Below are 112,112 nucleotides of genomic sequence, written 5' to 3'. Positions count from 1 at the left end.
GCCATAGTGAAATGCAGGCGCAGCATCAGAAAATGCAGCAACTTGTCCTGAGCGAAGATTTCAATGAAGCAGAAGTGCGTGCTCTGGCTGAGGAAATGTCCAAGCAGCAGGTTGAACGTCGCGTCTCTATGCTTAAGCAGCGCCATGAAATGATGCAAGTGCTGACCGCAGAGCAGAAAACTAAACTGCAGGAGCTTCAGGCCGAGCGCGGTGAAAAGTGCCAAGCGAAAATGGAAAAGCGCATGGAGCGCAAGCAATCTAACTAATTGCGCTGATTAAACAGAGAAAAGCCGCCAACACTCTTGGCGGCTTTTTTGTTATTTATGCCCAAGTCACTTGGATGTACTGCTTTGTAAATCATCAATTTGAATTATTTTGTTATTAATTTTCGTCATAAAAAAGCTATACTGCGAGGTGTTGCCCAGTCCAGTGCCGTCTGTCTGGTGTGATTATCATGGATGAATTCACAATCACCCGCGGTCATCATCCTCACCCGGCACAACTGGAGGCTCTGGTGCCAGCCGTTATACTGAAGAAGTAGAGTTATAGCGGTCGAGCGGTGTACTGCTCGTGGCCCCAGCCTAGAGGCGAACTGTTTTAAATATTCCGATAGTGTATGAGGAGGCGATAGTTTCCGCGCCATGCTGCAGTTGCAGGCTATCGTGATATGAATCAACAAATTTTTTTATCAAAATTGTAATACTCCTACATTAGTAGGAAAGTTACAGTTTACATAAGTCAGGGCCACTTTAAGGCCTGTGGTCGAGTGGGGAACCTCGGCCGCTTATGTCGGATTTGAATTTTCATTTCCCAAAGTCAGAGGGTAACCATGATTAAGAAGATTGGTGTATTGACCAGTGGTGGTGACGCACCTGGTATGAACGCGGCGGTTCGCGGTGTTGTACGTGCAGCATTGTCTGAAGGCGTTGAAGTATACGGTGTGTATGACGGCTATCAGGGCCTGCACCAGAACCGTATTGAAAAACTGACGCGCTCAAGCGTATCAGATGTCATCAATAAAGGTGGTACATTCCTGGGTTCTGCGCGTTTTCCTGAGTTCAAGGAAGAAAAAGTACGTCAGCAGGCTATCGAAAACCTTAAGATCCACGGCATCGACGCGCTGGTTGTTATCGGCGGTGACGGCTCGTACATGGGTGCGAAGAAGCTGACTGAAATGGGCTACCCATGTATCGGTCTGCCAGGTACGATTGATAACGATGTTGCAGGTACTGACTATACGATCGGTTACCTTACAGCGCTGAACACGGTTATCGATGCGATTGACCGTCTGCGTGATACGTCTTCTTCTCACCAGCGTATCTCTATTGTTGAGGTAATGGGCCGCCACTGTGGTGATCTGACGCTGATGTCTGCGATTGCTGGTGGCTGTGAGTACATTATCACACCAGAAACCGGCTTGAACAAAGAAGAGCTGCTGGCGAAGATCAAAGAAGGGATCTACAAAGGCAAGAAGCACGCGATCATTGCACTGACCGAATTGATGACCGATGCCAACGAACTGGCGAAGTATATCGAAGATGAAACCGGTCGTGAAACGCGTGCAACTGTACTTGGCCACATTCAACGTGGCGGCCAGCCAACAGCATTTGACCGTATCTTGGCATCTCGTATGGGTGCGTATGCGGTAGATCTACTGATGGAAGGCCACGGCGGTCGCTGTGTGGGTATCCAGAACGAGAAGATGGTTCACCACGATATCATCGACGCGATTGAGAACATGAAACGCCCAGTACGTAAAGATCTTTACGCATTGGCTGACAAGTTGTTCTAAAGGGTCATTCCTGAATAAAAAACCGGCTACCAGCCGGTTTTTTTGTGCCGAAATTTCTAGAATTGATGAGCGGCAGGCAACAAAAAAGCTACCCTTGGGTAGCTTTTTTTATCAACCAGTCTTCGATAAAGAAGAGGTGATTATTTTTTTGCTTCAGCAGCTGCTTTAGCAATAGCGGCAAAGCTTTTAGCGTCCAGAGCAGCACCGCCAACTAGCGCGCCGTCGATGTCTGGCTGTGCGAAGTAAGCTTGTGCGTTTTCTGGCTTAACAGAACCGCCGTACTGGATCACAACTTTCTTAGCTACGTCTTCGCTTTTCTCTGCAATGTGCGCACGGATAGCAGCGTGGATGCGCTGTGCATCATCAGCTGTCGCTGCTTTACCGGTACCGATAGCCCAGATTGGTTCGTAAGCGATGATTGCGCCTTCTAGGGCTTCAACACCTTGGGTGTTGATCACGGCATCGATTTGACGAGCACAAACAGCAACAGTTTCGCCTGCTTCGTTTTGTGCTTCAGACTCACCGATACATAGTACTGGTGTTAGGCCGTGCTCTTTTAGGAAAGCGAATTTCTTGGCAACAAACTCGTCTGATTCGTTGTGGTATTCACGACGCTCAGAGTGACCGATGATGATGTGGCTTGCACCGAAGTCTTTCAGCATCTCTGGAGAGGTATCGCCAGTGAATGCACCGCTAGCGTTAACGTCAACGTTCTGTGCACCAAGGATAATTTTGCTCTCACCTTTGCTGATTAGTTGCTCAGCTAGGTCAAGGTACATAGCTGGTGGAGCTACGGCAACGTCTACACCTTCAACGCCTTTAAGTTCAGCATCAAGGCCCTTAAGAAGGTTAGATACCATTTCTTTGCTACCGTTAAGCTTCCAGTTACCCATAACCACAGGATGGCGCATAGCTTTTCTCCATATCAAATTGACTTAAAAAAATACTCAATAGCTTAATAGACAGCTCCGGGGTCGTCGCCCGTTATCAGTGGCGCTGAATACTAAGCTATAGAGTATCATCTGACAGGCCCGCTAGCGGTTTTATCTGTTATCGCTAGCAGCGCCAACATTACCACAGCTTAGGAAATCAATTTCCTGTCCGAAATCATATCTGTGCTCGGTTGTACCCTTTTCCCCGGCAAAAGTGAACCACTACGGGGGAATTTTTTTCACCTTGGTGCTATTCCCACCATGGCGAGGAAAAAAAAGACAGTGATCCGTGACTGAAATATAGCCTGTATCTTTGGCTTCGTGGGATAAGATCCGCTAAGGTTGATGGCTATTTTAGGATAAATCCATGCCAAACATGGATTTGACAAACAAAAATAAGTGAAGTGTAAAGCACAAGGAGGAGCGAATGCCTAACTTAGTGATGGAGTACGCCGAACCCGTTGTTGAGCGGGTCAATATTTCGGGATTACTCGATGATCTCCACACCATTTTGCTCGAGTGCGGGATTTTCGAGCCGGATTCGGTCAAGTCGCGAAGCTACCGGTGCCATAACTGGCTGGCAGGAGAGAATCGCGATCTCGATACCTTTATCCATATCGAGTTGACGATGCTCTCGGGCCGAAGTACCGAGGTGAAACGCGATTTATCCCGGGCTTTGATGACCGCGCTTGAGCAGCATGCCAGCACCATCAATAGCCTGACCATCGATATTCGTGATATGGACAGCGATTGCTTCCTAAAGGTCAGCTGCTAGGCTGACTCTGATTTATCCTGTGAGCCCGGACGGCAGAAAGGCTTGATGTCAGCCTGATGCTCAGTCAGGGTTTCCGGGGCATTGAGTACCTGAGCAAACCGTTTGAGTTGCTGCTGCAGTTCGGCCATCAGCAGGATGTTGGTATGGTTAGGGTTTTTTCCCTTGTCGATCACCAGGTTGATATGACTCATCTGCGCCCGCAGCCGTGGCTGCATCTGTTCACTGGCATTGCTGATGAGCTCCTCACTCATTGCCAAACGCAGAGCCTCGAGTTTCTCCGGCTCGTTTTCGGCCATGGCTTTCAATTCGTCAAACGGTGGCAGTGTTTGCATCTTACTCCCCCTATCCCCGAATGCTAATCCCAGACCCCATCAGGTCAAAGGCTGAACTAGCACCTACCAGCAGGATTGCTATGCAATAAAGTTAGTTGTCAGCAAGACTGGCAGTTGGCTCAGGAGTGAGACAAATGAGAGGTTTACGGAGAGAGGAGAAACGAAAAGCCCGGTGATCCGGGCTTGTTTGAGGAGTAACGGTTACGGCTTACCAGTAGTGCTCCATGGTGATTTGACCGGGTTTGCGACGAAGGTTCTTGGTGAAGCCTTTCTGCTCCAATACCGTTTTGGTTTCCCGGACCATTTCTGGATTGCCACACAGCATAATTTGACTTTTCTCTGGTGCGAGTGACAGGCCAACATGGCGCTCTAGCATACCGTCTTCGAGTGCTTGTGGGATCCGGCCTGACAGGGCGGGGGGAGCCGGCTCACGGCTAACGAAAGGCTGAACAATCAGCTGTTCAGGATAGCGCTCTTTGAGGGCATTGATTTCGGCCTGGTAGCTGAGATCAGCCGAAAAACGTACCGCATGAACCAGGACAATTTTACGAAACCGCTTCCAGGACGATGGTTCGCGCAAGATAGAAAGGTATGGCCCGATGGCGGTACCGGTCGCCAAAAGCCAAAGCTGCTCGGCATCGGGGACTTCGTCCAGAGTGAAATAGCCGTTGGCACGGGCAGAAATGAAGACTTCCTGACCCGGTTCAAGGGCGTGGAGCCTCGGTGACAGCAAGCCATCAGCAACCCGGGTTGCATAGACTTCGATTTGATCGGTCGAAGGGGGATTAACGAAAGAGTAGGCACGTTGGATCATTTTGCCATCAATCTCCAGTCCCAGCTTGGTAAACTGGCCGGCTTTGAACGGCTCGATGTTGGCTTGCAGCACAAGGCTGAACAAGTCATTGTTCCAATGTCGGTTATTGATGACTTTCGCAGGGATCCAGTCAGCCATAATGTTCTCCTCGTTATGATTTTATTATTCGATACGCGCAGCGCCTTTCTCCGGCAATGATGTGTTCCTGTCTGTTAACCTGGTATTCGTTGCCTAGCAAGCGTTGGAAAACGGCCAGTTCGGACTGGCAAAGTGATGGGCAACGTTGAGCTGCGTGGCAGATAGGGCAATGATTTTCGATCAGCACGAAATCTTCGCCATCCTGGTGAAGTTCGGCCATATAACCCTCCCGCTCCCTGAGTGTAGTAAGGATCTGCAGTTTTTCTGCGATATTTTCTACCCCGGCCAGCTGGGCTTGGTATTGTTCAAAGGTTTGATCCTCCCGCCGATCGACCACCTTGCTTAGCCCATCTTGGCCAAACAACTCCTCAACAGAATCAAGCATTTGAATAATAAGATCGCCATGACGGTCGGCAAAACGTCGATGTCCCTTTTGAGTCAGGTGCCAGTGTCGGGTCGGTCTGCCGACTTTGGCCTTGATGTCTTCGAAGTCGACCAAGCCTTCTTCTTCCAGTCCCTGCAGGTGTTGTCGTACCCCCATGGTGGTGAGCTGGAAATCTTCGGCAAGGATCTTGGCGGTGACTGGGCCTTCGCGTTTCATCCGATAGAGTATTTTGTCGATGGTTTTCATAGTCACCTTTGGAAACAAATTGGCATAGTTAATTATGTAGCCAGCTTTCTAAATAAAGCAACAACTTTACAAAGTAAGCGGTGCAGGGGGAAGAGGTAGGGGGAGAGGATTGTGGAGGAGAAGCCAAAACCGTAGCGATAAAAAAGCGCGCCGGATGGCGCGCTAGAGAATCTAACCGATGGGTCGATATTACAGGATGTGACCCTTGATCGCGTCGTCTTTGCGATCCAAGTAGTGAGTCGACTTGATACGGCGGATAGTACGGCACTTACCGCGGATCAACAGGGTTTCTGTCGTGGCAATATTGCCCTGGCGGCTGATCCCTTCCAGCAGATCCCCCTTGGTGATGCCTGTACCGGCAAAGATGACATTATCGCTACGTGCCATGTCTTCCATGCACAGTACCGTGTTTGTCTTAATGCCCATTTCGCCGCAGCGGTCGATTTCCATCTGGCCGTGTTTGCGGTTTTCTTCGGTATCGCCTTTTACTTCGTGACGAGGAAGCAGGCGACCGTGCATGTCACCGCCAAGCGCACGAATTGCTGCAGCAGAAACAACACCTTCAGGTGCACCACCGATGCAGTACATCACATCGACTTCACTATCAGGCATACAAGTCAGGATTGAGGCTGCGACATCACCATCAGGGAAGGCAAACACACGTACACCCATGGCTTGCATTTCAGCAATAATGCCATCGTGACGAGGTTTCGCCAGCGTGGTCACGACCAGTGTATCAAGGGTTTTACCTAGTGCTGCTGCGATGTTCTCTAAGTTCTCAGTCAGTGGTTTAGCCAGATCAATCACGCCTTTAGCAGCAGGGCCGACAACCAGTTTTTCCATGTACATATCAGGTGCTTTTAGGAATGAGCCTTTTTCGCCTGCTGCCAAAACAGCCAATGCGTTGTTCTGGCCCATGGCTGTCATGCGGGTACCTTCGATTGGGTCTACCGCAATATCCACAGCATCGCCGCCTGTACCGACTTTTTCACCGATGAAAAGCATAGGCGCTTCATCGATTTCACCTTCACCGATAACAATTTCACCTTCGATTTCTGTTTGGTTCAACAGCGTACGCATAACCTCAACGGCAGCGTTGTCCGCTGCAATTTTATCGCCACGGCCTAGCCATTTATAGCCTGCAAGTGCTGCACCTTCAGTGACACGGGAAAATGCCATCGCCAAATCGCGTTTCATGGTAACTCCAGAAATAGAAATCAGTGGGCTAGGGCCTGTAGGCTACAGGCCCAGAATAAATCTGGCGGCGATTTTAACACAGCTTGCAAGGAAACGTTTGCGTTAGCGCAAAAATGTTTATTTCTTGCTATTTCACTACCAATGGACGAAAAAAGGCCTGCTTTCGCAGGCCTTAATGGGGAACCAAGGGTAACGCTAAGGTTGGGCTTACGTCTTAGATATCGTCGCCATCAACCGCCCAGCCCTTAGCACACTCGACAGCACGCTTCCAACCGTTGTAACGGCGGCTACGCTTGCCTTCGTCGCTGCAGGCGATGAACTTACGGTCCAATACCGCTTTGTTCTTCAGTTCATCAATGCTGCCCCAGAAGCCAACAGCTAGACCTGCCAGGTAGGCTGAGCCTAGTGCCGTCACCTCGGTAACCACAGGGCGGTGTACCTCGGTATCCAGAATGTCTGATTGGAACTGCATCAAGAAGTTGTTGGCAACAGCACCACCATCAACACGCAGAGTCGCTAGCTTGATGCCAGAGTCAGCCTGCATCGCATCCAGTACGTCACGGGTCTGGTAAGCCACACTTTCCAGCGTTGCACGGATGATGTGGTTGCTGTTCACACCGCGGGTCAAGCCGACAATAGCACCACGGGCATATGGGTCCCAGTATGGCGCACCAAGGCCGGTGAAGGCCGGTACCACATAGACACCATTGGCACTGCCGACTTTCTCGGCAAAGTATTCGGAATCCCCGGCATCGCCAATCAATTTCACTTCGTCACGTAGCCACTGGATGGATGCGCCGCCCATAAAGACAGCTCCTTCCAAGGCATAAGCCACTTCACCTTTCGGGCCACAAGCCAGGGTGGTCAATAGGCCGTTATGTGAGGTAACTTTTTCCTTGCCGGTATTCATTAGCAGGAAGCACCCTGTGCCGTAAGTGTTTTTCGCCTGACCAGGTTCGACACACATCTGGCCGAACAGTGCTGCTTGCTGGTCACCAGCGATGCCAGCGATTGGGATACGGGTACCGCCCTTACCACCAATGTTGGTCTTACCGTACACTTCAGACGACGACTTCACTTCCGGCATCATTGAGAGCGGGATATCCAGTGCTTTAAGCAGTTTTTCATCCCACTGAAGGGTATTGATGTTGAACACCATGGTACGGGAGGCATTGGTGAAGTCGGTAACGTGAACGCGTCCTTGGGTCATCTTCCAAATCAGCCATGTATCAACGGTACCGAACAATAGGTTACCGGCTTCGGCTTCTTCGCGGGCCCCTTCGACATTGTCGAGGATCCACTTGATTTTGGTGCCCGAGAAGTATGGGTCGACAACTAAACCGGTGTTTTCGCGGATGTATTCTTCAAAACCGGCTTTTTTCAGTTCTTCACACGTATCTGCTGTACGGCGGCACTGCCAGACAATCGCGTTGTAAACAGGTTTACCTGTATTCTTGTCCCAGACAATGGTGGTTTCGCGCTGGTTGGTAATACCGATACCAGCAACTTGATCGGAGCGGATCCCTGCCTTGGCCAATGTTTCAACCAGCGTCGAGCTTTGGGTGGCATAGATTTCTAGGGGATCGTGCTCGACCCATCCAGCCTTTGGATAAATTTGGGTGAATTCACGCTGTGACGAGCACACAATGTTGGCGTTGTGATCAAGCACCACGGCACGGGAGCTGGTCGTACCCTGATCCAGCGCAACAATGTACTTTTGCTCAGTAGTCATAACGGTTTCCTCTCATTGTCATTATATAAGGGTAGTAGAGTGTGGTGTTCTGATCGGCCTGTGCGGGGCAGGCCGATGATGTTCTAGGGTTTAATCCTTTTCTAGGCGTTCGCCGCTTCTTCGCCAGTTTCTTCGCACTGGTTTGGCAGGGTGCAGCGATTGCCCGGCAAGTAGGTGCCGATAGCTTTAGGGTATAGCCAGCCACCGAATGCGGCACCCATGATTGGTGCCAGGATAGGCACAATCATGTATGGGATATCTTTACCACCAGTCAGGGCCATATCGCCCCAGCCAGCCAAGAAGGCGAAGAATTTAGGTCCGAAGTCACGCGCTGGGTTCATGGCAAAGCCAGTCAGTGGACCCAGTGAGCCACCAATAACGGCAATCAAAATACCGATAAGCAGTGGTCCCATTGCACCGCGAGGGGCACCATTCTTCTCATCACCAATGGCTAGGATGGCAAACATCAATACGGCGGTGATCACAAACTCCACCGCAAATGCGCCGACAAATGACAGTGCGGCATGCGGGTAGGTTGAGAAAATACCAGCAGTCGCCAAGCTCGCTTCGCTGCCTCGGACAATACCGTTGGCGGTTTCGAACTCAACAAACAGGTTGCTGTATAAGCCGTAGATCAATGCTGCTGTACAGAAAGCCCCAAGCATCTGTGCGGCGATGTAAGGTAAGACTTTGCGCTTGTCGAAGCCGTGAAAAAGGGCAAGGGCAATGGTTACGGCTGGATTGATATGGGCACCGGATACGCCGGCGGTACAATAGATAGCGATGGCAACGCCAAGGCCCCACATGATACTAATCTCCCACTGGCCAAATTCGGCTCCGGTTAGTACCAGTGCGGCAACACAACCGACGCCAAAGAAGATCAGCAGCCCAGTACCAATGAACTCGGCCAGGCATTCGCCGAGCAGGGTATGTTGTTTTTGGGTAGTCATTGTTCAGTCCTTTTGTCTAATGTCGTAGGGGTATAGCTATTTTTGTATTTATGTGTGGCTAATGTACTCGAATCTACCAAGAATAAAATTGGACCGAACGAAAAGTGTGCGTTCGAGCATAGAATGAATTTGTTTTTTGCGCGTTCGCGCAAACGGTTGCCATTTTGCGGGGAATTTTCCCATTGCTACAAGTTGCTTAATTGTTGGCGAGGTGGAAATAGGAGTTTCGAAGGTATGTGTTTGTTTTTGGTATAAAAAATCCGACCTGAAAAGGTCGGATGTGCCAGAGGGGCAAATTCTTGGATTTTTCCAAGAGAGATACGATCAAGATAAAAATTAGCACGCTGTCGGTGCATTAAAATAGAGTTTGATCGCAATTCTACGCATTTGGCTGCGAAGCCGAATGATTTTTGCACGGCTTGCTCATTTCTTTTGCCAATCTTCTTGGCGTTACATTTGGACGGTGTAGCAAGCGCATGGAAAGCAAGGATTTGATGAAATTCGTGCAAAATTTCCCCATTTGCTAAAAAGCATGGTATTTGTAGATGTCAGAAGGCGGTAGCCTCGTTAGAATAGGTGATAATCAATCGTAAACGTGCCTGTGGAACGTTGCCTTAACGGTTAGGGCAAATAGATAGGCTGAATACAGGTGGACAATATGTCATTAGAAATGTTCGAAAAGCTGGAAGCCAAAGTACAAATGGCTGTTGATACAATTTCCCTACTACAGATGGAAATTGAAGAACTAAAAGAAACAAATAATGGCCTGGCGGGCGAAGCGCAAGCATTGCGTTCTAACCGCGAAGAGCTTGAGCAAGAGAACAGCAAACTGCGTCATGACCACGAGGCATGGCAAGAGCGCGTACGTGCGCTATTGGGTAAGATGGAACACGTTGAATAAACGTATTGTTGCCAGGCAGTCAATGAGCCTGCCGTGCAAGAAAAAACAGAGCCGATTGGCTCTGTTTTTTTATGGGAGTAACTAGTTGCTGTTGGCTAGTCGATATCGAGCGGTTCGGGGGAGAGGATCACCCCGGTATTATCGGCATAGATATGATCTTCTGGCAGGAAGGTGACCCCACCAAAATTGACCGCAACATCCATCTCGCCGATACCGTTTTCATCGGCCCCTACGGGAATCGAGGCCATGGCCTGAATACCGATATCCAGTTCGTCGAGATCATCAACGTGGCGGACACAGCCATAAATGATCAACCCTTCCCACTCGTTCTCGACGGCTAACTGGGCAAGTTCGGCATCGATCAACGCCCGGCGCAGAGAGCCGCCGCCATCAACCAGCAATACCCGGCCAGCCCCTGTTTCTTGCAGGGCGGAGCGGATCAGCCCGCAATCTTCGAAGCATTTAACCGTGGTAACCTGGCCGCCGAAGGAGCTACGACCGCCATAGGAGCTGAACATGGGTTCGACGACGTCAACTTTGTCGAGATAGATATCGCATAACTCGGACGTATTGTATTCCATAAGCGTGCTTCTTCTGTGGCAATTGAAAAGGGTTGGTTGGCCACTGGTAGCAGCGGCCAATCTTAACTTGTTGAAAGTATAACCAGTTGTTTAGCCTTCGTACAAGGATATATCCCTGCTCAACTTAAGGTTAATTAGGCAGCAGCCAGCACTACGCCAGCGGCGAACAACAAGTTGGTGAGCAATGCACATTTGACCATAGTGGCCATCATTGGGCGTAGCGCGGCACCGTCAGCTGATTGCAGCACCTGCTTACCGTGCTTAAACAGTAGCGGGGCGCTGAGGATAAATAACCAACCAAACGGAGAGTGCAGCTCTAGCAAGGCAAACAAGGCGAGGCAGAGTACGCTGCCAAAAAGTAGGAACAAGTGGTATTTACGGCCCCATTCTGGTCCCATGCGTACTGCCAGTGTCAGCTTTCCACATTCGCGATCGTTGTCGATATCACGCAGATTGTTGATATTGAGTACACCTACCGCCAGCAGGCCACAAGCGGTTGCCGGTAGCATGATGATTGAATCAATTTGTCCTGCTTGCAGGTAATAGGTGCCAGCCACGCCCAGCCAGCCGAAGAACATCAATACCGACAGATCGCCTAAACCCCGGTAGCCATAGGGTTTGTTGCCGACGGTGTAGGCAATCGAGGCGGCAATGGCCATCAGGCCGAGCAGCATGAAACCGACCATATCCTGCAGGTTATTGGTGGCGATAAAGATCAGGCTCAGGCCGCTGACTGCGGTCAGGATGATGTTGAGGACCATCGCCTTGCGCATCGCTGACTGAGTGACCATGCCGGATTGGATAGCACGCTGGGGGCCCAGTCGCTGGTCGTTATCTGTGCCTTTAACGGCATCACCGTAGTCATTGGCGAGGTTGGAGAGTATTTGCAATAACAGTGCGGTCAGCAGGGCGAGGCCTGCAATGACTGCGGAGAAACTTCCTTGCCATCCTGCTACTGCACTGCCACAAATAATTGAGGCGATGGCTAAGGGCAGGGTCTTCGGCCTTGCCGCATCGAGCCAAATTGCGAGAGAAGATGATTTCATAATGTGATCTTAAACCGGTAAACAAGTAGGTGCTTATTATGGCGTAACTGTAGCAGGGGGCAACTTTATCGCCACTTTGTTTGTTTGAGAACAAAAAAACGGCACCCTGTAGAGTACCGTTTGATAGGATAAGTGAATGCCGAATTACAGGATAAAGCGGCTCAGATCTTCGTCTTCAACCAGCTCGCCAAGACGTGAAGTGACATAGGTATCGTCGATCACGATCTGGTCGCCGGATTTTTCCGAGGCATCGTAAGACAATTCTTCCATCAGGCGCTCCATGACGGTGTGCAGACGTCGTGCTCCGATGTTTTCGGTACGTTCGTTCACCTGCCATGCGGCTTCTGCCAGCTTGTCGATACCGCTCTCGTCAAAATCAATGTTAACCGATTCGGTCGCCATCAAGGCTTTGTACTGCTCGGTCAACGAGGCATTAGGCTCGGTCAGGATACGTTTGAAATCGTTGCTGGTCAGTGCTTCAAGCTCAACACGGATCGGCAGGCGGCCTTGCAGCTCAGGGATAAGATCTGAAGGCTTGGCGACTTGGAATGCGCCAGAGGCAACAAACAGGATGTGGTCGGTACGGACCATACCGTGCTTTGTTGATACTGTGCTGCCTTCTACCAGCGGAAGCAGGTCACGCTGAACCCCTTCGCGAGACACATCAGGGCCAGAGGTGTCGCCACGCTTACAGATCTTGTCGATTTCATCGAGGAATACGATACCGTTATTCTCGACAGCAAAAATCGCCTGCTCTTTGAGCTCTTCCTGGTTGACCAGTTTTGCGGCTTCTTCCTCGGTCGCGGCTTTCATCGCGTCCTTGATTTTCATCTTGCGCTTATTGGTAGTGTTACCCGCCAGATTCTGGAACATGCCCTGAAGCTGGTTGGTCATCTCTTCCATGCCAGGAGGTGCCATGATCTCGACACCCATCTGCGAGGCGGCGACATCAATTTCGATTTCTTTGTCGTCCAGTTTGCCTTCACGCAGTTTTTTGCGGAATGACTGACGCGCCGATGAACTGTTGTCGGCTTCTTCGTTCTGTCCCCAGGCGTCGCGTGCCGGTGGCAGCAGGATGTCGAGGATACGGTCTTCGGCCAGCTCTTCAGCTCGGAAGCGGACTTTTTCGGTTGCCTGCTGGTGGGTCATTTTTATCGCCACATCCGTCAGGTCGCGGATAATGGTTTCGACTTCTTTACCCACGTAGCCGACTTCGGTGAACTTAGTCGCTTCGACCTTGATGAACGGTGCATTGGCCAGTTTTGCCAGGCGACGGGCGATTTCTGTTTTACCCACACCGGTCGGGCCGATCATCAGGATATTTTTCGGGGTTACTTCAACGCGCAGCTCTTCAGGTAGCTGCATGCGGCGCCAGCGGTTACGCAGGGCAATAGCCACTGCACGCTTGGCTTTGTCCTGACCGATGATATGGCGGTCAAGCTCATGGACGATTTCGCGAGGAGTCATATCAGACATAGCCCTTCCTTATTATTCTTCAAGCTCTTCAATAGTGTGGAACTGGTTGGTGAAGACGCAAATATCACCGGCAATGGCCAGCGATTTCTCGGCGATTTCACGGGCGCTGAGGTCGGTGTTCTCCAGCAGTGCGGTTGCAGCCGCCTGGGCGAAGTTGCCGCCTGAGCCAATCGCAATCAGGTCGTTTTCTGGTTGAACCACATCACCGTTACCGGTGATGATCAACGAGCCGGTTTCATCCGCGACAGCCAATAGGGCTTCCAGTTTGCGTAGCATACGGTCGGTACGCCAGTCTTTTGCCAGTTCCACCGCTGCTTTTAGCAAGTGGCCTTGGTGCATTTCCAGCTTGCGCTCGAAACGTTCGAATAGGGTGAAGGCGTCCGCTGTGCCGCCGGCAAAGCCAGCCAGAACTTTGTTGTTGTATAAACGGCGCACTTTGCGGGCGTTACCTTTCATGACGGTGTTGCCTAGGGACACCTGGCCATCACCTGCGATAACGACTTTACCGTTTCGACGAACAGATACGATAGTTGTCACGGTCTTACCTCTTTTGGTCTGCTCCGGCCATTATGCCGGTCTCGATATAGTGCAGATCTGGGGTCGGCTGGGAAAAGTTTCAAGGGGGAAAAAAAAAGGATGCCATTGGCATCCTCTTTTAATATGTCTCTGGGCTATTCCCAGAACCAGATGGCACAAGGCTCAATACCGGCTCGGCGCAGCTGGTTGCGATCGCTCTCGGCCTTGCGTTTTTGTGGGTAAGGACCGAGTACTACCCGATACCAGTTGCCTTTTTCACCTTGGCTGACCTTGATTTGGCTGGTCAATCCCTGGAAAGCAATCATGGCCTTACGTTGCTCGGCCTGACTCTGGCTGCGGTAGGCGCCGCACTGCATTAAGTATGGCTTGGTAGGGGCTTGCTCTTTCTTGGCATCGACCTGTACTTCTTTGTTTTCCAGCTCTTCAATATAGCGCCACTTCTCTTCCGGCTTCGGTGGCAGAGGCTTGGTAGCTTTTGGCGGCGTCACGACTTCCGTTTTCGGTCTTACCGGCTTGACCGGCTCGGGCTTGGTTGCTGGCGGGCTGGTGGGTTGCTGGGGTTGTGGTGCCGGGTTGGCAGACAGGTAATACAGCCCATAGCCTAAGGTCCCAACCAAGCATAGGGCGATAGCTGCCCATTTGAACGGGAAGCCATTACTTGGGGCTTGATTGCGGTTGCCTCGGGGTTTCTTGGCGGCGGCTCTGCCGCGTTTGACGTAATCTTTGGTAGCCACAGTGTCAATCAGTATAAGGTGAGTTGAATAAACCTATGGTACAAATTTGCGCCAGCTCTGACCAGACCTTACGATACATCCTGGCATTTAGGTTGCACCGTAAGGCATAGGTTTTGTGAGGTTGAGTCAAAAAAATGCTGTCAGCCGATTTAGTTGGCAGGTGGCGCGGCACTTTCGCGGATCACCAGCTTGGCGTCAAGCAGACGTGAGCCAGAGGCAATGTCCTTACCCTTGAGGATATCGAGCAGCATCATCATCGATTGACGTCCGATCTCGTAGCGTGGCTGGGATACTGTGGTTAGCGGTGGATCGCAGTATTCAGCAAACTGGATATCATCGAAACCGACAATAGACAGATCTTGTGGCACTCGGAAGCCAAGACGCTTGGCTTGCTGCATGGCTCCGATCGCCATCACATCGTTGTGACATAGCAATGCTGTTGGAGGCTCGGGTAGCGACAATAGGGAGGTGACCGCACGGGCACCGCCGGCAAAGCTGAAATCGCTCTTGACTGTATACGCGGGGTTGAGCTCAACCCCAGCTCGACGCAGTGCCTGCTGGTAACCCTGAGATCGGAACTGGCATAAGGCTGCATTGTCGGGCCCGGTGACTTGGGCTATGCGTTTATGTCCCATTTGAGTCAGGTAGTTGACGGCCTCGAAGGCTGCGGTAAGGTTGTCGATATGGACGGTTGGCAGCTCGAGCTCCGGGGCAAATTCACACGCCATAACCATAGGCGGCAGGTTCTTTTGCTCAGGTTTGCTGACATCAAAGGGTAGGTCGGTGCCGAGTAGCAACATACCGTCGGCTTGTTTGGTGAATACTAGGTTAACAAACGAGTTTTCACGGGTTTTCTGCTGCCCGCTGTCGCCAAGCAGGACCAAGTAGCCATGCTCCATCGCCGCTTCTTCGATTCCTCGGATGATCTCGGTGAAATAGGGATCACAGATGTCGGGTACGATAGTGACGATAGTTTTTGATTCGTTGCGACGTAAATTCCTAGCCAGTGAATTGGGTGAATAGCCAGCATCCATGACAGCCTGTTCGACCTTTTTTCGGGTCGAGGCTGACACTTTTTCCGGGTTCATCAGGGCACGGGAGACCGTGGCCGTCGAGACGCCGGCGAGCTGGGCAACATCCTTCATTGTCGCCATAGTTAAGATTCCTCTCTATTATTTTTCTCTCTCTTGCCGCTGGAGGATCATGGCCAAAACGGCCGATACCTGAGCCAGCGAGCTTGTTATTGTAGGCTGTCTTCCGGGGATTAAACATGCTTTAAACAGCATAAATTACATCCAATATGTGACATATGTCGCATTGTTCATTTTAAGTTAAATCCTGCGGTTCGACATCAATCGACCAGCGGATTTTCTTGGCCAGAGGAAGCAAAGCGATAGCTGGCTTAGCGACAGACAGCCACTGCTGTAAAGCCCTGCGGCTCGGTGCTTGTAGCAGCAATTGCCAGCGATATCGACCCGCCCGGCGGGACAGCGGAGCTGGGTTGGGCCCCATCACCATGGTCTCTTGGCTAGCAACGGGGCTGGTTTCGAAAATCCCTCTCACTTGCTGCAGAAACTGCTCGACCAGTTCACTTTGGTTGGCCTCGGCCCGGAGTAGGGCCAAATAGGTGAATGGCGGCAGCCATGACTGCTTTCTCTCGCTCAGGGCCCCCGAGGCGAAATGATCGTAGCCCTTGTAGAGCAGGGCCTGGAGCAGGCCATGCTCGGGGTGATGGGTTTGGAGCACTACTTCTCCGGGCTTACTGGCCCGTCCCGCACGGCCGGCGACTTGGATAAACAGTTGGGCCAAGCGCTCGCTGGCCCGGAAATCGTTACTGAATAATGCACTGTCGACGTCAAGCAGGGCGACGAGGGTGACATCGGGGAAATGGTGTCCCTTGGCCAGCATCTGGGTGCCAATCAATATCTGGTATTCGTTATTGCGAATGGCCTCGAGGTAATTCTCAAGACTACCCTTCCGGCGGGTACTGTCACGGTCGATACGCACGGTCCTGTAACTCGGAAATAGCATCTCGAGTTGTTGTTCGAGCTGTTCGGTACCAACACCCACCGCATTGAGCTGGGTCGAACCACACTGGCCGCACTGGTGCATCATCGGACGCTGGGTGGCACAGTGGTGGCAGCGTAGCTCACCGCTTTGCTGATGGAAGGTGTAATAGGCGTCACAGCGCTTGCACTCGGCCAGCCAGCCACAGTCGTGGCAGATCACCGCCGGGGCGAACCCACGGCGGTTGAGAAACAGCATGACCTGGTTTCCGGCCTCGAGGTGCTGGCGCATCCTGGCGATCAATGGGGCAGATAACCCCGCCTCCAGATACTGCCCTTTGACGTCCAGCACACCATGGCGGGCTGCTTGGGCGGTGCCAGCTCGGCGTGACAAAATAAGGTGGTGGTACTTGCCACTCTTGGCGTTGTGCAGCGTTTCCAGTGCCGGGGTCGCGGAGCCGAGCACGATCGGGATATTGGCTTGGCTGGCACGCATCACGGCCAGATCCCGGGCATGGTAACGCAGGCTGTCCTGCTGCTTGTAGGAGGCGTCATGCTCCTCGTCGACAATGATAATGCCGAGGTTGGCAAACGGGGTGAACAGGGCCGATCGAGTGCCGATGATGATCCCTGCTTGGTTGTCCCGTCCGGCAAGCCAGGCTGACAGCCGCTCGGTGTCGTTGAGTCCGGAGTGGATTGTTTCCAAAGGCACATTGAAGCGGCGGCGGAAGCGGTTGATGGTTTGTGGGGTCAGGCCGATTTCCGGTACTAGGATCAACGCCTGCTTGCCGGCTGCCAATACGGGTTCAAGCAGGTTGAGGTAGACCTCGGTCTTGCCTGAACCGGTGACACCTTCTAGCAGATAGCAGCCGAAATCCGGGTTGGCGTTGACACTGGCAATCGCCAGGGCTTGTTCCTCGTTGAGGCGGGGCTTCTCCTCTGTGACCGCAAATTGTGACTGCCAGTGTCGCAGTGCCGGTGTTTGCTTGAGCGCTTCAATCCATCCTTTTTCGGCCAAGGCTTTCAATGTGGCACTGCTGACTTCTTCGGCAAGCAGGGCTTCATGGCTCAAGGCTCCCTGACGCAGCATCGTCAAGGCCTGAACTTGGCGCGGTGCACGCTTGAGGGCCGACAATGGCTGGTTTTGCCCCGCGTCGGTCAACTGCCACATCTTCAGCGTTGAGGGAGAAGCCTCACGGCCTTTGCGCAAATAGGTTGGCATCGCATTGGCCAGCGTATCGCCAAGCGGATATTGGTAATATTGGCTGGCCCAGTTCAATAGCTTGAACAGGCTCGGTTCCCACAGTGGCGAGTGGTCAAGTACGCTGTAGATCGGCTTGAGCTGGTTTAGAGGAAAATCAGACGAGTCTGTAAGGGCCATCACGATCCCAACTAACTGCTGGCGCCCGAACGGCACTTTGACCCGCCCACCGATAGCAGGCTGCTGGCCGGGCTTGACCAGATAATCAAATTGCTTGTCCAGGGGAACAGGAAGGGCCACTCGGGCAATGTTGGGCGTCATATATAACCGCTAAATCCGCATGTACTAAGATAGAGAAGTGTACCTTGCCCAGCCTCGGGCAGCAAAGCGGCGAAAAAAGGCGCATATTGGTTGATCTGAACTGCTTGATTGATTACTATACGCCGCCTAATTTGGCGTATTGGCAGTTCAGCCGTTACGTATATTTATTAACGCGTGTGGTGCCCGGCTTTGGATCGGGAGAGCGACACGGCCTTACTTTTGAGGTTATCCCATGAAACAAGGTATTCACCCAGAGTACACTGCAGTAAACGCTCGTTGTTCTTGCGGCAACACTTTCGTATTTAACTCTACTATGGGTAAAGACATCAACCTAGATGTATGCGACAAGTGTCACCCTTTCTACACTGGTAAGCAGCGTCAGGTTAGCTCTGGTGGCCGTATCGACAAATTCAACAAGCGTTTCGGTGCGCTTTCTAGCAAGTAATAATTGCCAGATGAATGTCGAAAAAGGGGATGCGCAAGCATCCCTTTTTTTATGTCCATTTTTTATGCCATAGTTTCGTCCGCTTTAATCCCTATCTGCATCCTGTTGCCAGCAATGTTGGCGATCTATCCTCTAGTCATCGCCTAACACGCTATATTCCCCACCAAACTCGGCTATTCAGTCTGGGAATCATTGGATCGACCAGATGTTCGGTGCTAGGATTTTGTGCTGCCATAGAATATGATCTATGTCCAAATTCTAAAATAAAATTACCCAAGTCAGGATTTCGAACACTATGTCTGAAGATTTTCGCCAACAGGCCCTTCACTACCATGCTTATCCCGTACCAGGCAAAATCGCCGTTGAGCTCACCAAGCCGGCTAATACAGTAGAAGATCTGGCGCTAGCCTACAGCCCTGGTGTGGCTGAGCCCGTGCGCGAAATTGCGCAAAACGCAGAGAATGTCTACAAGTACACCGGTAAAGGCAACATGGTCGCGGTGATCACCAATGGTACCGCTATCCTTGGCTTGGGTAACTTGGGCCCATTGGCGTCAAAACCTGTTATGGAAGGTAAAGCTCTGCTGTTCAAACGCTTTGCTGGCCTGGACTCGATAGATATCGAAGTGAAGCACCGTACTATCGATGAGTTTGTCGACACGGTGGCGAACATTGCTGATACGTTTGGCGGGATCAACCTGGAAGATATCAAGGCACCGGACTGTTTCGAAATCGAAAAACGTCTGATCGAGCGTTGTCATGTACCGGTGTTCCACGATGATCAGCACGGTACGGCGATTGTCACTGCGGCGGGTATGCTTAATGCGCTTGAGTTGCAAGGCAAGAACATCAACGAAGCGGTGATTGTCTGTTTGGGTGCTGGTGCTGCGGCTGTAGCGTGTATGGAACTGCTGATTAAGTGTGGTGCCCAGCGCGAGAAGATCTACATGCTTGACCGCAAGGGCGTGATCCACACCCGCCGTGACGATATCAACGAATACAAGCAGCTGTTTGCCAACAACACTGACAAGCGTACGCTGGAAGATGTGATTGAAGGTGCGGATATTTTTGTCGGCGTATCGGGTCCCGATCTGTTGGCACCGGAAGCGCTGAAACTGATGGCCGATAAGCCAGTGGTCTTTGCGTGTTCTAACCCGGATCCTGAAATCAAGCCTGAGCTGGCTCATGCCGTTCGCGATGATTTGATCATGGGTACTGGCCGCTCGGACTACCCGAACCAGGTAAACAATGTTATCTGCTTCCCGTTTATCTTCCGTGGGGCATTGGATGTTCGCGCGAGCGAAATCAATGACGAGATGAAGCTCGCTGCCGTTGACGCTATTCGCTCACTGGCAAAAGAGCCTGTTCCCGCAGAAGTGGTTGCGGCGGCAGGTGCCGACAAGCTTGAATTTGGTACAGAATACATTATCCCTAAACCGATGGACCCACGTTTGTTGCCACGTGTTGCCAAGGCTGTAGCCCAAGCGGCGGTAGACTCGGGCGTTGCGCGAATCGATATGCCTGTCGGTTATATGGAAGCGAAGTAATTCCTGCAAGTTGTATCGCATACAAAAAAACCAGCCATATGGCTGGTTTTTTTATCGTCATAAACTGCTGGCATTATGCGTAGCAGTCTACTTGGATGCTTATTCGTTGATATCTTCGTATGTGATCCCCATTTCTTCCATCAGGGCCTTGGCTTCGGCAGGAAGATCGTCCGGACGGTCCTTACGGATATCGTCGTCGGTCGGTAGTGGCTGGCCAGTATAGGCATGCAGGAAGGCCTCGCACAGTAATTCACTGTTGGTGGCGTGGCGCAAGTTGTTGACCTGGCGACGAGTACGTTCATCTGTCAGGATTTTCAGAACCTTCAATGGAATCGAAACTGTAATTTTTTTGACTTGCTCGTTTTTCTTACCGTGTTCCGCGTAAGGGCTGATGTATTCGCCATTCCACTCTGCCATTTTTTACCTTCTCAGCGATATAAAAGTGAAGAAATATAGTATGCCTGAATTTTAGCGGGATTTACTGCCATAAGCAAAGACATATAGACGTCCAGAAGTATTGACGTCCTCTTCGTTTGTGGTTATGTTGTTGCGTAAAAGTTATTCAGCAGGGCCGCCCTGACAAGGAAAGTAATTATGAGTGACAAGAAGCTAGCTACCGTCGCTGTTCGCACCGGCATCGAATCCGATACCCAGTACAATGCTGTGGTTCCCCCTCTCTATTTAACCTCAACCTATAGCTTCTCGCAATTAGGTGAGGTGCCACAATATGATTACTCTCGTTCTGGCAACCCAACCCGCAACACGTTGGCTGACGCGTTGGCTGAACTGGAGGGGGGCGCGGGCGCGGTGGTGACCAACTGCGGTACGGCGGCCATCAACTTGCTTGCTTCAGCATTAGTTGGCCCTGAGGATCTGATTATTGCCCCGCACGATTGTTATGGCGGTACTTACCGATTGTTCAACACCCGCGCAGCAAAGGGTGATTTCAAGGTCCGTTTTATTGATCAGACCGATCCGACTGCGGTCGCCGAAGCATTGGCCTTGCAGCCTAAGCTGATTTGGGTTGAAACCCCATCGAACCCCCTATTGCGCATTGTGGATGTGGCAGAAATTTGCGCGGCGGCCAAGCAAGCCGGGGCGCTGGTGGCTGTCGACAATACTTTCCTGTCACCAATCCTCCAGCAGCCTATCGCCCTGGGCGCCGATTTTGTTGTTCATTCAACGACTAAATATATCAACGGCCATTCGGATGTAGTTGGTGGCGTATTGATTTCCAAGACCGAAGAGCACGCGGAAGAGATTGCCTGGTGGGCGAATTGTATCGGTGCAACGGGGGCACCATTTGATGCCTATATGACGTTACGGGGATTGCGGACACTGGCACCAAGAATGCGGATGCATGAGGAAAACAGCCGCCAGATATTGGCTTACTTGCAGCAACAGCCATTGGTTGACGTTATCTATCACCCAAGCCAGCCGGCGCATCCGGGCCATGCCATTGCACTGAAGCAACAAAAGGGGTTCGGCGCGATGCTGAGTTTTGAGATTGCCGGTAGCATGGCGCAGTTGGAAGAGTTTGTCCGTGAGCTAAAATGTTTCTCATTGGCGGAATCTTTAGGCGGAACCGAGAGCTTAATTTGTCACCCTGTCAGTATGACGCACCGTGCGATGTCGGATGAAGCCCAGGCTGACGCAGGTTTGAAGGCATCCCTATTGAGGCTCTCGGTTGGCCTTGAGGATCCTAATGATTTGATTACTGATCTTGAGCAGGCTTTCAGCAAAGCTGCGGAGGTGGCTTAAATGAGCGTTTCTTTTACACGCCAACTGCATAAGTTTGGCGGCAGTAGCTTGGCTGATCCCGAGTGCTACCTGCGGGTGGCAGATATTTTGCGGGAGTATTCGAACAACAACGATTTGGTGGTCGTGTCGGCGGCAGGCAAGACCACGAACAGGTTGATTGAATGGCTTGAACTATTGGATAAAGACGGTCGCCAGGCCCATGAAGCTTTGCAGTCCTTACGTAGTTTTCAGCAAGCATTGATTGAGTCGTTGTTGGACGGCGAGGCAGCTGATGAGCTGCTGACTCAACTGCATCTGGAATTGGGCGAGTTATCTAGCCTGGCGGAGAAACCGCTGGATGAAGCCGAGCAAGCCAAGGTCTTGGGTCATGGTGAGCTGTGGTCAGCCCGCTTGCTGGCCGCCTTGTTGAGCAAGCTGCAATTGCCCGCAGCAAGCTTGGATTCACGTTGCTTCCTGCGTACAGAACGTTCGGCACAGCCGGAAGTGGACCGAGCCCTGTCCCGACCTTTGCTCAAGGAGCAACTGGCCCAATATAGCCAGCAGCGGGTGGTGATCACTGGCTTCATGGCCCAGAACGGTGTTGGCGAAACCGTATTGCTTGGGCGAAATGGCTCTGATTATTCGGCAACGGTGATTGGCGCGCTGGCCGATGTTGAGCGGGTAACGATTTGGAGTGATGTTGCGGGGGTCTACAGTGCCGATCCGCGTAAGGTTGCCGATGCCTGCCTGTTGCCATTGCTACGCCTTGATGAAGCCAGTGAATTGGCTCGCTTGGCTGCGCCGGTATTGCATAGCCGTACTTTACAGCCCGTCGCCCAAAGTGCGATTGATTTGACCCTTCGCTGCAGTCATCAGCCGGAGCAAGGCTCGACCCGGGTCGAGAGGGTACTGGCCTCCGGACGTGGTGCCAAGATCATTACCTCACTTGATGAGGTGTGCCTGATTGAGCTGTCTGTGACCCGCGCTCATGACTTTGCACCGATTGCCAGTGACGTAGAACGATTCTTGCAGCGTACCCAGCTGCAGCCGCTAGCAAGCTGTTTTGAGCCAGATAAAGGGCGCGTTCAGCTGGCTTATACGGCCGAGGTCGTGAACAGTGTATTGGCCCAGCTGCAGGACAGCGGTATTGCTGCCGAGCTGCGTTTGCGCGAAGGCTTCTCGCTGGTTGCAGCAGTAGGAGCCGGGGTGGTGAACAACGCTGTCCATTGCTACGGTTTTTATCAACAGCTCAAAGGCCATGCACTGGAGTTTATTGCCGAGTCTGAATCGGGCTTGAGTCTGGTTGCTGTGCTGCGTAAGGCTGATACCGATAGCTTGATCCAGGGGATCCACCAGAGCTTGTTCCAGGCTCAGAAACGCATTGGCCTCGTCCTCTGCGGCAAGGGTAATATCGGGAGTCGCTGGCTGGAGTTGTTTGAGAGTGAGAAGGCGACGCTGGAGAAGCGGCACGGTATGAGCTTTACCTTGATCGGCATTGTTGATAGCCGTCGCCATTGGATTGACTTTGACGGTATTGATGCCGGCCGAGCTCATAATGCGTTTGATGATGAGTCGGTTGAATATAACCAAACCGATGGTGATTGGCTGTCGGTACTGGCCCACAATACCTATGATGATGTGATGGTGCTGGATGTGACGGCCAGCAGCGAACTGGCTGCGCGCTATCCACAGGTGGCAGAGTCAGGGCTGCACTTGATTTCCGCCAATAAAGTAGCAGGTTCTGCCTCTGGTGAGGATTACCACCAAGTGATTGATGCCTTTGCCAAGAGCAGCCGCTTCTGGCTATACAACGCCACGGTTGGAGCTGGGCTGCCAGTCAATCACACGGTACGTGATTTACGTGAGAGCGGCGATGAGATCATCGCCTTGTCGGGGATTTTCTCTGGTACCCTGTCTTGGTTGTTCCAGCAATATGATGGTTCGGTGCCATTCTCACAACTGGTCGAGTTGGCTTGGCAGCAAGGCCTGACCGAGCCGGATCCTCGCCATGATTTGGATGGCAGTGATGTGATGCGCAAGCTGGTGATTTTGGCTCGTGAATCTGGTTTATCGCTTGAGCCCGAGCAGGTCAAGGTCGAAACCTTGGTACCGGATTCGCTGGCAGCGCTTGGTGTGGATGACTTCTTCGAGCAGGCAGCAGAGCTGGATGAGCTGTTGCACGAGCGGCTGCGCAAGGCCCAGAAAGAAGAGAAAGTACTTCGCTACATCGCCCGTTTGGATCGCCATGGTAAGGCGGCTGTAGGGATAGAGGCATTGTCTCGCGAGCATGCCCTGGCCAACTTGTTACCGTGTGATAATATTTTTGCCATCGAAAGCCACTGGTATCGTGATAACCCATTGGTGATCCGTGGACCGGGGGCTGGCCGGGATGTGACGGCAGGTGCCTTGTTATCAGATATCAACCGTTTGGCTTCGATGCTGTAATGCCTCCAATGTGGGGGCAAATCACTGGTTGTTTGGTGAGTGCTATATGCTGGTCTATTGATGATTGTTTGGTGGATTAATCCAGTGATAACTATCCAGCCAGCTCAAATCTCTGCAGGAATGTTCTATAGCCTTAAAGCCCGCTAATTGCGGGCTTTGTGCTATCTGGGAATGTTGAAGTTATTGCAATTTGAAGTTGAAAATTATTCATGATCATCATGTTGACAATAAATTGGTTACAAGACATTCTGTAGACATATAGACGTCTAAACGGTTATTTTGATGTCTCAGTTTAGGGAGTGGCCGCGAGCCAACAAGAGTAAGGAAAGGATTATGGGGTATTCACACGCAAGCAACCTGGATTCACTGAACCAGAATATTGCTGACATTGACGGCAACATCAATGTTTCATTCGAGTTCTTTCCGCCAAGCAGTGAGCAGATGGAGCAGACGCTGTGGAATTCCATTCACCGCCTGAAGAAGCTGCAACCTAAATTTGTTTCGGTAACCTATGGTGCTAACTCGGGTGAGCGTGATCGTACTCACTCAATTATCAAGGACATCAAAGATCAGACCGGCTTGATCGCTGCCCCACACCTGACTTGTATCGATGCAACCCGTGATGAGCTTCGCACCATTGCCCGTGACTATTGGAATAATGGTATCCGTGACATTGTTGCCCTTCGCGGTGATCTACCTGAACAGGGCACCAAGCCCGATATGTATGCGGCAGACTTGGTTGAATTACTGCGTAAGGAGGCCGACTTTGATATATCGGTTGCAGCCTATCCGGAAGTCCATCCTGAAGCCAAAAGCGCCCAGGCGGATCTTATTAACCTTAAGCGCAAGGTTGATGCCGGTGCCAGCCGTGCGATTACCCAGTTTTTCTTTGATGTCGAAAGCTACCTGCGTTTCCGCGACCGTTGTGTTGCGGCGGGTATCGATGTCGAAATCGTACCGGGCATCCTACCTGTATCCAATATGAAGCAAGCCAAGCGCTTTGCCGATGCCAACAATGTAAAGATCCCTGGCTGGCTTGAGAAGCAGTATGAAGGGCTAGATGATGATTTGCTGAGCCGCCAGATGCTGGGTGCTAGCAACGCGATTGATATGGTACGGGTACTCAGCCGTGAAGGTGTGAAAGATTTCCACTTTTATACCCTAAACCGTGCTGAGCTGACCTACGCAATTTGCCATACGCTAGGAGTGCGTGCCCAAGCTTGATGTAGGACGGGTCATAGAGAAAAGAAAAGCCGCATAAAGCGGCTTTTTTATGTTTGGTAGTTAGTGCTTAAAGTGCAACCGGGCTACCCGCTGAGTCCATGTCTTTCAGTTCGATCAGCACTTCCTCGGCCCAGTCAATCCAAGCCTGGCGATTGTGGATCGCACGGCGAAGGGTTAGACGGTCAAGACGGGATTGGCGATCGAGGTTTTTGTGATCAGCAAAATGGATTTTTTCCATTTCGTTGTAGTGGTTGATAAGGGTATGCGACTCTTCAATTAGCACTTCGAGCTGCTGCTGCATAGGCTCTGAATTGTACACACCGCAAACGACCAGCTTGGCTGAAAACTCATCGCGGATGGTTGGGTTGCGGGCAGGCTCTTGGAACCATTCAAACAGTGCTTGACGGCCCAGATCAGTAATGGAATATACCTTACGATCAGGTTTGCCTTCTTGTGGCTCAAGTTGACAGGTTACTTGGTCGTTGCCGGCCATTTTGTTCAGCTCGCGGTACACTTGCTGGTGGCTGGCTTTCCAGAAATAACCAATACTATGGGAAAACTCTTTGGTGATATCGTAACCAGTGGCATCGCGGTTACTCAACACAGTTAAAATAACGTGTGGTAGTGACATCTCTTCTATCCGTTAAAATACTACATAAAAAAATAACTCGACTGGCATGGCCGAAAATGGCCGCAACGTACCCATCGCTCATTGGCGTTTTTATAATCGTATTGTTGCAGTGCCTGATCGAGATCACGTAGCATACACATCAATGGGCTATTTTTCGACATCAGAGCGAGATATCGACGAAAACTGGTGCAACCAATTGCCCGTCTTGTGATGCTGGTCTATATATTGCGAGATAAATTGTATTTGTTCTTTGATGCAAATTGTTTTCTATCAAATGGTTTCACTGCGTGCAGTTTTATTTTAGTTAACGTCATATCTGTGGGGTTGTCTCAATAATGAGGCAAACTAAAAATAGCGAAAAAAAAAGCTACCGGTAAACGGTAGCTTTTTGTGGTTGTTGTTTTTGCTGCTTAACCGGTGTTACGCATACCCGTTGCGATACCGGCAATCGTTACCATCAATGCCTCTTCCAGCATTGGTGATGGTGTTTCCTGTCGACGGGTACGGTATAGCAATTCGGCCTGAAGCATATTCAACGGCTCGACATAGATATTACGCAGGCGGATAGACTCGGCACCCCATGGGTTTTGCTCCATTAAGTGGGCGCTGTTTTCTACGGTCAGTACAGCCTTGATATCTTGCTGCAGCTGATCGCGAAGTTTCTGGCCAGTCGGCCACAGTGACTTTTCAGTCAGGCGCTGGTCATAGTATTCAGCAATGCCGATATTGGTCTTGGTGAAGACCATTTCCAACATCCCTAGGCGGGTTGAGAAGAATGGCCACTCACGGCACATCTCTTCCAGCTGTGGGGCATGGCCTTTATCAATCGAGAACTGGATCGCTTCACCGGCACCCAACCAAGCTGGCAGGATCAAGCGGTTCTGGCTCCAGGCGAAAATCCACGGGATAGCACGCAGGCTTTCCACGCCACCCTTCGGGTTACGCTTGGCAGGACGTGAGCCCAGAGGCAGTTTGCCCAGCTCCAGCTCAGGGGTTGCAGCGCGGAAGTACGGGACAAACTTCTCGTTACCACGTACCACATCGCGGTAGGCGTCACAGGATACTTCAGATAAGACATCCATCAGCTCGCGCCATTCTTGCTTCGGCTGTGGTGGCGGCATCAGGTTCGCTTCGAGGATCGCGCTGGCATACAGGCTCAGGCTGTTGACCGCCACTTCAGGCAGACCCAGTTTGAAGCGGATCATCTCGCCTTGTTCGGTAACGCGCAAACCGCCTTTCAGGCTGCGTGGTGGTTGTGACAAAAGTGCTGCGTGGGCAGGTGCGCCGCCACGACCGATAGAGCCGCCACGGCCGTGGAATAGAGTCAGCTCAACAGCAGCCTCTTCACATACGTTAACCAGAGACTCCATTGCATGGTACTGAGCCCAGCCCGCCGCCATGACGCCAGCATCTTTTGCTGAGTCGGAATAGCCAATCATTACCATCTGGTGGTTCTGAATGTAGCCACGGTACCAGTCGATGCTCATCAACTGTTTGATCACGCTCTCGGCATTGTTGAGATCTTCTAGGGTCTCGAACAATGGGCAGACATCCATCCGGAATGGGCAACCGGCTTCTTGCAGTAACAGGTGAACAGCCAGTACATCGGATGCGGTACGGGCCATGGAAATCACGTAGGCGCCCAACGCTTCACGCGGTTGGTCGGCTATAGCCTTACAGGTCTCGATGACTTCTTTGACTTCGGCTGAAGGTTCCCAGTCGCGCGGTAGCAGCGGACGCTTGGACGACAGCTCACGGACAAGGAAAGCGACTTTATCCTGCTCGCTCCACTGATCGTAGTCACCCAGGCCTAGGTAGCGGGTCAGCTCTGAAATGACGTTGGAGTGGCGAGTGCTTTCCTGACGGATATCAAGGCGAACCAGGTGTACACCGAAACACTTGATCCGGCGCAGAACATCAAGCAGCAGGCCATCGGCAATGATCCCCATGTCGCAATCATGGAGTGATTGGTAACAGGCGTACAGCGGGTCCCACAGTTGCTCGATATCATCAATGATCCCGAAGCTTGGAGCGTCAAGCCCTTTAATTTTGGCATCAAGCACATCACGAGTATTGGTTAGCTTGGCGCGAAGATCCTTGAGGATGGCGCGGTACGGTTCATGTTCGTCACCAGCCAGCTCACGTACCTCGTCGTTGCATTTGACCATCGACAGCTCGCTGACCAGCTCCTTGACATCCTGGAGGTAGAGATCGGCCGCTTTCCAGCGTGACAGTAACAATACTTCGCGGGTTACCTCAGAGGTCACGAACGGGTTACCGTCGCGGTCACCGCCCATCCATGACGAGAAGGTTACAGGTGCGGCATCAATTGGCAGCCTTTCACCCAGATGGGCTGTTAGTTTCTCATCAAACTGGCGCAGGAATTCTGGTACGGCGTGCCACAGCGAGTTTTCAACCACTGCAAAGCCCCATTTGGCTTCATCGAGCGGGGTCGGGCGCTGTTTGCGGATCACGTCGGAGTGCCATGCCTGGGCGATAAGCTGCTCTAGACGGCGTTCGACACGCTGGCGCTCGCTGGCTGACAGTTCGCTCAGCTCAAGCTTGGAGAGACATTTGTTGATCTGCACCAGCTTGTGGATCATGGTGCGGCGGGCAATTTCCGTCGGGTGGGCTGTCAGTACCAGATCAATATTAAGGTCGCGAACTGCCTGAATAGAATCGAATTGGCTGATGTCTTGTTCATCCAGTTTGGCGAACAGGGCATCGATAGAGTCTGGGCTGCAGATATGTTCTTCGCTATGGCGAGACACCGTATGGTACTGCTCGGCAATATTGGTCAGGTTCAGGAACTGGCTGAAGGCCCGGGCAACAGGCAGTAACTGGTCGTCTGGCAGGTTCTGTAGCTCGTCGATCAGCTTGGCTCGATCGTCTTGGTTACCTGAGCGGGCAGATTTGGACAGTTTGCGGATGGCTTCTACTTTACCCAGTAGCGCTTCACCATGCGCATCCTTGATTGTCGTGCCCAGCATGTGGCCGAGCATACTGACGTTGCTTCTAAGCGCGCTGTACTTTTCGTTCATATCGCATCCATCTCGTAAATTTATTACATCCAATTAACTCAATAGACAACAATCTAGCCGTGTTCAGGCTTTGAGGTCAACATTGATCGTCATAACTAGTAAGAAAACGACAGTGCATTGATTCTTATCATGTTATGAAACTGGGGTTGTAACAAAGTGTCACTAAAATGGTGCGATAAAGCACAAAACTTGCGTGCTTGTTGCGCAATATGTCGTGAAAGGAGGCGCTTTATGGTCAGTTTAGTGCTTTGTGCTGCAGTATATAGAGGGCACTAGGGTGACGAGGTGAGGAAGCTGACGAAAATATTATTTTTTCTCTACCAAGAGTTGACACCGGTAACAAATATCGGTAAAAACATATTAATTCAATAGATGTGAATAAAAATATTCATGTTGAGTGATGGTTAACAAGCAAGAGCGGTTAACCGAACGGTAGCGAAAATTGTAACGAAACTGAAGTAACGTAACTGAAAAAGGTACGAAGCCCCATGAACCAAGCGACTAGCCAATCACAACACACCCTCCGACGACGCTGAGTTTCGCTTGGTGCCTCTGCGCACCCCATCCCGAGACAGCCCTGCTGTCAGCAATACCCCAAATACCCATAAATCAAACAAACGGACTTATTATGTTGAACACCCATATTATTGGTGCCAGCGGCTACACCGGCGCAGAGCTGGCCAAAATGGTACACCTGCACCCGCATCTCAATTTGGCAAGCTTGTATGTTTCAGCCAACAGTCTGGATGCCAACAAGCCTATTAGTGATCTGCATGGTCAACTCAAGGGCATTGTTGATATGCCCTTGCAGCCATTGGTGGCACCTGCTGAAGTCGCGAAAGCAGGGGATATTGTGCTATTAGCAACAGCCCATGAAGTAAGCCATGACTTGGCCCCGACATTTTTGGAGTCCGGCTGCCAGGTGTTTGATTTGTCGGGAGCGTTTCGGGTTCAGGCTGATACCTTCTATACCCAGTATTATGGCTTCGAGCATCAGTTCCCGGCTTGGCTAGAGCAAGCGGTTTATGGCCTTGCTGAGTGGAATCATGATGCTATCGCTACCGCCCAGCTTATTGCTGTACCGGGCTGTTATCCGACGGCTTCACAGCTGGCGTTGAAACCGTTGCTTGAAAGTCAGCTATTGGATACGCAGCAATGGCCAGTCATTAATGCAGTAAGTGGTGTGTCAGGTGCAGGTCGTAAGGCATCAATGACCAACAGTTATTGTGAAGTCAGCCTGCAGGCTTACGGCATCTTCACCCATCGTCACCAGCCTGAGATCGCCGCTCACCTCGGTCAAGAGGTGATTTTTACCCCGCACCTTGGCAACTTTAAACGCGGTATCTTGGCCACCATTACGGCCAAACTGGCCGATGGCGTAACGGTTGAGCAGGTCGAGGCAGCAATGGTTATGGCCTATAGCGAGAAAGATGATAAGCATGCCGTGCGTTTACTGGGCCAGCAAGCGGCTAAATTACAGAGTGTCGTTAACACTTGCTTCTGTGATATCGGTTGGCAGATACAGGGTGGACACATTATTTTAACGTCTGCGATTGATAACCTGCTCAAAGGGGCATCATCGCAAGCGATGCAGTGCATAAATATTCGAAATGGTTTCCCTCAGCTTACAGCGTTGGTATAAAGGTTAGGAGAGTCGCGATGAATCAGGTTCCTTTGGTGATAAAGCTAGGCGGTGCAGTACTGTCTTGCGGTGAAACCCTAGAAAAATTGTTTGGTGCTATCAATGCTTACCAGCAGCAGGCGCAGCGCCCTTTGGTTCTGGTCCATGGTGGTGGTTATCTGGTCGATGACTTGATGGCCAAGCTCCAACTGGAAACGGTGAAGAAAGAAGGGTTGCGGGTGACTCCTACTGAACAAATTCCCTATATCGCCGGTGCGCTGGCGGGGACGGCCAATAAGCTGCTGCAGGGACAGGCACAAAAAGCGGGTGTTAACGCTGTAGGTCTGAGTCTAGCCGATGGCGGTTTGTGTGAAGTGACCGAACTGGATCCCGAATTGGGTGCAGTGGGTAAAGCACAGCCGGGTGACAGTAGCCTGATCAGTCTGATTATGCAGGCGGGTTTCTTGCCGATTGTTAGCTCAATTGGCCTTGATAGTCAGGGCCAGCTTATGAATGTTAATGCCGATCAGGCGGCAGTGGCGGTAGCGGCGGCACTTGATGGCGAGTTGGTGTTGCTGTCGGATGTCAGCGGGGTATTGGACGGTAAAGGACACCTGATCAGCGAGTTGACTGAACCGGAAGCCGAAGCGCTGATTACCCAGGCGGTGATCACTGACGGTATGGTGGTCAAAGTCCGCGCCGCTTTTGAAGCCGCTAATGCTCTGGGGCGTTCAATCGAAGTCGCGACTTGGCGCTATCCCGATAAGTTGGCTGCGCTGTTTGACGGCCAGAGTATCGGTACCAAATTTTCACCTCAGGCGTAATGCCTGCGGTTATTGAATACATACAGATGTAGTACACACGGATTGATAAATCGCCTGAGCGGGAAGACCGTCGAACAGGCAATCAGGAGAGAATTATGAGCAAAATTAATAAAGTAGTATTGGCTTATTCCGGCGGTCTGGACACCTCGGCGATTATTCCTTGGCTCAAGGAAAACTATGACTGTGACGTGGTGGCATTCGTGGCCGATGTCGGTCAGGGTGAGGAAGAGCTGGAAGGCATCGAAGAAAAGGCGCTGGCCTCAGGTGCCTCCGCTTGCTACATCGCCGATCTGAAAGAAGAAATGGTCAAGGACTATATCTACCCAAGCTTGAAGACCGGGGCGATTTACGAAGGTAAATACCTGCTGGGTACATCAATGGCCCGCCCTATTATTGCCAAGGCACAGGTTGAATGTGCGTTGGAAGTCGGGGCTGATGCGCTATGCCATGGTTGTACCGGTAAAGGTAACGATCAGGTGCGTTTCGAAAGTGCCTATGCGGCATTGGCGCCACAGTTGGAAGTGATTGCGCCATGGCGTGAGTGGGATCTGCGTAGCCGTGAGGCCCTGCTGGATTACCTGGCAGAGCGTGATATTCCGTGTTCGGCTTCGTTGGAAAAAATCTACTCGCGTGATGCCAATGCTTGGCATATCTCTACCGAAGGTGGCGTGCTGGAAGAAACGTGGAACCAGCCTAACGAGCTTTGCTGGGTGTGGACCAAAGATCCTGAAGATGCACCGGAAAAACCTGAGCAGGTTTCAATCCTGGTTGAGAAAGGTGAAATCGTCGCGGTCGATGGGGAAGCGATGTCGCCATACAACGCGTTGGTTTACCTCAACGAGAAAGGTGCCGAACACGGTGTTGGCCGTATTGATATTGTCGAGAACCGTCTGGTCGGGATCAAGTCCCGCGGCTGTTACGAAACGCCGGGTGGCACCATTATGAATGAAGCCCTGCGTGCAGTAGAGCAGCTGGTACTGGATAAAGACGCGTTTGAGTTCCGTGAAAGTGTCGGCCTGAAAGCGTCACACCTGATCTACGATGGCCGTTGGTTTACCCCGTTATGTAAGTCTTTGCTAGCTGCAGCACAAGAGCTGTCACAAGATGTGAGCGGTGAGGTTGTCGTGAAACTGTATAAAGGCCAAGCTACAGTAGTACAGAAGCGCTCGGTAAATAGCTTGTATTCAGAAGAGTTTGCAACCTTTGGCGAGGACGAGGTATACGATCACAGTCATGCGGGTGGCTTTATCCGCCTGTACTCGCTGGCAAGCCGTATCCGTGCGCTGAATGAACAAAAAAAATAATTCAGAACACGACATTATAAATTACCAGCAAGTCGAGCAAGATACATAGGAGATAGGCCATGGCACTATGGGGCGGACGGTTCAGTCAGGCGGCTGACACACGGTTTAAGCAGTTCAACGACTCATTGCGTTTTGATTACCGTTTGGCGGAGCAGGACATTGTCGGCTCGATCGCCTGGTCGAAGGCGTTGCGCCAGGTCAATGTGTTGTCGGATGAAGAGCAGCAACGGCTGGAGCTGGCGCTCAATGAGCTGAAGCTGGCAGTGATGGAAGATCCGGAGCAGATTTTGCGTTCTGATGCTGAGGATATTCATAGCTGGGTTGAGCAGCAGCTCATTGGCAAAGTCGGTGATCTGGGCAAGAAGCTTCACACGGGTCGTTCGCGTAACGATCAGGTGGCAACGGATCTCAAGCTGTGGTGTCGCCAGCAAGGTCAGCAGCTACTGCTGATGTTGGATCAACTGCAAAGCCAGCTGGTGACTGTGGCCCGTGAGCATCAAGCGACGGTCTTGCCGGGATACACTCACTTGCAACGTGCGCAGCCGGTCACTTTTGCCCACTGGTGTTTGGCCTATGTTGAAATGTTCGAGCGTGATCATTCACGCTTGTCCGACGCGCTAGAGCGGTTGGATACCTGCCCGTTGGGATCCGGTGCGCTGGCCGGTACTGCTTATCCGATTGACCGTGAGGTATTGGCTCATAGTCTGGGCTTCCAGCGTGCGACGCGTAATAGTCTCGACTCGGTATCGGACCGTGACCATGTGATGGAGCTACTATCTACCGCATCGATTTCCATGCTGCATCTCTCCCGGATGGCAGAAGATTTGATCTTCTATAATTCTGGCGAGTCCAATTTTATCGAACTGGCTGATACCGTGACTTCGGGATCGTCCTTGATGCCGCAGAAGAAGAATCCAGATGCACTGGAGCTGATCCGTGGTAAGTGCGGCCGGGTCTACGGTGCGATGACCGGCATGATGATGACCGTCAAGGCACTTCCGCTGGCCTACAACAAGGATATGCAAGAAGACAAGGAAGGCTTGTTCGATGCGCTGGACAGCTGGTATGAGTGTATGGAGATGGCAGCACTGTGCTTTGAAGGCATCAAGGTCAACAAGGACAGAACACTGGAAGCGGCCATGCAGGGCTATTCTAATGCGACCGAATTGGCCGATTATCTGGTGGCGAAAGGGATCCCGTTCCGTGAGGCCCACCACATTGTCGGTGTTGCTGTTGTGGCGGCCATTGCGAAGGGCTGTGCCCTCGAAGAGCTGTCATTAGCCGAGATGAAAGCGTTCTCCGAAGTGATAGATGACGATGTCTATCCGATCCTCACCATCGAATCCTGTCTCGAAAAACGTTGCGCCTTGGGTGGCGTAGCACCGAATCAGGTTGATTTTGCCATTGGCCAAGTCGAGAAGCGCCTTGAGAAGCGTTATTCACCGGGGGTGAAAGTGCGTGGTGCCCGCCTGACCGATCTCGATGCTATCGAGGGAATGGTAGTGTACTGGGCCGGTCTTGGTGAGAACTTACCTCGGATGCGCAACGAACTGGTGCGGGACATTGGCTCGTTCGCCGTGGCCGAGCATCATGGCACGGTCACCGGTTGTGCGTCCCTGTATGTCTATGATTCCGGTTTGGCCGAAATTCGCTCTCTCGGGGTGGAAGCCGGGTGGCAGCACCAGGGGCAGGGCAAGGCGATCGTTGATCACCTAATTGAAAAAGCCGGTCAAATGGCAATTAAGAAGGTGTTTGTCTTGACCAGGGTACCTGAGTTTTTCATGAAGCAGGGCTTTGTACCGACATCGAAATCCTTGCTACCTGAGAAGGTGATGAAAGACTGTGATCGTTGTCCGCGTCAGCACGCCTGTGATGAGGTGGCACTGGAAGTACGGCTGGATCAGGAGCAGGCTATCCCGACAGTAAATGTAGCGTAAGCCTATGAATTGAAAAATCCATTGAGGCTGGTTATCTCGGCCTCAATAACCGTAGTAATCTCTTAGTCTATTTGCCCGGCTTAATGTCGGGCTTTTTTTATGGAATTTTTTCGGGAGTGTCGTCTGGAGGGAGTTGCTTGGTCTTTGAACTGCCAGGCGCGAATGACATGGGCAAGCAGCAGTAATGTCATACAGGAGGCCGTAACACAGAGGGTGATCGCTTCGAGGGTGGTTGGCTGGTGGCGATAGAAAACGCCCCAGAATATCCAGCCCAGCGGGCTCAATATTGATAACTGGTAAATACAGCGCTGGCAGCGCCCCAGCTTTTGCCAGAAAACAGAGTTTGTGCAGGCTTGGCATCCCATTTTTGTCTCATCCGCTCGTCCCTTGTTATTATCGACAGTCTACGCTTGCCTGGCCCTATCGGGAAACAACTAATCATGTATCTTTGGTAAAGGGAAAGCAAAAAAAGCCCTCACGAGGAGGGCTGTTCGGTAGTGCAAGGAGAGTTCTCTATGAGAGGTTGTTCGATTAGCAGCCCGGGCCGCAATCGAGACAGTGCTCGACCATTTCAGGCCCTAGGTGCAATTTAGCGTTCAGATCACGCAGTGCAGTACGGACACCTTCTTCAATCACTGGATGGTAGAATGGCATATCCAGCATGTCGGCAACGGTCATTTTATTCTGGTGTGCCCAAGCTAGCAGATGAGCCAGGTGCTCGGCATTCGGCCCCATCATCTCTGCGCCCAGAAAACGACCGGTACCTTGCTCACCGTAAACATGCAGTATGCCTTTGTTGCGTAGCATGACACGAGAGCGGCCTTGGTTTTCAAACGAGACTTCACCGGTTTCGAAACAGCCACATTGGCCCAGTCGGGTAGTGATTTCTTTGTACGTTTCACCGACCATGGCAATTTGCGGATCAGAGAATACGGCAGAAATTTTTGTGCGGCGATGACCGGCACGGATATCAGGGAAGCGTCCGGCGTTGTCACCGGCAATACGGCCTTGATCGGCTGCTTCGTGCAGCAGCGGAAGCTGGTTGCTGGCATCGCCGGCAACGAAAATCGACTCGACCGAAGTTTGCATGGTGTAGTAATCGGCTGTCGGTACACCGCGAGCATCTAGCGTCATGGTGGTATTTTCGATGTTTAGCTTATCGACGTTCGGGCGGCGGCCAGTAGCTGCCAGCACGTACTCGACATTGATGACTTGTAGGGCACCTTGTTTATCAAGGTATTGGATTTCGACTTCATCACCGATACGCTTCATGCTTTCGACACGCACGTCGGCATCGAGGTAGAATTCTTCGTTGAAGGCTTTGTCAGCATAAGCCATGACGGCCGGATCGGTTAGCGGGCCGACTTGGCCGCCAAGGCCGAACATTATCACTTCAACACCGAGGCGTTTGAGTGACTGGCCAAGCTCAAGGCCGATAACGCCCGGGCCAAATACCGCAACCGCCTTTGGTAAATCATCCCAGTCGAATACATCATCATTGATGATCAGGCGATCACCCAGTTCGTTCCACACTGCAGGGTAAGCAGGGCGAGAACCGGTAGCGATGATAATGCGCTTGGCGTTGATTGTGGTATGGCCGTCAACAACAAGGGTATTGTTATCGATGAATTTGGCATAGCCGGTAATTTTGTCCTCGACAGGGATTTCCTCAACACCTTCCAGTACAAAGCCTACGAAACGGTCACGTTCACGCTTAACACGGTCCATGACTTCACGGCCGTTGATCACGATTTCACCTTGTGGGTGAACACCGAAGGCCGGGGCTTTTTCAATCTGGTGAACGCTTTCTGCCGCTGCAATCAGCAATTTAGATGGCATACAGCCGACGCGGGCACACGTCGTGCCGTATGGGCCACCTTCGATCATCACAACGCTGTCCGTATGGGCTTTGGCTGCACGGTACGAGCCAAGGCCTGCGGTACCACCGCCGATCACAGCAACATCAACATTCAGGGTTTTCATCTGTCTCTCCAATCAAGCTTTGCCAGCCAGTTCTTGCAATATAGTATTTGCCGGTTTGGGCCCGTCATGCGGGCTCTCTATCGTTATAGGTAGGGGGTTAGCCTAGGTATGTTTCCAGCTCTTCGCTGCCACCGATGTGCTTACCACCGATGAAGACTTGAGGCACTGTGCTGCGACCAGAAATCGCACGTAGGCTGACAGTGGTTGCATCTTTGCCAAGAACAACTTCTTCGTAGTTCATGCCTTTGTCGATTAGGTTCTGTTTTGCCTTGGCACAGAATGGGCAGCCTGGCTTGGTGAATACCGTGATGGACTCTTGCATTTTGTGCTCAGGTGCGATGTAACCCAGCATAGTATCGGCATCAGAAACCTTGAATGGGTCGCCCGGTTCGTCGTTTTCGATGAACATTTTTTCTACTACACCGTTTTTCACCAGCATGCTGTAACGCCATGAGCGAGCACCGAAGCCGAGGTCTTCTTTACCTACCAGCATACCCATGCCTTTCGAGAACTCACCGTTGCCATCTGGGATGAAGGTGATGTTCTCTGCTTCTTGGGCATCTTTCCATGCGTTCATCACGAAAGTGTCGTTAACCGAAACACACAAGATGTCGTCAACGCCGTTCTCCGCAAAGACTGAAGCCAACTCATTGTAGCGAGGTAGGTGGCTTGAAGAGCACGTCGGTGTGAATGCGCCTGGTAGGCTGAATACGATGACGGTCTTGTCGGTAAATAACTCTTGAGTTGTTACATCAACCCACTGATCACCTTGGCGGGTGTGGAACGTAACCTGAGGGATCGCTTGGCCTTCTTTAGATGTAAACATTATTTTTCCTTTGTATTTTAGTTGGTTGTCTAGTGCAACTGGAGCGTAATCATCGTTGCTCCCTGTTGATGTGATGATTATGCAGGTTTGTTATTGATAGATCTAATCGTTTGGTGTTATGGTTTTGATAGTTAATTTCTATCAAAGTGGTTTGAAATGAATATCCGGGATCTCGAATATTTGGTGGCGCTTTCTGAGCACAAGCATTTCCGCAAAGCGGCAGAAGCCTGTTTTGTCAGCCAGCCGACCCTGAGCGGCCAGATCCGTAAGCTGGAAGAAGAGTTGGGCGTGGCACTGCTGGAGCGAACCAGCCGTAAAGTGTTGTTTACCGATGCCGGTCTGGCACTGGTGGCACAGGCACAGAAAGTGCTGCTTGAGGTCAAGGTACTGACAGAGCTTGCCAGCGAGCAGGGGGGAAGTATGTCCGGGCCTTTGCATATCGGTTTTATTCCGACCGTCGGGCCTTATCTATTGCCGCATATTATCCCCAAGATAAAGGCGAGCTTTCCCGAGCTAGAGCTGTTCCTCCATGAAGCGCAGACTCATCAGTTGGTACAACAATTGGAAGACGGTAAGCTCGACTGTATTATTCTAGCTGCGGTGAAAGAGAGTGAATCGTTCATCGAGTTGCCACTGTACCATGAGCCAATGGTATTGGCAGTGCCGGAAGATCACCCTTGGTCAGATCGCCAATCACTGCCAATGGCTGAGCTGCAGGGTCATACGCTATTAATGCTGGGCGACGGCCATTGCTTGCGGGATCAGGCGATGGGGTTCTGTTTTGCGGCTGGCGCGCAGGAAGATGGCAGCTTTAAGGCCACCAGTCTGGAAACCCTGCGTAACATGGTCGCGGCAGGTAGCGGTATCACCCTGATGCCGAAATTGGCGACCCCAAAGGATCAGCGTCGGGATGGAGTGTGTTATATCTCGGCAGAAGAGCCGGTACCGAGTCGCTTGATCACCTTGGCGTATCGTCCCGGTTCGCCGCTGAAAGGACGTTACGAGAAATTGGCTGAGTTGATTCAGTGTCACCTAGAAGAGCAGTTACCCGCTTAGTCTCAGGTGGAGACATAAAAAAAGAGCGCCTCGGCGCTCTTTTTTACTAGCTGAGATTTGGCTAACGATGGTTAGAACAACTCGTCAGAGCTATCGGATTCGAAAATCCCTTCAGAAGCTGACTCGCTGGCCGACTCGGTTGGCTCGGTCCCTTCCTCAAAATACTCGAACATTGATGTGTAATCGTTCTGGTTGCTGAGCTTACCGCTATCGCGGTCGATTCGCACTTGAATAATATCTTCCGGCAATTGCTTACGCTGGACCGGAACATCTTCCAAGGCACTCTTCATAAACTCAATCCAGGCCGGTTGGGCTGTTTTGGCGCCGGCTTCAGCACCGGAGATCTGGTTTTTGTCTTGATTGTTGTTCCATGATGTACGGCCGAGGTTACGGCTGTGGTCATCGAAGCCAACCCATGCGGTTGCGACGATGCCCGGACCGAAACCTGAGTACCAAGCATCTTTCGAGTCATTGGTAGTACCTGTCTTGCCACCGATATCACGGCGCTTGAGTACCTGGCCACGCCAGCCAGTGCCGTTCCAACCCGTACCATGACGCCAGTCACCGCCACCCCAGACGTTGCTTTCTAGCATTTCACGTACTAGGAAGGCATTCTGCTCGGAGATCACCTGCTGGGCATAGCGAGGGCCCTGGGGTTGCTGATCATCGCCCAGCACCTCTTCGCTGATCGCGATATCATTGAGGATAGAGCTGGTTGTGTTTGATTGTCCCGCCAATCTTTGCTCCTGCTGGCACTCGGTGCTGCAGACGACGCTTGGACTGGCTTGGAAAACCACGTTGCCATAAGGGTCTTCTACGCGCTCAATGAAGTATGGATCGACGTAGTAACCGCCATTGGTAAATACCGCAAAACCTTGCGCCACTTCCAGCGGGGTTAAGCTACCAGCCCCTAGCGCCAATGGTTCAGCACGCGGTAGATCTTTCTTTTTGAAGCCGAAACGGGTCAGGAAGTCGATGGTTTCATCGAGACCGACATTCTGCAGTACACGTACTGCCATGACGTTCTTGGACTGCGCCAAACCAATCCGTAATCGGGTTGGGCCATTATAGGTTGGCGGCGAATTCTTCGGACGCCATGAGGTGCCCATGCTTTGATCCCAACGGTTGATTGGGGCGTCGTTGACCAGACTGGCCAGAGTCATACCGTTATCCAAAGCTGCCGAGTAGATAAACGGCTTGATTGCCGAGCCTACCTGACGGACTGATTGGGTTGCACGGTTGAACTTGCTATGGACGAAGTTGAACCCCCCGACCATGGCTTTTACTGCACCGTCCTGTGGCGAAACAGCCACGAAAGCGGTATTGGCGTCTGGCACCTGGCTCAGTACCCAGTTATCACCACGTTGCTGAACCCAAATCTGTTGGCCGACAGCCATAATATCGCTGGCTGTTTTTGGTGCAGCCCCTTGGCGGTTATCGGTGATGAACTTACGGGCCCACTTCATACCATCCCACTCCAAGGTGTACTGGTTGCCGCCTTTGGCCTGTACTGATGCCGATTTGCCTTCTACTTGGGTAACGACAGCAGGTTGAAGCTGGCCATAAGTTGGTTGCTTGGCAAGATGTTCATTGATTTGCTCGCTTGACCAAGTTGCTTGATCCGGTTTCCACAGGGTAGCAACAGCACCTCGGAAGCCATGGCGCTGGTCGTAGCCGAGTAGATTATCTATAGCGGCTTGCTGAGCAGCATTCTGCAACTTGGGATCGACCGTGGTGTAGACACGCATCCCTGAAGTGTATGCATCTTCGCCGTAACGGCTAATCATCCAAGCTCGGGCCTGCTCTGCAAAGTAAGGAGCACTTAGTTCGATCTCTGCAGAGTGGTAACGGGCTACCACGGGTTCGGCACGGGCTTGGTCAAACTCTGCTTGAGTAATATGGTTTTCAGCCAGCATCCGGCTCAGCACAACATTACGACGAGACGTTGCTCGGCTGACTGAGTAGATTGGGTTCATGGTCGACGGGGCTTTCGGCAAGCCGGCGATTACGGCGATTTCACTCAGCGTTAGCTGACTGACTTCTTTACCATAGTAAACCTGTGCGGCGGCACCCACACCGTAGGAGCGGTAACCGAGGTAGATCTTGTTCAGGTACAGCTCAAGGATTTCATCCTTGCTAAGCAACTGCTCGATGTGGATAGCGATGAATATCTCTTTGACCTTACGCATGATCTTCTTCTCGTTGGTAAGGAAGAAGTTACGCGCAAGTTGCTGGGTGATGGTACTAGCGCCTTGTTTGGCCGAACCGGATGTTGCGACAACAAATGCGGCACGGGCAATACCGATAGGGTCAATACCCGGGTGATCGTAGTAGCGGCTGTCTTCTGTCGCGAGAATCGCATTGACCATTTGTGGTGGGATTTCATCAAGAGTGAGAGGGATCCTGCGTTGCTCGCCGAATTGGGAAATCAACTTTCCATCTGCACTAAACACCTGCATAGGCGTTTGTAATTCAACATTTTTCAGGGTGGCGACATCAGGCAGTTCTGGCTTTACGTAGAGGTAAAAGCCAAAAATTGTAGTGACTCCAAGAATAATGCAAATCAATGCAAAAGTTAGTAATCGCTTTATGAACTTCACTTGAGATTTCCCGTTACACCAGTATTCATGCGTTTCTTCGGTTTCCGCGAGTAGTATAAAGGTAACTTAAGGAAAATTAACGCTAAAAAGCTGGTGTTTGTTTTAAATAAGTAATTTGCTTGTCTGTCTAAAGGGAGCATAGCACGGTATGTTTCGTAACCCACTAATAATTGGGGTTGATATTGGTCATCACAGCATTAAAGCCGTGGTCTTACGACAGAAGAAGTCAGGGCTTGAGCTTGTTGCTTTTGCCGAAGTTGTCTTGCCTGCCCCGGTATTGAATAAGCAGCATAGCGTAAATGCCCCCGCTTTGTTGTCAGCGATGCGTAAATTAAAAAAAGCCCTGCCCTTTGGTGCAAAGCAGGCGGTATTGGCACTGCCTGACAGTGCAGTGATCAGCAAGGTTGTCCAACTTGATAGCCATCTAACTGAAGATGAATCGGTTTTTGCCGTTGAGCAGGCTATCAGTGCCTCATCCCCCTTTCCCGTTGAAGATCTCCGGCTGGATTTTTTCCCAATGATGGGGGAGACATTCGGTGAGCAATCACAAACCCACCCGGTACAGGTGTATGCCACCCGTAAAGAAGCGGTTGATAGCCGCGTGGCGGTTATGCGCCAGGCCCGGCTGTCGCCGACAGTGATGGAACTACAGACCCATGCGCTGGTATGGCTCGAGCAATATCTTGCCGAGCAGGAAGGCACCGAGGGGGATTGGGGGATTGTTGATATTGGTCATACTACAACGGCTATTGGGATCAGGGGACCAGCCGGTGCTGTTTACCGGCGCGAGGTATCATTTGGTTGCGAGGCTATGGCGCAGATCGACAATACCTTTTCTGGCAGCGGGGATAGTACAGCGAGGGCTGAACAGTTCACCAAGTTGCTGGCTGACAATCTAAAGCGGCAGATCCAGCTTTATCGAACGACCTATCCACGTTCTGCCCTTAAGGGGGTCTGGTTGTCTGGCGGAGGGCAAAACTTGATCCTTGAAGATATGTTGGCGCGGATGCTGTCGGTATCGGTACGTAAAATCCACCCACTGTCCGGTTTCCAACGTTCGGCCAAGCTGGATATGGCTTTGGAAGAGGGGGTTAGCGGGCAGTATGCGGTTGCGGCGGGTTTAGCGATTCGAGGGGGAAGCGCATGATAGCAAAGGTCAATTTACTGCCATGGCGGGAAGAAGGACGAAAGCGCTATCGGCAACGCTTTGGCTCTATGCTAGCGGGCGCTGCTGCCATGGCTGTCGTACTGATCGGCCTCGCGGGTTGGCTGTTGGATTGGCAGCAGGGTATCCAATCGGGCCGTAATGCCCGGATAAGCCAAGAAGTGGCATTGCTTGAGGAAAAGTTGTCCCTGTTGCCAGAAATGGATTCTCAGCGAGAAGCTCTGCTCAAGCGTTTATCTGTCATCACTGATATCCAAGAAGGACGTAACCATATTACCCAATTGCTAAGTTTGTTGCCCGGTTTGGTGCCTCAAGGGGTCTATCTTGATGGCATTTCACTGACAGGTAGCCACGTTAAATTCAGTGGCAAAGGGGAGTCAAATGGGCATTTAGCCACTTTGTTGGCCAATGCCGAGCAATCCGCATGGATAGAGGGGATCACAATGCACTCGATCGTGCGTGCCGACGAAGAGTCTGAGTTGATCCGCTTCAAGGCTTCATTTGTGATTAACTCGGATCCGCAGCCCCACCGGAATGAAGAGGGGGCCCAATGATTGATTGGCGAGAGTTGGAATTCGATGAAATGGCTGACTGGCCGTTTGCTGCTCAAACGGTCGTGGTTATCGTGCTGGCGGGGGTGATTGCATTGGCGGGGGCTTGGTATTGGGTATTCCCAAAACTGGATGCACTCGAGAGGCTCAAATTACAAGAGCAGGAGCAGAGAATGCACCTGTCCCGTAGGGCCAATCAGGTGGCGGCATTGCCGAAGGTGAGGGAGCAGGTCGACATTTTGCAGGACCGTTACCAGCAGGTGGTGGAGCAGCTCCCTGAAGAGGAAGAACTATCTAGCTTGCTGGCCAGTGTGAATGATAGCGGGGTCCGCAATGGTTTGTTATTCGAGCGGATTGAATGGGCGGCCCGAATAGAGCACCCACTGTATTTTGAATTACCTATCCATATCAATGTAATTGGACAGTATGAAGAAATCGGCCGCTTTGCTGCTGATATCGCACATATGCCGCGGATAGTTTTGCTTAAAGATATTGACCTGCGTAGGAGCGATCCGCAGCAGGCTGAGCTACAGCTCAAGGTCTCAGCGACAACGTTTCGTTTTAAAACGCCACCCATGGAGGGGGGACGATGAATATCAAGATCTTGGTTTGGCTGGTGATCGGGTTGGGACTAACGGGGTGCCAGGCCAATGACGATTCTGTCGAGCTGTTTATCAACCAGACCCATCGACATGCGGTGGCGCAGGTTGAGCCATTAGATAAGCAAGAGTTGTTCAGGGCCGAAGCGTTTGTCATGAGCCGCGATCGGGTACCGTTCCAGCTTCCCAAACCAGAGCTGGACGTGCAGGTTCGCAAGGAGGACAAAGTGTGCTGGCAACCTGCCGCTCGGAAACGTTCTTCACCCTTGGAAAGCTATTCACTGGATCAGCTCAGTATGCGTGGAATCATCGGTAGTGCGAGCAAGGAGTGGGCCTTGATTTATACCCCACAGGGTAGTTTGGTCCGGGTTCGCGAGGGGAGTTATATCGGCCGTAACCATGGCCGGGTGCTTGAGGTCACGGCGAATAAAGTGGCCATCGAACAAATTATGCCGGACGGTGACGGGTGCTGGCTAAAAATACCCGCCACAATGACGTTGGCGTCGCAGTAAGTACCAAAATAGAGATGGAATGAATGACAAGGAATCTGTTGCAAGTCCTGCGGTTGATGTACGGGCTGACGTTGAGGTGGGTGGGCATGGCGTGGTTGGGACTGTTATATAGCTATGTCGCCACCGCTGAGCCTTTTCCCCAAGTAAACAGTATTGATTTTTCCCGCGGTGAGCATGGTGCGGGGATGCTGGAAGTGGTTCTGGCCAGTGGGACGGTAGACGTTGGTGCTCGGCGGCTTGATAAGCAACTGGTGCTTGAAATCCCCCGAGTTGAACTGCCGCAAGAGCTGGTATACGTACTCGATGTCAACGACTTTGCTACCCCGGTGCTAGCGGTTGAGACTTTCCAAAGTGAAGGTGGGGCCCGATTGGTTCTGTCGGTTGAAGGTGACTACACCTATGACTATACGACGAAAGGATCAGTGCTATTAGTAACGGTCCAACCGACGCAGCTTCTCACCGGTGACTCAGTGGCGAATCCGGCGATTGCCTATGACAGCAAGCCGATATCGATTAACTTTCAGGATGTACCGGTGCGTAATGTGCTGCAACTGGTTGCCGAATATAACGATTTCAATCTGGTAGTGTCAGACTCGGTCCAGGGAAACCTCACTCTGCGGCTTGATAATGTACCTTGGGAGCAGGTACTGGATATTATCCTGCGGGCCAAGGGGTTGGATAAGCGCGAGCAAGGGACGGTACTGCTAGTTGCACCGAAAGAGGAGCTGGCGCGCAGTGAGCAGCAAGTGATGGAATCCAAGCGAAAAGCCGAAGAGCTGGCTTCCCTGCGGTCGGAAATATTCAATATAAATTATGCCAATGCCCTTGAGCTTGGAGAGCTGCTGCTGGGGACAGATGACGGGATCAGCATGCTGTCAGCGCGTGGTTCTCTGCATATCGATGAGCGGACAAATTCATTGATTGTCAATGATATACCAGATAGCTTGGCTAATATCCGCGATATCATCGCCGCACTGGATGTGGCTGTCCAACAAGTTGAGATTGAAGCGCGGATTGTCACAGTCAACGAAGGGGATGTGGATGAGCTGGGGGTGCGTTGGGGGATCCTTAATACCAATGGTAGTTCGACACTAGGTGGGTCGATTGAAGGCAACCTGGGCTCTGCTGGGCTGCTGGATATAGATGGTTCTGAGGCGGTAGATAATTTCCTCAACGTTAATTTGGCGGCGACCCAACCAGGGGCATCAAGTATTGCCTTCCAGGTGGCAAAGGTCGGTGACATCTTGCTGGATCTGGAACTGTCGGCGTTGCAATCGGAGCAGAAAGCCGAAATTATCTCCAGCCCAAGATTGATGACCACCAATAAAAAGACCGCGTATATTGAGCAGGGCACCGAGATCCCTTACCTCGAAGCCGCTTCCAGTGGTGCTGTCTCGGTGAGTTTTAAAAAAGCGGTCTTGAGCCTGATGGTGACCCCGCAAATTACCTCGGACGGTAATTTGGTGCTGGACTTGGTGGTGACCCAAGATAAAAAAGGCGAAGTGGTACAAACCGGTACCGGTGAGGCGGTGGCGATTGATACCCAGCGTATTGGCACCCAGGTGCTGGTGGCAAACGGCGAGACGGTCGTGCTGGGCGGTATTTACCAGCACGCAATAAGTAATGCAGTGCGCAAAGTGCCACTACTGGGCGACCTTCCGGTACTGGGGGCCTTGTTCCGCCATAAACTCGAAGAGCTGCAAAAGAAAGAACTACTTATTTTTGTGACGCCAAAAATCGTCTATCAGTGAGTCATTTAGCGCAATACTGAGACATTAATCGTCCCAGCATTGCGCCATAAATGAATAAATCCCCACCTAGCTATTGCCAACAGCGGTCTTGTCCTGAGATAATTTTCGATCTTATCACGAATTAAATGTGAGGAAGTTGGCGCCTCGGGCTTGATTTATCGAAGCCTGCGGGCGGTGTCGTTTTATTAACCGCGCGTAAATATTGCTAAAAATGGCTGAAAAACGAAATATTTTCCTGGTCGGCCCAATGGGTGCCGGCAAAAGTACTATCGGTAGACACCTTGCACAGCAGCTGCATATGGAGTTTTTTGATTCAGATACTGTGATTGAAGAACGTACAGGTGCTGATATTAGCTGGGTATTCGATGTTGAAGGTGAAGACGGTTTCCGTATTCGTGAAGAAAACGTGATTGACGATCTGACCCAAGAGCAAGGTATTGTTCTGGCAACGGGTGGTGGCTCAGTAATGAGCAAAGAAAGCCGTAACCGTCTTTCTGCCCGTGGCATTGTCGTATACCTAGAGACGACGATTGAGAAGCAACTGGCTCGTACTCAACGCGATAAAAAGCGTCCTTTACTGCAAACAGATACGCCTCGTGAAGTGCTGGAATCACTTGCAGGCGAGCGTAATCCATTGTATGAAGAAGTAGCTGACTATGTGGTTCGCACTGATGATCAGAGCGCCAAGGTAGTGGCAAACCAAATCATTAAAATGCTAGAAGAGCGCTAATCGAAAAGAGAGCTGGCCATGGAACGGATCAACGTCAATCTTGGTGACAGAAGTTACCCAATATCAATCGGCGCCGAGTTATTTGATAACCCGGCGTTATTCTCTCCTGTCATTCCGGCAGGCCGACGTGTTGTTGTGGTCAGTAATGAAACGGTAGCCCCGCTGTATGCCAAGCAGATCATCGGGACTATCCGCTCGCTGCCAAGCGAGGTCGCTTTACTTTCACTGCCTGACGGTGAACAGTACAAGACCCTTGATACCTTCAACCAAATCATGTCCTTCTTGCTCGAAGGCAACTATGGCCGCGATGTGGTTCTGGTTGCTTTGGGCGGCGGAGTGATTGGCGATGTTGTTGGTTTTGCGGCTGCCTGTTTCCAGCGCGGGGTGGACTTTGTCCAAGTCCCGACGACGTTGCTGGCACAGGTCGACTCGTCGGTGGGCGGCAAGACAGCGGTGAACCATCCGTTGGGTAAAAATATGGTTGGGGCGTTTTACCAACCAAAAGCGGTGGTCATTGATAACCACTGCCTGAAAACACTTCCAGCCCGTGAGTTTGCTGCCGGTATGGCCGAGGTGATCAAGTACGGCATTATTGCCGATGGTGATTTCTTTGTCTGGCTCGAGCAGAACATCGACAAACTTCAGGCTCTGGACAATGACGCGCTGAACTATGCGATTGGTCGTTGTTGCCAGATCAAAGCTGATGTGGTGGCTGCCGACGAGAAAGAGTCTGGGGTTCGTGCTTTACTCAATCTTGGTCACACGTTTGGTCATGCTATCGAAGCTGAAATGGGCTACGGTAACTGGTTGCACGGTGAAGCCGTTGCAGCCGGTACGGTCCAAGCTGCACGTGCTGCTCAATTGCAGGGGCTTATCAGTCCGGCTGATGTTGATCGCATTATTCGCTTGCTGGAAAAAGCTAACCTGCCGGTGCACGGTCCGGAAGGCATGGGTTTTGATGCCTACATCAAACACATGATGCGTGACAAGAAGGTGCTGTCAGGTCAACTACGTTTGATCCTGCCGACCGGTATTGGTAATGCTGACGTTGTGGCTGGTGTACCGGAAGATGTACTGCGTCAAGCGGTACAAGCCTGATCCTGTAGGTTGCCTATGAGTCGCGGCCTACACCTTACCCCGCTGGATTTGGACTCCCAAATCCAGCTCCTTTCTCGACTGCAGTTTCTCACTCGTTTCAGCTCTAACCTTATTCAAATAACGGGCTCCGAGGGGACAGGTAAAACCTGGCTGTCCCAACGTTACCTCGAACACTGGGCTGGAGACTCGCGTCAGTCTTTGTTGCTTTGTCATCCAAATCAGCAAGATGGTCAACATCGCTCTATCATCCTTCAACAGCTAGCGCCCCGTGCTGTATTCAACGAACAAGATCCGCTAGGCCAGAGTCTTGAACGTCTGTTCGAACAGCAGCCGGTTAATGCCCTGATTGTGGTTGATGACGCACATTTGCTGAGCCCTGAATTGCTTGCAGAGTTGTGGGGGCTAGTACAGCAGGCTCGCTTGTATCCTGATTGGCAGGTCAATGTCTTGCTGTTTAGTCATAGCGGCAGGTTGGACAAATACTTAGGCCAGTTAGTTCAGGGGCAGGGGAATGCACCACTAGAGGTAGAAATTAGCCCGTTGTCGGAACAAGAAGCCCAGTTGATGGTCGAAATGATGTTTGATGGCGAACACCTTGATGCACAAGGAAGGCGCAGGCTCCGCGAGCATGCTTCAAGCTGTGCCCCGGCTCCCGGGGAACTGCTCAAGCTCGATTTAGCAGAGGATAAGGATATGGCTGAAAAAAATTCCCGGTTGCTTTCGCCAGTGGCGTTACTGAGCGGATTGGTGGTGGTGGCAATTGCCGTGATTGCGTGGTGGTTTGTGCCTGTTGGTGACGATAAACTACAGGCAACCAGTGGGATCCTACAAGCCCAGTTGGACAGTTTGCCCGAAGAGCCGGTGAATATTGCCGCAACGAAACGCGACGAGATAGATGACAAAGAGCAAGAGCCCGCTCTGATATTCGACGACGACAGCGAAACCCTGCCGCCAGATATATCAGTCGAGGGTCTGACCGTTGGTCGGCGTGATACTAACCCTCGGGTGGTGGTACCTTCCGATGTTGTCGATGCGATGCTTGATGAACAGAAGCTGGGTGGTACCGGCGAGAAGGCCGTGGAAGACGGCAAAGCGAGTTTGCAGCCGATATTGCCTGAAGGACAGCCAGTACAGCTGCCTGAAACGGAGCTACCAGACTCTGCGGCTCAGATGGAGTCGCAGGGAGAGACTATCTCAGATGATGGTGTTGAGGGTGATGCTGTTGAGGAGGATGCTTCGACGATTGCAACCCAAGCCGTTAGCGCTGAACCGACTGTCGAGGAGCTCGGCAGTAAGCTGCGTGGCGTAGCCCCTGCGCACTATGCTCTGCAGCTGGCGGCAATGCGTTCGTTGCCGACGGCCGAACAATTTATCGCCGATTATGATATCGCAGCTTTGGCTGAGGTGTATGAAACCCGCCGCAACGGTGTGGCATGGTTCATTATCGTGACCGGCGATTACCCGAATGTGCAAGCGGCACGCATCGCCGAAACTCGCTTGCCATCCCAGCTTCAGTCGGTTGATCCATGGGTGAAATCCTACCGTCAGATCCATACCGAAATGGATCGGGCCAAATAACCTGTTTCTTTGCCAGATATTTCCCTCAAGCGGTACAGACACAGATTGAAATGGTGTACAATCCGCCACCTTTCGTTACAAAGTCGGTATTGGTGGTCAGCTGAATGAAAAAGCATCGTGCATTCCTGAAATGGGCTGGAGGAAAATATTCCCTGGTCGAGGAGATCGAGCGCCGCTTGCCGCCAGCACGTAAGTTGGTTGAACCTTTTGTTGGTGCCGGCTCGGTTTTTCTAAATACTGACTTTGAGCAGTATCTGCTTGCCGATATCAACCCTGACTTGATTAACCTCTACAATATCCTCAAGAATGATCCCGAGCAGTATGTTCGCGATAGTAAGGCGATGTTTACCCCTGAATTCAATCAGAAGGGTGCATACCTTGAAATTCGTGAGGCGTTCAATAAAACCAAAGATCCGTATTTGCGCTCTTTGTACTTCCTGTATATGAACCGCCATGGCTTCAACGGCTTGTGTCGCTATAACAAGAAAGGTGGTTTTAACGTCCCGTTCGGCTCATACAAAAAGCCGTATTACCCGGAAGATGAGCTGTATTTCTTTTCTGAAAAAGCCAAGCGTGCGACGTTTGTTTGCGAAGGCTACCAGCAGACCTTTTCGCGTGCTCGTAAGGGCTGTGTTGTGTATTGCGACCCACCTTATGCACCGTTATCGACCACGGCAAACTTTACCTCTTATGCGGGTAATGGCTTCAGCCTTGATGATCAGGCTGCCTTGGCCGATGCTGCCGAAAAAGCGGCAACAGAGCGTGATATCCCGGTGTTGATTTCCAATCATGACACCACTTTGACCCGTCGCTTATACCATGGCGCCGATCTGTCGGTGGTCAAGGTAAAACGAACGATCAGCCGTAACGGCGGTGGCCGTAACAAGGTGGATGAGCTTCTGGCTCTGTTCAAGTCTTCCCAAGACTAGGCTTTCCTCGCACTTACCTATGGGCTACCCCCGTTTGCTATCAAGTGACTTAACGCGATCAGTAGCCCGACAAATACCGCAATAGCAGCGATACCGGCCAGAATGAACGGCAGCGGTCGCTGCTGGCTGAAATCAATCTCCCTGTTCTTCTCCGATTGCACCCCGAATAATGCCCCAGCAATGCTTTTTACCAGATTGGGGCGCTGTGGTTTGTTCTTTGCCATGGCTTACCTCCTTATTCCCAAGCGATACAAACAGTTTCAGTTCCTTGTGATATAGGGTGACTTGGGAATAAGTGTAGCTGTCCAGTAGCACTCCCGTCCTGAAATCCGGTAAGACATCATCTTGATGATCGGGTAGAATTGCGCCGACTTCCGATAACGTTTTCGTTTGTACCGTATAGAGGCTGAACATGAAGGACTTTTTGATCGCTCCATCTATCCTGTCTGCAGATTTTGCTCGTCTTGGCGAGGATGTAGAGAAAGTATTGGCTGCTGGTGCCGATGTTGTGCACTTTGACGTAATGGACAACCATTACGTACCGAACCTGACTTTTGGTGCCCCAATATGCAAGGCCCTACGTGACTACGGTATTACTGCGCCAATCGACGTACACCTGATGGTAAAACCTGTGGATCGTATTATCCCTGACTTTGCTAATGCTGGCGCAACCATGATCACCATCCATGCCGAAGCGACTGAGCACCTGGACCGCTCGGTGCAGTTGATCAAAGAGCACGGTTGTCAGGCGGGTGTGGTTTTCAACCCGGCGACACCGTTGCACTATCTTGATTACATCATGGATAAGGTAGACATGATCCTGCTAATGTCGGTTAACCCTGGCTTTGGTGGCCAATCGTTTATCCCTGCGACGCTGGACAAACTGCGCGAAGTACGTAAGCGCATTGATGAGTCTGGCCGTCAGATCCGCCTTGAAATTGATGGTGGTGTGAAGGTGGATAACATCCGTGAAATCGCTGAAGCCGGCGCAGATATGTTTGTTGCAGGCTCGGCTATTTTCAGTCAGCCGGACTACAAAGCGGTGATTGATGAAATGCGTGCAGAGCTGGCCAAGGTTGAGCGCTAATGAGCCAGCTCAGCGGTATTGATTTTATAGCTTTTGATCTTGATGGCACGCTGCTTGACAGTGTGCCTGACTTGGCCGAGGCGGCGGATAAAACCATGCTCGCCCTTGGGCGTGCTGGGGTGAGTGTTGAGCAGGTGACGACCTGGATTGGTAACGGGGCGGATATTTTAATCGGCCGTGCACTGAGCCAGAGTGTCGACGTAGATCCTGAACTTGACCCAGCACTGCACCGCGAGGCTCGCCAACTGTTCGATCGCTTCTACGAAGCAGGCGGGCACGAGAAGAGTGCGCTGTATCCGGGTGTGAAAGAGACGCTGGCGGCATTCCATGATGCCGGATTGCCGATGGCCATCGTGACCAATAAGCCAGCCCAGTTCGTGCCTCACTTGCTTGAGGAGCACGGCATCGCGGATTACTTTGTCGATGTGATCGGCGGCGATACCTTCCCACTGAAAAAGCCGGATCCGTTTGCCTTGAACTGGCTTCTAGATAAGCACCAGCTAAAGGCATCGCGGATGCTGATGGTCGGTGACTCCCGCAACGATATCTTGGCGGCGAAAGCGGCGTCATGTTATGTTGTTGGGCTCACTTATGGCTACAACTATGGCCAGCCGATCAGCGAAAGTAACCCAGATATTGTACTGGATCACTTTAGTCACTTGGCAGAAGTGGTTAAACTAGGTAGCTAGTACGTTCGGTGTTGTGCCGGGCTCTGATTGATATTATGCCGGCGGCAGATGGCCGCGGCTTTTTTGTGACATAGGAAAATCTCATCATGACCAAACCCATTGTATTGAGTGGCGTACAGCCTTCAGGTGAATTAAGTATCGGTAATTATCTGGGTGCGCTGCGTCAGTGGGAACAGATGCAGGATGATTATGATTGTCAGTACTGTGTCGTAGACCTGCATGCCATCACCGTACGCCAAGATCCAAAAGCGCTGCATGAAGCAACGTTGGATGCGTTGGCCATTTGTCTGGCTGTTGGTGTAGATCCGAAGAAAAGCACTCTTTTTGTCCAGTCTCACGTTCCAGAGCACGCTCAATTAGGCTGGTTGCTGAACTGCTACACCCAGATGGGTGAGCTTAGCCGCATGACCCAGTTCAAGGACAAATCACAGCGTCACGCGAACGATGTTAACGTTGGCCTGTTTGGCTACCCGGTCCTGATGGCGGCCGATATCTTGCTATACGGTGCCCACCAGGTACCTGTAGGCTCAGATCAGAAGCAACACCTTGAGCTGGCACGTGATATCGCGACTCGTTTCAACAACATCTACGGCGATGGCGAAGCTATCTTCCAGGTACCAGAGCCGTATATCCCGACGGTAAATGCTCGTGTTATGAGCCTTCAGGATGCGACCAAGAAGATGTCGAAGTCGGATGACAACCGTAAGAATGTGATCACCCTGCTGGAAGAGCCGAAGTCGATCATCAAGAAGATCAACAAGGCTCAGACGGATACCGAGACGCCACCGCGTATCGCTCACGATATCGAGAACAAAGGCGGTATCTCTAACCTGATGGGCTTGTACTCGGCAGCGACCGGTAAGACGTTTGCTGAAATTGAAGCACAGTACCAGGGTGTTGAGATGTACGGCCCATTCAAGAAAGACGTGGGTGAAGCCATTGTTGCTATGCTGGAGCCTATCCAGGCTGAATACCACCGTGTCCGTGCTGACCGTGCTTACCTTGATCAAGTGATGAAGGCGGGTGCCGAGAAGGCATCTTCACGTGCGGCTGAGACCTTGAAGCAAGCGTTTTCTGCTGTAGGTTTTGTTGCGCGTCCGTAGTGATGCAACTAGACCAATAATGTAAAGACAGGAAACCGGCCATAGGCCGGTTTTTTTTCGTCTAAGCTTGCCTTTCTGCTGTCCTACTGCAAAATAGGCCGCTGTAATTTTCAGGGAGCAGAAGTACCCATGCTATTGATGATCGATAACTACGACTCGTTTACCTATAACCTCTATCAGTATTTCTGTGAGCTGGGGGCGGAGGTGAAGGTCGTACGTAATGACGAAATCGATATTGCCGGCATCGAGGCCTTGGCTCCTTCCCACTTGGTTATTTCACCTGGGCCCTGTACCCCGGATGATGCGGGGATCTCACTTGAGGCGATCCGCCATTTTGCCGGTAAGCTGCCGATCCTTGGCGTTTGCCTCGGTCACCAGTCAATTGCTCAGGTGTTTGGTGGCGACGTCGTTCGTGCCCGCCAAGTGATGCACGGTAAGACCTCTCTGGTCGCCCACACCGACTGCAGCGTATTTTCGGGGTTGAACAACCCGCTTACCGTCACCCGATATCACTCGCTGGTGGTCAAGGCCGATACGCTACCCGATTGCTTTGATATCACCGCGTGGACAGAGAAAGACGGCGAGCGCGATGAAATTATGGGCATTGCTCACAAAACTCTGCCGCTTGAAGGGGTGCAATTCCACCCCGAAAGTATCCTGACTGAGCAGGGCCATCAACTGCTGGCGAATTTTCTTCGCCGTGAAGTCAGCTAGGAAACAAGTTTTCTAGATATTTGGCCATCGATGGTACAAGGCAGCAGGAAATGCTGCCTAGCTAAATCACCGCGCCACTTTTTACTGTTCCAATGGTTTCCCTTCACGCTGAAAACCGCCAATCTCAGGCTTTTCCCTGCCTCAATGGCGCGATCTTTGTCACTATTCTTAACATTTGATTATCTTTTTTGATTTTTTTGGCATGGAAAGATTATGCACAACCGAGGGTTGTTTCATTTTTATTTCCTTGTAGGAAAAACACCTTTTAGTGAATTGGGCTTAATAAGTTTTCCCCAACCCCGCATAAATATGTATTTTGTAGGTGATTAACCGTTAACCGATAGGGAATAAAAAAATATTCTGCTATTGGAATTGGTTAATAAAATGTAAATACTATGCTTAGGGCAAAAACATTAGAAGGAAACGATAATGGCAAAGGAGTTTAAAGTCGATCGTCAGGTATTTGATGACGTGATGGTGCCGTGCTACGCACCGATGCAGATGATCCCGGTGAAGGGAGAGGGTGCACGGGTGTGGGATCAGGAAGGGCGAGAGTATGTCGACTTTGCTGGCGGTATTGCGGTGAGCTGCTTGGGTCACTGTCACCCTGTCATGGTGGATGCCCTCAAGACACAGGCCGACAAGATTTGGCATCTCAGTAATGTGATGACGAACGAGCCGGCGTTGCGGTTGGCGGCGTTGCTCACCGAGCACAGTTTTGCCGACAAAGTATTTTTTGCCAACTCCGGTGCTGAGGCCAATGAAGCTGCGCTGAAACTGGCCCGCCGTTACGCGGCGGATAAGTTTGGTCCGGAGAAGTCTGAAATTATTGCTTTCAAACAGGGTTTCCATGGCCGTACTTTCTTCACCGTTACTGTCGGTGGCCAAGAAGCATATTCCGATGGCTTCGGGCCGAAGCCGGGGGCTGTGACCCATCTCGCCTACAACGACTTGGCCGGTTTGGCTGAGCACATGTCTGAGCGTACCTGTGCGGTAATGATGGAGCCGCTGCAAGGTGAGGGCGGTATTGTGTCCCCAACCTCGGAATTTATCCAAGGTGTCCGCGAACTGTGTGATAAACACAACGCCTTGCTGATCTTCGATGAAGTGCAAACCGGTAATGGCCGTACCGGTGATTTCTATGCCTATCAAGGGCTGGGAGTCACGCCGGATATCCTCAGTACAGCCAAGTCTCTTGGCGGTGGTTTCCCGATCGGCGCCATGCTGACCACCACTAAGCTGGCTGGACACTTGAAAATCGGTACCCATGGTTCGACCTACGGCGGTAACCCACTTGCCTGTGCGGTAGCCGAAGCTGTGGTCAGTGAAGTGACCAAGCCGGAAGTGCTGGCTGGTGTCAAACAGCGTGAACAGTGGTTCCGCGAAGCCATTGAGGCGATCAATGCCAAGTATCCGATCTTTGCTGAAGTTCGGGGCAAGGGCTTGCTGTTGGGAGCTGCGCTCAATGATGAGTGGCAGGGCCGGGCAAGGGATATCTTGGTCGCTGCCGGTGAAGAAGGGCTGATGGTCCTGATTGCCGGTGCCAACGTAGTGCGCTTTACCCCGTCCTTAGTGATCGACAAGACTGATATCGATGAAGGCATGGCACGGTTAGAGCGCGCGATCGCCAAAATTTACTCATAGTTTTTTAATGGCATGCGGTTGGCAGGAGCTTGGCCGCAACCTCCGGCTTTGTGCCGGTCTTTTCATTAGTTGGCAGCCATGCTGCAGCTTGCATCAGGAGGGAGTTCGATGCTGGTTATACGTCCTATTACTGCCACGGATCTACCGGCACTATTACAGTGTGCGGAAGAGTCGGGCCATGGTTTCACCTCGCTGCCGGTTAACGAGGAGATCCTCGCCAACCGAATCCAACATTCCGAAGAGAGCTTTGCCAAAGCGGTGATCCAGCCTGGCTCTGAAGGTTATCTGATGGTAGCGGAAGATACCGAGACCGGGGAAATTGCAGGGACGACGGCGATCGAAGCTGCGATTGGGTTGGATAACCCGTTCTATACCTACCATCTGAGTACCGTAGTGCATTCATCACGCCGTCTCAATGTCCATAACGCGGTGAAAGTGCTGACGTTCGGTAATGACTACACCGGCGTGAGCGAGCTGTGTACCCTGTTTTTGCGTCCTGAATGGCGAGAAGGTCTCAACGGTCGCTTGTTGTCCAAGTGCCGTTTTCTGATGATGGCCGAGCACCCGGAGCGTTTTGACAATACGGTGATTGCCGAGATGCGCGGGGTATCCGATGAAGACGGTAATTCCCCGTTCTGGGAATGGCTCAAAGAGCACTTCTTCTCTATTGACTTCACCTTAGCCGATTACCTTACCGGTATTGGTAAGAAGGGCTTTATTGCTGATTTGATGCCTAAGCTGCCGATCTACGTTAATTTGCTGAGTCCGGAAGCCCAGGCAGTGATTGGTCAGGTCCATGACAAAACTCGTCCGGCACTTCGTTTGCTGGAGAAGGAAGGTTTCACCTGCCGTGGCTATGTCGATATTTTCGATGCTGGTCCGACGGTAGAGTGTGATGTGAGAAATATCGAGTCAGTACGCCACTCACAGGTGTGCCGGGTTGAGATCGGTCAACCAACCGCCAATATCGATTGTATCGTCAGCAATGCTTCGTTTACCCACTTCCGCGCCGTCGTCGATAAGGTCGATGTATTGGATGGCACGGCATTGATGAGTGCAGCAACGGCCAAGGCGCTGGACGTTAGACAAGGTGATCAGGTGCGCCTGATCACCCAATAAAGGAGAATAACATGACCCAATGGATTGCAGGCCGCTGGCAAGACGGCGAAGGGCAGACGATGCAGTCGCTAAACCCGTACACCGGGGAAGTGGTATGGCAGGGCCTGTCGGCGACAGACGATCAGGTTGAGCAGGCTGTCGCTGCTGCCAGGACGGCATTGGCAAGCTGGCGTATCACTCCTTTAACTGAGCGCCAGGCCATTGTCGAGCGTTTTGCCGAGCTGGTCAAAGCTCATAGCGAAGCTATTGCTATAGTGATCGCTGAGGAAACAGGCAAGCCGTTGTGGGAAACCCGCACTGAAGCTGGCGCTATGGTCGGCAAGATTGCCATATCCCTGCGTGCCTACCATGAGCGTACTGGCGAGAAACAAAAAGACGTTGCTGGCACTCAGGCAGTGCTGCGTCACCGTCCTTTGGGCGTCATGGCCGTGTTTGGGCCATATAACTTTCCGGGACACCTACCCAATGGTCATATCGTCCCGGCTTTGCTGGCAGGGAATACCGTGGTGTTCAAACCGTCAGATCTTACCCCAAAGGTGGCTGAAGAATGCATGAAATTATGGCAGCAGGCAGGGTTACCTGATGGCGTGATTAACTTGGTTCAGGGCGCTCGGGCAACCGGCGAAGCGCTCGCTGGGGCCAAGGGGATTGATGGGCTGCTGTTTACCGGTAGTGCCAATACTGGTCACTTGCTGCACCGTCAGTTTGCCGGCCAGCCGGGCAAGATGCTGGCATTGGAAATGGGCGGCAATAACCCAATGGTGATCTCTCGTCACTATGGCGAGCTGGATGCCACTGTCTACACTATTATTCAGTCTGCCTTTATCAGTGCCGGACAGCGTTGTACCTGTGCCCGCCGTCTCTATCTGCCGCATGGCGTGGAAGGTGACCGCATTCTAGCACGCTTGCTTGAGCTAACCCGTCAGATCCGCGTCGGCGGTCAGTTTGATGAACCAGCACCGTTTATGGGGGCGCAAGTCTCGGTCCAGGCGGCTGACAACATTATTCAGGCCCAATCGCAATTGGCTGAGTTGGGCGGTGAGCTGTTGCTACCCGCGACCCGTGGTCAAGGGGCGATTGTTACCCCGGGGATCATCGAGGTCAGCCAGATTGTTGAGTTACCGGATGAAGAATACTTTGGCCCGCTTTTACAGGTCGCCCGTTACCACGAGTTGGATGAGGCAGTGGAGAAGGCCAATGATACCCGCTATGGTTTATCTGCAGGGTTGGTCTCGACCGATGATAGTGAGTGGCAGTATTTTATCGAACATATCCGTGCCGGGATTGTTAACCGCAATCGTCAGTTAACTGGGGCGAGTGGTGATGCACCATTCGGTGGGCCGGGGGCATCTGGTAACCTGCGGCCAAGCGCGTATTACGCGGCAGACTACTGTGCATACCCAATGGCATCGATGGAAGGTGAGCTGCCTGAGCTACCTGCTCAGCTTTCGCCGGGCATTACGCTTTAATTGCCGTCAATCATTCACCAGTCAAAGAGGATAGCGAGCACATGGAAAGGGTAGAGCAACTATTTGCCGGGTTATGGGAGGATTATATCCAGCGCCTATGCCCATCAGCCGCTCAGGTTCATGATCTGCTGACCGAAGAAGAGCCGCTGCTTAATGATCATATTGCGCTGCGAACATTTAACCTACCGAAGGTCGGGCTTGATCGACTGGCGGCGCCGTTCATTGCCATTGGCTACAAGCCGTGTGGCCGCTATCATTTCGAAGCCAAGAAATTATATGCCGAACATTTCGAGCATCCGAACCCATTGGCACCCAAAGTGTTTATCAGTGAGCTGATGGTGGGTCAGTTTAGCTCGCTGTTGCAGCAGACGGTCAGGGAACTGGTCGAACAGGTGCCTGAGCAGGCCATGCGAGATCCTGCCTTCCTCTATGGCGGGCGGTTGTGGGATCTGGACTATGCGACCTATGAGTTGCTGGCGGCAGAAAGCGAATATGCTGGCTGGTTAGCCGCCCATGGTTTTGGTGCCAACCACTTTACTGTTAGCCTGAACCAGCTGGAGCAGTTTACCGAGGTGGCTGAGGTCAATCACTTGCTGCGCCACAACGGGTTTGAGATCAACAGCGCTGGCGGTGATGTTAAAGGTAGCCCCGAGGTGATGCTTGAACAGTCATCGACCATGGCTGATAGAGTTGAGGTTGGGTTTCTCGATGGCGTTCATAGCATACCGGGCGGGTTCTATGAGTTTGCCAAGCGCTATCCGAAAGATGACGGTGAGCTGTATACCGGCTTTGTCGAGGCGTCGGCAGATAAGATCTTCGAAAGTACGGATGCCAGCTAAATCAGAGTAACCTGTCTGAAGTCAGGCGATCTAGTCTGCATAATGTAAGCGCCTGTGGCTAATGCGGTCACAGGCGTTTTCATGTGTCTGGATTTAGTGCTTGAGGCTATCGAGTGGATACCCCAGTTGGGACTCCGGTGTATGGCGTTTCACCTTCTCATGTTGCTCAAGGTAGTGGCGGCTGTCACTGAAACCTGTCAACTCAACGGTATCGGGTAGCGGCGAAATGACTCCACGCTGGATGTGGTGGGAGCGATGTGGTGAAAAGCGTTCGATGTCCATACCGGTATTCCATTACAGGTGATGAGGATTGATATGCACAATGTAGCACTAAGTTGCGTAGATACAAGAACAAAAAGAGTGATGGAGTAGACAGTAATGCCCTGTAAGTATGAAAGTGGGCGTGATGGGCAATAAAAAAAGCCGCATAGTGCGGCTTTTTGAGTATCTGTTAGTAAACTGGGTTGTTTAGCGTGTGCCGTAAACAACGATAGTTTTACCATGGGCAGAAATCAGGTTCTGCTCTTCTAGCATCTTCAAGATACGACCAACAGTCTCACGGGAACAACCAACGATCTGGCCGATTTCCTGACGGGTGATCTTGATTTGCATACCGTCTGGGTGAGTCATTGCATCTGGCTGTTTAGCCAGGTTCAATAGTGTCTGCGCGATACGGCCTGTTACATCCAGGAATGCCAAGTCACCGACTTTCTGGCTAGTCACCTGAAGGCGGCTTGCCATTTGCGCAGAAAGGCGCATCAGGATATCTGGGTTAACTTGGATAAGCTGGCGGAACTTCTTGAAAGAAATTTCTGCAACTTCACAAGGGGTCTTAGCTCGAACCCAAGCGGTACGCTCTTGGCCTTCTTCGAATAGGCCTAACTCACCGATGAAGTCACCTTGGTTTAGGTAAGACAGGATCATTTCCTTACCTTCTTCATCCTTGATCAGGACCGCAACAGAACCTTTTACGATGTAATAGAGCGTTTCCGCTTTTTCACCCGCATGGATCAAAGTACTCTTTGAAGGGTATTTATGAATGTGGCAATGGGAAAGAAACCACTCTAGAGTTGGATCTGTTTGAGGTTTACCTGGAACCATATTACTAACTTCCTCTGCGTTTGTTGCCCAACAACGACGTCCATTAAAAATGTGGCTGGGCCTAATCATAATTAGCTCGTCGTTTAGGATATTCAGTCAACCGCTGGGCTGCAAGCTCACGTGAATAATTAGTTCAGATTTTATCTTTTTTCGGCGCGCTTTTCTTGATATTGATCTATGTGAAATGGCCATTTTGTAGTCATAAGTGTGCACATGATCACACAGTTGCTAGATTGTGCCGAAACCCTCTATAAGTTGTAAGGAGAAACCAATGCAATCACGAGTGAAATGGGTCGAAAATATGACCTTTCTAGGGCAGTCAAATTCCGGCCACAGCGTGGTGATGGATGGCAATGGTGGCGAAAAAGCACCGAGCCCAATGGAGCTGGTACTGATGGCTGCGGGTGGGTGTAGTTCGGTAGATGTGGTGGATGGGCTTAAATCTGCCGGGCAGAAAATCACCGGTTGCGAAGCGCAAATCAATTCGGTTCGCCGCGAGCAGGCACCACGTATTTTTACCACCGCTAATTTGCATTTTGTGGTGACAGGTGAAAACCTGGATGAAGCCGTTGTGGCAAAAACTGTGGCCGACTCGTTGGAAAAATACTGCTCAGTGTGCCTTATGCTAGGTGAAGGGGTCGAGATGACTCACTCATATGAGGTGATAGAAGAGTAAGCGCTTGGAGACGGAATCCTAGTTCCTAGGAAAAGCAGGCAGAGCGAAAGAGCGCGATATTTTTTTAGGTCTTTAGGGGGGGCAGGACTCAGGACCCCATAAAACTCTAAGTAGCGAGTAGCTAATCAGCTCTCGCTACTTCATTTATATAACCTTGGACTATCCGATTTTCCCTGTATCAATCAGCTGTTGGATAAGTGGCCGCATGATCAATTCCATCGCAAAACTCATTTTTCCGCCGGGCACTACCAAGGTGTTGTGGCGCGACATAAACGACCCTTGGATCATCGACAGCAAGTAAGGGAAATCAACTTTCTTGATCCCGCGGAAGCGGATCACCACAAAGCTTTCGTCCAGACTTGGAATTGCCTTGGCACTGAACGGGTTGGAGGTATCGACTGTCGGTACCCGCTGGAAGTTGATGTGGGTACGGGAGAACTGCGGGGTGATGTAATTCAGGTAGTCATCCATCGAGCGCACAATAGATTCCATTACCGCCTCACGGGAGTGGCCACGATCCCGGGTATCCCGGACTATTTTCTGGATCCATTCCAGGTTGACGATCGGTACCATACCGATTAGCAAATCAACATGCTGGGCGGCATTGACCTCACCATCGACCACACCGCCGTGTAGACCTTCATAGAACAATAGGTCGGTATTTTCCGGTAGAGTCTGCCAAGGTGTGAAGGTCCCAGGCATTAGGTTGTAGGGCACGGCTTCGTCGAATGTGTGCAGGTAACGGCGGAACTGGCCGCTACCGTCTTCACCGTACTGGCGGAAAAACGTCTCTAGCAACGGGAAATCGTTGGCTTGGGGGCCGAAATAACTGATATGACGGCCTTGCTCTTTGGCTTTGCGGATCTCGACGTCCATCTCCGGTCGGGTAAACCGGTGGAAACTGTCGCCTTCAAGCCAAGCAGCATTGATGCTCATCATATTGAACATCTTACGGAATGCTTCGGAGGTGGTAGAGGTACCCGCTCCCGAGGACCCTGTTACTGCAATAATCGGATGTTTTGCAGACATGACAAACCCTGTCGTTAACATTAACGGAAAGAGTTATTAACAGGGCTGGGCGTTAAGGTCAAGCCGGGATGTCAAAAATGCTGGGTCTACAGAGTTTACGCAGGGTTAACTTTGCCCCAGTTGGCGCTTGGATTTGATGTCGATGGTCTCATGCAGTTCGGAGTAAACAATCACAGCTTCGCCGTTTTCTAACTGCTGACGTACCCGATCAACCTTGGCGGCCATCGATAGCTCACGCTCGCCGTAGTCGGTGCCTTCGCGCAGTACAAAATGCTCTATCAGGTTGGTCAGGGTATCGGAGTCAATGTCTTGCCATGGGATATTCATAGTTAAGGGTTATCTGTTGCGAACGGTTAGGGCAATTATATTGGCAAATGTATCAGTTGTAGAGGGGGAAAGTACTTGGCCAGTAGCCAGCGGCTAATGGCCCTAGAGAGCGCATAGGGCAGAAGCTTTACCGCGAGTGGGCTTTACAGATTCTTTTCATCGCCTATCGCCTGTTTAAACCACTCCGGTACCGTCTTCTCCAGCCAGAAGTCCGGTTGGTGCCATGAGCCTGTGACAAATCCGACATGGCCACCTTTCTGGTACAGGTCGTATTGAATGTGCGGTGGCAGTGGTATGGTAGGAATGACCGCTTCAGTCATGAAGGGATCGTCTTTAGCGTGGATCACGCGTAATGGAATCTTCACCTCACTCAGGCGTGGCAATCCGCTACAGCGTTGATAGTAATCGGTGGCATCTCTGAAACCGTGCAGGGGAGCGGTGACAAGTTCGTCGAACTGCCACAAGGTGTCTAGCTGCTCAATATCATCACGGGTAATGGGCATTGCATCGGGCAAAGCGGCAATCTTCCTACTGAGGTTGCGCTTCATCGAGCCAAGCAGGTATTGCTGGTAGACTTTGGAAAACCCTTGCTGGATCCGCTCCGAGCAAGCGGCTAAATCCAGCGGCGGGGAAATAACTTGAGCGGCACTGATCTCTGAGTGCTCGCCATTTTCGGCCAGGTAGTTGACCAGCATGTTGCCTCCGAGTGATACACCGACGGCAAAGAAAGGTTGGGTGGGTAGTAACTGGCGCAGCCACTGGAGAAAAAATCGCGCGTCACTGGTTTCGCCCGAGTGGTAACTGCGGGGCTTGCGGTTCATCTCGCCGCTACAGCCGCGAAAGTGCATCATCACCCCGAGCCAGCCTTGCTGGGTTGCCGCATGGAGCAAACCATTGGCATAGGGACTGTGGAAGCTGCCTTCCAAGCCATGGAATAGGATCATCACTGGCTGGCTGGGTTTGCACTCGGCCAGAGGTGCTGTCCAGGCTAAGTCTAGGAAATCACCGTCTGGGGTTTCGATGCGTTGGGTTAAAGGCGTAAACAATGGCTTACGGCGCAAAAAACGCGGCAGTAGGGTTTGTAGGTGAGGGTTACCTAGTCCCTTGGCTGGGTTGAAAGCCATTATCATCATTATTACTCCTCTGCTTGGTATTACTTCGCCATTAGTTTATCTACCAAAGTCATTGCCCCTAGGCGGTGGCAGTAGCGGGCCAGATTGGCGGCATATGTGGTCGCCGACTCTTGCTCTGCTACGTAGCAAAGCGGCATTTGGTTTAGCGTTGCAATCAAATCGTGTTGTTGCTGGCGCTCCATTTGCAGTTCAAAGTCTTTGAGCTGTTGGTAACCCTGGTCATCAAGCTGGGACTTCAATGCCCTGCGCATATGGCGGTAGCGATCCAGCTGCCCTTCGGTTGGCTGGAGGCTATCTTCCAACCGCTGTACTTGTTCGGAAGACAGATCAATGACTTGTGAATCAAGCCACAGCATCAGTAGTGCCAGATTGACACTGCCCTCGTGGAAGGTTTGCAGTGCAAGACAGGCGGCCTCGACGTCCGCCTTGAAGTAATGACTATAGCTAAACAGCCAGAAGGCATCATGGCTCAGCGGCTCATGGCGCGAGTCATGATGGCCCTGTTCATCAATCCGGGGCATGTTGTTGCTCCATGGCTTCGAGTTCTTCCTGAAGTTCCATCCACTCCATCTCGACCTCTTCCAGTGCTGACTTAGCATCCGCCTGACGCTGTAGCTGCTCATTCAAGCGTGCCTTATTTTCAGCTTCGTAGATGCTGCCGTCACTGAGCTGAGTCTCGGCGTCGCTGATCGTCGTATTGAACTTGTCCATCTTGGTTTCAAGCTGGGTGATTTTCTTGCGGATAGGCGCGGTCAGCTTACGCAGCTCCGCTTCAAGGCGTTTTTGCTCCTTGCGCGAGGCCGCACTGTTGTCTTTGCTGACTTCTGGTTTACTGGCTTGCTGTTCGCGGCGCTCGTTACGCTGCTGTTCGGTCAGCCACTTGTGGTAGTCATTCAAGTCGCCATTGAACGGCACGACTTGGCGGTCATGGACCAGATACAGGTCATCAGTGGTGGCACGCAGCAGGTAGCGGTCGTGGCTGACAATAACCATGGCCCCTTCATAAGATTGTAGGGCGAAGGTTAGTGCCTGACGCATGTCGAGATCGAGGTGGTTGGTCGGTTCATCGAGTAGCAACAGGTTAGGGCGCTGCCACACAATCAATGCCAACACCAAGCGGGCTTTTTCACCACCGGAGAACGGGCCGACCTTTTCCAGCGCTTTGTCACCCAAAAAGCCGAAGCTGCCAAGGTAATCACGTAGCTGCTGTTCCGTTGCCTGTGGCGCGATCCGGGCCATATGTTGGACTGGGGTATCATCCAGATACAGGGTCTCAAGTTGGTGCTGGGCAAAGTAGCCAATCTTCACCCCTTGGGAATAGGTTAGATCACCGGCTTTGGCCGGGAGATCGCCAGACAGCATCTTGATCAGGGTTGATTTACCTGCACCGTTACGGCCAAGCAGGCCGATACGGCTGCCCGGCACCAAATTCAACCGGATTTTCTCGAGGATCAGGTTGTCGTCATAACCGGCGGCGACCTGATCCATCATCAAGATTGGATTTGGTAGGGCGCTAGGCTCGCGGAATTCGAAACTGAATGGGTTATCGAACTGGGCTGGCAGTACTTTTTCCATCCGTTCCAGTGCTTTGATCCGGCTCTGGGCCTGACGGGCTTTGCTGGCTTTGTAGCGGAAGCGGTCGATATATGACTGCATATGCGACATTTGTTTTTGCTGTTTCTGGTACATCGCCTGCTGCAAAACCAATTTTTCTGCCCGTTGGGTCTCAAACGACGAATAGTTACCGGTGTAGCTATTCATGGTTTGGTTTTCAACATGGATGATCCGGTTGACGACTGGGTCGAGGAAGTCGCGGTCATGGGAAATAAGTACCAGCGTGCCACGGTAGTTTTGTAGCCACTTCTCCAGCCACATCACCGCATCGAGATCCAAGTGGTTGGTCGGTTCATCGAGCAACAGCAGATCGGAGCGGCACAGCAGGGCCTGCGCAAGGTTGAGGCGCATACGCCAACCACCCGAGAACTGAGTCAGGTGCCATCGCATCTGTTCTTGCGAAAAGCCAAGGCCGTCCAATAACTCTGCAGCACGGGCGCGGATGCTGTAGCCGCCAATGGCTTCCAGTTTGCCATGGAGTTCAGCCACCTTGTTGCCGTTGTCTGCATGCTCAGCGGCAACAAGATCAGCTTCCAGTTGGCGGAATTCACGGTCACCGTCAATCACATATTCCAGCGCTTCGCGTTCGAGAGCTGGGGTTTCCTGTGCTACCCAGGCGAGCTCCCAGTTGGCCGGATACTGACAGTTGCCCGCATCGACGCTGAGCTCATGCTTGAGTAGGGCAAACAGGGTGGATTTACCACAGCCATTTTTGCCGACCAGACCGACTTTGTCGCCCGGGTGGATAGTCGCTGTGGCTTGATCGAGCAAGACTTTGCCACCGCGTAGAAGTTGGATATCGGAAAAAGTGATCATTGACTGTGTCGGGGGACCCCGCTCCGCAAAAAACTAAATGCAAGAATAAGTGCGGAGTCTACCGCAAAGCGGCGATGACCGCTAATACCACCATACAAGGATAAATAACAAGGATGCGAATGGTTAAAAGTGATTAATCGATCTACTTTGCCTGCAATTATGTATTATGTGGATATAGGTTAATGAAACGTTGTAACTTACGGCGCTATAGGCATATTTTGTCGTATAACAAGGAATGCTATGACAGCAAAAGGACTTCCTCGCATACTCGTGCTCTATGCTCACCCTGATCCAGAGGCCTCGGTCGCCAACAGCGCCATGCTGGCTGCGATTAGTCAGCTTTCCCATGTCACGGTCCATGATCTCTATGCGGCCTATCCTGATTTCTTTATTGATGTCACCTTCGAGCGGGAGCTGGTGAGGGATCACGACATCATTGTTTTCCAGCATCCTCTTTATATGTACTCCTGCCCGTCACTGCTAAAGGAGTGGATTGATGTGGTTCTCTGTAAGGGGTTTGCCCATGGTGAGGGTAACCAAACCACAGGCAAGTATTGGCGCTCGGTGATCACTACAGGTGGGGCAGCGGAAGCTTATACCCCGGATGGCTATAACCGCTGCAGTATGGCGGAAATCCTGCGGCCGTTTGAGCTCAGTGCGATGCTGTGTCGGATGACGTGGCTGCCTCCTTTGGTGTTGCATTGGGCCCGTCGGGTGCCGATTGAGGAGCGCAACCAGCATAGCGAGGACTATCGTCAATGGTTGGAAGCGCCCGGTGCATTGATGGAGGAAGCGAAGTATGGCGAGTGATGTACTGTCAGTCAGCGTCGTGTTCCTTGCCGCAGCGGTAGTCGCTGTGCCTATCGCCCAGCGTTTGGGGCTTGGTTCGGTGCTGGGCTATTTGTTGGCTGGGATCGCGATTGGCCCGTGGGGACTGAGGCTGATCTCCGATGTCGACGCTATTCTCCACTTCTCCGAATTTGGTGTGGTGTTGCTGTTGTTCCTTATCGGGTTAGAGCTGAACCCCAAGAAGCTATGGCAGATGCGCAAACCTATTTTGGGGCTGGGCGGTAGCCAGGTGGTGGTAACTACTTTAGTGATTGCCGCTTTGGTGTTGGTGCTGGCCGGGCAGTCATTTTTGCCGGCGGTGTCATGGCGTGACGCCTTGGTAGTCGGGATGGGACTGGCGTTGTCATCGACGGCCATCGCTTTACGGGTGATTGAAGAGCAGAATCTTGGTGGCAGTGAAACTGGCCAGTCTGGCTTTGCCGTTCTGCTGTTCCAGGATATCGCGGTGATCCCGATGCTGGCGATATTGCCAGTGTTGGCGGGCGGCGGTGGCGGTAGCTGGCTTGATTTTGCTTGGATGATCGGTGGCATTTTGGCCTTGTTGGTCGGTGGACATTTTTTATTGCGTCCACTGTTTCGCTGGGTGGTACTCAGTGGGGTACGCGAGTTGTTTAATGTCGCGGCGTTGCTGCTGGTCATTGGTATTGCCTTGGGGATGCAGTCGCTCGGGCTGTCGATGGCCCTGGGAACTTTCCTTGCCGGGGTGTTGTTGGCCGAGAGTGAATACCGCCATGAGCTGGAAATTGCCATCGAGCCTTTTAAAGGATTATTGCTGGGATTGTTTTTTATCTCGGTCGGCATGGCCGTTAATCTTGGGTTGTTACTGCAGTATCCGCTGCAGATATTGCTAGCTGTTTTTGCGCTGATCAGTATCAAGGGCTTTATCTTATATGGCTTGGCAAGGATCTTCGGTACCCGTGCCAAGTCACGCAGCCAGATGGCAGCGATTTTGAGCCAGGGCGGGGAATTTGCCTTTGTTCTGTTTACTGCAGCTATGGGAGAGGGACTGCTGGGCCGCGAGTTATCGTCTTTCTTGCTGGTGGTGGTGAGTTTGTCGATGATGACGACACCATTGATTTTGTTGTTACAGGACAAGTGGTTCATCCACACCTTCAAAGCGGAAGCCGAGGCTGAACTGGAGTCGGATGTAATTGACCGAGAACCCCGGGTGATCATTACCGGATTTGGTCGCTTTGGACAGGTAGTCGGACGCTTGCTGTTTGCCAACAAGATCCGGGTAACCGTTCTGGAACGCGATCCGAGCCAAATTCAGTTCCTGCGTAAATTTGGTTACAAGGTCTACTACGGTGATGCAACCCAGTTGGATTTACTGCGCGCTGCCGGCGCCGACAAAGCGGAGGCCATTATTATTTGTACTGATGAACCGGATGAAGTGATGGAAGTCGTCGATTTATGCCAGCAGTATTTTCCTAAGCTTAAAGTACTGGCAAGGGCCAGAAGTCGGGTCGAGGCGCACCAGTTGCTCAGTCATGGGGTCGAGAATTTTTCCCGGGAAACTTTTGCTGGTGCCCTTGATTTGGGCCGTCAGGCCCTCATATCTCTTGGCATGCACCCTTATCAGGCCAAGCGGGCTGAGGCACATTTTCGCCGCTTGGATACCACCGCCTTGAGAGATTTACTTCCGCAGCACTCTGAGGATGTCCATCTGGCAACCCGAGCACGTGAAGCGCGCAAAGAGCTGGAAGAGATTTTTGACCGGGAGATGCGGGGGGAGCGCGAACGGCATGATGGCTGGGACTGACAAGTCTCCCTAATTAACACAGAGGCAAGGAGCGAAAGCATGGCCAAGAAGCGATTTATCGCCGGTGCAATCTGTCCAAGCTGTAGTCAGCAGGATACGCTGCGCTGGTGGCAGGAAAATGATGTGGAGCGGGTTGAATGTGTGTCTTGCGGTCATGCCGATGTGAGAGCACCGCAATCGGTCGAGCAGAGCGAGCAACTCTCTTCACAAACCAAACAACAAGTTATCGGTATATTTAAGCCCGAAGACTGATTTGGCTGAACAGCCTTTAAACAGAATATTGGCATCTAGCTGCCATTATCCGGTATCATGCGGGCGAAATCCTTTGATACCCAGTTCAAAATTGGAGTAAACATGAAAGTCGCTAAAGACATCGTAGTAAGCCTGGCTTACCAAGTGAAGACCGAAGAAGGCGTTGTTGTTGATCAGTCGACAACTGAAGCACCTCTTGATTACCTACACGGCCACAACAACCTGATCGTAGGTTTGGAGAAGGCGCTTGAAGGCCGCGAAGCTGGCGACAAGTTTGAAGTGACAGTTGCTCCAGAAGAAGCGTACGGTGAGCACGTGGACGAAATGGTTCAGCGTGTACCGGCTGACGTATTCCAGGGCGTAGACGAAATTACTGTTGGCATGCGTTTCCTAGCTGATACTGATCAGGGTCCAATCCCTGTAGAAGTTACAGAAGTTGACGGTGACCACGTTGTTGTTGACGGCAACCACATGCTAGCGGGTCAGACTTTGACTTTCGGCGTAGAAGTTGTTGCGGTACGAGCTGCGACTGAAGAAGAAGTTGCTCATGGCCATATCCACCAGGGCGGCGGTTGCTGCGGTGGCGGTAGCTGTGGTGATCACGACCACGGTGAGCAGGAAGAAGGCTGCTGCGGCGGCGAAGGCGGCTGCTCTCACTAATCGTTAATGGTTAGTATTAAAAAAGGAAGCCATTGGCTTCCTTTTTTTGTACCCAGCACCGGCTAGTAATGCGGTGGCGGTGTCTCTTCCGACTCGCTGGCCATATTCGATGGCTCTATGCCCTTGACCTTGCCAACCATGAATTTCAACTGGGTCTGCATTTTATCAATCAGGAACTGCTGCTCAGTAAGGGCCTGGTTTAGCTCCTCGATAGTCTGCTCCTGAAAAGCCTGCTTCATTTCAAGCTCGTCGATACGGGCCTGTAGCTGTTCGATTTCTTTCATTGCGTTATTCCGTCGTCCATTGCTGGGCGATACCTGCCGAAGTTCCCGAGACCACATGACCGTCGGGAGTAATGGCCACATCATACACCACCGCTGCTGGGGGTCGAGTATCTTGTTTGGCTGCTGCCTCCCAGCGGCCGAGGTTATCCCCGGTTTGGGTATCCCATAATTCTACCCGTCGGGCAGGGGTGCCAGTAGCAAGCCGCTTGCCGTCATCGGAGAAGCGGGCACTAGATAAAATCTGCTGTCGCAGACGCACGGTCAGTGACGAAATTTGCTCACCGCTTGGTAATTCCCAAATCACGATCTCGTTGCTGCCGTCGGCGGTCATTGCCAGCTTGCCATCACGCTGTAGGGCCACTCGGCTGATCCGACTCTGATGCTCGAACTGCTGGAGGATCTGGCCACTTTGGGTGTCCCACAGATAGGCAGAGTGATCATTTCCTCCTGACAGGGCATAGCGACCATTGGCAGAAATTGCCACCGAATTGACTTTTTCTCGGTGGGCGAGGAACTCTAGCCGTCTTCCGCTGCCCAAGTCGACGTACAGGGCTTTGCTGTTGGACAGGGCAAGCAGGACATGTTGGCCGTTGTTGGCAACGGAAACATCGCGGATCAAACCGTCGGAAATGGACCACAGTCCCTCGGATTGGCCCCAGGCTAGATCCCAGACGGCAAAGTTTTGTGCCGTGGCGGTAATGGCGTAGCGTCCGTTGTCGGATATCTGGCTACTGAGCACCGTATTGTGATGTGGATCTTGAGAACCAAAATCAGCTAACTTTTTGTTTTGCTGTAAATCCCACAGCACGATACCTTGTTGGGCTGAGTGGTAGAGAGCAAACCGTCCGTCCCGGCTCAGGCTGAAACTGGTGGTGCCTTCTGGTGCAAGATCCCAGCGTTGTAACTCTGTACCGGAAAAAAAGCAGCCAGTGAGAATGAAAAGTGCCAAAATGAAGCTGGGCACGTATCTTTTTGTTTGCATTAAGGTCTTGTTCCACTTGGTTAACACATAGTGTCATTTCCTTATGAATATACTGCTGGGCAGTGAATTCATAAGGTGCATATTAGTATATTGATCTACAGTGCTTTTCATACTGCTTGTTGAAAAGGCTGGTGAATGATTTTTGAGGTTTTGCCTCAGTTTAAAATGGAGAAATACATGAAACCTGTTCTAAAGATGTCTGTTTTGGCTGCAACAATCCTGCTAGCTGTAGGCTGCCAAGATGAGAAAGCAGCGGAAACAAAACCGGCAGAGCCTGCAAAAGTAGAGCAGGTCGCAGCGGAAGCCGCACCGGCGACATTTGCTACTGAAGATGACAAAGCTGCTTATGCGATCGGTGCTTCATTGGCCCAATACCTAGCCGCTAACCTAGATCAGCAGAAAGAGCTAGGTTTGGAACTGAGCCGTGAGCAAGTACTTGCCGGTGTGACTGACGTATTTGCTGGCCAGAGCCGTCTAACAACGGAAGAGACTCAGCAGGCGCTTCAGTCGCTGGATCAACGTGTGTCTGAAATGGCGCAGCAGCAAGCACAGGAAGAAGCAGAAAAGAACATTAAGGCAGGTGAAGATTACCGTGCTGAATTCGAGCAGAAAGACGGTGTAGTCAAGACTGATTCAGGCTTGCTTTACCAAGTAGATACTGCCGGTGAAGGTGACAAACCAGCAGCAACAGATACCGTTAAAGTACACTACAAAGGGATGCTAACGGACGGCACTGAGTTCGATAGCTCTTACGCTCGTAACCAGCCTGCGACATTCCCGCTAAACCAAGTGATTTCTGGTTGGACTGAAGGCGTACAGCTAATGCCTGTTGGTTCGAAGTTCACTTTCGTTATCCCGCCAGAGTTGGCTTACGGCTCTCAGGCAAATCCAAGCATTCCTGCTAACTCTACTCTAGTGTTCGAAGTCGAGTTACTAGATATCGTTAAAGCAGAACAGCCAACTGCAGAAGAAACGCAGTAAGTCTCGTCGCTTTACTACCATATTGGTCATTATTAAAAAACCCAGCGAAAGCTGGGTTTTTTTATCATTCTAGTTGTATATGACGTGAAAATGTTCAGGCTAGTGTCTGAAATCTGATAAACTTGCAAGCAAGATTTGAAAATTTATCAATCGCCGTGAAAGATTCTATCTCGGTGAGGCATAGCCCATTCTATTAATTTTTCCCATTTCTGTGGAAAGAAGTTAAATAGAATGGGTAACAGCAAGGAAGATAATCGCGTGGTATCTACTGAAAACTTTGGCTCAGATGTGATGGTCGAGAACGACTTAATTGAGCCGCGTGCTTTTAGCGAGCACGATTACATTATCCTACGTTCTTACGAGGCGGTCGTCGATGGTTTGGCGGCACTGATTGGCCCGTTCTGTGAAATCGTACTTCACTCGCTAGCCGATCTTAATACCTCGGCCATCAAGATCGCCAATGGTGAGAATACCGGTCGTAAGGTCGGTTCGCCTATCACCGATCTTGCCCTGCGCATGCTGCGTGATATCGAAGGCTCAGAACGTAATTTCTCCCGAGCTTACTTTACTCGCGCCAAGGGTGGGGACTTGATGAAGTCGATTACCATTGCTATCCGCAATGGAGATAATGACATCATTGGTCTGCTGTGTATTAACGTCAATTTGGATGCGCCTTTCTCGCAGATCTTACAATCCTTCATGCCAACCGATGAAGCTAAGCAGGCAGCATCGAGCGTTAACTTCGCCAGTGATGTTGATGAGCTTGTGGATCAGACTGTTGAACGCACCATTGAAGAAATTAATGCCGACAAGAATGTCTCGAACAATGCCAAGAATCGTCAGATCGTGATGGAGCTGTACGACAAGGGGATTTTCGATATCAAAGATGCGATCAACCGAGTTGCTGATCGTCTCAATATCTCCAAGCACACGGTATACCTCTACATCCGCCAGCGTAAGACTGAGGATGGCGAAAAATGAGCCTGAACTATGTGCTGGTAGTGGAAGGACCTGTTTACGGGACCCAATCGGCACGATCGGCTTATCAGTTTGCTCAGGCGCTGTTGGCGGAAGGGCATGGTTTGTCGCGGGTTTTTTTCTATCAAGATGGGGTCCATAACGGCTCCGCCTTAACGGCCCCGGCGTCCGACGAGTTTGACTTGGTGGCTGCTTGGCAGCAGTTGGCACAGGAGCATGGCACAGAGTTGCAAACCTGCGTGGCTGCCGCCTTGCGTCGGGGGGTCATTAGCCCACAGGAAGCTGAGCAGAATCAGTTGGCGGGCAGCAACCTAGCCACAGGTTTTGAGCAAGCAGGCCTCGGCGGGTTGGCTGAAGCGATGCTGACGGCTGATCGCGTCATTCAATTTTAACGGGATAGTCATGACAACGTTAGGTTTTGTATTCCGCCACGCGCCACATGGTATTGCCTCGGGACGCGAGGGGTTGGATGCTGTGTTGGCCACGTCGGCCTATAGTGAAGATATTTCGCTTTTCTTTCATGGTGACGGTGTTTACCAGTTACTTGATGGGCAGCAGCCGCAGGGGATCCTGTCACGTGATTATATTGTTACGTTCAAGATGTTAGAACTTTATGATATCGAGCAGGTTTATGTCTGCCGCCAATCGCTGCAGACGCGCGGGCTAACTGTCGATGATTTGCTTATCGATGTGATTGAGTGCGAGCCGGCTGTATTCTCCGAACACCTCCATGCCTGCCAGCGCGTTTTGACGTTCTAATTTTTTCCATCTTTAGCACAACCAACAAAACCATATTCACTCAGGCATAGTTTCGAGGCACAGACAGTATGCTGCATATTTTTACCCGCTCCCCATTCCAGTCTCAAGCCTTCAGCGAAGCTAGGGCGATAATCAGCAAAAATGACTCGATTTTACTGATCCAAGACGCAGTAATCGCTGCGACGGTAGAAAATAGCCCAATTTTTCAGTTTAACGATGCCGGCGTAAAAATTTATTTACTGTCTGAGGATATCATTGCCAGAGGACTGCAAGGCAAGCTTAGGCTTGATATTGATGTTATTGATTATAAAGGGTTTGTTGGGTTGACTGTTGATAATGAAACCCAGATGAAATGGGTTTGATAGGGACTCTCAAACCTTGGAAAACCAGTGGATATTTGGTTGATTAAGAAATAATCATTTAATTGATCGCTGGTTACATCTTGACACCCTTGGGTGCGATGCCTAAAATTTCGCGTCCTCCTGTTGTTGGGAGGCAGATTTTTCATCTTTACGAAAGTAATATTTCAGGAGCTATTTAATGGCAACTATTAACCAGTTGGTACGTAAGCCACGTGCTAAGCAAGTTGTAAAAAGCAACGTGCCTGCACTAGAAGCGTGCCCACAGAAGCGTGGTGTATGTACTCGTGTATACACTACTACTCCTAAGAAACCTAACTCAGCATTACGTAAAGTATGTCGTGTTCGTCTAACAAACGGTTTCGAAGTAACATCATACATCGGCGGTGAAGGTCACAACCTTCAGGAGCACTCAGTTGTTCTTATCCGTGGTGGTCGTGTTAAAGATTTGCCAGGTGTGCGTTACCACACCGTTCGTGGTGCACTTGACTGTGCAGGCGTTAACGACCGTAAGAAAGGTCGTTCTAAGTACGGTGTGAAGCGTCCTAAGTCTTAATGGATTCCGTTAAGTAAGGCCAAACACTAAAATTATTTAATTTTGAAGAAACTGTAAAGTTTTGGATAACCTGAAGACACAACGGAGATTTCCATGCCACGTCGTCGCGTAATTGGTCAGCGTAAGATCCTTCCAGATCCAAAGTTCAAATCTGAGCTGCTGGCAAAATTCGTCAACATCCTAATGGTTGACGGTAAAAAATCTACTGCAGAAAAAATTGTTTACTCTGCACTAGAAACTATGGCTGAGCGTTCTGGTGAAGAACACCTAGCTGTATTCGAAAAAGCTCTTGAAAATGTACGTCCAGCGGTAGAAGTTAAATCTCGCCGTGTGGGTGGTTCAACTTACCAGGTGCCTGTAGAAGTACGTCCAGTACGTCGTAACGCACTAGCTATGCGTTGGTTGGTTGAAGCTGCGCGTAAGCGTGGTGAAAAATCTATGGCTCAGCGTCTAGCAGGCGAAATGCTTGATGCGGCTGACAACAAAGGTTCTGCTGTTAAGAAACGTGAAGACGTTCACCGTATGGCAGACGCGAACAAAGCGTTCGCACATTACCGCTGGTAATTTACCCGGTAATACAAATAGGGCGCGGCAAGCTTTGCTTGTCGCGCCTAAACCATACTCTAAGGACCCCCTTAGTAAGAGGATACTGCCGTGGCTCGTAAAACGCCTATCGAGCGCTACCGTAACATCGGTATTTGTGCTCACGTTGACGCCGGTAAAACAACAACTACCGAGCGTATCCTGTTTTATACAGGTTTATCTCACAAAATTGGTGAGGTTCACGACGGCGCAGCTACCATGGACTGGATGGAGCAGGAGCAGGAACGTGGTATCACCATCACATCTGCTGCGACTACCACCTTCTGGCGTGGTATGGAAGCTCAGTTCCCTGAACACCGCGTAAACATCATTGATACCCCAGGACACGTTGACTTTACTATCGAAGTAGAGCGTTCATTACGTGTACTTGATGGTGCTGTTGTTGTTTTCTGTGGCTCTTCGGGTGTTGAGCCTCAGTCTGAAACCGTTTGGCGTCAGGCTGATAAGTACGAAGTGCCGCGTATGGTTTTCGTAAACAAGATGGACCGAGCTGGTGCTGACTTCCTTCGTGTTGTTGACCAGATCAAAAACCGTCTTGGTGCGAGTCCAGTGCCAATTCAATTGAATATCGGTGCTGAAGAAGAATTTAAAGGCGTTGTTGACCTTATCAAGATGAAGGCTATCAACTGGGATGAATCTGATCAGGGTATGTCATTTACCTATGAAGATATTCCAGCTGACATGGTTGAGCTTGCTGAGGAATGGCGTCAGAACCTGGTTGAATCAGCTGCGGAAGCAACTGAAGAGCTGATGGACAAGTACCTTGAAGAAGGTGAGTTGTCTGAAGCGGAAATTAAAGCCGGTCTTCGCCAGCGTACGCTAGCGAACGAGATCGTGCTTGCAACCTGTGGTTCAGCATTTAAAAACAAAGGTGTTCAGGCTGTACTTGATGCAGTGATTGAATTCCTGCCTTCGCCAACGGAAGTGAAAGCTATCCGCGGTGAAGACGAAGACGGTAACGAAGTTGAGCGCCATTCAAGCGATGATGAACCATTTTCAGCGCTAGCGTTCAAAATCGCAACCGACCCATTCGTTGGCACCTTGACCTTCATGCGTGTTTATTCTGGAGTTGTAAATACTGGCGACACCGTCTACAACTCTGTAAAAGAAAAACGCGAGCGTTTCGGACGTATCGTACAGATGCATTCGAACAAACGTGAAGAAGTGAAAGAAATCCGTGCCGGTGATATCGCAGCGGCGATCGGCCTGAAGAATGTCACTACCGGTGACACTCTATGTGACCAAAACCATAAAGTGGTTCTTGAGCGCATGGAATTCCCAGAGCCTGTAATCCAAATTGCTGTTGAGCCTCGTTCTCAAGCTGACCAAGAAAAAATGGGTATTGCGCTAGGTAAACTGGCGGCAGAAGACCCATCGTTCCGTGTCGAAACCGACGAGGAATCTGGTCAAACCTTGATTTCAGGTATGGGTGAGCTTCACTTAGATATCATCGTAGATCGTATGAAGCGCGAATTCAGCGTTGAGTGTAACGTTGGTAAGCCTCAGGTTGCATATCGTGAAACTATCCGTGGTAAAACGGAAGTGGAAGGGAAATTTGTGCGCCAGTCAGGTGGTCGCGGCCAGTATGGTCACGTATGGCTGAAAATCGAACCATCGGAGCCTGATGAAGGTTTCGTGTTCGTGGACGAAGTCGTTGGTGGTGTGGTACCGAAAGAGTACATTGGTGCTGTTTCTAAAGGTATCGAAGAGCAGATGAACAACGGTGTGCTTGCAGGCTATCCTGTAATGGATGTCAAAGCGACCTTGTTTGACGGTTCTTACCATGACGTTGACTCCAACGAAATGGCATTTAAGATTGCCGGCTCTATGGCTTTCAAGAAGGGGGCGCTAGAAGCTCAACCCGTTATTCTTGAGCCATTGATGAAGGTTGAAGTAACCACTCCGGAAGACTGGATGGGTGATGTTGTTGGTGACCTTAATCGTCGCCGCGGCATGATCGAAGGTATGGATGAAGGCCCTGCTGGCCTGAAAATTGTCCGTGCCAAAGTACCGCTTTCGGAAATGTTTGGTTACGCAACTGACCTGCGTTCAGCGACCCAGGGTCGAGCGTCATACTCAATGGAATTCAGCCAATACGCTGATGTTCCAAAGAATGTCGCCGATGCTATCATCGCCGAGCGTGGTTAATCGCAAGATCTATATTGCGCCAATGGCTGTTGGCGCATAAAATAGCAACTTCTGGCACGTCCCATATTTTTGTCAATGGGGCGTATCACAACTAGGAAGGAACACGATCGTGTCTAAAGAAAAATTTGAACGCGTAAAACCGCACGTAAACGTTGGTACTATCGGCCACGTTGACCACGGTAAAACAACTCTAACTGCTGCTATCTGTACTACGCTTGCAAAAGTGTACGGTGGCCAAGCTAAAGACTTCGCATCTATCGATAACGCTCCAGAAGAGCGCGAGCGTGGTATCACAATCTCTACTTCTCACGTAGAGTACGATACTCCAACTCGTCACTACGCACACGTAGACTGCCCAGGACACGCCGATTACGTTAAAAACATGATCACTGGTGCTGCTCAGATGGATGGTGGTATCCTAGTTGTTGCTGCAACTGATGGCCCTATGCCTCAGACTCGTGAGCACATCCTACTAGGCCGTCAGGTTGGTATCCCTTACATCATCGTGTTCATGAACAAGTGTGACATGGTTGATGACGAAGAGCTTCTAGAGCTAGTTGAGATGGAAGTTCGTGAACTTCTTTCTGAGTACGAATTCCCAGGTGATGACTGCCCAGTAATCATGGGTTCTGCTCTTGGCGCTCTAAACGGCGAGAAAGAGTGGGAAGACAAGATTGTTGAACTAGCTGAAGCTCTAGATAACTACATCCCAGAGCCAGAGCGTGCAATCGATCTACCATTCATCCTTCCTATCGAAGATGTATTCTCAATCCAGGGCCGTGGTACTGTTGTTACTGGTCGTGTTGAGCAAGGTATCATCACTGTAGGTGACGAAGTAGAAATCATCGGTATCAAAGACACTACTACAACTACTTGTACTGGTGTTGAGATGTTCCGTAAGCTTCTTGACGAAGGCCGTGCTGGTGAGAACGTTGGTGTTCTTCTACGTGGTACTAAGCGTGACGAAGTTGAGCGTGGCCAGGTTCTTGCTAAGCCAGGTTCAATCACTCCACACACTACTTTCACTTCAGAAATCTATGTTCTTTCTAAAGATGAAGGCGGTCGTCACACTCCTTTCTTCAAAGGTTACCGTCCACAGTTCTACTTCCGTACAACTGACGTAACAGGTACTATCGAGCTACCTGAAGGCGTAGAAATGGTAATGCCTGGTGATAACATCTCTATGACTGTTACTCTAATCGCACCTATCGCGATGGACGAAGGTCTACGTTTTGCTATCCGTGAAGGTGGCCGTACAGTTGGTGCTGGTGTTGTTGCAACTATCGTTGCTTAATAACGCTTAGTACAAACTCTGTACTAAAAAAGGGAGCTTCGGCTCCCTTTTTGTTTTTCTCTCGCATCTAAAATGAAAGCCTCTGCCTTGATTGGTTTACTCCTCTGTAGTTATATTTCATAAAAGCATAAACGTATCATCTTAAACCCCAAATTGTTCTAATAAGCGAGATGATTGCAACTGGTAATGCAAACAATTCTTGTTTATATTCTATCCATTATATTGAGATGATGGTAAGACGATGTACGTTTGCTTGTGCCACGGAATTTCCGATAAGAAAATAATGAAGCTGGCTGAGCAGCACGGGATCAGCGATATCCGCGGGATCCGCCAAGTTACCCCCCTTGGCTCGCAGTGTGGTAAGTGTATCCGCCAAGCGAAGGAAGTTCTTGAGCAGGTAACTATCATCCAGTACAAAAAAGCCAGTTAATAACGGCTTTATCACATCGTGTCTTTTGACACTCTTCTAATCAGTTCTATGCTTATGGGAACTGACAGAGGAGCGTTTTGCAATGAAAGCTGATCCGAAAATCATCCAACACCTCAACAAAGTCCTCGGTAACGAATTGGTCGCCATCAATCAGTATTTTCTCCATGCCCGAATGTACAAAGACTGGGGCTTGAAACATCTTGCCGACAAGGAATACCATGAGTCGATAGATGAGATGAACCACGCGGATCATTTAATCGAACGTATCTTGTTTCTCGAAGGGTTGCCCAACTTGCAAGATCTCGGCAAGCTTAATATCGGCGAAGATACTCAGGAGATGCTCGAGTGTGACCTGGCACTGGAGATGGCCGCGATTCCGGATCTGCGTGATGCCATTGCTTACTCAGAAGAGGTAAGGGATTATGTATCACGCGACTTGTTCCAAGATATCCTCGAAGATGAAGAGGAACATGTCGACTGGCTCGAAACCCAACTCGGGCTGATAGAAAAAGTCGGGATTGCCAATTACAACCAGGCCCAGATCATCGACGAAGATGAGGGATAGGGGAACTCCATAAATCTTTATGAATCCTTGCTCTTGAGCAGGGATTTTTTATATATGTAGGGGAGCAAGAGCGGATTCTAGAAATTAAGCTCATCGCAACAACATCTTAGCCTCATCTTTGTTTAATTTTCCGACAAGGGTTGCGTTCGAAACTGTGATCTGTATAATGCCCTCCACTGCCTGAGGATATAAGTTCTTGTAAGTGCGGTTGTGAACCAATAAGCGTTGAGGAAGAAACTGCTGAGCAGTTTATAAATGTATACTCTGACTTATGTTCGCAGTCATTAAATTGACTGACAATGTATCCGATAGGGATACTACGTTCACATAAATCAATCGGCATTCTCTCGTCTATACGAGGTTGAGTGGCGATATTGTTTGTGTAATTTTTATTATTGGAGCTCTGTCTCATGCAGAACCAACGTATTCGTATCCGCCTTAAGGCGTTCGATCACCGTTTGATCGATCAGTCGACTGCGGAAATCGTTGAAACAGCTAAGCGTACTGGCGCGCAGGTTAAGGGTCCAATCCCTCTACCTACTCGTAAAGAACGCTTCACTGTTCTTGTATCTCCTCACGTTAATAAGGACGCACGTGACCAGTACGAAATTCGTACTCACAAGCGCCTTATCGACATCGTTGAGCCAACAGACAAAACTGTTGACGCTCTTATGCGTCTAGATCTAGCTGCTGGCGTTGATGTCCAGATCAGCCTAGGTTAAGAGGAGATAAGAGAATGATTGGTCTAATCGGTCGTAAAGTGGGCATGACCCGCGTATTTACCGAAGATGGCGTTTCTATCCCAGTAACTGTGGTTGAAGTTGAAGCTAACCGCGTTTCTCAGGTTAAATCTGTAGAAACTGACGGCTACAACGCAATCCAGGTAACTACTGGTTCAAAGAAAGCTAACCGTGTTTCTAAGCCAGAAGCTGGCCACTTTGCGAAAGCAGGTGTTGAAGCAGGTCGCGGTCTTTGGGAATTCCGTCTAGAGAACAACGAAGAGTTCGCTGTTGGCGCTGAGCTAACTGTTGAGCTGTTCAACGAAATTAAAAAAGTAGACGTTACTGGTACATCTAAGGGTAAAGGTTTCCAAGGTGCTGTTAAGCGCTGGAACTTCCGTACTCAAGATATGACTCACGGTAACTCCTTGTCTCACCGCGCTCCGGGTTCAATTGGCCAATGTCAAACTCCAGGTCGCGTATTTAAAGGCAAGAAAATGGCTGGTCACATGGGTGCTGAGCGTGTAACGACTCAAAACCTAGAGATCGTACGTGTTGACGCTGAGCGTAATCTGCTTCTTATTAAAGGTGCAGTACCAGGCTCAACAGGTGGCAACGTGATCGTCAAACCAGCTGTTAAAGCGTAACGTCGAGGAGTTAGTAATGGAATTGGTAGTCAAAGGCGCTGATGCGCTAACTGTCTCCGAAACTACTTTTGGGCGTGACTTCAATGAAGCGCTTGTACACCAAGTAGTTGTTGCTTTTGCAGCAGGTGCTCGTCAAGGTACACGTGCTCAGAAGACTCGTTCTGACGTTTCTGGTGGTGGTGCTAAACCATGGCGCCAGAAAGGTACAGGTCGCGCTCGTGCAGGTACAATCCGTAGCCCGCTATGGCGTACCGGTGGTGTAACTTTCGCTGCTCGTCCACAGGACCACAGCCAGAAAGTTAACAAGAAAATGTACCGCGGTGCTATGAAGAGCATTCTTTCTGAGCTAGTTCGTCAAGAGCGTCTAATCGTTGTTGATGAGTTCTCTGTAGAAGCACCTAAAACTAAAGCGCTAGTAGCTAAGCTTTCTGAGCTTGAGCTAACTGATGCGCTGATCGTAACTGGCGAACTAGATGAGAATCTATTCCTAGCTGCACGTAACCTATACAAAGTAGACGTACGTGACGCGAAGGCAATTGACCCAGTTAGCTTGATCGCTTTCGATAAAGTTGTGATGACTGCAGCAGCAGTTAAAGCAGTTGAGGAGATGCTAGCATGATCACTGAAGAGCGTATTTTAAAAGTTCTACGTGCTCCGCACATCTCTGAAAAAGCAACTATGGCTGCTGAAAACGGTAACACTATCGTATTCAAAGTAGCTAAAGATGCGACAAAGAAAGAGATCAAAGCAGCAGTTGAAAAACTGTTCGAGGTTGAAGTTAAGTCTGTAAATACTCTTATCACTAAGGGTAAGACCAAGCGTCAAGGTATGCGTCAAGGCCGTCGTTCAGACGTTAAGAAAGCCTACGTTATCCTGAAAGAAGGTCAAGACATCGACTTCGCTGGCAGTGCAGAGTAAGGCTAGGAGCAAAGAAGAATGGCTATTGTAAAATGTAAGCCGACTTCCCCAGGTCGTCGCCACGTAGTTAAAGTGGTTAACTCTGACCTGCATAAGGGTAAGCCGTACGCACCACTACTAGAGAAAAAATCTAAGTCAGGTGGTCGTAACAACAACGGTCGTATTACAGTACGTCACATCGGTGGTGGTAACAAAAATGCTTACCGTATCATCGATTTCAAACGTACTAAAGACGGTATCCCAGCGAAAGTTGAGCGTCTAGAATACGATCCAAACCGTAGCGCAAATATTGCTCTAGTTCTGTACGCAGACGGTGAGCGCCGCTACATTATCGCACCTAAAGGTATTCAGGCTGGTGACACTATCCAGTCTGGCGCAGATGCTGCTATCAAAGTTGGTAACACACTACCAATGCGCAACATCCCAGTAGGTTCAACAGTACACTGTGTTGAGCTTAAGCCTGGTAAAGGTGCTCAGCTGGCTCGTTCAGCTGGTGCATACGCTCAGATCATTGCACGTGCAGGCACTTATGTGACTCTACGTCTACGTTCTGGTGAAATGCGTAAAGTTCTTTCTGAAGGTCGTGCGACCCTAGGTGAAGTTGGTAATGCAGAACACATGCTACGTGAGCTAGGTAAAGCTGGTGCTTCACGCTGGCGCGGTGTTCGTCCAACTGTACGTGGTGTTGTAATGAACCCAGTTGATCACCCACATGGTGGTGGTGAAGGCCGTACTTCTGGTGGCCGTCACCCTGTTTCACCTTGGGGTGTTCCAACTAAGGGTTACAAGACTCGTAAGAACAAGCGTACCGACAAGTACATCGTACGTCGTCGTAACAAGTAATTTTAAAGAGGATACGCCATGCCACGTTCTCTCAAGAAAGGTCCATTTATTGACCTACACTTGCTGAAGAAGGTAGAGAAAGCGTTGGAAAGCGGTGACAAGAAGCCTGTAAAGACTTGGTCCCGTCGCTCAATGATCATCCCTCAGATGATCGGTTTGACCATCGCTGTCCATAATGGTCGTCAGCACGTTCCTGTTTTCGTTTCTGAAGAAATGATCGGTCACAAGCTAGGCGAATTTGCACCAACACGCACTTACCGCGGCCACGCTGCGGATAAGAAAGCTAAGAAGCGCTAAGGAGTAAGTAATGGAAGCTATCGCTAAACATCGCTTTGCTCGCATTTCGCCGCAGAAAGCTCGTTTGGTTGCAGATCAACTGCGCGGTAAGCCAGTTGCTCAAGCTCTAGAAATTCTTCAGTTCAGCAACAAGAAAGCTGCTGATCTAATTAAGAAAGTTCTAGAGTCAGCTATCGCTAACGCAGAACACAACGAAGGCGCAGATATTGATGATCTATCAGTAGCTAAAATCTTCGTTGACGAAGGTCCTACCATGAAGCGTATTATGCCTCGTGCTAAAGGCCGTGCCGATCGCATCTTGAAGCGTTCTAGCCACATCACTGTTGTTGTAGCAGACCGCTAAGAGACTAGGAGAGAAAGCAATGGGTCAAAAAGTACATCCTAATGGTATTCGTCTTGGCATCGTTAAGCCATGGAATACCACTTGGTTTGCTAACAGCCAAGAGTTCGCTGACAACCTAGACGGCGACTTCAAGGTACGTCAGTTCCTTACTAAGGAACTAGCAAAAGCGTCTCTTTCACGTATCGTTATCGAGCGTCCTGCTAAGAGCATCCGTGTGACTATTCACACTGCTCGTCCAGGCGTTGTTATCGGTAAGAAAGGCGAAGACGTAGAGAAACTACGTGCTCGCGTTTCAAAGATCGCTGGTGTTCCAGCACAGATCAACATCGCGGAAGTACGTAAGCCTGAGCTAGACGGCAAACTAGTAGCAGACAGCATCTCGTCTCAGCTAGAGCGTCGCGTTATGTTCCGTCGCGCTATGAAGCGTGCAGTTCAGAACGCTATGCGCCTTGGCGCTAAAGGTATCAAAGTAGAAGTAAGCGGTCGTCTAGGCGGCGCTGAAATCGCACGTTCTGAGTGGTACCGTGAAGGTCGTGTACCTCTACACACTCTTCGTGCTGACATTGATTACGCAACTTCTTCGGCTCACACCCAGTACGGTGTAATTGGCGTTAAAGTTTGGATCTTCAAAGGTGAAGTTCTAGGCGGCATGCCAGTAGAAGAGCCAAAGGCTGACAAGCCTAAGAAGCAGCGCAAAGGCCGTAAATAAGGAGTTTATAGATGCTGCAACCTAAACGCACTAAATTCCGCAAGACCTTTAAAGGTCGTAACCGCGGTCTAGCGAACGGCACTGACGTAAGCTTCGGTACATTTGGTCTTAAAGCAGTCGGCCGTGGCCGTATCACTGCTCGCCAGATCGAAGCAGCGCGTCGTGCGATGACTCGTCACATCAAACGTCAGGGTCAAATCTGGATTCGTATCTTCCCAGACAAACCAATTACATCTAAGCCTCTTGAAGTTCGTCAAGGTAAAGGTAAGGGTAACGTTGAGTACTGGGTAGCACAAATCCAACCTGGTAAAGTTCTGTATGAGATGGATGGTGTTTCTGAAGAGCTAGCACGTGAAGCATTTAAACTTGCTGCACGTAAGCTACCTATCAAAACAACATTCGTAACTAAGGCGGTGATGTGATGAACGCACAAGATCTGCGCGCTAAAAGCGTTGAAGAGCTGAATGCTGAGCTTGTGAACCTACTGCGCGAGCAGTTCAACCTGCGCATGCAGGCTGCAACTGGTCAACTGCAGCAGACTCACACTCTGAAATCAGTACGTCGCGATATCGCACGTGTTAAAACCGTTCTGACTGAGAAGGCTGGCGCATAATGAGCGATCAAATTCGTACTCAGCTTGGTCGTGTTGTTAGCAACAAAGGCGATAAGTCTATTGTTGTTGCAATCGAGCGTAAAGTGAAGCACCCGATCTACGGTAAGTACATCACTCGCACGACTAAACTTCACGCACATGACGAAAACAATGAGTGTAGCCAAGGCGACACAGTTGAAGTTCGTGAGTGCCGTCCACTGTCTAAGACTAAGTCTTGGACACTGGTACGCGTAGTTGAAAAAGCTCGCGTTTAAGCGAACTTAACTACGATTTAACATAACGGCCCCGAGAAATTTTGGGGCCGTTCATTTTTTGTCTACCCATCGTCCGAAAATGGTGTTATTATTCGCCGCCTTTGAAGAAAAGGCAAAACGGCTCGAGATGGGTCAAGATGTTTAAAATTAGCGGAGCACTAACATGATCCAAATGCAAAGTATGCTTGACGCAGCCGATAACTCCGGCGCTCGTAGCGTAATGTGTATTAAGGTTCTGGGTGGTTCACACCGTCGCTATGCACATATCGGTGATGTCATCAAGGTTACTGTTAAGGAAGCAATTCCTCGCGGTAAAGTTAAGAAAGGTGACGTTCTGAAAGCGGTGGTTGTGCGCACTCGTAAAGGCGTACGTCGTCCAGACGGCTCTGTCATTCGCTTTGACCGTAATGCTTGCGTATTGTTGAACGACAACACTGAGCAACCAATCGGTACTCGTATTTTCGGCCCAGTGACTCGTGAGCTTCGTGGCGATAAGTTCATGAAGATCGTTTCACTTGCGCCTGAAGTACTGTAAGGAGTAACGCAAATGGCAGCTAAAATCCGTCGTAACGACGAAGTTATCGTTCTTACTGGTAAAGATAAAGGTAAGAAAGGTAAAGTAACTAAGGTTCTAGCAACCGGTAAAGTAATCGTTGAAGGTATCAACCTTGTTAAAAAGCACCAGAAGCCGGTACCGGCTATGGGCGTACAAGGTGGCATCGTTGAACAAGAAGCAGCAATTGATGCTTCTAACGTTGCAATCGTTAACGGTGAAGGTAACGCGGACCGTGTAGGCTTCCGATTCGAAGACGACAAAAAAGTTCGTTTCTTCAAATCGACTGGCGAAACTATCAAGTAATTTTTGGAGTAGTACAATGGCGAAACTGCATGATTACTACAAAGAGACTCTAGTTAAAGAACTTGCTGAAAAGTTCGAATACCAGAGTATCATGCAAGTCCCAAGGATCGAAAAGATCACACTTAACATGGGTGTGGGCGATGCGATCAACGACAAGAAGCTTCTAGAGAATGCTGCTGCTGACATGACTGCTATTGCAGGTCAGAAGCCGCTTATCACTGTAGCTCGTAAGTCTGTTGCTGGCTTTAAGATCCGTGAGGGCTACCCTATTGGCTGTAAAGTAACTCTACGTGGCGAACGCATGTGGGACTTCTTTGAGCGTCTAATTTCTATTGCTGTACCTCGTATTCGTGATTTCCGTGGTCTAAACCCGAAATCATTCGATGGTCGTGGTAACTACAGCATGGGCGTTCGTGAGCAGATCATCTTCCCAGAAATCGATTACGATAAAGTAGATCGTGTACGTGGTCTTGATATCACTATCACAACTTCTGCTAAATCTGACGAAGAAGCTCATGCTCTACTGTCTGCTTTTAACTTCCCATTCCGTAAGTAAAAGTAAGGGTTACTAATGGCTAAAGAATCAATGAAGGCACGCGAAGCTAAACGTGCCAAGCTAGCAGTAAAGTTCGCTGAAAAGCGTGCGGCACTAAAAGCTCTAATTAGCGACGTGAATGCGTCTGAAGAAGATCGCTGGAATGCAGTGCTTAAACTTCAGTCACTACCACGTGATTCTGCGAAGTCTCGTCAGCGTAACCGCTGTAACCAGACTGGACGTCCACACGGCTACCTACGTAAGTTTGGTCTTAGCCGTATCAAGGTTCGTGAAGCTTGCATGAAAGGCGAGATTCCGGGTCTGCGTAAGGCTAGCTGGTAATCCCAGTTATCCAATTTAGAATCACGGAGTATTGACTTATGAGCATGCAAGATCCGATCTCGGATATGCTGACCCGTCTTCGTAACGGTCAGGCAGCGAAAAAAGTTGCTGTTAAAATGCCATCTTCAAAAATGAAAGTTGCTATTGCAGCTCTTCTTAAAGAAGAAGGTTTCGTGGCTGACTACACTGTATCTGGTGAAGTTAAGCCTGAGCTAGAAGTTACTCTTAAGTACTTCGAAGCTAACCCAGTTATCGAGCAAATCCAACGTGTATCACGTCCTGGTCTGCGCATCTACAAGAAAAAAGATGCTCTTCCATCAGTGATGGGTGGCCTTGGTATTGCTGTTGTATCCACTTCCAAGGGTCTTATGACCGACCGCGCTGCTCGCAAAGCGGGTCTTGGCGGTGAGATTATCTGCTACGTAGCATAATAGGAGTAGGAAATGTCTCGTGTTGCAAAAGCACCAGTAGTTATTCCTGCCGGCGTAGAAGTTAAACTCAACGGTCAGGAAATCACTGTTAAAGGTGGTAAGGGCGAACTAGTTCGCGTTATCAACGAAGCAGTTGTATTGTCCCAGGAAGAAAACACCATCACTTTCGGTCCTCGTGAAGGATTCGATAAGGCTTGGGCTCAAGCAGGTACTGCTCGTGCACTAGTTAACAACATGGTTGTTGGTGTTACTGAAGGCTATACTAAGAAGCTTACTTTGAAGGGTGTAGGTTACCGTGCTGCCATTAAAGGCAACTCTGTAGCGCTAACTCTAGGCTTCTCTCACCCAGTTGAGCACGAATTACCAGCAGGTATCAAAGCTGAATGTCCATCACAAACTGAAATCGTACTAACTGGTACTGATAAGCAGGTTGTTGGTCAAGTAGCGGCTGATATTCGCGCTTACCGTAGCCCTGAGCCTTACAAAGGCAAAGGTGTTCGTTACGCCGATGAAATCGTGCGTACTAAAGAAGCTAAGAAGAAGTAAGGTAACACTATGGATAAGAAAGCATCTCGTATCCGTCGTGCGACCCGAGCACGTCGTAAGATTGCTGAACTGGGCGCAACTCGCCTAGTTGTACACCGTACTCCACGTCACGTGTACGCTCAGGTAATCGCACCAAATGGCTCTGAGGTAATCGCTGCCGCTTCTACCGTAGAAAAGGCGATTCGCGAACAGGTTAAGAGTACTGGTAACAAAGACGCTGCTGCAGCTGTAGGTAAAGCTATTGCTGAGCGCGCGATTGAAAAAGGCATCTCTAACGTTGCATTCGATCGTTCTGGTTTCCAATACCACGGCCGTGTAGCTGCTCTTGCAGAAGCTGCTCGTGAAGCTGGTCTGAAATTCTAAGGTAGGCGGAAGATGGCTAACGAAAAAACACAATCAGATTTGAATGAAAAGCTGATCGCTGTTAACCGTGTATCTAAGACGGTTAAAGGCGGACGCATTTTCAGCTTTACTGCACTAACAGTAGTTGGTGACGGTAACGGTCGCATCGGTTTTGGTTACGGTAAGGCACGTGAAGTTCCTGCTGCAATCCAGAAAGCGATGGAAAAAGCACGTCGTAACATGGTTACTGTTGCACTAAACGACGGTACTCTACACCACGCTGTTAAAGGTCGCCACACTGGTTCTAAAGTGTACATGCAGCCTGCATCAGAAGGTACTGGTATCATCGCCGGTGGTGCAATGCGTGCAGTGCTAGAAGTTGCGGGTATCCGTAACGTACTAGCTAAAGCATACGGTTCTACTAACCCAATCAACGTTGTTCGCGCAACAATTGATGGTCTAAGTGGAATGAACTCTCCAGAAATGATCGCTGCTAAGCGTGGTCTTTCTGTTAAAGAAATTCTGGAGTAATCGACATGGCTAAAACTATTAAAGTAACCCAAACAAAGAGCTCTATCGGTCGTTTGCCGAAGCATAAAGCATCTTTGCGTGGCCTAGGCCTTCGTCGCATCAACCACACTGTAGAACTTGAAGACACACCGTGCGTACGCGGTATGATCAACAAAGTTTTCTACATGGTTAAAGTTGAGGAGTAATCAGTATGCGTTTGAATACTCTATCTCCGGCTGCTGGTTCTAAGCCTTCTGCGAAGCGCGTAGGCCGTGGTATCGGTTCAGGTCTGGGTAAAACTTGTGGCCGTGGTCACAAAGGTCAGAAATCACGTTCAGGTGGTTCTGTACGTCCAGGCTTCGAAGGCGGTCAAATGCCTTTGAAACAGCGTCTACCAAAATTCGGTTTTACTTCTCGCAAGAGCCTTGTAACAGCTGAAGTTCGTCTAGGTGAACTAGCGAAAGTTGAAGGTGACGTAGTAAGTCTTGAAACTCTTAAGGCTGCGAACCTAATCACTAAGAACATCGAGTTCGTGAAAGTTGTACTTTCTGGTGAGATTGCTCGCACTGTAACAGTTAAAGGTCTACGCGTTACTAAAGGCGCTAAAGCTGCTATCGAAGCTGCAGGCGGTAAAATCGAGGAATAATTAACTCGAGGATGAGGTACAGATGGCTAAACAACCAGGACAAGATTTTCGTAGCGCCCAAGGTGGCCTAGCAGAGCTTAAGGTTCGCCTATTATTCGTTTTAGGTGCTATCTTAATTTTCCGAGCAGGCTCTTTTGTGCCTATTCCTGGTATTGACGCTGCTGTACTTGCCGATCTGTTCGAACAGCAAAAGGGTACCGTCATTGAACTGTTTAACATGTTCTCTGGCGGTGCACTTGAGCGTGCTTCCATCTTAGCACTGGGTATCATGCCGTATATCTCGGCATCGATCATTGTCCAGCTGCTAACGGTTGTTCACCCGGCATTAGCCGAGTTGAAGAAGGAAGGGGAGTCTGGTCGTCGTAAGATTAGCCAGTACACCCGTTACGGCACGCTTGTTTTGGCAACCTTCCAAGCAATTGGTATTGCAACGGGGTTACCAAGTATGATTCCGGGTCTGGTTATTAACCCTGGCCTTGGATTCTACTTTGTTGCGGTCGTCAGTTTGGTTACCGGTACCATGTTCTTGATGTGGTTGGGTGAACAGATTACGGAGCGTGGCATAGGTAACGGTATATCTGTGATTATTTTCACTGGTATCGTTGCAGGTTTGCCGCCAGCTATTGGACAGACAGTGGAGCAAGCGCGTCAAGGTGAATTGCACGTACTTCTTCTACTATTGATTGCAGTGATTTCTTTCGCTGTCATTTACTTCGTAGTGTTCATGGAACGTGGTCAGCGTCGTATCGTCGTTAACTACGCCAAACGTCAGCAAGGCCGTCGTGTTTTTGCTGCGCAGAGCACTCACTTGCCGTTGAAAATCAACATGGCAGGGGTAATTCCAGCGATTTTTGCATCAAGCATTATTCTGTTTCCGGGCACACTGGCTCAGTGGTTCGGTCAGAATGAAAACCTAGGTTGGCTAAGTGATATTTCGCTAGCACTCAGCCCAGGTCAGCCACTTTATGTGATGCTTTATGCTGCTGCGATTATTTTCTTCTGTTTCTTCTATACCGCGTTGGTGTTTAACCCTCGCGAGACAGCTGACAACTTGAAGAAGTCTGGTGCGTTCGTACCTGGTATTCGCCCGGGAGAGCAGACCGCGAAATATATAGATAAAGTGATGACACGCCTGACATTGGCTGGTGCGTTATATATCACCTTTATCTGTCTGATCCCCGAGTTTATGATGATTGCATGGAACGTCCGCTTCTATTTTGGCGGCACTTCACTACTGATTGTAGTTGTGGTTATCATGGACTTCATGGCTCAAGTTCAGACACATCTGATGTCTCAACAATATGAGTCTGTTTTGAAAAAGGCTAATCTTAAGGGCTCAGGCCGTTAAGATCCTAATTACGGAGTTTAGCAATGAAAGTTCGTGCTTCCGTTAAGAAAATCTGCCGTAACTGTAAAGTTATCAAGCGCAACGGTGTTGTGCGTGTAATTTGCAGTGAGCCAAAGCATAAACAACGCCAAGGCTAATTAGCAGAAATATTTCTTGCAAATTGAAGGTAGGTTGGCTAAATTAGCCAACCAATCTTTTGTGTGTGCAAAAGAATTGTTCCACCGCTGCGTATCCTAGACGGGCTTTGCAGCGGTTATTCTTGAAAAGTACTAGGAGTGAATAGTGGCCCGTATTGCAGGCATTAACATTCCTGATCAAAAACATTCTGTAATCGCTCTAACAGCGATCTACGGCATTGGTAAAACTCGCTCTCAAGCTATTCTAGCTGAAGTGGGTATTGCTGAAGATGTTAAGATCAGTGAACTAACTGAAGAGCAGATCGATCTACTGCGTGATGGTGTAGCTAAGTACACTGTAGAAGGTGATCTACGTCGTGAAGTTTCCATGAACATCAAGCGTCTAATGGACCTTGGTTGTTACCGTGGTCTTCGTCATCGTCGCAGTCTACCACTACGTGGACAGCGTACTAAAACCAACGCTCGTACCCGTAAGGGTCCGCGCAAGCCGATCAAAAAATAATCGGGTAAGGTAGAGAGTACAATGGCTAAACAACCAACTCGCGCGCGTAAGCGCGTACGCAAGCAAGTAGCAGATGGCGTTGCGCACATCCATGCTTCTTTCAATAACACAATCGTAACCATTACTGACCGTCAGGGTAACGCTCTATCTTGGGCAACTGCAGGTGGTTCAGGTTTCCGCGGTTCTCGTAAATCTACTCCGTTCGCTGCACAGGTTGCTGCTGAGCGTTGTGGTGAAATGGCCAAAGAATATGGCGTTAAGAACCTAGAAGTTATGGTTAAGGGCCCTGGTCCTGGTCGTGAGTCAACTATCCGCGCTCTAAACGCAGCGGGTTTCCGTATCACTAACATTGTTGATGCGACTCCGATCCCTCATAACGGTTGTCGTCCACCTAAGAAACGTCGCGTATAACGTTTCGTTTTTAGGAAAACTGGAGAAAGAACATGGCAAGATATTTGGGTCCTAAGCTGAAGCTTAGCCGTCGCGAAGGCACAGACTTATTCCTTAAGTCTGGTGTGCGCGCGATTGATACCAAGTGTAAAATCGACAATGCACCTGGTGTGCATGGTGCTCGTCGCGGTCGTCTATCAGACTACGGCGTACAGCTTCGCGAGAAACAAAAAGTTCGTCGTACTTACGGCGTACTTGAAAAGCAATTCCGTAACTACTACAAAGAAGCAGCTCGCATTAAGGGCAACACAGGTGAAAACCTGCTTCAGCTTCTTGAAGGTCGTCTAGATAACGTAGTTTACCGCATGGGTTTCGGTGCAACACGCGCTGAATCACGTCAGCTGGTAAGCCACAAAGCGATCCTAGTTAACGGTCAAGTCGTAAACGTTCCTTCTTTCAAGGTAGCGGCAAACGACGTTGTTAGCATTCGCGAGAAAGCTAAGAACCAAGCACGCATCAAAGCAGCTCTAGAAGTTGCTACTCAGCGTGAACTACCGACTTGGGTCGAAGTAGACAGCAGCAAGCTAGAAGGTACTTTCAAGCGCCTTCCAGAACGTTCTGATTTGTCTGCCGACATCAACGAACACCTGATCGTCGAGCTTTACTCTAAGTAAGGCTATAGTTAAGAGAGGACACAATGCAGGGTTCTGTAACAGAATTTCTTAAGCCACGTCTTGTTGATATTGAACAAGTTAACACGACGCATGCAAAAGTAACTCTTGAGCCGCTTGAGCGTGGTTTCGGCCACACTCTTGGTAACGCTCTACGTCGCATTCTTCTATCTTCAATGCCGGGTTGTGCCGTAACTGAAGTAGAAATCGACGGTGTGTTACACGAGTACAGCACCAAAGAAGGAGTACAGGAAGACATTCTTGAGATCCTTCTAAACCTTAAAGGCCTGGCCGTTAAGGTTGAGGGTAAAGACGAAGTTATCCTTACTCTGAATAAATCTGGTGCAGGCCCTGTTGTTGCAGGTGACATCACCCACGACGGTGATGTTGAGATTGCGAACCCAGAGCACGTAATCTGCCACCTAACTGATGATCATGCTGATATCAGCATGCGCATCAAGGTAGAGCGTGGTCGTGGCTATGTACCAGCGTCTGCTCGTATTCACACTGAAGAAGATGAGCGCCCAATTGGTCGTCTGCTAGTTGATGCAACTTTCAGCCCAGTTGACCGTATCGCATACGCCGTTGAGGCAGCACGTGTAGAACAACGTACTGACCTTGATAAGCTAGTTATCGATATGGAGACAAATGGTACACTTGATCCTGAGGAAGCTATCCGTCGTGCAGCTACTATCCTAGCTGAGCAACTGGATGCATTCGTAGATCTTCGTGATGTACGTGTTCCTGAAGAGAAAGAAGAGAAGCCGGAGTTCGATCCGATCCTACTGCGTCCTGTAGACGATCTTGAACTAACTGTTCGCTCTGCTAACTGTCTAAAAGCAGAAGCGATCCACTACATCGGTGATCTCGTTCAGCGTACTGAGGTAGAGCTTCTTAAGACTCCAAACCTTGGTAAGAAGTCTTTGACAGAAATCAAAGACGTGCTGGCATCACGTGGTCTTTCTCTAGGCATGCGCCTAGAAAACTGGCCGCCAGCATCAATTGCTGAAGATTAATAGTTACTGATATCTAGTTAGAAGGATTAGGTCATGCGCCATCGTAAGAGTGGTCGTCAACTCAACCGCAACAGCAGCCATCGCAAAGCGATGTTCAGCAACATGGCTGGCTCTCTGGTACGTCACGAACTTATCAAGACTACCGTGCCTAAGGCAAAAGAGCTGCGTCGCGTAATTGAGCCATTGATTACCCTAGCTAAGACCGACAGTGTTGCTAACCGTCGTCTTGCATTCGCACGTACTCGTGATAACGAAGTTGTTGCGAAACTATTTAACGAACTGGGCCCACGTTTTGCTCAGCGTCCAGGCGGTTACACTCGCATTATGAAATGCGGTTTCCGTGCTGGCGATAAAGCCCCTATGGCTTATATCGAGCTAGTAGATCGTCCTGAAGCTCAGGAAGAAGCTGCTGCTGAATAAGCAAAAGCGCGTTAAATAAGAAGAGGCCGAGTCTTAGACTCGGCTTTTTTTTTGCATAGATTTTCTTGTTATCCCAAACAACAAGGAAGCGAATGTATGATTTACCTGTTTGTCGACAGCTCCGGCTTTGGTGGTATTGAAAGCCATATCCAGCAGTTAGCCGCGTTGCTTCAATCACAACAGACCGGGGTTGAGGTTGTATTTCTCCATTATTACCCTTCACACCCGCAGTACAACCAACTCAACCTTCTTCAGATCCCATATCGTTTTCTATCTGATTCATCTGTCATTGGTTTTTTTCGTCATCTGACGGCTGATGATGTTGTTCATGCCCACGGCTATAAAGCTTCTATCATTTCGCGTATATGTTCATTGTTTTCTTCTTTTCATCTCGTGACGACCTTCCATGCAGGAGAATCGGTATCGGGAAAGCTAGCCTGCTATGAATGGCTTAACCGCTACAGTGGATGCTTGTCTTATAACCTAGCTGTTAGCGATAAAATCAGGCAGCAGCAGCCATTTCGTTGCGAATTAGTACGCAATTTTGTTCGTTGCAAAAAGGAAATGATAAAGCGAGAACGCCACACAACTCTGCAAGTGGGGTTTGTCGGTCGGCTAAGTTATGAAAAAGCGATCGATCGCTTCGTTTCACTCAGTCAGCAATTACCGAACAGTGACTGTCATGTTTTCGGTGATGGTGACCAAGCCCACCTTCTTGATGGTCAAGCGTTGACTTGGCACGGCGCAGTTCCCTCGATGACGCCTTATTGGCAACAGCTAGACGTGCTGCTAATTCCCTCGCGGGCTGAAGGTATGCCGATGGCCGCACTTGAGGCGATGGCACATGGTGTGGTGGTGTTATCAACAGATGTTGGTGAGATGCCGTCATTACTCGATGAAGGGTGTTTAACTGCAGAAAGTAATTGGTCATTTCTCAGTCAGATGGTTATTGATCTCGATGGCGCGGGTGACGAACAGTGGTTGCTGTTATCACAGTGTCAACAGCAGCGAGTGAAAACCCACTTTAGTGGTGAAGCATGTTGGCAGCAACTGGCTCAGATCTACCGCTTAGCCTAGTAGCCCTAGATCAGCGAGTTATCCAGATTGGTCTAATGTGTTTTAGCCCGCTAGTTAGTGTTTGCAGCTCAGCGTAACTAAGGTGCGATCATCCTCATGGTTGTCAGGGTTGCGCTGCCATAGATACTGATGGCGCTCTTCAATGGACATGCGCGCCATGATCTTCCGCTCCTTAGCGGGTAACGCTGATTCCAACATACCGTCACTGTAGCCGTGTAGACTAAGACCTTCATTCATCGTTAGCTGGCAGGCTTCTATTTGCAGCGTGTCAAATAGTCCTAATAACCCCACTGTCTCATCAATGTGTTGGCAGGTTGTATCGCAAAGAATTGGCTTTGGCATTCCGGCGTTGTAGAGAGTAACGGTATTTTTTGTACTGAGATGAATGACAAGCAAGCACACCAGGTTGTTGGACTGAACGTGGTAGAGGTGCTGATTGAGTTGTTTGCAAAATTGCGCTGGTGTCTGGTCTGGGTTGAGAAGGAGTCCCTGGATCAAACCGTAACACATTCCACCGTTGGCTTTTGCGACGATGCCATGCCCCATTAAGTCGCCGAGGATCATCATCTCCGACCCATCTGCCAGTGTCTGATGAATAAAAAAGTCTCCGCTGATCTCAGGCTCGCGGCTTAACTGGACGTTGATATTCCCTACCGTTATTGATGTTGTTGTTGTTTGATGATCAGCCCCTAATGGGGTTGCATGCTCGAGCCGCTGCAGCAGGTTGTCTTCAAATGCATCGAGCAAATGATTGTGTCGCTTGAGTACCCGGTCCAACACTTGCAGAAGGTGTCGTTTGTTGATGGGTTTAGCTAGAAAGTCATCTATTCCCGATTGGGTGACGGCTGACATGGTGTCCGATGAGTTATCACCAGAGAGAAAGATAAAGGGTAACAAGCGGTGGTGGCGGAGATGACTAACCTGCCGGCGGAATTCCAACCCGTTGATGTTCGGCATCCATAGGTCGGTGAGGACTAAGTCACAGTGGTTGGTGCTCAACCACTTCAGTGCATCATCAGCCTGACTGAAAATCGAGAGTTGATAGTTTTGCTCAAGGTAACTGGTCAGCATAGTTAGCTGACTGCGACTGTCATCGACAATAACAAGGTGCTTTCTGGCGGATTGTAATGGAAGGGTAAACTCTATCTTGTTGTGATCATGTAAGATTTGATAACTAAAGTCAGGGAATGTCGCCTTTATGATGGCAAGCCCCATTCCGGACTCACAAGGTGAGTCCGGTAATACCGCATCGGATAAATGTTGGGTTTGCGCGGGCCACGGTGAGCCATTATCGGTAATGGCGAACCGGTATTGCCCCGCAAACTTACCATAGCTGATGGTGCACAGAGTCGCGGGCATATGTTGGTGATCGAGTAAGTTGGCGCAGTATTCACTGCAGACTAACTTGATACTTTGAATCAAGTCGGGACTTAACTGCAGTGCCGAGGCTCTGTCATCCAGTACCCGGCGGATGTGGGCAAGGCTTTCGTAGCTAAGATCAAACTGACGTTGGAACAGAACCTGATTCATGTGGTGTCATCCTTGGTATGGCATGTGGCCTTGCTATTGATATTTGCCTTGTAATAGCGGGCTACTTTGCAGGTATTCGACCAGTTTACGTTTGAGGCTGAGCGGTATCCATCGCGCCTTGCCGTTTAATACCCGGATGATTTCTTCTGCTAATGATGGGTTGGACTTATCATTGATTAATGTACCCAGTAAGGTAATACCGTTCTGCTCAAGTTTGCTGACGCAGGTCAGCAATTCACTTTCTGTTGTCTGGGCGGCGGCGAGGCAGAGGATGGTTGCATCACTGGCATGGCTAAGCGCATTGATCGGTAGGTTTCGCCAATTGGTATTGGTCATGGTGCCGACATCACAAAGGATATAATGGTAATCCTGCTTCCAGCGCTCAAGTGCTTGCTGAAAGGTATTCGGTTGGCGCAGTTCTAAGATGGTTTGTTCTTTACTTGGGCGTGGGAGTAAGTCTAGTTGTTCTGTCAGTTGGAGTATCGCCTCCGACTCCCCCTCGCCATTACTACACCAAGGTCGAGAGGAATAGCCTTGCCCTGAACCCGCCAGATCCAGATCGACCAACAATACTTTGTGATCTTCGGCACAGCGGCGTGCCAGCCAGTTACAATGGGTTGAAGTCCCACAGTGGCTTGATGCGCCAGCCAAGGTGATCACCCGGGCATTACGTTGATGGATCTGGTGAAAGAGTTGATCATATTCTCCACTAAGCCAAGGTTTCATAATGCTGCTCCTAGGGCTATCAAGGTAAAGATCCCCAGTACATCCCTCAGGCCCTTACGCCATTGCTCGCCGACGGAATCATTGAGGTTGGGGACATAAACGGTATCTCCGGGGCGTAAAAGCGGGAGAGGATAACTGGCCGGATCGATGACGTAGTCGCGCAGGTTGAAAGTTTGGGCTTTATCACCGCAACATGATGTATTCACTATCATGATCCGCTCGATATAGGCACTGTCAGAAGGGCCTCCGGCTTCGGCCAGCAAATCGAGGATGTTCATTTGGCTGTTGAACGGGTAACGACCGGGTTTGTTGACAGAGCCCATGAGTCGGACGACTTGCTCTGCTGGCTTATCGAGCCAGTTTCCTTCCAGTTTAGGCACATAGATAACGTCACCGGGAACGATCTCGGGCAGCAAGGTTTCGTCACCCGTATCGAAATACATCGATAGATTAAGGCGGGTGACTCGGGCTGTACTGTCATTACGGTGGCTGATGCGAATTTGGCGTAGATCGGCATCACCATTGGGGCCGTCGGCTGCAGAAAGGATATCAAGGAAGCCCAGCTCGCGATTGAAGGCATAACGCCCCGGTGCGCCAACTTGGCCAAAGACATAAATCGAGTCATCGGCGGATTGGCGGATCCAGCTGGATTTGTTGTCGGTAGGATCGTGCGGTAGTTCATCAATAACAATGGTATCACCGGCAGTCAGTCGGGGTAGGGCGGTAAAGCTCCCTCCTTCATTGATAAAGTTATCCAAGTCAAAGTACAACACATTATCTCGTGATTGGCGGTTCTCTTTGATGATCCGAATATTGGTGATGTTTGCCTGTTGCAGTGGCCCGCCAGATAGAGCTAACACGTCCAGGAAGGTCATGCTGACATTCCAGTTGAAGCGGCCGGGAGATTTTACTGCTCCAATGACTTTGATAGCCTCGGTATCGGCAACCGTATCGACCTGTGGTAAGAAGATGACATCACCGGCAACCACTTTGGGCAGCAAGGATTCATTACCGGTTTTGAAGTAGCGAGCAAGGTTGAATCGGGTCACCTTGGTGGTTTTACCATTACGGTGAGTGATCAGTACATCTTGGATATCCGCTTCACCAGTCGGCCCATCGGCGGCGGAGAGAATATCAAGGAATCCTTGTTCGCTGTTGAAGGCGTATCGTCCAGGGGCACCAACTTGGCCGAAAATGTAGATAGAGTCTTGTGCTGACTGACGCAACCAGCTGGCTTTGTTATCGGTTGGATCGTGAGGTAGCTCATCAAAGATTATGGTGTCACCCGCTTGTAGCTGCGGCAGTTGACTTTGGGGTTTGCCTTGCTTGGTGAATGCTAAAAAGTCGAAGGTGGTAACCCTTTGTTCATCCGCCTTGGCATTCTCGCGGACAATACGAATGTTCGACAGGTTCGTCTGCTGCTTCGGACCGCCAGCATGGGCCAGCAGATCCATAAAACCCATGGTGTCATTCCACTCAAAGCGTCCGGGGTTATTGACCGCACCGATAATTTTGATGGCGCGATCGTTGGTAACCTTAAGCCACGATTTTTCATTGAAGTCGATTTTCTCCGGAATGAAGATGACATCGCCCGGCATCATGTCAGGCAAAGGGTACAGAGCCGGTGCTTGGGTATATTTGACAAGGTTGATTGTCATTGAAGCTTTTGTATTGCTAAGTAGCTTTATTTGAGTGGTATCGGCAAATCGAGTTGGACCTCCCGCATTGGCCAGCACATCGATGAAGCCGGTTCCCGGCGAGCTTTCGTAGGCGCCAGGCGCTTTAACCTCACCCATGACATAGACAGTACGGGAAGTCGTATTGATATCTTCGACTTCTATTGGGGCAAAGATGGTCGTGCCGGGTTTCACCGGCGGCAGATCCTTTGTTACGCCTGTATCTAAGTAGGCTTTTAGATCAAAAAGGTAGGGGGTGTTATCGGTGATCACTCGGATTTTTGTCACATCAGCATAGCGGGTAACCCCCTCAGCACGCATTAGTGCATCGACTACCGTCATACCCTGCTTGAAGCTGAAGGTACCGGGATTGCGCAGTTCACCGAAAATGGTGATCCCTTGCTCTTCATCCGCATCTCCCCCTTTTGTTAACGAAGCGGCGTCAAAATCGACCTCGACATTACCGAGCAGTGGCGAGGTTGGAACAAAAATGGTATCGCCACCTTGCAGTGCTGGGAGTTTGGTTGGGTCGCCAGCATCGAGATAGGCCTTATAATTGAACTGCTGGGAATTACCGTTTCGTATCAGCTTGAATTGATCTAATTGGGCACCGGGACGGGCACCGCCTGCCGCGGAAATTGCCATTTGGACATTGGCGCCTGGCTTGAGTGAAATCATGCCGGGCTCCTCGACATAACCGAGGACTTGTACCCGCAAAACTTGCTCAAGAATACTGAGTTTAAATTCGTCGAGGTTACGGTAAATCGTTTTGAGCCGTTCGCGTAATAGCTCCTCAGCTTGGGGCAGGCTTAATCCGGCAATTGGCACCAGGCCGACTTCTGGTAGCCGGATTTGCCCCTGATCGTCGATGGTGAATGGCTCATCGAAATCATTCTCCCCCGGAAGCTGGAGAAAGACCCGATCTCCGGTTGTTAGGTTTGCTCCCCAGACTGGCGGGGTAATGATGAGGAAAAGGAGTAGCAAAAACCTGCTCATAGCGATCCCGAACTCAGTTGTTCTTTGACGGCATGCCAGTCACTGAGTGAATACACCCGATGTGGTGCCCGCGTGTGATGGTCGACCAGCACTCTGGCATCCACTTTACGGTTGCTAAGACGTTGTGTTCTTGACCGAGGGTCCTCAAACGATTCTTTTTCTCCTGCACTGAAAATCGAAATCTGGTGGGAGTCTACCCCTTGCTCGATAAGGTATCGCCGCACCGTATCGGCGCGCCGCATACCTAGTTGGTAATTGCTCAACTCTGTGCCAATGGTGTCGGTATACCCTGTTAACTGGAGCTGCCAATGGTCTTGGCGTTTTAGAATTGATGCGGCACGACGCAATGCATTTTGGTAATCGGGTAGTAGTTTGGCGCGGTTAAATGCAAACTGGTTGTCTACGCGCATCAGCAATAGGAATTGATCCCTGAGCTGTATCTCGGAATAGCGGGTATCCAAACATTCTGTATGGTGCTCCAGCCAGTCCATTTGGCGTTGCATTTTGGCGAACTGAGTTTGATAGGCAAGCAAGGTGATATCGGCATCGTCCGCGAAGCCAGCCTTGGCTTCTTGGTTTGCCTGATCATGAAGATTGGCAAGCTGCTGGTATTGTCCCGGCAGGCATAGCTTGGCCCCGCGGGTTGCCAGCAGTTGGAGTTCAAAAGTGTGGTGCTCAAGCTCATGCCATTGATCGACATCTGGTGCAGAATAAGGCGTATCACCGGTGGTAGGCCATGTGGTGCAGCCACTGGCCATCAGTATCACTAGCAGGCTTGAGAGTTTTCCCATATCAACATAACTCCGCTGAGGTGATCAAAGGGATCACCTTGTCAATCCGTAACATTTTCATCAGCTGGCGCGGTTGGCCGTTCACATTGAGCAGGCGTAAGCTTTTTCCTCGGCTTTTTAACCGCTTGTATAAGAAAACAATGGCACCGATTCCACAGGAGTCAATAAATTGTACTTCTGTCATATCGATGATCAGTTCATTTTTATCGGTTTGACTGAGTGTTTCAAACTCTGGCTCCATTTGTCTGGCTAAGTGGGCATCAAATTCATTCTGAAGTGTCAGACCGATATTGGTGTTATTGACTGCTTGATTCATAACTGGCCTTTTGGTTGTTGATGTTCCTCCTTTGTTAATACAAGTGCTATGCCAACTATTGCCCGCGTTTGCTCACCATGATGTAAATGGTTTTGAAAATAATGAACAGATCCATTTTGATCCACTGTAGAGGTGAGCTGAGGGCTAAGGCATAAGCGTGATCAAAGCCTATTTTACTTTTGACGTCTTCCAAATTGCTATCATAACCTTGGCTGACTTGGGCCAGACCGGTGATCCCGGGTTTCAAGCCGGCAGTTCTCTCGAGGTAAAATGGCAATGCATTTTGCAAAGTGCCACAAAACTCTGGCCGTTCTGGTCTTGGACCGATCAACGCCATGTCTCCTTTGATAACATTGATGAACTGGGGCAGCTCATCTAGCCGAGTGACACGAAGAAAGTTACCGATACGGGTAATACGGGGGTCATTCTGCTGAGCCCAGGTTGCGCCTGATGCTGACTCCGCGTTATGGGACATGGAGCGAAACTTAATGACATCAAACAGCTCAACTTGCTCCTCGCTGATCCGACCCACTCGCATTTGGCGGTAGAACACCGGACCTGGGGAGTCCAGTTTGATCAGTAGGGCAATCAACGGCCACAGCGGCAAGGTCAAAACCATACCGGTTGTGGCCAGTAAGATATCACTGATGCGCTTGAGCAGTTGGGTCGACTGGGCCTGGTAGCTTGATATTGGAGGCAGGTGGCGCCAGCCTGTGCGAAAGTGGCCCATGCAATAACGAAGCATACCGACCAATGACGCGAAATAACCACTGACAAAATAGTGCAGCTTATCAGTTAGCTTGTTGTGGATACCTAGCAGGGGCAAGGTGGCTGCTAAATACCCGGTGACTTGCAGGGCTGTTAAGAGTTGAGCAAGCCCTGAACCTTGGATAGCCAAGGCTAAAGATAAGAGGAAATAGCCGATCAAGGTGAATGGCATCAGTGTTCGCAGAGCTTTGCCGGAGGTAAATAGCCAGCGCGCGCCATCATGGGCATGGCGGAACACGAAGCGACAGCGGAGCAACTGTTGCAGGTTACCGGCACCAATCCGCTGTCGGCGTTGATAGGTATCTTGCTCGGTGGAAGGAGAGAGCTCGACGCTGTTGATATAGTGGTTGAATAGAACCTGGTAGCCTTGTTTGATCACCAGCATCGTCTGGATGAAGTCATCATTGATGGTATCTTCAGGTAAAGAGGAAAATAGTGGTGCGCGGACTATATAGAAGGCCCCGTTGCCTCCCATAACACTGCCGAGCTTCGATTCGGTTTGGCGAATCGAGTTTTGCCATTGCCAGTATTGCTGTTCACCACTGGAGGCTTCGGCCAATAGGTAGTTACAGGTCAAGGCGCCTATTTTTAAGTCAGTAAAGCTTTCGGCTGCTTGGGCTAGGGCATCAATGGAGAGCAATGCTGAGACATCGGACATGGCGATTAAATCAACCTTGTCTTTCACCAAGCTGAGTAGCTGATTGATGCGCACAACTTTGCCTTTATTGTTCGTCTCAACGATACACTCTAACTGAATACCAGCCTCGGCATATTTGTCCTGCCAACCTAGGGCTAGCTCTGCGGTATTATCACTGCAACCATCACAGCAAATCCAAACAGAGAGCTTCTCGGGCGGGTAATCCAGCATCAATAGGTTGGCAAGTTTAGCTTCGAGAAAGTCAGCTTCGTTGTGGGCGGGAATGAGAATCGCAATCGAGGGTAAGCCTGCCGGTTTGCAAGAGGGCGACTCGTTGTCTCCGGGCGGTTGCTCAGTAGTTATGGGTGTTTTTCGGCTTAACCAGATCATCAACCCGGTATAGATGACGTGGTGATAGATAATCACTATGGTCATTGCGATTAATACAATCCAACTGATAGTCATGGTGATTTCCCTTATCTGTTAGCAAGCGACTCATAGGAGGCCGTCATTTCCCGGACATCGGCTAGGCGGCGAATATATTGGGTGGTTTGATGGCAATCATGGATGGGTGTGCGAAGTCTGTCGTGCAAGGCTTTGGCAAGTACAGTAGGGTGCTCCGCTGGGATCAAGTGACCGCTGTGAGGGCAGATTAAGTCGGGGATCCCGCCAACATCGGAGGCAATAACAGGTTTGCCACAGGCTTGGGCTTCAAGCAGTGCAAGGGGAAGCCCCTCTTGGCGAGATGGCATACAGAACAGGTCAATCGCATGGTAGAAGTTAAGCATATTGTCACATCGCCCCAGCCAATGGACTCGCCCGGTAAGTCCTAGTTGCTGCGACAGGTGTTCTAACTGAACTCGCTCAGGGCCGTGACCAGCGACGACGACATGATAACTCTCGGGCAATGCTGCCAATGCCTCTAGCAATGTATCAATCCCTTTTTCTCGTACTAAACGCCCAGCACAGCCAATGATTAATTTGTCGGTAGGAAGCTGAAGCTGATGTCTTGCTTGATTAGCCTGGCCTGGCACATAGTGCTGGGTATCGATCCCATTGATAATCACATGATCAGCAGAGATCCCTTGGGATTTTAGGTGATCGGCAATACGGGGAGCGTCGGCAACAAGCTGGATGTTGCTTCCAGCCAGCAGGCTACGGGTGAGTAGCCGCTGCTTAGGATCCTCAAGGTGCCAGCTGTCGTGCTCGGTTTGGATGTGGGTGATCCCTTTCAGCCCGAGACTGGCTGCGCGACTGTAGAGTAGTGGTCCCAAATGGTGGGAGTGAATCACTTTGGCTTGCAACGTGCGGATAAGCCGTCGTAATTTGAAAACGGTTTTGACATCGCGACCGTGAGGTTTCTCGAGGAAATATAGCTGTTCTGCTAGCGGTGCCAATTCGGGCCATTGTTCGATTGCCTGCTTTTTATTGCCTTCTAGCGCAACAACATATACCTGATTTTCAGGAGAAGCGAATCGCACCAGGTTGAGTACCAATCGTTCAATACCGCCGGGGCTCAAGTGCTGGACAACCTGCAAGGTAGTGGTAGTCATGACGTTTCCTCGGAAAAGTGGGGGATGCGAATTAATACTGGGGCTTTTGCCAAGCGGACAATCTGCCCACTTTGGTACAGACGGGTGTCTAGCAACTGCACGGCGCAAACCAGTGATAACCCAAGCCCCAAGCCGACAAAGATGCCCATAGTGAAGTTGATCCACCAAGGCCAATTCAGCGGTTGGCTCGGTATGCTGGGACGGGCAATGATTTTGAGTTTGTCAGGCTCTTCGAAGCGTCCGAGTTGGCCGGTGACTTTGGCCATCTCGTAACGCTCGAGCAGTTGGTTGTATATTTTGGCCTTAACGTCATAGTTGCGCTGCAATACGGTCAGCTCTTTTTCCAGTTGGGCAAACTCGGCACGTTTATCTTGCAGGCGTGTAGCCTGGGACTCCAATAGCTCAAGCTCTCCCTCAAGCGATTGTATTTGGCTTTCCGCCTGTTGTAGCTGTTCGAATTGGCTGATCAGGATTGGCTGATTGGGGTTATCGAGTTGCTGGGTGTTACTGGCAATGCGCTGCCAGAGCTGACCAACCTCCTGAGCATTGAGCGATTGTTGTTGATCAACAAGGCGTGCGCGCTCTTGTTTCAGGCGATCTAGCTGGCGAACGACGGCTTTTACCGAGGAATGGCGGTCGGTGTAACTGGCTCTGAGTATGGCCAGCTCGGCTTCGGCTTTGACTATTTCTGTTTCGAGCATACCGACAACCGGGTTGGTACTGGCGAGACGGTTATAGAAGTTATCCCGTTTGGCTTGGGCATTGAGCAGCTCGAGCCTGGTTTCCTGGATCAGGGTGTTTATCTGGGCGTCATTTTGGATCCGGCTTCCTTGTAGTTGGGGTAAGTTGCCGGCATTGTCTGATTTAAACGTAGCCAGGGCACTCTCAGCATTTTCCAAATCGATTAAGGTTGATTCGAGCTGTTGCTGAAGGAAAAGTTCGGAACCGTCTATCGACGCGCGGCCGGGAGCGCGGAGTTTATCGAGGAACAACTCGGAGAGCTTATTTAGGATCCCTGGCATCTCTTTAGGGGTGTGCCAGTTCAGGCCCAGCTGAACCAAGTCATTACCGATCAAGTTGACGCTGAGATTGCTGTTGAGTTGGCTGACTACAGCACTGACTTGGCTTGGGTTATGAGCTGGCGCTAGCTCTAGTTCGATAGCAACCTGTTCGAGGACAAACTGGCTATGGAGTAATACCCGCAGTGCTTTTATCCGCTTTTGAAGATTCATCGAGATAGATAAATCTTCCAGGAACGGGTTTAGCATTGCAGCCTCCTGTACCAGTATCGTGGTTTGGGCATAATAGCGCTTGGCCTTTACCGCTCCGCCTGCAGTCATGAGTAGCGGCATGATAAACATCGGCAGTAAGAGCAGGTAGCGATGATTCCACAGGGCCTGCAAAAGCGGGTACAGCTTGGCAAAGAGTTGGGCTCTCATGGTGACTGCCTTTGTAATATCAGGGTATCGGCAGTCTGGTCGGGATCATACTCCAGATGCAGTGGGATGTTCTGGCTATTTGATAGCTTGCTGACGGCCTGAATGCGCTTTTGACTTTGCAATAGAGCCTCAAACGGATTGCTCAAATCTGCCGGGGCCACTTTGGCGACAAGCTGCTGGTAGGGATTATCGGTTAAAAATCCACTGATCTTGCGCTGTTGTTCTGCAGTCAGTGATATTTGTTCAGGGCTGAAAAATAGTGTCAAAGTTGTCTGCTTGGGCTGTGACGCACAGCCAAATATCAACAGGCAACTTATAGCTATTAATATCTTTTTCATTTTGTCCCTCGGTCATTTCAATTTGCTACTTTACTTATTGGTAGCAAAAAAAGTGCCCGAAGTTAGATAAATTGTAAGCCGGCGTCTGAAATAATTGACATTAATTTAGTTGGATAACCTTTGTTTAAGCGTATCAATGATTTGCGAGGCACGGCATTCCCAGCTCTCATTGACGACCGTTTGATAGGCACGCTTCGAATAACCCTGCCTTTGTGAAGGAGTCCATTGACTGTAACGGTCTATCGCATTTAGCCATTCGTTTTCGCTGGTGGCAGTGGTAATGACAGAGCGGTAGGGGGTGGTCGCCGGGAAGTTGCTGCTGATCACCGGACAGCCAGCAGCCAGGTATTCACGGAGTTTTAGCGGGTTACATGCCCGGATCTGCTCATTGTCAATGAAAGGCAGGATCGCCATGGTCCAATGCTGTAGGTAACTGGCGAGCTGGTGGTGGGGTTTAGCAGGCAGCAGTATGATGTTTTGTTGTTGGCGTAGCATCTCGATGTCGCAATCTTGACGACCGATGAAGTAGAAATTGATATTGGGCCGAGCCTTGGCAAGCTTGGTAATCAGTGTTTGATCAAGCCAGTTATTCAGGCTGCCATAAAAACCAATACTGGGTCGGGATAGGTCAACATCTTTTGGAGCGTTGGTAAGTTTCGCAAATTGCGACAAATGTACGCCGTGTGGTAGCAGAATGGTTTTACTGGCAGGAAACTTTGCTTTTAGGGCTGGGCTGCAGGCAAAAATAATATCAGCCCGGGCAATAAGACGCTGCTCGGCTGTGATGGCCAGTTGATGATCCACTCCTGCAAGCGCTGCAAAGTCATCCCCGCAATAATAAACCACCAAGTCACTATCACAGATATCAAGGTAATCGACGGCACTTGGCAGCGCGGCCCATACGACACGGCGGTATGTTTTTTTTGATAGTTGCCTTTTCAACAGGTGGTTGTTAAGTGCTTTGAGTTTTGCATGTTGCGCCATTGGCCACACTAATGGCTTGATGACAGTGGTGGGCTTCTCAGTGTGCGCGCTTTGTGCCGTGTCAGTTTTGCTGCTTCGCGTAGTCACTTTTTCCCACATTCGCCTTAGATCTCGGTGGCTCAATGTTGGCTGGCGCAAGCCGATAGAGTTGATCCAGTGAACATCATAGTGCTGCCCGATAGCCTGCAATAGATGCTGACTGCTGGAGGGATGGCGGCCCCAGTCTTCGCCAAAAACGAGAAATTCCATGTTAATACTCCAACTGTTTAATGACTTTCGCTGGATTGCCGCCAGCCAGTACTCCGGCGGGAATATTTTTAGTCACCACGCTACCTGCGGCGATCACGCTACCTTCCCCAATCGTGACTCCGGCCATCACCATCACGCCAGTGCCAAGCCAGGCATTGCGGCAAAGATGAATATCCCCGATTTGCTGCTCGGTATCCGGTTTGCCTTGGGCACGGGCTATAGGGTCTAACGGGTGGCCGGGAAACCCGGCGAGAAAAACTTTACCCGCAAGCCTGACATTGTCATCTATACGAATAGTCCGTCCGACTGCTAGGGTGTTCTGCCAACCGATATCGACATTGTTACCCACGATAAGCCGAGGGGTAACTTCCCCCCATGCCCGCCCGCAGTATGTTGCTATACCTGATAGCCGACATTCTTCACCTAAATGAATATCTAATGGGCCGAGGATTTGCGGCATGCCACAGTCTAGGTGCAAGTGGCGGGGGCGGTTAGCCAGGCGAGAGATAAACATTGGGGTGAAATAGCCTTTTTGCAAAATGCAATGAAGACTTTGCTTCATAGTTAAATGCAAGTGATACAAACCATGATGTAAAAGCGGAATACAAGGTATATAGCTGCCACGTAGTCGTTGAACTACATTTTTCAACATGGCGAAGTGATTGGGTGCCAGATATGCCTTAACGAGTGCGCGCATAATTTGCCTCCTGATTCAGGGTGAGCCTGTCTAAAGCTAGTAGTAACCCGATCAAAATGTACAGGGGCCAAGTGGTGCCTTGGGTAAGGAAGGTGCCACTGACACAAAATGATAAGGTGCCGAGCCACAGCCCTTGTGCCAATGGCTTCATTTCATGATGCTCAAGCCGCTTGAGAAGCTGGTAACTGACACGCAGGGCACCAATAACCATTAGCAGGAATAGTACCAACCCTACAAACCCGGTTTCAGAGAGGATTTGGAGCCAGGTACTGTGCACTGCGTGATTCTTGCCATCCCAGTGTGGTGAGTAAAAATAGTAGTTGTAATAGAAGTTGTTGAGGCCAACGCCAGTGAATGGGTTGCTGACGGCCATATTAAAGGCGGCTTGCCAGGCATAAATTCGCCCCATCGCTGATTCATCAATCCCTGACTCTGCGGCTCCGCCTGAACTGCGGTCACTGATCCCAGCGAGAAGCATCAATGCCAATAACCCGATCCCGCTGATGATGGTTGGTAACACAATCGATCTGCTTTTCATCAGGGCCATGGCAAAGACCACGCAGGCGATACCCAATAATCCACCGCGGCTTTGGGTCGCTAGTACACTCATGATCATGATAATCAGCACGACGATGGATAAAGCTCGCTGCCACTTGGGGCCGTAGAAACTGTAAGCCATAGCAAATGAGACGGGGAATTGAAGTACCAAAGCCAAATCGTTGGGGTCGCCGAGCATCGAGCCGATATCTCTACCTATGGTGACGCGAGTTCCCTCGACGAGGCCAATACCATTGGTTTTGTTGAACAGAGCCAAGCCTCCGATTAACAGGCCACTGAGCAAGAGAAGATAAGGAATGATTTTCAGCTGCGGTAGTCGCTGTGGCAGCCAGCTAATAGCGAAAACCATAATAACGATTTTGATAAAGTTGCCATTAAAACTGGCAAAAGCCTCACCACGATTGCTTGCACAAAGGCAAGAGACCAACACCCAGGCGCTAAACAGCAAGAACAGTGTTTGTAACTTGTGCCAATTGATGGTCTCTCTTTGCAACCACAGTTGCCACCCAAGCCCGGCGAGGCTCGCCAAGGCTAAGAGCTGGGGGATCTTCAGTGGCATTAATAGAGGAAAGGCTTCGTGGATCCTGAAGTAGGAAAAAATAATAAATCCAACACAAATGAGGAATGCCTGGTTTATGACAAAAGGCAGAGCAAAAAGCAGGCTTACCAGTAGCACCAAGTTGCCCTGAGACATCCAGAAAAAGAATATCAGTCCGCTGCTGGTGAGGGCGAGGAGCCACTGGTTCAGCCTATTCATAGTGTTCTGCCGCTCTCAGTGAATTATCAAGCTTCTTCTGCCGGCTCAGGGCAAGCTTTGCTTTTCCCCAAGGCCAGACAATCAGACTAATTAACAGCAGAGTGCATATAACTTCGTAGGCTGGGGTCAACTGATAATGAGCCGTCAGTAATAAAGTTATCAGGCCATAGCTGGTTGCAAGTCGGCCTAGCGGATAGGGCAGGTGCAGATAGTATTGGCTGTAGTAATAGAACAAGCTTAGGCGTAACAGTTGAAGCCCAATACCTGCTCCAATAAATGCGAAAAGGCCATACTCGGGAAGGATGAAGAATAAGATACCCAAGGCGCAGCAAGCACTGAATATGCCGATAAGCACCACGCTTTTGCCGTCTTTCTGATGGTAGCAACCGATGTTGAGTAAGGTGCTGGCATGCTTGAACATCACCATGATACCGAGCATTGGCAGCATATCGGCACTGGCGTGAAAATCATCAGGTAGCCACCAAAGTAAGAATCGTGAACCGACGGTAATGATCCCAGCTGCGACCAAACAACTTAACTGGCAGCCTATTACACTGATTTCCGCGGCTTGCTGGCGATCTTCTGCAGTGTTAATTAAGCCAAAACGTTTGGGAAACCACCACAGGCCAAAAGGTTCGAGTAACAAACTTGCCGCAATCGCCCACTGGATGGCGACGGCGTACGGCGCCAATAGGCTCAGCCCTAATGTGTCTGCGATTGCCCAGCGCTCCGCACCGAGAACCACAAAGCTAAGTATGCCCGAGAGGGTAATCGCCCGGCCATATCGTAAAAAAAGTCTAATGTGGCCCAATCTGGGAGATGGGAAGTGTTTGGCTAAGACAATCACTTGCACTATCTGGGCGACGAGTCCGGCAGCCATTATCCCATCAACGCCATAATGAGGGGCTAGCAGCATGACGCCTAAGCCCTGAATAAGGGCGAATACGATTTGCGCCGTGACAAAGAGTTTGGCTTCATTGCGGATCCGCAAGATAGCCAGAGGGACACAGCACAGGGTGTTGAGAAACAGGGTCGTGAGCAAACAGTGTAAGGCAAATAAGGGCGGTTCGCCGGGTAGAGCTTGCTGCAACCAAGGTACTGTTAGCTGGGCGATAATCGTTAACCCGCCTGCGATAGTAAGGAGAAGTCCCAGTGCACTGCGGAAAATCGCGTCTTGATCATGCTGTTCGTGGGCGAAACGGTAAATGGCATCACTGATCCCAAAAGACATGATCAATGTCAGTAAACTGCCCAAGGCGACTAGTACATCCAGCCGACCAAACTGTTCGGCCCCCAACCATTGGGTCACAAAAGGCTGCAGGGCTAGTGCTATAAGCTTGCTACTGATCAAGCCAATAGCGTATACCGCCATGGTCAGGGCTGGAGTCATAATGCGTCCACCTGTGCTGACAGCCTTTTGGCTTGAGAGAGGGCGGTGAAATGCTCCATGACTCGATTGAACGCTTTTTCTCGAAGCTCAGTGAGTTTGGTGGCAGGCTCGAGTCGGTGAGCTGCCATCGCTTGTGCCAGGGCCATGTGATCATTCATCGGAACCTGATGACCATATTGGTTTTCAAGGATTTCACTGCAACCGGCTAGATCAGTTGTGATGACCGGTAGTCCCAACGCCATGGCTTCCTTGATAACCAGTGGGCCGGTGTCTTTGTCGCCGTTGGGGGCGATAGTGAAAGGAGCGACCAAGGCTTTATAGTCATTGGCATGCTGTCGGTACCAGGCTGCTTCTTTACGGCCGAGAAAGTGAACTTGGGACGCGACCCCCTGCTGGTGGGCTTGCTGTTTTAACTGAGGCAATAGTGGGCCATCACCGACAATGTCCAAGGAGGCGTCAGGGGGCAATTGGCTTAATGCAGTGATCAGGGTGTCCAGTCCCTTTTTCTCAACCAGTCGTCCGATAAATAAAAAGTCTTTTTGGGGGCTCCAATCTGACGTTAGAGGCGGGTATAGGGTTGAATCAATTCCACAAGGTATATGCAAAACTGGACGCTCCGTTGCAGCTTGCAGTTCAATTTGCATTTCTTTGGTAACAGCACAGATGAAATCAGCGGCTTGTAGCTTGCTGGTAATGTCTTGCGGTGTGGCGTAAATGTCTGCACCGTGGCCAACAAAAGAGACTGGAATATTGAGTAGTTTGGCCGCGACGATCGCCGTTGCGGCGCTGTGCCAAGCAAAGTGGGCGTGAAGATGCTCGCAGTTGTCTTTCTTAGCCAAGTGAGCCAGTTGCAACCCTTGGCGTAGCAGTGACAAGTAGGTAAACCCACGCTGCTGGCTGAGAAAACCATGACATCGGAAAACATTCCCTAGCACCGTTATTGGATATTTGGGAGCAGAGGAAAGATAGCGGCAGTGCTGTTTAAGTTCTTCATCCGCTGGTTGGAAATATTGTCCTGGGCTAAAGGCGTACGGCTGAACCGAGTGTCCCAGTGCCTTCATTGCCCTTATTTCTACCCCAACAAATGTTTCGGATAGCGTTGGAAATACGGGGATCACATAACCAATTTTTTTCATTGCTCCATCCTCACTGTTACCGACCAAACATACTGTGCAATATGTTGTGCTCTGCCTGTTCACTTTAACTATCCAATATTGATGCCAACACGCGTTGGCGTGTCGATTGCATTGGGATAATGACTAAGACAACCAAGAGGTGGATGTGATGAGCTCAGAACCAACGGTGAGTGTGGTGATCCCTAACTACAATTGTCGACTAACCTTGCCAAGGGCGATAGAGAGTATCCGGCAACAAGGTGTATCAGTTGAGATCATTGTGGTTGATGATGGTTCGAATGATGGTTCGCGCGAGTGGTTGGCGCAGCAGGCCGATGTGAAATTACTCTTTACTGAACGAGCAGGGGCATCGCAAGCAAGAAATCATGCGATTGAACATTGCTCCAATGAGTGGGTAGCTTTTCTTGATGCTGATGACTATTGGTTGGAAAACAAATTATCTCAACAGTTATCACTGCATCAGCATTATCCTGAACTGGTATGCAGTTTTACCGACTACATGCATATGACCGAAGCGGGTCAGCCAATTATTGGATGCTTTGACTACTGGCCGCGTTTTAGCAAACAACTCAGTCCCGGACCTGTGTCTGTTTTTCCTTTTTTTACACCATTACTCTTTGCCGAAAATGTGGTGGGTACCAGTACTGTAATGGTGAAAAAAAAGGTCTTGGTTGAGGTGGGAGGGTTTGATTCTAGTTTAAAGTCGGCCTCTGATTGGGACTTGTGGCTAAAAGTAGCAGAGGAAGGGGCGATCGGGGTTCTTCATATTAATTTATGCCACTACATTTCGGATAGAGCGGATGCGATAAGCCGGGATCATAATAAGCGTCTTAATGCGATGAAGATGATATTGAACAAGCACCGGGCTAAAGTCAGCAAGCACCCTGCAGCTCTTCTCGCGGGATATTTACGTTGGGTGATAGGAAAAGCAGAGTACAACCGATTGAAAAAAGCCTATCATATTTCGGCCTGTCAGGAGCTCGCCGTGCTTTGTCTGCAGCCCTGTAAGCAAAGAGTAAAAGCGGCGGGTCGAGATATATTGAACATGTTGTCCTAAAAACAATCCAGTTATTATTGTATGGTTTGTTTTTTGTTCGGTCGGTGTTTATTTTTATTTTTATGCTTGCCAATAATTATTCTCTCCCTATAATGCCGCATCACCGACACGGAGAGCGGCGCTGAAAAGCCCACTACCTAGCGGTAAGGGAATTAGCCAAGAAAATAAATTTTAAAAAGTGTTTGACACTAAAATTTGTTTGGATAGAATGGCTGCCCTGTTCAACGAGATTACTCTTCGCTAAGAGGTTGATAATCAGTTGAATATTTTGTTCTTTAACAATTTGACCATGCAATCTGTGTGGGCACTCGTGAAATGATAGTCAACAAAAGAATTATCAATGAA

At 50.4% G+C, this 112,112-nt stretch carries 122 protein-coding genes (1 of these 122 running past the window's edge); 77 read left to right on the top strand and 45 right to left on the bottom strand.

All coding sequences use genetic code 11. The features are described 5' to 3' along the window. On the top strand, window positions 1–266 hold the 3' portion of the coding sequence (locus ACVA58_RS16690; RefSeq protein WP_446511506.1) for a CpxP family protein. 238 nt of this gene lie to the left of the window's left edge; 266 of the gene's 504 nt are visible here — the last part of the coding sequence; its start codon lies off the left edge, out of view; it ends in the stop codon at window positions 264–266. A 563-nt stretch (window positions 267–829) separates the two neighbouring features. Then, complete coding sequence (gene pfkA, locus ACVA58_RS16685) at window positions 830–1,792, top strand: 6-phosphofructokinase (RefSeq protein WP_446511505.1); 963 nt, start codon at window positions 830–832, stop codon at window positions 1,790–1,792. A gap of 140 nt (window positions 1,793–1,932) precedes the next feature. Here pfkA and tpiA read toward each other — a convergent pair whose 3' ends face one another. Beyond that, the gene (tpiA, locus tag ACVA58_RS16680; RefSeq protein ID WP_446511504.1) at window positions 1,933–2,703 is read right to left on the bottom strand and encodes a triose-phosphate isomerase; all 771 of its coding nucleotides are present in this window, start codon (window positions 2,701–2,703) and stop codon (window positions 1,933–1,935) included. A 448-nt stretch (window positions 2,704–3,151) separates the two neighbouring features. Here tpiA and ACVA58_RS16675 point away from each other — a divergent pair, with 448 nt between their 5' ends. Then, complete coding sequence (locus ACVA58_RS16675; RefSeq protein WP_446511503.1) at window positions 3,152–3,499, top strand: 5-carboxymethyl-2-hydroxymuconate Delta-isomerase; 348 nt, start codon at window positions 3,152–3,154, stop codon at window positions 3,497–3,499. Here the strand turns inward: ACVA58_RS16675 and ACVA58_RS16670 are convergent. The 6 genes from ACVA58_RS16670 to ACVA58_RS16645 form a co-directional block, all read right to left on the bottom strand. Next, a complete protein-coding gene (locus ACVA58_RS16670) occupies window positions 3,496–3,831 on the bottom strand; it encodes a DUF3135 domain-containing protein (protein WP_446511502.1) in 336 nt (111 codons plus the stop codon). The genes ACVA58_RS16675 and ACVA58_RS16670 overlap by 4 nt on opposite strands. Before the next feature lie 208 nt (window positions 3,832–4,039). Then, the gene (locus ACVA58_RS16665) at window positions 4,040–4,783 is read right to left on the bottom strand and encodes a ferredoxin--NADP reductase (protein ID WP_446511501.1); all 744 of its coding nucleotides are present in this window, start codon (window positions 4,781–4,783) and stop codon (window positions 4,040–4,042) included. Between the two features lie 13 nt (window positions 4,784–4,796). Continuing rightward, window positions 4,797–5,414: a helix-turn-helix transcriptional regulator gene (locus ACVA58_RS16660; protein ID WP_446511557.1), complete on the bottom strand. Its 618-nt coding sequence runs from the start codon at window positions 5,412–5,414 to the stop codon at window positions 4,797–4,799. A 189-nt stretch (window positions 5,415–5,603) separates the two neighbouring features. Beyond that, a complete protein-coding gene (gene glpX / locus ACVA58_RS16655) occupies window positions 5,604–6,611 on the bottom strand; it encodes a class II fructose-bisphosphatase (RefSeq protein ID WP_446511500.1) in 1,008 nt (335 codons plus the stop codon). 214 nt (window positions 6,612–6,825) lie between these two features. Beyond that, the gene (gene glpK / locus ACVA58_RS16650) at window positions 6,826–8,343 is read right to left on the bottom strand and encodes a glycerol kinase GlpK (RefSeq protein ID WP_446511499.1); all 1,518 of its coding nucleotides are present in this window, start codon (window positions 8,341–8,343) and stop codon (window positions 6,826–6,828) included. Window positions 8,344–8,444: 101 nt separating this feature from the next. Next, complete coding sequence (locus ACVA58_RS16645; protein ID WP_446511498.1) at window positions 8,445–9,293, bottom strand: MIP/aquaporin family protein; 849 nt, start codon at window positions 9,291–9,293, stop codon at window positions 8,445–8,447. 658 nt (window positions 9,294–9,951) lie between these two features. On the opposite strand from ACVA58_RS16645, the gene zapB reads away from it, so the two are divergent. Next, entirely contained in the window at window positions 9,952–10,194 is a 243-nt protein-coding gene (zapB, locus tag ACVA58_RS16640; RefSeq protein WP_446511497.1) for a cell division protein ZapB, read from the top strand. Window positions 10,195–10,289: 95 nt separating this feature from the next. Here zapB and rraA read toward each other — a convergent pair whose 3' ends face one another. The 7 genes from rraA to priA all read right to left on the bottom strand — a co-directional run bounded on the left by rraA (window position 10,290) and on the right by priA (window position 18,096). Continuing rightward, the gene (gene rraA / locus ACVA58_RS16635) at window positions 10,290–10,775 is read right to left on the bottom strand and encodes a ribonuclease E activity regulator RraA (RefSeq protein ID WP_446511496.1); all 486 of its coding nucleotides are present in this window, start codon (window positions 10,773–10,775) and stop codon (window positions 10,290–10,292) included. A gap of 134 nt (window positions 10,776–10,909) precedes the next feature. Then, complete coding sequence (locus tag ACVA58_RS16630) at window positions 10,910–11,821, bottom strand: 1,4-dihydroxy-2-naphthoate polyprenyltransferase (protein WP_446511495.1); 912 nt, start codon at window positions 11,819–11,821, stop codon at window positions 10,910–10,912. Between the two features lie 144 nt (window positions 11,822–11,965). Next, a complete protein-coding gene (gene hslU / locus ACVA58_RS16625; protein WP_446511494.1) occupies window positions 11,966–13,297 on the bottom strand; it encodes an HslU--HslV peptidase ATPase subunit in 1,332 nt (443 codons plus the stop codon). 12 nt (window positions 13,298–13,309) lie between these two features. Next, the gene (hslV, locus tag ACVA58_RS16620) at window positions 13,310–13,834 is read right to left on the bottom strand and encodes an ATP-dependent protease subunit HslV (RefSeq protein WP_446511493.1); all 525 of its coding nucleotides are present in this window, start codon (window positions 13,832–13,834) and stop codon (window positions 13,310–13,312) included. Window positions 13,835–13,968: 134 nt separating this feature from the next. Beyond that, window positions 13,969–14,568, bottom strand: a complete 600-nt coding sequence (locus tag ACVA58_RS16615) for an SPOR domain-containing protein (RefSeq protein ID WP_446511492.1) — start codon at window positions 14,566–14,568, stop codon at window positions 13,969–13,971. Window positions 14,569–14,717: 149 nt separating this feature from the next. Further along, entirely contained in the window at window positions 14,718–15,722 is a 1,005-nt protein-coding gene (gene cytR, locus ACVA58_RS16610) for a DNA-binding transcriptional regulator CytR (protein ID WP_446511491.1), read from the bottom strand. Window positions 15,723–15,894: 172 nt separating this feature from the next. Beyond that, a complete protein-coding gene (gene priA, locus ACVA58_RS16605) occupies window positions 15,895–18,096 on the bottom strand; it encodes a primosomal protein N' (RefSeq protein ID WP_446511490.1) in 2,202 nt (733 codons plus the stop codon). A gap of 232 nt (window positions 18,097–18,328) precedes the next feature. Between priA and rpmE the strand changes: the two genes are divergently transcribed. Then, complete coding sequence (rpmE, locus tag ACVA58_RS16600; protein ID WP_008988141.1) at window positions 18,329–18,541, top strand: 50S ribosomal protein L31; 213 nt, start codon at window positions 18,329–18,331, stop codon at window positions 18,539–18,541. Window positions 18,542–18,836: 295 nt separating this feature from the next. After that, window positions 18,837–20,087 carry a malic enzyme-like NAD(P)-binding protein gene (locus ACVA58_RS16595; protein ID WP_446511489.1) on the top strand — a complete coding sequence of 417 codons (1,251 nt, stop codon included), beginning with the start codon at window positions 18,837–18,839 and terminating at the stop codon, window positions 20,085–20,087. A 99-nt stretch (window positions 20,088–20,186) separates the two neighbouring features. Here ACVA58_RS16595 and metJ read toward each other — a convergent pair whose 3' ends face one another. Continuing rightward, the gene (gene metJ / locus ACVA58_RS16590; protein WP_068330548.1) at window positions 20,187–20,504 is read right to left on the bottom strand and encodes a met regulon transcriptional regulator MetJ; all 318 of its coding nucleotides are present in this window, start codon (window positions 20,502–20,504) and stop codon (window positions 20,187–20,189) included. Between the two features lie 177 nt (window positions 20,505–20,681). On the opposite strand from metJ, the gene ACVA58_RS16585 reads away from it, so the two are divergent. From ACVA58_RS16585 to metF, 3 genes are all read left to right on the top strand, one after another. Further along, window positions 20,682–21,848, top strand: coding sequence for an O-succinylhomoserine (thiol)-lyase (locus tag ACVA58_RS16585; RefSeq protein WP_446511488.1), 1,167 nt, complete (start codon window positions 20,682–20,684; stop codon window positions 21,846–21,848). After that, a complete protein-coding gene (locus ACVA58_RS16580) occupies window positions 21,849–24,272 on the top strand; it encodes a bifunctional aspartate kinase/homoserine dehydrogenase II (RefSeq protein ID WP_446511487.1) in 2,424 nt (807 codons plus the stop codon). 333 nt (window positions 24,273–24,605) lie between these two features. After that, on the top strand, window positions 24,606–25,496 hold the full coding sequence (gene metF, locus ACVA58_RS16575) for a methylenetetrahydrofolate reductase (protein WP_446511486.1): 891 nt from the start codon (window positions 24,606–24,608) through the stop codon (window positions 25,494–25,496). Window positions 25,497–25,563: 67 nt separating this feature from the next. Here metF and ACVA58_RS16570 read toward each other — a convergent pair whose 3' ends face one another. Both ACVA58_RS16570 and ppc read right to left on the bottom strand, forming a co-directional pair. After that, the gene (locus ACVA58_RS16570; protein WP_446511485.1) at window positions 25,564–26,127 is read right to left on the bottom strand and encodes a PadR family transcriptional regulator; all 564 of its coding nucleotides are present in this window, start codon (window positions 26,125–26,127) and stop codon (window positions 25,564–25,566) included. A 410-nt stretch (window positions 26,128–26,537) separates the two neighbouring features. Continuing rightward, the gene (gene ppc / locus ACVA58_RS16565) at window positions 26,538–29,168 is read right to left on the bottom strand and encodes a phosphoenolpyruvate carboxylase (protein ID WP_446511484.1); all 2,631 of its coding nucleotides are present in this window, start codon (window positions 29,166–29,168) and stop codon (window positions 26,538–26,540) included. A 628-nt stretch (window positions 29,169–29,796) separates the two neighbouring features. Between ppc and argC the strand changes: the two genes are divergently transcribed. The 4 genes from argC (at window position 29,797) to argH (ending at window position 34,854) form a co-directional block, all read left to right on the top strand. Then, window positions 29,797–30,810 (top strand): N-acetyl-gamma-glutamyl-phosphate reductase, encoded by a 1,014-nt coding sequence (gene argC / locus ACVA58_RS16560; protein ID WP_446511483.1) that lies wholly within the window; start codon window positions 29,797–29,799, stop codon window positions 30,808–30,810. Between the two features lie 17 nt (window positions 30,811–30,827). Beyond that, window positions 30,828–31,613, top strand: a complete 786-nt coding sequence (gene argB, locus ACVA58_RS16555; RefSeq protein ID WP_446511482.1) for an acetylglutamate kinase — start codon at window positions 30,828–30,830, stop codon at window positions 31,611–31,613. Between the two features lie 95 nt (window positions 31,614–31,708). Further along, window positions 31,709–32,917 carry an argininosuccinate synthase gene (locus ACVA58_RS16550; RefSeq protein WP_446511481.1) on the top strand — a complete coding sequence of 403 codons (1,209 nt, stop codon included), beginning with the start codon at window positions 31,709–31,711 and terminating at the stop codon, window positions 32,915–32,917. Between the two features lie 59 nt (window positions 32,918–32,976). Continuing rightward, entirely contained in the window at window positions 32,977–34,854 is a 1,878-nt protein-coding gene (gene argH / locus ACVA58_RS16545) for an argininosuccinate lyase (RefSeq protein ID WP_446511480.1), read from the top strand. A gap of 80 nt (window positions 34,855–34,934) precedes the next feature. Here argH and ACVA58_RS16540 read toward each other — a convergent pair whose 3' ends face one another. From ACVA58_RS16540 to ACVA58_RS16530, 3 genes are all read right to left on the bottom strand, one after another. Next, a complete protein-coding gene (locus tag ACVA58_RS16540; RefSeq protein ID WP_446511556.1) occupies window positions 34,935–35,177 on the bottom strand; it encodes a DUF3624 family protein in 243 nt (80 codons plus the stop codon). A gap of 208 nt (window positions 35,178–35,385) precedes the next feature. Beyond that, window positions 35,386–36,837: a dihydrolipoyl dehydrogenase gene (locus tag ACVA58_RS16535; protein ID WP_446511479.1), complete on the bottom strand. Its 1,452-nt coding sequence runs from the start codon at window positions 36,835–36,837 to the stop codon at window positions 35,386–35,388. A 97-nt stretch (window positions 36,838–36,934) separates the two neighbouring features. After that, window positions 36,935–37,663 carry a glutathione peroxidase gene (locus ACVA58_RS16530; protein ID WP_446511478.1) on the bottom strand — a complete coding sequence of 243 codons (729 nt, stop codon included), beginning with the start codon at window positions 37,661–37,663 and terminating at the stop codon, window positions 36,935–36,937. Between the two features lie 156 nt (window positions 37,664–37,819). Here ACVA58_RS16530 and oxyR point away from each other — a divergent pair, with 156 nt between their 5' ends. Then, window positions 37,820–38,719 (top strand): DNA-binding transcriptional regulator OxyR, encoded by a 900-nt coding sequence (oxyR, locus tag ACVA58_RS16525; RefSeq protein WP_446511477.1) that lies wholly within the window; start codon window positions 37,820–37,822, stop codon window positions 38,717–38,719. Between the two features lie 71 nt (window positions 38,720–38,790). Here the strand turns inward: oxyR and ACVA58_RS16520 are convergent, their stop codons facing one another. Beyond that, window positions 38,791–41,319 (bottom strand): penicillin-binding protein 1A, encoded by a 2,529-nt coding sequence (locus ACVA58_RS16520; protein WP_446511476.1) that lies wholly within the window; start codon window positions 41,317–41,319, stop codon window positions 38,791–38,793. A gap of 148 nt (window positions 41,320–41,467) precedes the next feature. On the opposite strand from ACVA58_RS16520, the gene pilM reads away from it, so the two are divergent. From pilM to ACVA58_RS16475, 9 genes are all read left to right on the top strand, one after another. Beyond that, window positions 41,468–42,466 (top strand): type IV pilus biogenesis protein PilM, encoded by a 999-nt coding sequence (pilM, locus tag ACVA58_RS16515; RefSeq protein ID WP_446511475.1) that lies wholly within the window; start codon window positions 41,468–41,470, stop codon window positions 42,464–42,466. Further along, window positions 42,463–43,038 carry a PilN domain-containing protein gene (locus tag ACVA58_RS16510; RefSeq protein WP_446511474.1) on the top strand — a complete coding sequence of 192 codons (576 nt, stop codon included), beginning with the start codon at window positions 42,463–42,465 and terminating at the stop codon, window positions 43,036–43,038. The genes pilM and ACVA58_RS16510 overlap by 4 nt, the downstream gene beginning before the upstream one ends. After that, entirely contained in the window at window positions 43,035–43,628 is a 594-nt protein-coding gene (locus ACVA58_RS16505; protein WP_446511473.1) for a type 4a pilus biogenesis protein PilO, read from the top strand. Before ACVA58_RS16510 ends, ACVA58_RS16505 begins: the two co-directional genes overlap by 4 nt. After that, entirely contained in the window at window positions 43,625–44,146 is a 522-nt protein-coding gene (locus ACVA58_RS16500; RefSeq protein WP_446511472.1) for a pilus assembly protein PilP, read from the top strand. The genes ACVA58_RS16505 and ACVA58_RS16500 overlap by 4 nt, the downstream gene beginning before the upstream one ends. Window positions 44,147–44,202: 56 nt before the next feature. Continuing rightward, window positions 44,203–45,897 carry a type IV pilus secretin PilQ gene (locus ACVA58_RS16495; protein ID WP_446511555.1) on the top strand — a complete coding sequence of 565 codons (1,695 nt, stop codon included), beginning with the start codon at window positions 44,203–44,205 and terminating at the stop codon, window positions 45,895–45,897. Window positions 45,898–46,108: 211 nt separating this feature from the next. Next, window positions 46,109–46,627, top strand: coding sequence for a shikimate kinase AroK (gene aroK / locus ACVA58_RS16490; protein WP_107349823.1), 519 nt, complete (start codon window positions 46,109–46,111; stop codon window positions 46,625–46,627). A gap of 18 nt (window positions 46,628–46,645) precedes the next feature. Then, a complete protein-coding gene (gene aroB / locus ACVA58_RS16485; protein ID WP_446511471.1) occupies window positions 46,646–47,725 on the top strand; it encodes a 3-dehydroquinate synthase in 1,080 nt (359 codons plus the stop codon). A 15-nt stretch (window positions 47,726–47,740) separates the two neighbouring features. Next, complete coding sequence (locus ACVA58_RS16480; RefSeq protein WP_446511470.1) at window positions 47,741–49,303, top strand: AAA family ATPase; 1,563 nt, start codon at window positions 47,741–47,743, stop codon at window positions 49,301–49,303. Window positions 49,304–49,407: 104 nt separating this feature from the next. Further along, window positions 49,408–50,232 (top strand): Dam family site-specific DNA-(adenine-N6)-methyltransferase, encoded by an 825-nt coding sequence (locus ACVA58_RS16475; protein ID WP_446511469.1) that lies wholly within the window; start codon window positions 49,408–49,410, stop codon window positions 50,230–50,232. 17 nt (window positions 50,233–50,249) lie between these two features. Here ACVA58_RS16475 and ACVA58_RS16470 read toward each other — a convergent pair whose 3' ends face one another. Continuing rightward, entirely contained in the window at window positions 50,250–50,456 is a 207-nt protein-coding gene (locus ACVA58_RS16470; protein WP_446511468.1) for a DUF2970 domain-containing protein, read from the bottom strand. A gap of 188 nt (window positions 50,457–50,644) precedes the next feature. Between ACVA58_RS16470 and rpe the strand changes: the two genes are divergently transcribed. The 8 genes from rpe (at window position 50,645) to ACVA58_RS16430 (ending at window position 58,896) form a co-directional block, all read left to right on the top strand. Beyond that, window positions 50,645–51,319 carry a ribulose-phosphate 3-epimerase gene (gene rpe / locus ACVA58_RS16465; protein WP_255040389.1) on the top strand — a complete coding sequence of 225 codons (675 nt, stop codon included), beginning with the start codon at window positions 50,645–50,647 and terminating at the stop codon, window positions 51,317–51,319. After that, window positions 51,319–52,008 (top strand): phosphoglycolate phosphatase, encoded by a 690-nt coding sequence (locus tag ACVA58_RS16460; RefSeq protein WP_446511467.1) that lies wholly within the window; start codon window positions 51,319–51,321, stop codon window positions 52,006–52,008. The genes rpe and ACVA58_RS16460 overlap by 1 nt, the downstream gene beginning before the upstream one ends. A gap of 86 nt (window positions 52,009–52,094) precedes the next feature. Then, window positions 52,095–53,111: a tryptophan--tRNA ligase gene (trpS, locus tag ACVA58_RS16455; protein WP_446511466.1), complete on the top strand. Its 1,017-nt coding sequence runs from the start codon at window positions 52,095–52,097 to the stop codon at window positions 53,109–53,111. Window positions 53,112–53,240: 129 nt separating this feature from the next. Continuing rightward, window positions 53,241–53,825 carry an aminodeoxychorismate/anthranilate synthase component II gene (locus ACVA58_RS16450; RefSeq protein ID WP_446511465.1) on the top strand — a complete coding sequence of 195 codons (585 nt, stop codon included), beginning with the start codon at window positions 53,241–53,243 and terminating at the stop codon, window positions 53,823–53,825. A gap of 429 nt (window positions 53,826–54,254) precedes the next feature. Continuing rightward, window positions 54,255–55,469: an aspartate aminotransferase family protein gene (locus ACVA58_RS16445; RefSeq protein WP_446511464.1), complete on the top strand. Its 1,215-nt coding sequence runs from the start codon at window positions 54,255–54,257 to the stop codon at window positions 55,467–55,469. 108 nt (window positions 55,470–55,577) lie between these two features. After that, window positions 55,578–56,588 carry an arginine N-succinyltransferase gene (gene astA / locus ACVA58_RS16440; protein ID WP_446511463.1) on the top strand — a complete coding sequence of 337 codons (1,011 nt, stop codon included), beginning with the start codon at window positions 55,578–55,580 and terminating at the stop codon, window positions 56,586–56,588. A gap of 11 nt (window positions 56,589–56,599) precedes the next feature. Continuing rightward, complete coding sequence (gene astD, locus ACVA58_RS16435) at window positions 56,600–58,057, top strand: succinylglutamate-semialdehyde dehydrogenase (RefSeq protein WP_446511462.1); 1,458 nt, start codon at window positions 56,600–56,602, stop codon at window positions 58,055–58,057. 41 nt (window positions 58,058–58,098) lie between these two features. Beyond that, window positions 58,099–58,896, top strand: a complete 798-nt coding sequence (locus tag ACVA58_RS16430) for a 2-oxoadipate dioxygenase/decarboxylase family protein (protein WP_446511461.1) — start codon at window positions 58,099–58,101, stop codon at window positions 58,894–58,896. Between the two features lie 93 nt (window positions 58,897–58,989). Here the strand turns inward: ACVA58_RS16430 and ACVA58_RS16425 are convergent, their stop codons facing one another. Both ACVA58_RS16425 and crp read right to left on the bottom strand, forming a co-directional pair. Next, complete coding sequence (locus ACVA58_RS16425; protein WP_446511460.1) at window positions 58,990–59,178, bottom strand: hypothetical protein; 189 nt, start codon at window positions 59,176–59,178, stop codon at window positions 58,990–58,992. A 186-nt stretch (window positions 59,179–59,364) separates the two neighbouring features. After that, the gene (crp, locus tag ACVA58_RS16420) at window positions 59,365–59,997 is read right to left on the bottom strand and encodes a cAMP-activated global transcriptional regulator CRP (RefSeq protein WP_036801200.1); all 633 of its coding nucleotides are present in this window, start codon (window positions 59,995–59,997) and stop codon (window positions 59,365–59,367) included. A 271-nt stretch (window positions 59,998–60,268) separates the two neighbouring features. Here crp and ACVA58_RS16415 point away from each other — a divergent pair, with 271 nt between their 5' ends. Beyond that, window positions 60,269–60,673 (top strand): OsmC family protein, encoded by a 405-nt coding sequence (locus ACVA58_RS16415; RefSeq protein ID WP_446511459.1) that lies wholly within the window; start codon window positions 60,269–60,271, stop codon window positions 60,671–60,673. 159 nt (window positions 60,674–60,832) lie between these two features. On the opposite strand, the gene ACVA58_RS16410 is transcribed toward ACVA58_RS16415, so the two are convergent. The 5 genes from ACVA58_RS16410 to ACVA58_RS16390 form a co-directional block, all read right to left on the bottom strand. Then, window positions 60,833–61,702, bottom strand: coding sequence for a phosphoribulokinase (locus ACVA58_RS16410; RefSeq protein ID WP_428654145.1), 870 nt, complete (start codon window positions 61,700–61,702; stop codon window positions 60,833–60,835). 105 nt (window positions 61,703–61,807) lie between these two features. Continuing rightward, complete coding sequence (locus ACVA58_RS16405) at window positions 61,808–62,029, bottom strand: YheU family protein (RefSeq protein WP_446511458.1); 222 nt, start codon at window positions 62,027–62,029, stop codon at window positions 61,808–61,810. Window positions 62,030–62,172: 143 nt separating this feature from the next. Continuing rightward, a complete protein-coding gene (locus ACVA58_RS16400; protein WP_446511554.1) occupies window positions 62,173–63,156 on the bottom strand; it encodes a hydrolase in 984 nt (327 codons plus the stop codon). Between the two features lie 26 nt (window positions 63,157–63,182). Continuing rightward, window positions 63,183–63,683, bottom strand: a complete 501-nt coding sequence (locus ACVA58_RS16395; RefSeq protein WP_446511457.1) for a TIGR02444 family protein — start codon at window positions 63,681–63,683, stop codon at window positions 63,183–63,185. Further along, window positions 63,670–65,592, bottom strand: a complete 1,923-nt coding sequence (locus ACVA58_RS16390; protein WP_446511456.1) for an ABC transporter ATP-binding protein — start codon at window positions 65,590–65,592, stop codon at window positions 63,670–63,672. The genes ACVA58_RS16395 and ACVA58_RS16390 overlap by 14 nt, the downstream gene beginning before the upstream one ends. A 240-nt stretch (window positions 65,593–65,832) precedes the next feature. Between ACVA58_RS16390 and kefG the strand changes: the two genes are divergently transcribed. The 4 genes from kefG (at window position 65,833) to slyD (ending at window position 69,115) form a co-directional block, all read left to right on the top strand. Further along, window positions 65,833–66,402 carry a glutathione-regulated potassium-efflux system ancillary protein KefG gene (kefG, locus tag ACVA58_RS16385; protein ID WP_446511455.1) on the top strand — a complete coding sequence of 190 codons (570 nt, stop codon included), beginning with the start codon at window positions 65,833–65,835 and terminating at the stop codon, window positions 66,400–66,402. Beyond that, entirely contained in the window at window positions 66,392–68,203 is a 1,812-nt protein-coding gene (gene kefB, locus ACVA58_RS16380) for a glutathione-regulated potassium-efflux system protein KefB (RefSeq protein ID WP_446511454.1), read from the top strand. The genes kefG and kefB overlap by 11 nt, the downstream gene beginning before the upstream one ends. Before the next feature lie 39 nt (window positions 68,204–68,242). Continuing rightward, window positions 68,243–68,455, top strand: coding sequence for a YheV family putative zinc ribbon protein (locus tag ACVA58_RS16375; protein WP_446511453.1), 213 nt, complete (start codon window positions 68,243–68,245; stop codon window positions 68,453–68,455). Between the two features lie 102 nt (window positions 68,456–68,557). Then, on the top strand, window positions 68,558–69,115 hold the full coding sequence (gene slyD / locus ACVA58_RS16370; protein WP_446511452.1) for a peptidylprolyl isomerase: 558 nt from the start codon (window positions 68,558–68,560) through the stop codon (window positions 69,113–69,115). 62 nt (window positions 69,116–69,177) lie between these two features. Here the strand turns inward: slyD and ACVA58_RS16365 are convergent, their stop codons facing one another. Continuing rightward, window positions 69,178–69,399: a SlyX family protein gene (locus ACVA58_RS16365; protein ID WP_107349846.1), complete on the bottom strand. Its 222-nt coding sequence runs from the start codon at window positions 69,397–69,399 to the stop codon at window positions 69,178–69,180. Between the two features lie 4 nt (window positions 69,400–69,403). Further along, a complete protein-coding gene (locus tag ACVA58_RS16360) occupies window positions 69,404–70,381 on the bottom strand; it encodes a WD40 repeat domain-containing protein (RefSeq protein ID WP_446511451.1) in 978 nt (325 codons plus the stop codon). Between the two features lie 177 nt (window positions 70,382–70,558). On the opposite strand from ACVA58_RS16360, the gene fkpA reads away from it, so the two are divergent. From fkpA to ACVA58_RS16160, 40 genes are all read left to right on the top strand, one after another. After that, window positions 70,559–71,362, top strand: coding sequence for an FKBP-type peptidyl-prolyl cis-trans isomerase (fkpA, locus tag ACVA58_RS16355; RefSeq protein WP_446511450.1), 804 nt, complete (start codon window positions 70,559–70,561; stop codon window positions 71,360–71,362). Between the two features lie 291 nt (window positions 71,363–71,653). Beyond that, entirely contained in the window at window positions 71,654–72,343 is a 690-nt protein-coding gene (locus ACVA58_RS16350) for a helix-turn-helix transcriptional regulator (protein ID WP_373689530.1), read from the top strand. Next, a complete protein-coding gene (tusD, locus tag ACVA58_RS16345; RefSeq protein WP_446511449.1) occupies window positions 72,340–72,732 on the top strand; it encodes a sulfurtransferase complex subunit TusD in 393 nt (130 codons plus the stop codon). The genes ACVA58_RS16350 and tusD overlap by 4 nt, the downstream gene beginning before the upstream one ends. A 10-nt stretch (window positions 72,733–72,742) precedes the next feature. After that, window positions 72,743–73,099, top strand: a complete 357-nt coding sequence (gene tusC, locus ACVA58_RS16340) for a sulfurtransferase complex subunit TusC (protein WP_446511448.1) — start codon at window positions 72,743–72,745, stop codon at window positions 73,097–73,099. A gap of 68 nt (window positions 73,100–73,167) precedes the next feature. Continuing rightward, a complete protein-coding gene (gene tusB, locus ACVA58_RS16335) occupies window positions 73,168–73,461 on the top strand; it encodes a sulfurtransferase complex subunit TusB (RefSeq protein WP_446511447.1) in 294 nt (97 codons plus the stop codon). 178 nt (window positions 73,462–73,639) lie between these two features. Further along, entirely contained in the window at window positions 73,640–74,014 is a 375-nt protein-coding gene (rpsL, locus tag ACVA58_RS16330; protein WP_005417208.1) for a 30S ribosomal protein S12, read from the top strand. A gap of 93 nt (window positions 74,015–74,107) precedes the next feature. Next, a complete protein-coding gene (gene rpsG, locus ACVA58_RS16325; protein WP_005371760.1) occupies window positions 74,108–74,578 on the top strand; it encodes a 30S ribosomal protein S7 in 471 nt (156 codons plus the stop codon). Between the two features lie 90 nt (window positions 74,579–74,668). Next, window positions 74,669–76,765, top strand: a complete 2,097-nt coding sequence (gene fusA / locus ACVA58_RS16320; protein WP_446511446.1) for an elongation factor G — start codon at window positions 74,669–74,671, stop codon at window positions 76,763–76,765. A 109-nt stretch (window positions 76,766–76,874) separates the two neighbouring features. Beyond that, the gene (tuf, locus tag ACVA58_RS16315; RefSeq protein ID WP_446511445.1) at window positions 76,875–78,059 is read left to right on the top strand and encodes an elongation factor Tu; all 1,185 of its coding nucleotides are present in this window, start codon (window positions 76,875–76,877) and stop codon (window positions 78,057–78,059) included. A 241-nt stretch (window positions 78,060–78,300) separates the two neighbouring features. Continuing rightward, window positions 78,301–78,489, top strand: coding sequence for a bacterioferritin-associated ferredoxin (gene bfd, locus ACVA58_RS16310; RefSeq protein WP_255044047.1), 189 nt, complete (start codon window positions 78,301–78,303; stop codon window positions 78,487–78,489). 82 nt (window positions 78,490–78,571) lie between these two features. After that, a complete protein-coding gene (gene bfr, locus ACVA58_RS16305; RefSeq protein WP_255044046.1) occupies window positions 78,572–79,054 on the top strand; it encodes a bacterioferritin in 483 nt (160 codons plus the stop codon). Window positions 79,055–79,464: 410 nt separating this feature from the next. Next, complete coding sequence (gene rpsJ, locus ACVA58_RS16300; protein WP_107299054.1) at window positions 79,465–79,776, top strand: 30S ribosomal protein S10; 312 nt, start codon at window positions 79,465–79,467, stop codon at window positions 79,774–79,776. 14 nt (window positions 79,777–79,790) lie between these two features. Then, window positions 79,791–80,420, top strand: coding sequence for a 50S ribosomal protein L3 (rplC, locus tag ACVA58_RS16295; RefSeq protein ID WP_255044045.1), 630 nt, complete (start codon window positions 79,791–79,793; stop codon window positions 80,418–80,420). 16 nt (window positions 80,421–80,436) lie between these two features. Next, window positions 80,437–81,039, top strand: a complete 603-nt coding sequence (rplD, locus tag ACVA58_RS16290) for a 50S ribosomal protein L4 (protein ID WP_255044044.1) — start codon at window positions 80,437–80,439, stop codon at window positions 81,037–81,039. Beyond that, window positions 81,036–81,338: a 50S ribosomal protein L23 gene (rplW, locus tag ACVA58_RS16285; protein WP_039465430.1), complete on the top strand. Its 303-nt coding sequence runs from the start codon at window positions 81,036–81,038 to the stop codon at window positions 81,336–81,338. The genes rplD and rplW overlap by 4 nt, the downstream gene beginning before the upstream one ends. Before the next feature lie 18 nt (window positions 81,339–81,356). After that, on the top strand, window positions 81,357–82,181 hold the full coding sequence (gene rplB / locus ACVA58_RS16280) for a 50S ribosomal protein L2 (protein ID WP_446511444.1): 825 nt from the start codon (window positions 81,357–81,359) through the stop codon (window positions 82,179–82,181). Between the two features lie 18 nt (window positions 82,182–82,199). Further along, window positions 82,200–82,478: a 30S ribosomal protein S19 gene (rpsS, locus tag ACVA58_RS16275; protein ID WP_005302795.1), complete on the top strand. Its 279-nt coding sequence runs from the start codon at window positions 82,200–82,202 to the stop codon at window positions 82,476–82,478. A gap of 10 nt (window positions 82,479–82,488) precedes the next feature. Beyond that, complete coding sequence (gene rplV, locus ACVA58_RS16270; RefSeq protein WP_007469139.1) at window positions 82,489–82,821, top strand: 50S ribosomal protein L22; 333 nt, start codon at window positions 82,489–82,491, stop codon at window positions 82,819–82,821. A 19-nt stretch (window positions 82,822–82,840) separates the two neighbouring features. Continuing rightward, window positions 82,841–83,530, top strand: a complete 690-nt coding sequence (gene rpsC, locus ACVA58_RS16265) for a 30S ribosomal protein S3 (RefSeq protein ID WP_107299058.1) — start codon at window positions 82,841–82,843, stop codon at window positions 83,528–83,530. Between the two features lie 11 nt (window positions 83,531–83,541). Next, complete coding sequence (gene rplP, locus ACVA58_RS16260) at window positions 83,542–83,952, top strand: 50S ribosomal protein L16 (protein WP_255044042.1); 411 nt, start codon at window positions 83,542–83,544, stop codon at window positions 83,950–83,952. Further along, window positions 83,952–84,143, top strand: coding sequence for a 50S ribosomal protein L29 (gene rpmC / locus ACVA58_RS16255; RefSeq protein WP_107349860.1), 192 nt, complete (start codon window positions 83,952–83,954; stop codon window positions 84,141–84,143). Before rplP ends, rpmC begins: the two co-directional genes overlap by 1 nt. Further along, window positions 84,143–84,397 carry a 30S ribosomal protein S17 gene (rpsQ, locus tag ACVA58_RS16250; protein ID WP_428657256.1) on the top strand — a complete coding sequence of 85 codons (255 nt, stop codon included), beginning with the start codon at window positions 84,143–84,145 and terminating at the stop codon, window positions 84,395–84,397. The genes rpmC and rpsQ overlap by 1 nt, the downstream gene beginning before the upstream one ends. Window positions 84,398–84,560: 163 nt before the next feature. Continuing rightward, window positions 84,561–84,932 carry a 50S ribosomal protein L14 gene (gene rplN, locus ACVA58_RS16245; protein ID WP_004410450.1) on the top strand — a complete coding sequence of 124 codons (372 nt, stop codon included), beginning with the start codon at window positions 84,561–84,563 and terminating at the stop codon, window positions 84,930–84,932. 12 nt (window positions 84,933–84,944) lie between these two features. Then, window positions 84,945–85,256, top strand: a complete 312-nt coding sequence (gene rplX, locus ACVA58_RS16240) for a 50S ribosomal protein L24 (protein WP_446511443.1) — start codon at window positions 84,945–84,947, stop codon at window positions 85,254–85,256. A gap of 16 nt (window positions 85,257–85,272) precedes the next feature. Beyond that, the gene (rplE, locus tag ACVA58_RS16235; RefSeq protein ID WP_107349863.1) at window positions 85,273–85,812 is read left to right on the top strand and encodes a 50S ribosomal protein L5; all 540 of its coding nucleotides are present in this window, start codon (window positions 85,273–85,275) and stop codon (window positions 85,810–85,812) included. A 15-nt stretch (window positions 85,813–85,827) separates the two neighbouring features. Next, window positions 85,828–86,133 carry a 30S ribosomal protein S14 gene (gene rpsN / locus ACVA58_RS16230; protein WP_107299061.1) on the top strand — a complete coding sequence of 102 codons (306 nt, stop codon included), beginning with the start codon at window positions 85,828–85,830 and terminating at the stop codon, window positions 86,131–86,133. A 38-nt stretch (window positions 86,134–86,171) separates the two neighbouring features. Next, window positions 86,172–86,564, top strand: a complete 393-nt coding sequence (gene rpsH, locus ACVA58_RS16225; protein WP_036816282.1) for a 30S ribosomal protein S8 — start codon at window positions 86,172–86,174, stop codon at window positions 86,562–86,564. A 12-nt stretch (window positions 86,565–86,576) separates the two neighbouring features. Beyond that, window positions 86,577–87,110 (top strand): 50S ribosomal protein L6, encoded by a 534-nt coding sequence (gene rplF / locus ACVA58_RS16220; RefSeq protein ID WP_036816283.1) that lies wholly within the window; start codon window positions 86,577–86,579, stop codon window positions 87,108–87,110. 9 nt (window positions 87,111–87,119) lie between these two features. Continuing rightward, the gene (gene rplR, locus ACVA58_RS16215) at window positions 87,120–87,473 is read left to right on the top strand and encodes a 50S ribosomal protein L18 (RefSeq protein WP_068330631.1); all 354 of its coding nucleotides are present in this window, start codon (window positions 87,120–87,122) and stop codon (window positions 87,471–87,473) included. 12 nt (window positions 87,474–87,485) lie between these two features. Further along, window positions 87,486–87,983 carry a 30S ribosomal protein S5 gene (rpsE, locus tag ACVA58_RS16210; RefSeq protein ID WP_107349865.1) on the top strand — a complete coding sequence of 166 codons (498 nt, stop codon included), beginning with the start codon at window positions 87,486–87,488 and terminating at the stop codon, window positions 87,981–87,983. 5 nt (window positions 87,984–87,988) lie between these two features. Beyond that, complete coding sequence (gene rpmD, locus ACVA58_RS16205) at window positions 87,989–88,168, top strand: 50S ribosomal protein L30 (protein WP_107349866.1); 180 nt, start codon at window positions 87,989–87,991, stop codon at window positions 88,166–88,168. A gap of 5 nt (window positions 88,169–88,173) precedes the next feature. After that, window positions 88,174–88,608 carry a 50S ribosomal protein L15 gene (rplO, locus tag ACVA58_RS16200; RefSeq protein WP_107349867.1) on the top strand — a complete coding sequence of 145 codons (435 nt, stop codon included), beginning with the start codon at window positions 88,174–88,176 and terminating at the stop codon, window positions 88,606–88,608. 22 nt (window positions 88,609–88,630) lie between these two features. Next, the gene (gene secY / locus ACVA58_RS16195) at window positions 88,631–89,956 is read left to right on the top strand and encodes a preprotein translocase subunit SecY (RefSeq protein ID WP_107349868.1); all 1,326 of its coding nucleotides are present in this window, start codon (window positions 88,631–88,633) and stop codon (window positions 89,954–89,956) included. Window positions 89,957–89,979: 23 nt separating this feature from the next. Beyond that, on the top strand, window positions 89,980–90,093 hold the full coding sequence (gene rpmJ / locus ACVA58_RS16190) for a 50S ribosomal protein L36 (RefSeq protein ID WP_000868186.1): 114 nt from the start codon (window positions 89,980–89,982) through the stop codon (window positions 90,091–90,093). 145 nt (window positions 90,094–90,238) lie between these two features. Further along, entirely contained in the window at window positions 90,239–90,595 is a 357-nt protein-coding gene (gene rpsM, locus ACVA58_RS16185) for a 30S ribosomal protein S13 (protein WP_107349869.1), read from the top strand. Window positions 90,596–90,616: 21 nt separating this feature from the next. Then, window positions 90,617–91,006 carry a 30S ribosomal protein S11 gene (gene rpsK, locus ACVA58_RS16180; protein ID WP_005370963.1) on the top strand — a complete coding sequence of 130 codons (390 nt, stop codon included), beginning with the start codon at window positions 90,617–90,619 and terminating at the stop codon, window positions 91,004–91,006. Between the two features lie 32 nt (window positions 91,007–91,038). Then, window positions 91,039–91,659 (top strand): 30S ribosomal protein S4, encoded by a 621-nt coding sequence (rpsD, locus tag ACVA58_RS16175; protein WP_107349870.1) that lies wholly within the window; start codon window positions 91,039–91,041, stop codon window positions 91,657–91,659. 23 nt (window positions 91,660–91,682) lie between these two features. Beyond that, window positions 91,683–92,672 (top strand): DNA-directed RNA polymerase subunit alpha, encoded by a 990-nt coding sequence (locus tag ACVA58_RS16170; RefSeq protein WP_107349871.1) that lies wholly within the window; start codon window positions 91,683–91,685, stop codon window positions 92,670–92,672. A 33-nt stretch (window positions 92,673–92,705) separates the two neighbouring features. Next, window positions 92,706–93,092: a 50S ribosomal protein L17 gene (rplQ, locus tag ACVA58_RS16165; RefSeq protein ID WP_107349872.1), complete on the top strand. Its 387-nt coding sequence runs from the start codon at window positions 92,706–92,708 to the stop codon at window positions 93,090–93,092. A gap of 96 nt (window positions 93,093–93,188) precedes the next feature. Next, entirely contained in the window at window positions 93,189–94,169 is a 981-nt protein-coding gene (locus ACVA58_RS16160; protein ID WP_446511442.1) for a glycosyltransferase family 4 protein, read from the top strand. Between the two features lie 54 nt (window positions 94,170–94,223). Here the strand turns inward: ACVA58_RS16160 and ACVA58_RS16155 are convergent, their stop codons facing one another. The 14 genes from ACVA58_RS16155 to ACVA58_RS16090 form a co-directional block, all read right to left on the bottom strand. Next, entirely contained in the window at window positions 94,224–95,699 is a 1,476-nt protein-coding gene (locus ACVA58_RS16155; RefSeq protein WP_446511441.1) for a response regulator, read from the bottom strand. A 33-nt stretch (window positions 95,700–95,732) separates the two neighbouring features. Further along, window positions 95,733–96,425 (bottom strand): hypothetical protein, encoded by a 693-nt coding sequence (locus tag ACVA58_RS16150; RefSeq protein ID WP_446511440.1) that lies wholly within the window; start codon window positions 96,423–96,425, stop codon window positions 95,733–95,735. Then, window positions 96,422–99,097: an SLBB domain-containing protein gene (locus ACVA58_RS16145; protein WP_446511439.1), complete on the bottom strand. Its 2,676-nt coding sequence runs from the start codon at window positions 99,095–99,097 to the stop codon at window positions 96,422–96,424. The genes ACVA58_RS16150 and ACVA58_RS16145 overlap by 4 nt, the downstream gene beginning before the upstream one ends. Continuing rightward, on the bottom strand, window positions 99,094–99,888 hold the full coding sequence (locus ACVA58_RS16140) for an OmpA family protein (RefSeq protein WP_446511438.1): 795 nt from the start codon (window positions 99,886–99,888) through the stop codon (window positions 99,094–99,096). Before ACVA58_RS16140 ends, ACVA58_RS16145 begins: the two co-directional genes overlap by 4 nt. Before the next feature lies 1 nt (window position 99,889). After that, window positions 99,890–100,204, bottom strand: coding sequence for an STAS domain-containing protein (locus ACVA58_RS16135; RefSeq protein ID WP_446511437.1), 315 nt, complete (start codon window positions 100,202–100,204; stop codon window positions 99,890–99,892). A gap of 55 nt (window positions 100,205–100,259) precedes the next feature. Next, entirely contained in the window at window positions 100,260–102,074 is a 1,815-nt protein-coding gene (locus ACVA58_RS16130; protein ID WP_446511436.1) for a sugar transferase, read from the bottom strand. 11 nt (window positions 102,075–102,085) lie between these two features. Continuing rightward, window positions 102,086–103,162 carry a glycosyltransferase gene (locus ACVA58_RS16125; protein ID WP_446511435.1) on the bottom strand — a complete coding sequence of 359 codons (1,077 nt, stop codon included), beginning with the start codon at window positions 103,160–103,162 and terminating at the stop codon, window positions 102,086–102,088. Further along, a complete protein-coding gene (locus tag ACVA58_RS16120; protein WP_446511434.1) occupies window positions 103,159–104,601 on the bottom strand; it encodes a GumC family protein in 1,443 nt (480 codons plus the stop codon). Before ACVA58_RS16120 ends, ACVA58_RS16125 begins: the two co-directional genes overlap by 4 nt. Continuing rightward, window positions 104,598–104,867: a hypothetical protein gene (locus ACVA58_RS16115; protein WP_446511433.1), complete on the bottom strand. Its 270-nt coding sequence runs from the start codon at window positions 104,865–104,867 to the stop codon at window positions 104,598–104,600. The genes ACVA58_RS16120 and ACVA58_RS16115 overlap by 4 nt, the downstream gene beginning before the upstream one ends. Window positions 104,868–105,044: 177 nt before the next feature. Next, a complete protein-coding gene (locus ACVA58_RS16110; protein WP_446511432.1) occupies window positions 105,045–106,172 on the bottom strand; it encodes a glycosyltransferase in 1,128 nt (375 codons plus the stop codon). A gap of 1 nt (window position 106,173) precedes the next feature. After that, window positions 106,174–106,869 (bottom strand): acyltransferase, encoded by a 696-nt coding sequence (locus ACVA58_RS16105; protein WP_446511431.1) that lies wholly within the window; start codon window positions 106,867–106,869, stop codon window positions 106,174–106,176. After that, window positions 106,853–108,184, bottom strand: coding sequence for an O-antigen ligase family protein (locus tag ACVA58_RS16100; RefSeq protein ID WP_446511430.1), 1,332 nt, complete (start codon window positions 108,182–108,184; stop codon window positions 106,853–106,855). Before ACVA58_RS16100 ends, ACVA58_RS16105 begins: the two co-directional genes overlap by 17 nt. Beyond that, complete coding sequence (locus ACVA58_RS16095; protein ID WP_446511429.1) at window positions 108,177–109,574, bottom strand: lipopolysaccharide biosynthesis protein; 1,398 nt, start codon at window positions 109,572–109,574, stop codon at window positions 108,177–108,179. The genes ACVA58_RS16100 and ACVA58_RS16095 overlap by 8 nt, the downstream gene beginning before the upstream one ends. Further along, complete coding sequence (locus ACVA58_RS16090) at window positions 109,571–110,710, bottom strand: glycosyltransferase (protein WP_446511428.1); 1,140 nt, start codon at window positions 110,708–110,710, stop codon at window positions 109,571–109,573. Before ACVA58_RS16090 ends, ACVA58_RS16095 begins: the two co-directional genes overlap by 4 nt. Before the next feature lie 148 nt (window positions 110,711–110,858). Between ACVA58_RS16090 and ACVA58_RS16085 the strand changes: the two genes are divergently transcribed. After that, window positions 110,859–111,767, top strand: coding sequence for a glycosyltransferase family 2 protein (locus ACVA58_RS16085; RefSeq protein WP_446511427.1), 909 nt, complete (start codon window positions 110,859–110,861; stop codon window positions 111,765–111,767). Window positions 111,768–112,112 lie beyond the last annotated feature (345 nt).

The organism is Photobacterium sp. DNB22_13_2, from assembly GCF_052873915.1.
The sequence above is the reverse complement of the archived record's forward strand: the minus strand, read 5'-3'. Positions and strand labels throughout refer to the sequence as shown.

Bases quoted from the DNA above. Each gene is read 5' to 3' on its own strand.
- cytR (WP_446511491.1), bottom strand. From the start codon at position 15,722: ATGGCGACAATGAAGGATGTTGCCCAGCTCGCCGGCGTCTCGACGGCC.
- ACVA58_RS16145 (WP_446511439.1), bottom strand. From the start codon at position 99,097: ATGAGCAGGTTTTTGCTACTCCTTTTCCTCATCATTACCCCGCCAGTC.
- metJ (WP_068330548.1), bottom strand. From the start codon at position 20,504: ATGGCAGAGTGGAATGGCGAATACATCAGCCCTTACGCGGAACACGGT.
- rpmD (WP_107349866.1), top strand. From the start codon at position 87,989: ATGGCTAAAACTATTAAAGTAACCCAAACAAAGAGCTCTATCGGTCGT.
- ACVA58_RS16095 (WP_446511429.1), bottom strand. From the start codon at position 109,574: ATGACTCCAGCCCTGACCATGGCGGTATACGCTATTGGCTTGATCAGT.
- ACVA58_RS16405 (WP_446511458.1), bottom strand. From the start codon at position 62,029: ATGAATATCCCATGGCAAGACATTGACTCCGATACCCTGACCAACCTG.
- rpmE (WP_008988141.1), top strand. From the start codon at position 18,329: ATGAAACAAGGTATTCACCCAGAGTACACTGCAGTAAACGCTCGTTGT.
- rplP (WP_255044042.1), top strand. From the start codon at position 83,542: ATGCTGCAACCTAAACGCACTAAATTCCGCAAGACCTTTAAAGGTCGT.
- glpK (WP_446511499.1), bottom strand. From the start codon at position 8,343: ATGACTACTGAGCAAAAGTACATTGTTGCGCTGGATCAGGGTACGACC.
- ACVA58_RS16495 (WP_446511555.1), top strand. From the start codon at position 44,203: ATGTACGGGCTGACGTTGAGGTGGGTGGGCATGGCGTGGTTGGGACTG.
- zapB (WP_446511497.1), top strand. From the start codon at position 9,952: ATGTCATTAGAAATGTTCGAAAAGCTGGAAGCCAAAGTACAAATGGCT.
- ACVA58_RS16675 (WP_446511503.1), top strand. From the start codon at position 3,152: ATGCCTAACTTAGTGATGGAGTACGCCGAACCCGTTGTTGAGCGGGTC.
- ACVA58_RS16160 (WP_446511442.1), top strand. From the start codon at position 93,189: ATGATTTACCTGTTTGTCGACAGCTCCGGCTTTGGTGGTATTGAAAGC.
- rpsG (WP_005371760.1), top strand. From the start codon at position 74,108: ATGCCACGTCGTCGCGTAATTGGTCAGCGTAAGATCCTTCCAGATCCA.
- ACVA58_RS16110 (WP_446511432.1), bottom strand. From the start codon at position 106,172: ATGGAATTTCTCGTTTTTGGCGAAGACTGGGGCCGCCATCCCTCCAGC.
- rraA (WP_446511496.1), bottom strand. From the start codon at position 10,775: ATGGAATACAATACGTCCGAGTTATGCGATATCTATCTCGACAAAGTT.
- ACVA58_RS16595 (WP_446511489.1), top strand. From the start codon at position 18,837: ATGTCTGAAGATTTTCGCCAACAGGCCCTTCACTACCATGCTTATCCC.
- tusD (WP_446511449.1), top strand. From the start codon at position 72,340: ATGAGCCTGAACTATGTGCTGGTAGTGGAAGGACCTGTTTACGGGACC.
- rpsD (WP_107349870.1), top strand. From the start codon at position 91,039: ATGGCAAGATATTTGGGTCCTAAGCTGAAGCTTAGCCGTCGCGAAGGC.
- ACVA58_RS16500 (WP_446511472.1), top strand. From the start codon at position 43,625: ATGAATATCAAGATCTTGGTTTGGCTGGTGATCGGGTTGGGACTAACG.
- rpsK (WP_005370963.1), top strand. From the start codon at position 90,617: ATGGCTAAACAACCAACTCGCGCGCGTAAGCGCGTACGCAAGCAAGTA.
- ACVA58_RS16150 (WP_446511440.1), bottom strand. From the start codon at position 96,425: ATGAAACCTTGGCTTAGTGGAGAATATGATCAACTCTTTCACCAGATC.
- aroK (WP_107349823.1), top strand. From the start codon at position 46,109: ATGGCTGAAAAACGAAATATTTTCCTGGTCGGCCCAATGGGTGCCGGC.
- ACVA58_RS16425 (WP_446511460.1), bottom strand. From the start codon at position 59,178: ATGGACATCGAACGCTTTTCACCACATCGCTCCCACCACATCCAGCGT.
- ACVA58_RS16105 (WP_446511431.1), bottom strand. From the start codon at position 106,869: ATGCGCGCACTCGTTAAGGCATATCTGGCACCCAATCACTTCGCCATG.
- bfd (WP_255044047.1), top strand. From the start codon at position 78,301: ATGTACGTTTGCTTGTGCCACGGAATTTCCGATAAGAAAATAATGAAG.
- rpsN (WP_107299061.1), top strand. From the start codon at position 85,828: ATGGCTAAAGAATCAATGAAGGCACGCGAAGCTAAACGTGCCAAGCTA.
- ACVA58_RS16130 (WP_446511436.1), bottom strand. From the start codon at position 102,074: ATGACTATCAGTTGGATTGTATTAATCGCAATGACCATAGTGATTATC.
- oxyR (WP_446511477.1), top strand. From the start codon at position 37,820: ATGAATATCCGGGATCTCGAATATTTGGTGGCGCTTTCTGAGCACAAG.
- argH (WP_446511480.1), top strand. From the start codon at position 32,977: ATGGCACTATGGGGCGGACGGTTCAGTCAGGCGGCTGACACACGGTTT.
- rplW (WP_039465430.1), top strand. From the start codon at position 81,036: ATGATCACTGAAGAGCGTATTTTAAAAGTTCTACGTGCTCCGCACATC.
- rplB (WP_446511444.1), top strand. From the start codon at position 81,357: ATGGCTATTGTAAAATGTAAGCCGACTTCCCCAGGTCGTCGCCACGTA.
- rplE (WP_107349863.1), top strand. From the start codon at position 85,273: ATGGCGAAACTGCATGATTACTACAAAGAGACTCTAGTTAAAGAACTT.
- rplR (WP_068330631.1), top strand. From the start codon at position 87,120: ATGGATAAGAAAGCATCTCGTATCCGTCGTGCGACCCGAGCACGTCGT.
- ACVA58_RS16155 (WP_446511441.1), bottom strand. From the start codon at position 95,699: ATGAATCAGGTTCTGTTCCAACGTCAGTTTGATCTTAGCTACGAAAGC.
- ACVA58_RS16430 (WP_446511461.1), top strand. From the start codon at position 58,099: ATGGAAAGGGTAGAGCAACTATTTGCCGGGTTATGGGAGGATTATATC.
- astD (WP_446511462.1), top strand. From the start codon at position 56,600: ATGACCCAATGGATTGCAGGCCGCTGGCAAGACGGCGAAGGGCAGACG.
- ACVA58_RS16125 (WP_446511435.1), bottom strand. From the start codon at position 103,162: ATGACTACCACTACCTTGCAGGTTGTCCAGCACTTGAGCCCCGGCGGT.
- ACVA58_RS16570 (WP_446511485.1), bottom strand. From the start codon at position 26,127: ATGTCACTACCACACGTTATTTTAACTGTGTTGAGTAACCGCGATGCC.
- ACVA58_RS16365 (WP_107349846.1), bottom strand. From the start codon at position 69,399: ATGAAAGAAATCGAACAGCTACAGGCCCGTATCGACGAGCTTGAAATG.
- ACVA58_RS16670 (WP_446511502.1), bottom strand. From the start codon at position 3,831: ATGCAAACACTGCCACCGTTTGACGAATTGAAAGCCATGGCCGAAAAC.
- rpe (WP_255040389.1), top strand. From the start codon at position 50,645: ATGAAGGACTTTTTGATCGCTCCATCTATCCTGTCTGCAGATTTTGCT.
- rpsS (WP_005302795.1), top strand. From the start codon at position 82,200: ATGCCACGTTCTCTCAAGAAAGGTCCATTTATTGACCTACACTTGCTG.
- ACVA58_RS16395 (WP_446511457.1), bottom strand. From the start codon at position 63,683: ATGCCCCGGATTGATGAACAGGGCCATCATGACTCGCGCCATGAGCCG.
- ACVA58_RS16415 (WP_446511459.1), top strand. From the start codon at position 60,269: ATGCAATCACGAGTGAAATGGGTCGAAAATATGACCTTTCTAGGGCAG.
- rpsQ (WP_428657256.1), top strand. From the start codon at position 84,143: ATGAGCGATCAAATTCGTACTCAGCTTGGTCGTGTTGTTAGCAACAAA.
- ACVA58_RS16470 (WP_446511468.1), bottom strand. From the start codon at position 50,456: ATGGCAAAGAACAAACCACAGCGCCCCAATCTGGTAAAAAGCATTGCT.
- ACVA58_RS16460 (WP_446511467.1), top strand. From the start codon at position 51,319: ATGAGCCAGCTCAGCGGTATTGATTTTATAGCTTTTGATCTTGATGGC.
- slyD (WP_446511452.1), top strand. From the start codon at position 68,558: ATGAAAGTCGCTAAAGACATCGTAGTAAGCCTGGCTTACCAAGTGAAG.
- ACVA58_RS16580 (WP_446511487.1), top strand. From the start codon at position 21,849: ATGAGCGTTTCTTTTACACGCCAACTGCATAAGTTTGGCGGCAGTAGC.
- ACVA58_RS16140 (WP_446511438.1), bottom strand. From the start codon at position 99,888: ATGGGAAAACTCTCAAGCCTGCTAGTGATACTGATGGCCAGTGGCTGC.
- rplD (WP_255044044.1), top strand. From the start codon at position 80,437: ATGGAATTGGTAGTCAAAGGCGCTGATGCGCTAACTGTCTCCGAAACT.
- fkpA (WP_446511450.1), top strand. From the start codon at position 70,559: ATGAAACCTGTTCTAAAGATGTCTGTTTTGGCTGCAACAATCCTGCTA.
- pilM (WP_446511475.1), top strand. From the start codon at position 41,468: ATGTTTCGTAACCCACTAATAATTGGGGTTGATATTGGTCATCACAGC.
- ACVA58_RS16375 (WP_446511453.1), top strand. From the start codon at position 68,243: ATGGCCAAGAAGCGATTTATCGCCGGTGCAATCTGTCCAAGCTGTAGT.
- ACVA58_RS16135 (WP_446511437.1), bottom strand. From the start codon at position 100,204: ATGAATCAAGCAGTCAATAACACCAATATCGGTCTGACACTTCAGAAT.
- rpsL (WP_005417208.1), top strand. From the start codon at position 73,640: ATGGCAACTATTAACCAGTTGGTACGTAAGCCACGTGCTAAGCAAGTT.
- rpmC (WP_107349860.1), top strand. From the start codon at position 83,952: ATGAACGCACAAGATCTGCGCGCTAAAAGCGTTGAAGAGCTGAATGCT.
- tusC (WP_446511448.1), top strand. From the start codon at position 72,743: ATGACAACGTTAGGTTTTGTATTCCGCCACGCGCCACATGGTATTGCC.
- ACVA58_RS16550 (WP_446511481.1), top strand. From the start codon at position 31,709: ATGAGCAAAATTAATAAAGTAGTATTGGCTTATTCCGGCGGTCTGGAC.
- ACVA58_RS16585 (WP_446511488.1), top strand. From the start codon at position 20,682: ATGAGTGACAAGAAGCTAGCTACCGTCGCTGTTCGCACCGGCATCGAA.
- ACVA58_RS16390 (WP_446511456.1), bottom strand. From the start codon at position 65,592: ATGATCACTTTTTCCGATATCCAACTTCTACGCGGTGGCAAAGTCTTG.
- rpsJ (WP_107299054.1), top strand. From the start codon at position 79,465: ATGCAGAACCAACGTATTCGTATCCGCCTTAAGGCGTTCGATCACCGT.
- argB (WP_446511482.1), top strand. From the start codon at position 30,828: ATGAATCAGGTTCCTTTGGTGATAAAGCTAGGCGGTGCAGTACTGTCT.
- rpsH (WP_036816282.1), top strand. From the start codon at position 86,172: ATGAGCATGCAAGATCCGATCTCGGATATGCTGACCCGTCTTCGTAAC.
- secY (WP_107349868.1), top strand. From the start codon at position 88,631: ATGGCTAAACAACCAGGACAAGATTTTCGTAGCGCCCAAGGTGGCCTA.
- kefG (WP_446511455.1), top strand. From the start codon at position 65,833: ATGACAGCAAAAGGACTTCCTCGCATACTCGTGCTCTATGCTCACCCT.
- bfr (WP_255044046.1), top strand. From the start codon at position 78,572: ATGAAAGCTGATCCGAAAATCATCCAACACCTCAACAAAGTCCTCGGT.
- tpiA (WP_446511504.1), bottom strand. From the start codon at position 2,703: ATGCGCCATCCTGTGGTTATGGGTAACTGGAAGCTTAACGGTAGCAAA.
- ACVA58_RS16510 (WP_446511474.1), top strand. From the start codon at position 42,463: ATGATAGCAAAGGTCAATTTACTGCCATGGCGGGAAGAAGGACGAAAG.
- rplF (WP_036816283.1), top strand. From the start codon at position 86,577: ATGTCTCGTGTTGCAAAAGCACCAGTAGTTATTCCTGCCGGCGTAGAA.
- aroB (WP_446511471.1), top strand. From the start codon at position 46,646: ATGGAACGGATCAACGTCAATCTTGGTGACAGAAGTTACCCAATATCA.
- rplC (WP_255044045.1), top strand. From the start codon at position 79,791: ATGATTGGTCTAATCGGTCGTAAAGTGGGCATGACCCGCGTATTTACC.
- rplN (WP_004410450.1), top strand. From the start codon at position 84,561: ATGATCCAAATGCAAAGTATGCTTGACGCAGCCGATAACTCCGGCGCT.
- ACVA58_RS16100 (WP_446511430.1), bottom strand. From the start codon at position 108,184: ATGAATAGGCTGAACCAGTGGCTCCTCGCCCTCACCAGCAGCGGACTG.
- ACVA58_RS16450 (WP_446511465.1), top strand. From the start codon at position 53,241: ATGCTATTGATGATCGATAACTACGACTCGTTTACCTATAACCTCTAT.
- ACVA58_RS16535 (WP_446511479.1), bottom strand. From the start codon at position 36,837: ATGAAAACCCTGAATGTTGATGTTGCTGTGATCGGCGGTGGTACCGCA.
- ACVA58_RS16085 (WP_446511427.1), top strand. From the start codon at position 110,859: ATGAGCTCAGAACCAACGGTGAGTGTGGTGATCCCTAACTACAATTGT.
- ACVA58_RS16410 (WP_428654145.1), bottom strand. From the start codon at position 61,702: ATGTCTGCAAAACATCCGATTATTGCAGTAACAGGGTCCTCGGGAGCG.
- trpS (WP_446511466.1), top strand. From the start codon at position 52,095: ATGACCAAACCCATTGTATTGAGTGGCGTACAGCCTTCAGGTGAATTA.
- crp (WP_036801200.1), bottom strand. From the start codon at position 59,997: ATGGTTCCAGGTAAACCTCAAACAGATCCAACTCTAGAGTGGTTTCTT.
- ACVA58_RS16630 (WP_446511495.1), bottom strand. From the start codon at position 11,821: ATGAAATCATCTTCTCTCGCAATTTGGCTCGATGCGGCAAGGCCGAAG.
- rpsC (WP_107299058.1), top strand. From the start codon at position 82,841: ATGGGTCAAAAAGTACATCCTAATGGTATTCGTCTTGGCATCGTTAAG.
- ACVA58_RS16170 (WP_107349871.1), top strand. From the start codon at position 91,683: ATGCAGGGTTCTGTAACAGAATTTCTTAAGCCACGTCTTGTTGATATT.
- ACVA58_RS16645 (WP_446511498.1), bottom strand. From the start codon at position 9,293: ATGACTACCCAAAAACAACATACCCTGCTCGGCGAATGCCTGGCCGAG.
- ACVA58_RS16480 (WP_446511470.1), top strand. From the start codon at position 47,741: ATGAGTCGCGGCCTACACCTTACCCCGCTGGATTTGGACTCCCAAATC.
- hslU (WP_446511494.1), bottom strand. From the start codon at position 13,297: ATGTCTGATATGACTCCTCGCGAAATCGTCCATGAGCTTGACCGCCAT.
- kefB (WP_446511454.1), top strand. From the start codon at position 66,392: ATGGCGAGTGATGTACTGTCAGTCAGCGTCGTGTTCCTTGCCGCAGCG.
- ACVA58_RS16350 (WP_373689530.1), top strand. From the start codon at position 71,654: ATGGTCGAGAACGACTTAATTGAGCCGCGTGCTTTTAGCGAGCACGAT.
- argC (WP_446511483.1), top strand. From the start codon at position 29,797: ATGTTGAACACCCATATTATTGGTGCCAGCGGCTACACCGGCGCAGAG.
- tusB (WP_446511447.1), top strand. From the start codon at position 73,168: ATGCTGCATATTTTTACCCGCTCCCCATTCCAGTCTCAAGCCTTCAGC.
- metF (WP_446511486.1), top strand. From the start codon at position 24,606: ATGGGGTATTCACACGCAAGCAACCTGGATTCACTGAACCAGAATATT.
- rplV (WP_007469139.1), top strand. From the start codon at position 82,489: ATGGAAGCTATCGCTAAACATCGCTTTGCTCGCATTTCGCCGCAGAAA.
- glpX (WP_446511500.1), bottom strand. From the start codon at position 6,611: ATGAAACGCGATTTGGCGATGGCATTTTCCCGTGTCACTGAAGGTGCA.
- rplX (WP_446511443.1), top strand. From the start codon at position 84,945: ATGGCAGCTAAAATCCGTCGTAACGACGAAGTTATCGTTCTTACTGGT.
- pfkA (WP_446511505.1), top strand. From the start codon at position 830: ATGATTAAGAAGATTGGTGTATTGACCAGTGGTGGTGACGCACCTGGT.
- ACVA58_RS16505 (WP_446511473.1), top strand. From the start codon at position 43,035: ATGATTGATTGGCGAGAGTTGGAATTCGATGAAATGGCTGACTGGCCG.
- ACVA58_RS16360 (WP_446511451.1), bottom strand. From the start codon at position 70,381: ATGCAAACAAAAAGATACGTGCCCAGCTTCATTTTGGCACTTTTCATT.
- ACVA58_RS16445 (WP_446511464.1), top strand. From the start codon at position 54,255: ATGGCAAAGGAGTTTAAAGTCGATCGTCAGGTATTTGATGACGTGATG.
- rplO (WP_107349867.1), top strand. From the start codon at position 88,174: ATGCGTTTGAATACTCTATCTCCGGCTGCTGGTTCTAAGCCTTCTGCG.
- astA (WP_446511463.1), top strand. From the start codon at position 55,578: ATGCTGGTTATACGTCCTATTACTGCCACGGATCTACCGGCACTATTA.
- ACVA58_RS16120 (WP_446511434.1), bottom strand. From the start codon at position 104,601: ATGAGAGCCCAACTCTTTGCCAAGCTGTACCCGCTTTTGCAGGCCCTG.
- rpmJ (WP_000868186.1), top strand. From the start codon at position 89,980: ATGAAAGTTCGTGCTTCCGTTAAGAAAATCTGCCGTAACTGTAAAGTT.
- ACVA58_RS16530 (WP_446511478.1), bottom strand. From the start codon at position 37,663: ATGTTTACATCTAAAGAAGGCCAAGCGATCCCTCAGGTTACGTTCCAC.
- rpsE (WP_107349865.1), top strand. From the start codon at position 87,486: ATGGCTAACGAAAAAACACAATCAGATTTGAATGAAAAGCTGATCGCT.
- ppc (WP_446511484.1), bottom strand. From the start codon at position 29,168: ATGAACGAAAAGTACAGCGCGCTTAGAAGCAACGTCAGTATGCTCGGC.
- ACVA58_RS16660 (WP_446511557.1), bottom strand. From the start codon at position 5,414: ATGAAAACCATCGACAAAATACTCTATCGGATGAAACGCGAAGGCCCA.
- priA (WP_446511490.1), bottom strand. From the start codon at position 18,096: ATGACGCCCAACATTGCCCGAGTGGCCCTTCCTGTTCCCCTGGACAAG.
- ACVA58_RS16665 (WP_446511501.1), bottom strand. From the start codon at position 4,783: ATGGCTGACTGGATCCCTGCGAAAGTCATCAATAACCGACATTGGAAC.
- ACVA58_RS16475 (WP_446511469.1), top strand. From the start codon at position 49,408: ATGAAAAAGCATCGTGCATTCCTGAAATGGGCTGGAGGAAAATATTCC.
- ACVA58_RS16090 (WP_446511428.1), bottom strand. From the start codon at position 110,710: ATGAAAAAAATTGGTTATGTGATCCCCGTATTTCCAACGCTATCCGAA.
- rplQ (WP_107349872.1), top strand. From the start codon at position 92,706: ATGCGCCATCGTAAGAGTGGTCGTCAACTCAACCGCAACAGCAGCCAT.